Origin of the sequence: Actinoplanes sp. CA-030573, assembly GCF_050951115.1 — a bacterium.
GTDB lineage: Bacteria > Actinomycetota > Actinomycetes > Mycobacteriales > Micromonosporaceae > Actinoplanes.
Genome location: NZ_CP192038.1, coordinates 8,970,142 through 9,081,228, shown reverse-complemented (window position 1 = coordinate 9,081,228; position 111,087 = coordinate 8,970,142). Strand labels below are relative to the sequence as shown.

At 71.3% G+C, this 111,087-nt stretch carries 116 protein-coding genes and 2 tRNA genes (2 of these 118 cut by a window edge); 62 read left to right on the top strand and 56 right to left on the bottom strand.

Annotated features, from left to right (window positions below):
- Positions 1–193, top strand: the 3' end of a protein-coding gene (locus ACQP2F_RS41975) for an ATP-dependent helicase (protein WP_433297834.1). It extends 3,194 nt beyond the left edge of the window; only the last 193 of its 3,387 coding nucleotides appear in the window; the start codon falls outside the window, past its left edge; the stop codon is at positions 191–193.
- Here the strand turns inward: ACQP2F_RS41975 and ACQP2F_RS41970 are convergent.
- Positions 190–585, bottom strand: coding sequence for a pilus assembly protein CpaE (locus tag ACQP2F_RS41970; RefSeq protein WP_433297832.1), 396 nt, complete (start codon positions 583–585; stop codon positions 190–192). The genes ACQP2F_RS41975 and ACQP2F_RS41970 overlap by 4 nt on opposite strands.
- A gap of 238 nt (positions 586–823) precedes the next feature.
- Between ACQP2F_RS41970 and cspE the strand changes: the two genes are divergently transcribed.
- A complete protein-coding gene (cspE, locus tag ACQP2F_RS41965; protein WP_030442529.1) occupies positions 824–1,027 on the top strand; it encodes a transcription antiterminator/RNA stability regulator CspE in 204 nt (67 codons plus the stop codon).
- Between the two features lie 55 nt (positions 1,028–1,082).
- On the opposite strand, the gene ACQP2F_RS41960 is transcribed toward cspE, so the two are convergent.
- Positions 1,083–1,796, bottom strand: coding sequence for a lysophospholipid acyltransferase family protein (locus ACQP2F_RS41960; RefSeq protein WP_433297827.1), 714 nt, complete (start codon positions 1,794–1,796; stop codon positions 1,083–1,085).
- 110 nt (positions 1,797–1,906) lie between these two features.
- Here ACQP2F_RS41960 and ACQP2F_RS41955 point away from each other — a divergent pair, with 110 nt between their 5' ends.
- Entirely contained in the window at positions 1,907–2,113 is a 207-nt protein-coding gene (locus tag ACQP2F_RS41955; RefSeq protein ID WP_433297825.1) for a hypothetical protein, read from the top strand.
- A 35-nt stretch (positions 2,114–2,148) separates the two neighbouring features.
- Positions 2,149–3,036, top strand: a complete 888-nt coding sequence (locus ACQP2F_RS41950) for a hypothetical protein (RefSeq protein ID WP_433297823.1) — start codon at positions 2,149–2,151, stop codon at positions 3,034–3,036.
- A 750-nt stretch (positions 3,037–3,786) separates the two neighbouring features.
- Here the strand turns inward: ACQP2F_RS41950 and ACQP2F_RS41945 are convergent.
- The 4 genes from ACQP2F_RS41945 to ACQP2F_RS41930 are packed head-to-tail and all read right to left on the bottom strand — an operon-like array spanning position 3,787 to position 6,962.
- A complete protein-coding gene (locus ACQP2F_RS41945; protein WP_433297821.1) occupies positions 3,787–4,683 on the bottom strand; it encodes an ABC transporter permease in 897 nt (298 codons plus the stop codon).
- Positions 4,673–5,449, bottom strand: coding sequence for an ABC transporter ATP-binding protein (locus ACQP2F_RS41940; RefSeq protein ID WP_433297819.1), 777 nt, complete (start codon positions 5,447–5,449; stop codon positions 4,673–4,675). Before ACQP2F_RS41940 ends, ACQP2F_RS41945 begins: the two co-directional genes overlap by 11 nt.
- 14 nt (positions 5,450–5,463) lie before the next feature.
- A complete protein-coding gene (locus tag ACQP2F_RS41935; RefSeq protein WP_433297816.1) occupies positions 5,464–6,540 on the bottom strand; it encodes an ABC transporter substrate-binding protein in 1,077 nt (358 codons plus the stop codon).
- Between the two features lie 14 nt (positions 6,541–6,554).
- On the bottom strand, positions 6,555–6,962 hold the full coding sequence (locus ACQP2F_RS41930) for an RrF2 family transcriptional regulator (protein WP_433297814.1): 408 nt from the start codon (positions 6,960–6,962) through the stop codon (positions 6,555–6,557).
- 145 nt (positions 6,963–7,107) lie between these two features.
- On the opposite strand from ACQP2F_RS41930, the gene ACQP2F_RS41925 reads away from it, so the two are divergent.
- The 6 genes from ACQP2F_RS41925 to ACQP2F_RS41900 all read left to right on the top strand — a co-directional run bounded on the left by ACQP2F_RS41925 (position 7,108) and on the right by ACQP2F_RS41900 (position 12,917).
- Positions 7,108–8,415 (top strand): M16 family metallopeptidase, encoded by a 1,308-nt coding sequence (locus tag ACQP2F_RS41925; RefSeq protein ID WP_433297812.1) that lies wholly within the window; start codon positions 7,108–7,110, stop codon positions 8,413–8,415.
- The gene (locus ACQP2F_RS41920) at positions 8,412–9,731 is read left to right on the top strand and encodes a M16 family metallopeptidase (protein ID WP_433297809.1); all 1,320 of its coding nucleotides are present in this window, start codon (positions 8,412–8,414) and stop codon (positions 9,729–9,731) included. The genes ACQP2F_RS41925 and ACQP2F_RS41920 overlap by 4 nt, the downstream gene beginning before the upstream one ends.
- On the top strand, positions 9,728–10,678 hold the full coding sequence (gene nudC / locus ACQP2F_RS41915; RefSeq protein WP_433297807.1) for an NAD(+) diphosphatase: 951 nt from the start codon (positions 9,728–9,730) through the stop codon (positions 10,676–10,678). The genes ACQP2F_RS41920 and nudC overlap by 4 nt, the downstream gene beginning before the upstream one ends.
- A gap of 102 nt (positions 10,679–10,780) precedes the next feature.
- A complete protein-coding gene (locus tag ACQP2F_RS41910) occupies positions 10,781–11,674 on the top strand; it encodes a phytanoyl-CoA dioxygenase family protein (RefSeq protein WP_433297805.1) in 894 nt (297 codons plus the stop codon).
- A gap of 20 nt (positions 11,675–11,694) precedes the next feature.
- A complete protein-coding gene (locus ACQP2F_RS41905) occupies positions 11,695–12,171 on the top strand; it encodes a hypothetical protein (RefSeq protein ID WP_433297802.1) in 477 nt (158 codons plus the stop codon).
- Positions 12,168–12,917 (top strand): hypothetical protein, encoded by a 750-nt coding sequence (locus tag ACQP2F_RS41900; protein WP_433297800.1) that lies wholly within the window; start codon positions 12,168–12,170, stop codon positions 12,915–12,917. The genes ACQP2F_RS41905 and ACQP2F_RS41900 overlap by 4 nt, the downstream gene beginning before the upstream one ends.
- Positions 12,918–12,920: 3 nt before the next feature.
- Here ACQP2F_RS41900 and ACQP2F_RS41895 read toward each other — a convergent pair whose 3' ends face one another.
- Positions 12,921–13,163 carry a mycoredoxin gene (locus ACQP2F_RS41895; RefSeq protein ID WP_433297798.1) on the bottom strand — a complete coding sequence of 81 codons (243 nt, stop codon included), beginning with the start codon at positions 13,161–13,163 and terminating at the stop codon, positions 12,921–12,923.
- Between the two features lie 81 nt (positions 13,164–13,244).
- Between ACQP2F_RS41895 and ACQP2F_RS41890 the strand changes: the two genes are divergently transcribed.
- The 3 genes from ACQP2F_RS41890 (at position 13,245) to ACQP2F_RS41880 (ending at position 16,335) form a co-directional block, all read left to right on the top strand.
- Positions 13,245–15,434, top strand: a complete 2,190-nt coding sequence (locus ACQP2F_RS41890) for an ATP-dependent DNA helicase UvrD2 (protein ID WP_433297796.1) — start codon at positions 13,245–13,247, stop codon at positions 15,432–15,434.
- An 81-nt stretch (positions 15,435–15,515) separates the two neighbouring features.
- Entirely contained in the window at positions 15,516–15,830 is a 315-nt protein-coding gene (locus ACQP2F_RS41885) for a hypothetical protein (RefSeq protein ID WP_433297793.1), read from the top strand.
- 142 nt (positions 15,831–15,972) lie between these two features.
- Positions 15,973–16,335 carry a WhiB family transcriptional regulator gene (locus tag ACQP2F_RS41880; protein ID WP_433297790.1) on the top strand — a complete coding sequence of 121 codons (363 nt, stop codon included), beginning with the start codon at positions 15,973–15,975 and terminating at the stop codon, positions 16,333–16,335.
- A gap of 376 nt (positions 16,336–16,711) precedes the next feature.
- On the opposite strand, the gene ACQP2F_RS41875 is transcribed toward ACQP2F_RS41880, so the two are convergent.
- The 4 genes from ACQP2F_RS41875 to ACQP2F_RS41860 all read right to left on the bottom strand — a co-directional run bounded on the left by ACQP2F_RS41875 (position 16,712) and on the right by ACQP2F_RS41860 (position 20,195).
- Complete coding sequence (locus ACQP2F_RS41875; RefSeq protein WP_433297788.1) at positions 16,712–17,977, bottom strand: M18 family aminopeptidase; 1,266 nt, start codon at positions 17,975–17,977, stop codon at positions 16,712–16,714.
- 13 nt (positions 17,978–17,990) lie between these two features.
- A complete protein-coding gene (locus tag ACQP2F_RS41870) occupies positions 17,991–19,340 on the bottom strand; it encodes an ABC1 kinase family protein (RefSeq protein ID WP_433297786.1) in 1,350 nt (449 codons plus the stop codon).
- Between the two features lie 327 nt (positions 19,341–19,667).
- On the bottom strand, positions 19,668–19,829 hold the full coding sequence (locus ACQP2F_RS41865; RefSeq protein ID WP_015625326.1) for a DUF5679 domain-containing protein: 162 nt from the start codon (positions 19,827–19,829) through the stop codon (positions 19,668–19,670).
- Between the two features lie 129 nt (positions 19,830–19,958).
- Positions 19,959–20,195, bottom strand: coding sequence for a hypothetical protein (locus ACQP2F_RS41860; protein ID WP_433297781.1), 237 nt, complete (start codon positions 20,193–20,195; stop codon positions 19,959–19,961).
- An 80-nt stretch (positions 20,196–20,275) separates the two neighbouring features.
- Here ACQP2F_RS41860 and ACQP2F_RS41855 point away from each other — a divergent pair, with 80 nt between their 5' ends.
- Positions 20,276–20,809: a M48 metallopeptidase family protein gene (locus ACQP2F_RS41855; protein WP_433297779.1), complete on the top strand. Its 534-nt coding sequence runs from the start codon at positions 20,276–20,278 to the stop codon at positions 20,807–20,809.
- Between the two features lie 803 nt (positions 20,810–21,612).
- Entirely contained in the window at positions 21,613–22,212 is a 600-nt protein-coding gene (locus tag ACQP2F_RS41850; protein WP_433297776.1) for a hypothetical protein, read from the top strand.
- Between the two features lie 5 nt (positions 22,213–22,217).
- Here the strand turns inward: ACQP2F_RS41850 and ACQP2F_RS41845 are convergent, their stop codons facing one another.
- A complete protein-coding gene (locus ACQP2F_RS41845) occupies positions 22,218–23,486 on the bottom strand; it encodes a zinc-dependent metalloprotease (RefSeq protein ID WP_433297773.1) in 1,269 nt (422 codons plus the stop codon).
- Between the two features lie 113 nt (positions 23,487–23,599).
- On the opposite strand from ACQP2F_RS41845, the gene ACQP2F_RS41840 reads away from it, so the two are divergent.
- The 5 genes from ACQP2F_RS41840 to ACQP2F_RS41820 all read left to right on the top strand — a co-directional run bounded on the left by ACQP2F_RS41840 (position 23,600) and on the right by ACQP2F_RS41820 (position 31,190).
- Complete coding sequence (locus tag ACQP2F_RS41840; RefSeq protein ID WP_433297771.1) at positions 23,600–24,625, top strand: YlbL family protein; 1,026 nt, start codon at positions 23,600–23,602, stop codon at positions 24,623–24,625.
- An 83-nt stretch (positions 24,626–24,708) separates the two neighbouring features.
- Positions 24,709–27,699 carry a UPF0182 family membrane protein gene (locus ACQP2F_RS41835; RefSeq protein ID WP_433297769.1) on the top strand — a complete coding sequence of 997 codons (2,991 nt, stop codon included), beginning with the start codon at positions 24,709–24,711 and terminating at the stop codon, positions 27,697–27,699.
- Between the two features lie 68 nt (positions 27,700–27,767).
- Positions 27,768–27,841 (top strand) — tRNA-Met (locus tag ACQP2F_RS41830).
- Positions 27,842–29,250: 1,409 nt separating this feature from the next.
- A complete protein-coding gene (locus ACQP2F_RS41825; protein WP_433297767.1) occupies positions 29,251–29,478 on the top strand; it encodes a hypothetical protein in 228 nt (75 codons plus the stop codon).
- The gene (locus tag ACQP2F_RS41820; RefSeq protein WP_433297765.1) at positions 29,451–31,190 is read left to right on the top strand and encodes a baseplate J/gp47 family protein; all 1,740 of its coding nucleotides are present in this window, start codon (positions 29,451–29,453) and stop codon (positions 31,188–31,190) included. Before ACQP2F_RS41825 ends, ACQP2F_RS41820 begins: the two co-directional genes overlap by 28 nt.
- Before the next feature lie 104 nt (positions 31,191–31,294).
- Here the strand turns inward: ACQP2F_RS41820 and ACQP2F_RS41815 are convergent, their stop codons facing one another.
- Positions 31,295–31,504, bottom strand: a complete 210-nt coding sequence (locus ACQP2F_RS41815; RefSeq protein ID WP_433297763.1) for a putative signal transducing protein — start codon at positions 31,502–31,504, stop codon at positions 31,295–31,297.
- 141 nt (positions 31,505–31,645) lie between these two features.
- On the opposite strand from ACQP2F_RS41815, the gene ACQP2F_RS41810 reads away from it, so the two are divergent.
- Both ACQP2F_RS41810 and ACQP2F_RS41805 read left to right on the top strand, forming a co-directional pair.
- The gene (locus ACQP2F_RS41810) at positions 31,646–32,935 is read left to right on the top strand and encodes a GDSL-type esterase/lipase family protein (protein WP_433297761.1); all 1,290 of its coding nucleotides are present in this window, start codon (positions 31,646–31,648) and stop codon (positions 32,933–32,935) included.
- A gap of 79 nt (positions 32,936–33,014) precedes the next feature.
- Positions 33,015–33,365: a YciI family protein gene (locus ACQP2F_RS41805; protein WP_433297759.1), complete on the top strand. Its 351-nt coding sequence runs from the start codon at positions 33,015–33,017 to the stop codon at positions 33,363–33,365.
- Positions 33,366–33,402: 37 nt separating this feature from the next.
- Here ACQP2F_RS41805 and ACQP2F_RS41800 read toward each other — a convergent pair whose 3' ends face one another.
- Positions 33,403–34,578: an RNA polymerase sigma factor gene (locus tag ACQP2F_RS41800; RefSeq protein ID WP_433297757.1), complete on the bottom strand. Its 1,176-nt coding sequence runs from the start codon at positions 34,576–34,578 to the stop codon at positions 33,403–33,405.
- Positions 34,579–34,618: 40 nt separating this feature from the next.
- A complete protein-coding gene (locus tag ACQP2F_RS41795) occupies positions 34,619–34,996 on the bottom strand; it encodes a MarR family winged helix-turn-helix transcriptional regulator (protein WP_433297754.1) in 378 nt (125 codons plus the stop codon).
- 101 nt (positions 34,997–35,097) lie between these two features.
- Here ACQP2F_RS41795 and ACQP2F_RS41790 point away from each other — a divergent pair, with 101 nt between their 5' ends.
- The 6 genes from ACQP2F_RS41790 (at position 35,098) to ACQP2F_RS41765 (ending at position 39,597) form a co-directional block, all read left to right on the top strand.
- On the top strand, positions 35,098–36,519 hold the full coding sequence (locus tag ACQP2F_RS41790; protein ID WP_433297752.1) for an MFS transporter: 1,422 nt from the start codon (positions 35,098–35,100) through the stop codon (positions 36,517–36,519).
- Between the two features lie 34 nt (positions 36,520–36,553).
- Positions 36,554–36,627, top strand: a tRNA-Met gene (locus ACQP2F_RS41785).
- 509 nt (positions 36,628–37,136) lie between these two features.
- Complete coding sequence (locus tag ACQP2F_RS41780) at positions 37,137–37,607, top strand: hypothetical protein (protein WP_433297749.1); 471 nt, start codon at positions 37,137–37,139, stop codon at positions 37,605–37,607.
- 66 nt (positions 37,608–37,673) lie between these two features.
- Entirely contained in the window at positions 37,674–38,096 is a 423-nt protein-coding gene (locus ACQP2F_RS41775) for a hypothetical protein (protein WP_433297746.1), read from the top strand.
- A complete protein-coding gene (locus ACQP2F_RS41770; RefSeq protein ID WP_433297743.1) occupies positions 38,087–38,533 on the top strand; it encodes a hypothetical protein in 447 nt (148 codons plus the stop codon). The genes ACQP2F_RS41775 and ACQP2F_RS41770 overlap by 10 nt, the downstream gene beginning before the upstream one ends.
- An 89-nt stretch (positions 38,534–38,622) precedes the next feature.
- Positions 38,623–39,597 (top strand): nucleoside hydrolase, encoded by a 975-nt coding sequence (locus ACQP2F_RS41765; protein WP_433297740.1) that lies wholly within the window; start codon positions 38,623–38,625, stop codon positions 39,595–39,597.
- Between the two features lie 4 nt (positions 39,598–39,601).
- On the opposite strand, the gene ACQP2F_RS41760 is transcribed toward ACQP2F_RS41765, so the two are convergent.
- From ACQP2F_RS41760 to ACQP2F_RS41735, 6 genes are all read right to left on the bottom strand, one after another.
- Complete coding sequence (locus tag ACQP2F_RS41760; RefSeq protein ID WP_433297737.1) at positions 39,602–40,831, bottom strand: ABC transporter permease; 1,230 nt, start codon at positions 40,829–40,831, stop codon at positions 39,602–39,604.
- Positions 40,828–41,496 carry an ABC transporter ATP-binding protein gene (locus ACQP2F_RS41755; protein ID WP_433297734.1) on the bottom strand — a complete coding sequence of 223 codons (669 nt, stop codon included), beginning with the start codon at positions 41,494–41,496 and terminating at the stop codon, positions 40,828–40,830. Before ACQP2F_RS41755 ends, ACQP2F_RS41760 begins: the two co-directional genes overlap by 4 nt.
- The gene (locus ACQP2F_RS41750) at positions 41,493–42,656 is read right to left on the bottom strand and encodes a peptidoglycan-binding protein (RefSeq protein ID WP_433297732.1); all 1,164 of its coding nucleotides are present in this window, start codon (positions 42,654–42,656) and stop codon (positions 41,493–41,495) included. The genes ACQP2F_RS41755 and ACQP2F_RS41750 overlap by 4 nt, the downstream gene beginning before the upstream one ends.
- Positions 42,646–43,575: a hypothetical protein gene (locus ACQP2F_RS41745; RefSeq protein ID WP_433297730.1), complete on the bottom strand. Its 930-nt coding sequence runs from the start codon at positions 43,573–43,575 to the stop codon at positions 42,646–42,648. The genes ACQP2F_RS41750 and ACQP2F_RS41745 overlap by 11 nt, the downstream gene beginning before the upstream one ends.
- A 62-nt stretch (positions 43,576–43,637) precedes the next feature.
- Positions 43,638–44,057, bottom strand: a complete 420-nt coding sequence (locus ACQP2F_RS41740) for a hypothetical protein (RefSeq protein ID WP_433297728.1) — start codon at positions 44,055–44,057, stop codon at positions 43,638–43,640.
- A 97-nt stretch (positions 44,058–44,154) separates the two neighbouring features.
- Positions 44,155–44,949, bottom strand: a complete 795-nt coding sequence (locus tag ACQP2F_RS41735) for an AfsR/SARP family transcriptional regulator (RefSeq protein ID WP_433297725.1) — start codon at positions 44,947–44,949, stop codon at positions 44,155–44,157.
- Between the two features lie 286 nt (positions 44,950–45,235).
- Here ACQP2F_RS41735 and ACQP2F_RS41730 point away from each other — a divergent pair, with 286 nt between their 5' ends.
- Positions 45,236–47,230, top strand: coding sequence for a galactose oxidase-like domain-containing protein (locus ACQP2F_RS41730; RefSeq protein WP_433297722.1), 1,995 nt, complete (start codon positions 45,236–45,238; stop codon positions 47,228–47,230).
- Between the two features lie 16 nt (positions 47,231–47,246).
- On the opposite strand, the gene ACQP2F_RS41725 is transcribed toward ACQP2F_RS41730, so the two are convergent.
- Entirely contained in the window at positions 47,247–48,383 is a 1,137-nt protein-coding gene (locus tag ACQP2F_RS41725) for a winged helix DNA-binding domain-containing protein (RefSeq protein ID WP_433297720.1), read from the bottom strand.
- A gap of 37 nt (positions 48,384–48,420) precedes the next feature.
- Here ACQP2F_RS41725 and ACQP2F_RS41720 point away from each other — a divergent pair, with 37 nt between their 5' ends.
- A complete protein-coding gene (locus tag ACQP2F_RS41720; RefSeq protein ID WP_433297718.1) occupies positions 48,421–49,410 on the top strand; it encodes a GlxA family transcriptional regulator in 990 nt (329 codons plus the stop codon).
- Positions 49,411–49,429: 19 nt separating this feature from the next.
- Positions 49,430–50,419 carry a type I glyceraldehyde-3-phosphate dehydrogenase gene (gene gap, locus ACQP2F_RS41715; RefSeq protein WP_433297716.1) on the top strand — a complete coding sequence of 330 codons (990 nt, stop codon included), beginning with the start codon at positions 49,430–49,432 and terminating at the stop codon, positions 50,417–50,419.
- Between the two features lie 52 nt (positions 50,420–50,471).
- On the opposite strand, the gene ACQP2F_RS41710 is transcribed toward gap, so the two are convergent.
- The 3 genes from ACQP2F_RS41710 to ACQP2F_RS41700 all read right to left on the bottom strand — a co-directional run bounded on the left by ACQP2F_RS41710 (position 50,472) and on the right by ACQP2F_RS41700 (position 53,043).
- Positions 50,472–50,951, bottom strand: a complete 480-nt coding sequence (locus ACQP2F_RS41710; RefSeq protein WP_433297714.1) for an SLATT domain-containing protein — start codon at positions 50,949–50,951, stop codon at positions 50,472–50,474.
- Between the two features lie 21 nt (positions 50,952–50,972).
- Entirely contained in the window at positions 50,973–52,538 is a 1,566-nt protein-coding gene (locus ACQP2F_RS41705; RefSeq protein ID WP_433297712.1) for a DUF5305 family protein, read from the bottom strand.
- Positions 52,539–52,632: 94 nt separating this feature from the next.
- A complete protein-coding gene (locus ACQP2F_RS41700) occupies positions 52,633–53,043 on the bottom strand; it encodes a hypothetical protein (RefSeq protein WP_433297710.1) in 411 nt (136 codons plus the stop codon).
- Positions 53,044–53,324: 281 nt separating this feature from the next.
- On the opposite strand from ACQP2F_RS41700, the gene ACQP2F_RS41695 reads away from it, so the two are divergent.
- Together ACQP2F_RS41695 and ACQP2F_RS41690 are read left to right on the top strand one after the other, a co-directional pair.
- Positions 53,325–54,065 (top strand): pentapeptide repeat-containing protein, encoded by a 741-nt coding sequence (locus ACQP2F_RS41695; RefSeq protein WP_433297708.1) that lies wholly within the window; start codon positions 53,325–53,327, stop codon positions 54,063–54,065.
- A gap of 9 nt (positions 54,066–54,074) precedes the next feature.
- The gene (locus ACQP2F_RS41690) at positions 54,075–55,319 is read left to right on the top strand and encodes a TerC family protein (RefSeq protein WP_433297706.1); all 1,245 of its coding nucleotides are present in this window, start codon (positions 54,075–54,077) and stop codon (positions 55,317–55,319) included.
- Positions 55,320–55,349: 30 nt separating this feature from the next.
- On the opposite strand, the gene ACQP2F_RS41685 is transcribed toward ACQP2F_RS41690, so the two are convergent.
- Positions 55,350–56,624: a translation initiation factor 2 gene (locus tag ACQP2F_RS41685; protein ID WP_433297704.1), complete on the bottom strand. Its 1,275-nt coding sequence runs from the start codon at positions 56,622–56,624 to the stop codon at positions 55,350–55,352.
- Between the two features lie 157 nt (positions 56,625–56,781).
- Entirely contained in the window at positions 56,782–57,633 is an 852-nt protein-coding gene (locus ACQP2F_RS41680; RefSeq protein ID WP_433297702.1) for a spermidine synthase, read from the bottom strand.
- 420 nt (positions 57,634–58,053) lie between these two features.
- Here ACQP2F_RS41680 and ACQP2F_RS41675 point away from each other — a divergent pair, with 420 nt between their 5' ends.
- Positions 58,054–58,401, top strand: coding sequence for a hypothetical protein (locus ACQP2F_RS41675; protein WP_433297700.1), 348 nt, complete (start codon positions 58,054–58,056; stop codon positions 58,399–58,401).
- 181 nt (positions 58,402–58,582) lie between these two features.
- Here the strand turns inward: ACQP2F_RS41675 and ACQP2F_RS41670 are convergent, their stop codons facing one another.
- The 4 genes from ACQP2F_RS41670 to malQ form a co-directional block, all read right to left on the bottom strand.
- Positions 58,583–58,864: a hypothetical protein gene (locus ACQP2F_RS41670; protein WP_433297697.1), complete on the bottom strand. Its 282-nt coding sequence runs from the start codon at positions 58,862–58,864 to the stop codon at positions 58,583–58,585.
- A 24-nt stretch (positions 58,865–58,888) separates the two neighbouring features.
- Complete coding sequence (locus ACQP2F_RS41665; RefSeq protein ID WP_433297694.1) at positions 58,889–59,023, bottom strand: hypothetical protein; 135 nt, start codon at positions 59,021–59,023, stop codon at positions 58,889–58,891.
- An 81-nt stretch (positions 59,024–59,104) separates the two neighbouring features.
- Positions 59,105–59,284 (bottom strand): antitoxin, encoded by a 180-nt coding sequence (locus ACQP2F_RS41660; protein ID WP_433297692.1) that lies wholly within the window; start codon positions 59,282–59,284, stop codon positions 59,105–59,107.
- On the bottom strand, positions 59,281–61,245 hold the full coding sequence (malQ, locus tag ACQP2F_RS41655) for a 4-alpha-glucanotransferase (RefSeq protein ID WP_433297690.1): 1,965 nt from the start codon (positions 61,243–61,245) through the stop codon (positions 59,281–59,283). Before malQ ends, ACQP2F_RS41660 begins: the two co-directional genes overlap by 4 nt.
- Positions 61,246–61,297: 52 nt before the next feature.
- Between malQ and ACQP2F_RS41650 the strand changes: the two genes are divergently transcribed.
- The gene (locus tag ACQP2F_RS41650; RefSeq protein ID WP_433297688.1) at positions 61,298–61,555 is read left to right on the top strand and encodes a hypothetical protein; all 258 of its coding nucleotides are present in this window, start codon (positions 61,298–61,300) and stop codon (positions 61,553–61,555) included.
- A gap of 68 nt (positions 61,556–61,623) precedes the next feature.
- Positions 61,624–62,856, top strand: a complete 1,233-nt coding sequence (locus ACQP2F_RS41645; protein ID WP_433297685.1) for a chitosanase — start codon at positions 61,624–61,626, stop codon at positions 62,854–62,856.
- Here the strand turns inward: ACQP2F_RS41645 and ACQP2F_RS41640 are convergent.
- Positions 62,853–63,890, bottom strand: coding sequence for a carbohydrate-binding protein (locus ACQP2F_RS41640; RefSeq protein WP_433297682.1), 1,038 nt, complete (start codon positions 63,888–63,890; stop codon positions 62,853–62,855). The two genes, ACQP2F_RS41645 and ACQP2F_RS41640, sit on opposite strands and share 4 nt — an antisense overlap.
- Before the next feature lie 73 nt (positions 63,891–63,963).
- A complete protein-coding gene (locus ACQP2F_RS41635; protein ID WP_433297679.1) occupies positions 63,964–64,449 on the bottom strand; it encodes an ATP-binding protein in 486 nt (161 codons plus the stop codon).
- Between ACQP2F_RS41635 and macS the strand changes: the two genes are divergently transcribed.
- On the top strand, positions 64,448–65,581 hold the full coding sequence (macS, locus tag ACQP2F_RS41630; protein WP_433297677.1) for a MacS family sensor histidine kinase: 1,134 nt from the start codon (positions 64,448–64,450) through the stop codon (positions 65,579–65,581). The two genes, ACQP2F_RS41635 and macS, sit on opposite strands and share 2 nt — an antisense overlap.
- Entirely contained in the window at positions 65,569–66,219 is a 651-nt protein-coding gene (locus tag ACQP2F_RS41625) for a response regulator (RefSeq protein WP_433297675.1), read from the top strand. The genes macS and ACQP2F_RS41625 overlap by 13 nt, the downstream gene beginning before the upstream one ends.
- A 3-nt stretch (positions 66,220–66,222) precedes the next feature.
- On the opposite strand, the gene ACQP2F_RS41620 is transcribed toward ACQP2F_RS41625, so the two are convergent.
- The 7 genes from ACQP2F_RS41620 to aroA form a co-directional block, all read right to left on the bottom strand.
- Positions 66,223–66,780 (bottom strand): DUF5709 domain-containing protein, encoded by a 558-nt coding sequence (locus ACQP2F_RS41620; RefSeq protein WP_433297673.1) that lies wholly within the window; start codon positions 66,778–66,780, stop codon positions 66,223–66,225.
- Between the two features lie 10 nt (positions 66,781–66,790).
- On the bottom strand, positions 66,791–67,513 hold the full coding sequence (locus ACQP2F_RS41615; protein ID WP_433297671.1) for an ATP-binding protein: 723 nt from the start codon (positions 67,511–67,513) through the stop codon (positions 66,791–66,793).
- Positions 67,514–67,653: 140 nt separating this feature from the next.
- Complete coding sequence (locus tag ACQP2F_RS41610) at positions 67,654–68,247, bottom strand: sugar O-acetyltransferase (RefSeq protein WP_433297669.1); 594 nt, start codon at positions 68,245–68,247, stop codon at positions 67,654–67,656.
- 941 nt (positions 68,248–69,188) lie between these two features.
- Positions 69,189–70,055 carry a hypothetical protein gene (locus ACQP2F_RS41605; protein WP_433307835.1) on the bottom strand — a complete coding sequence of 289 codons (867 nt, stop codon included), beginning with the start codon at positions 70,053–70,055 and terminating at the stop codon, positions 69,189–69,191.
- Between the two features lie 72 nt (positions 70,056–70,127).
- On the bottom strand, positions 70,128–70,937 hold the full coding sequence (gene hisN / locus ACQP2F_RS41600) for a histidinol-phosphatase (protein WP_433297666.1): 810 nt from the start codon (positions 70,935–70,937) through the stop codon (positions 70,128–70,130).
- Between the two features lie 10 nt (positions 70,938–70,947).
- Positions 70,948–72,015, bottom strand: a complete 1,068-nt coding sequence (gene rsgA / locus ACQP2F_RS41595; protein ID WP_433307833.1) for a ribosome small subunit-dependent GTPase A — start codon at positions 72,013–72,015, stop codon at positions 70,948–70,950.
- 2 nt (positions 72,016–72,017) lie between these two features.
- Complete coding sequence (aroA, locus tag ACQP2F_RS41590; protein ID WP_433297663.1) at positions 72,018–73,310, bottom strand: 3-phosphoshikimate 1-carboxyvinyltransferase; 1,293 nt, start codon at positions 73,308–73,310, stop codon at positions 72,018–72,020.
- 78 nt (positions 73,311–73,388) lie between these two features.
- Here aroA and ACQP2F_RS41585 point away from each other — a divergent pair, with 78 nt between their 5' ends.
- The 5 genes from ACQP2F_RS41585 to rsrA all read left to right on the top strand — a co-directional run bounded on the left by ACQP2F_RS41585 (position 73,389) and on the right by rsrA (position 76,526).
- Positions 73,389–74,066, top strand: a complete 678-nt coding sequence (locus ACQP2F_RS41585; RefSeq protein ID WP_433297660.1) for an SOS response-associated peptidase — start codon at positions 73,389–73,391, stop codon at positions 74,064–74,066.
- Positions 74,067–74,258: 192 nt separating this feature from the next.
- On the top strand, positions 74,259–74,654 hold the full coding sequence (locus ACQP2F_RS41580; RefSeq protein ID WP_433297657.1) for a WhiB family transcriptional regulator: 396 nt from the start codon (positions 74,259–74,261) through the stop codon (positions 74,652–74,654).
- 75 nt (positions 74,655–74,729) lie between these two features.
- Entirely contained in the window at positions 74,730–75,341 is a 612-nt protein-coding gene (locus tag ACQP2F_RS41575) for an alpha/beta hydrolase family protein (protein ID WP_433297655.1), read from the top strand.
- Between the two features lie 89 nt (positions 75,342–75,430).
- Positions 75,431–76,231 carry a sigma-70 family RNA polymerase sigma factor gene (locus ACQP2F_RS41570; protein WP_433297652.1) on the top strand — a complete coding sequence of 267 codons (801 nt, stop codon included), beginning with the start codon at positions 75,431–75,433 and terminating at the stop codon, positions 76,229–76,231.
- Position 76,232: 1 nt separating this feature from the next.
- On the top strand, positions 76,233–76,526 hold the full coding sequence (rsrA, locus tag ACQP2F_RS41565; protein WP_433297649.1) for a mycothiol system anti-sigma-R factor: 294 nt from the start codon (positions 76,233–76,235) through the stop codon (positions 76,524–76,526).
- A gap of 73 nt (positions 76,527–76,599) precedes the next feature.
- Here rsrA and ACQP2F_RS41560 read toward each other — a convergent pair whose 3' ends face one another.
- Positions 76,600–76,674 (bottom strand): 50S ribosomal protein bL37, encoded by a 75-nt coding sequence (locus tag ACQP2F_RS41560; protein ID WP_369752275.1) that lies wholly within the window; start codon positions 76,672–76,674, stop codon positions 76,600–76,602.
- 95 nt (positions 76,675–76,769) lie between these two features.
- Here ACQP2F_RS41560 and ACQP2F_RS41555 point away from each other — a divergent pair, with 95 nt between their 5' ends.
- The gene (locus tag ACQP2F_RS41555) at positions 76,770–76,988 is read left to right on the top strand and encodes a biotin/lipoyl-binding carrier protein (protein ID WP_433297646.1); all 219 of its coding nucleotides are present in this window, start codon (positions 76,770–76,772) and stop codon (positions 76,986–76,988) included.
- Between the two features lie 15 nt (positions 76,989–77,003).
- Here ACQP2F_RS41555 and ACQP2F_RS41550 read toward each other — a convergent pair whose 3' ends face one another.
- On the bottom strand, positions 77,004–78,539 hold the full coding sequence (locus ACQP2F_RS41550) for a tetratricopeptide repeat protein (RefSeq protein WP_433297644.1): 1,536 nt from the start codon (positions 78,537–78,539) through the stop codon (positions 77,004–77,006).
- A 162-nt stretch (positions 78,540–78,701) separates the two neighbouring features.
- Here ACQP2F_RS41550 and ACQP2F_RS41545 point away from each other — a divergent pair, with 162 nt between their 5' ends.
- The 6 genes from ACQP2F_RS41545 to ACQP2F_RS41520 all read left to right on the top strand — a co-directional run bounded on the left by ACQP2F_RS41545 (position 78,702) and on the right by ACQP2F_RS41520 (position 85,172).
- A complete protein-coding gene (locus tag ACQP2F_RS41545) occupies positions 78,702–79,739 on the top strand; it encodes an SIS domain-containing protein (RefSeq protein ID WP_433307831.1) in 1,038 nt (345 codons plus the stop codon).
- Between the two features lie 9 nt (positions 79,740–79,748).
- Positions 79,749–81,287 carry a sensor histidine kinase gene (locus ACQP2F_RS41540; protein ID WP_433297641.1) on the top strand — a complete coding sequence of 513 codons (1,539 nt, stop codon included), beginning with the start codon at positions 79,749–79,751 and terminating at the stop codon, positions 81,285–81,287.
- A gap of 285 nt (positions 81,288–81,572) precedes the next feature.
- Positions 81,573–83,267 (top strand): nitrite/sulfite reductase, encoded by a 1,695-nt coding sequence (locus ACQP2F_RS41535; protein WP_433297638.1) that lies wholly within the window; start codon positions 81,573–81,575, stop codon positions 83,265–83,267.
- A complete protein-coding gene (locus tag ACQP2F_RS41530; RefSeq protein ID WP_433297636.1) occupies positions 83,264–83,431 on the top strand; it encodes a hypothetical protein in 168 nt (55 codons plus the stop codon). The genes ACQP2F_RS41535 and ACQP2F_RS41530 overlap by 4 nt, the downstream gene beginning before the upstream one ends.
- A complete protein-coding gene (locus ACQP2F_RS41525) occupies positions 83,428–84,192 on the top strand; it encodes a phosphoadenylyl-sulfate reductase (protein ID WP_433297634.1) in 765 nt (254 codons plus the stop codon). The genes ACQP2F_RS41530 and ACQP2F_RS41525 overlap by 4 nt, the downstream gene beginning before the upstream one ends.
- 89 nt (positions 84,193–84,281) lie before the next feature.
- Complete coding sequence (locus ACQP2F_RS41520) at positions 84,282–85,172, top strand: sirohydrochlorin chelatase (protein ID WP_433297632.1); 891 nt, start codon at positions 84,282–84,284, stop codon at positions 85,170–85,172.
- 715 nt (positions 85,173–85,887) lie between these two features.
- On the opposite strand, the gene ACQP2F_RS41515 is transcribed toward ACQP2F_RS41520, so the two are convergent.
- The gene (locus ACQP2F_RS41515) at positions 85,888–86,142 is read right to left on the bottom strand and encodes a WhiB family transcriptional regulator (RefSeq protein ID WP_020513708.1); all 255 of its coding nucleotides are present in this window, start codon (positions 86,140–86,142) and stop codon (positions 85,888–85,890) included.
- 405 nt (positions 86,143–86,547) lie between these two features.
- Positions 86,548–87,498 (bottom strand): diacylglycerol/lipid kinase family protein, encoded by a 951-nt coding sequence (locus tag ACQP2F_RS41510; RefSeq protein ID WP_433297629.1) that lies wholly within the window; start codon positions 87,496–87,498, stop codon positions 86,548–86,550.
- Positions 87,499–87,550: 52 nt separating this feature from the next.
- Between ACQP2F_RS41510 and ACQP2F_RS41505 the strand changes: the two genes are divergently transcribed.
- Together ACQP2F_RS41505 and ACQP2F_RS41500 are read left to right on the top strand one after the other, a co-directional pair.
- Complete coding sequence (locus ACQP2F_RS41505; RefSeq protein ID WP_433297627.1) at positions 87,551–87,946, top strand: hypothetical protein; 396 nt, start codon at positions 87,551–87,553, stop codon at positions 87,944–87,946.
- 39 nt (positions 87,947–87,985) lie between these two features.
- Positions 87,986–88,708 carry a FadR/GntR family transcriptional regulator gene (locus ACQP2F_RS41500; protein WP_433297625.1) on the top strand — a complete coding sequence of 241 codons (723 nt, stop codon included), beginning with the start codon at positions 87,986–87,988 and terminating at the stop codon, positions 88,706–88,708.
- Here ACQP2F_RS41500 and ACQP2F_RS41495 read toward each other — a convergent pair.
- From ACQP2F_RS41495 to sodN, 3 genes are read right to left on the bottom strand one after another with little or no spacing between them, the layout of a single operon-like run.
- Entirely contained in the window at positions 88,686–89,087 is a 402-nt protein-coding gene (locus tag ACQP2F_RS41495; protein WP_433307829.1) for an ATP-binding protein, read from the bottom strand. The genes ACQP2F_RS41500 and ACQP2F_RS41495 overlap by 23 nt on opposite strands.
- A gap of 35 nt (positions 89,088–89,122) precedes the next feature.
- Positions 89,123–89,620, bottom strand: coding sequence for an N-acetyltransferase family protein (locus ACQP2F_RS41490; protein WP_433297623.1), 498 nt, complete (start codon positions 89,618–89,620; stop codon positions 89,123–89,125).
- Positions 89,617–90,021, bottom strand: coding sequence for a superoxide dismutase, Ni (gene sodN / locus ACQP2F_RS41485; RefSeq protein ID WP_263023507.1), 405 nt, complete (start codon positions 90,019–90,021; stop codon positions 89,617–89,619). The genes ACQP2F_RS41490 and sodN overlap by 4 nt, the downstream gene beginning before the upstream one ends.
- 134 nt (positions 90,022–90,155) lie before the next feature.
- On the opposite strand from sodN, the gene ACQP2F_RS41480 reads away from it, so the two are divergent.
- The 3 genes from ACQP2F_RS41480 to ACQP2F_RS41470 all read left to right on the top strand — a co-directional run bounded on the left by ACQP2F_RS41480 (position 90,156) and on the right by ACQP2F_RS41470 (position 92,831).
- Positions 90,156–90,416: a S26 family signal peptidase gene (locus ACQP2F_RS41480; RefSeq protein ID WP_433307827.1), complete on the top strand. Its 261-nt coding sequence runs from the start codon at positions 90,156–90,158 to the stop codon at positions 90,414–90,416.
- A gap of 121 nt (positions 90,417–90,537) precedes the next feature.
- Complete coding sequence (locus tag ACQP2F_RS41475; protein WP_433297620.1) at positions 90,538–91,824, top strand: NAD(P)-dependent malic enzyme; 1,287 nt, start codon at positions 90,538–90,540, stop codon at positions 91,822–91,824.
- 56 nt (positions 91,825–91,880) lie between these two features.
- Entirely contained in the window at positions 91,881–92,831 is a 951-nt protein-coding gene (locus tag ACQP2F_RS41470) for a zinc-binding dehydrogenase (RefSeq protein WP_433297618.1), read from the top strand.
- On the opposite strand, the gene ACQP2F_RS41465 is transcribed toward ACQP2F_RS41470, so the two are convergent.
- Entirely contained in the window at positions 92,828–93,733 is a 906-nt protein-coding gene (locus ACQP2F_RS41465) for an alpha/beta hydrolase family protein (RefSeq protein ID WP_433297616.1), read from the bottom strand. The two genes, ACQP2F_RS41470 and ACQP2F_RS41465, sit on opposite strands and share 4 nt — an antisense overlap.
- 48 nt (positions 93,734–93,781) lie before the next feature.
- On the bottom strand, positions 93,782–94,786 hold the full coding sequence (locus ACQP2F_RS41460; protein ID WP_433297614.1) for an alpha/beta hydrolase family protein: 1,005 nt from the start codon (positions 94,784–94,786) through the stop codon (positions 93,782–93,784).
- Positions 94,787–94,919: 133 nt separating this feature from the next.
- On the opposite strand from ACQP2F_RS41460, the gene ACQP2F_RS41455 reads away from it, so the two are divergent.
- Positions 94,920–95,084 (top strand): hypothetical protein, encoded by a 165-nt coding sequence (locus ACQP2F_RS41455; RefSeq protein ID WP_433297612.1) that lies wholly within the window; start codon positions 94,920–94,922, stop codon positions 95,082–95,084.
- A 76-nt stretch (positions 95,085–95,160) separates the two neighbouring features.
- Here the strand turns inward: ACQP2F_RS41455 and ACQP2F_RS41450 are convergent, their stop codons facing one another.
- From ACQP2F_RS41450 to ACQP2F_RS41420, 7 genes are all read right to left on the bottom strand, one after another.
- Positions 95,161–96,270: an acetate/propionate family kinase gene (locus ACQP2F_RS41450; RefSeq protein ID WP_433297610.1), complete on the bottom strand. Its 1,110-nt coding sequence runs from the start codon at positions 96,268–96,270 to the stop codon at positions 95,161–95,163.
- Positions 96,267–98,342, bottom strand: coding sequence for a phosphate acetyltransferase (gene pta / locus ACQP2F_RS41445; protein ID WP_433297608.1), 2,076 nt, complete (start codon positions 98,340–98,342; stop codon positions 96,267–96,269). The genes ACQP2F_RS41450 and pta overlap by 4 nt, the downstream gene beginning before the upstream one ends.
- A gap of 26 nt (positions 98,343–98,368) precedes the next feature.
- Complete coding sequence (locus tag ACQP2F_RS41440) at positions 98,369–99,100, bottom strand: AAA family ATPase (RefSeq protein WP_433297606.1); 732 nt, start codon at positions 99,098–99,100, stop codon at positions 98,369–98,371.
- Entirely contained in the window at positions 99,087–99,266 is a 180-nt protein-coding gene (locus ACQP2F_RS41435; RefSeq protein ID WP_433297604.1) for a DUF6104 family protein, read from the bottom strand. The genes ACQP2F_RS41440 and ACQP2F_RS41435 overlap by 14 nt, the downstream gene beginning before the upstream one ends.
- 52 nt (positions 99,267–99,318) lie before the next feature.
- Entirely contained in the window at positions 99,319–103,023 is a 3,705-nt protein-coding gene (locus ACQP2F_RS41430) for a multifunctional oxoglutarate decarboxylase/oxoglutarate dehydrogenase thiamine pyrophosphate-binding subunit/dihydrolipoyllysine-residue succinyltransferase subunit (RefSeq protein ID WP_433307825.1), read from the bottom strand.
- 158 nt (positions 103,024–103,181) lie between these two features.
- Entirely contained in the window at positions 103,182–104,000 is an 819-nt protein-coding gene (locus tag ACQP2F_RS41425; protein WP_433297602.1) for an ABC transporter permease, read from the bottom strand.
- The gene (locus ACQP2F_RS41420) at positions 103,997–104,914 is read right to left on the bottom strand and encodes an ABC transporter ATP-binding protein (protein ID WP_433297600.1); all 918 of its coding nucleotides are present in this window, start codon (positions 104,912–104,914) and stop codon (positions 103,997–103,999) included. The genes ACQP2F_RS41425 and ACQP2F_RS41420 overlap by 4 nt, the downstream gene beginning before the upstream one ends.
- A gap of 172 nt (positions 104,915–105,086) precedes the next feature.
- On the opposite strand from ACQP2F_RS41420, the gene ACQP2F_RS41415 reads away from it, so the two are divergent.
- The 6 genes from ACQP2F_RS41415 to ACQP2F_RS41390 form a co-directional block, all read left to right on the top strand.
- Positions 105,087–105,848, top strand: a complete 762-nt coding sequence (locus ACQP2F_RS41415) for a GNAT family N-acetyltransferase (protein WP_433297598.1) — start codon at positions 105,087–105,089, stop codon at positions 105,846–105,848.
- Positions 105,845–106,606, top strand: a complete 762-nt coding sequence (locus ACQP2F_RS41410) for a lysophospholipid acyltransferase family protein (RefSeq protein WP_433297595.1) — start codon at positions 105,845–105,847, stop codon at positions 106,604–106,606. Before ACQP2F_RS41415 ends, ACQP2F_RS41410 begins: the two co-directional genes overlap by 4 nt.
- A gap of 95 nt (positions 106,607–106,701) precedes the next feature.
- A complete protein-coding gene (locus tag ACQP2F_RS41405) occupies positions 106,702–107,415 on the top strand; it encodes a response regulator transcription factor (RefSeq protein WP_433297593.1) in 714 nt (237 codons plus the stop codon).
- Positions 107,416–107,422: 7 nt separating this feature from the next.
- Complete coding sequence (locus ACQP2F_RS41400; protein WP_433297591.1) at positions 107,423–108,997, top strand: sensor histidine kinase; 1,575 nt, start codon at positions 107,423–107,425, stop codon at positions 108,995–108,997.
- Between the two features lie 39 nt (positions 108,998–109,036).
- A complete protein-coding gene (locus tag ACQP2F_RS41395; RefSeq protein WP_433297589.1) occupies positions 109,037–110,713 on the top strand; it encodes a S1C family serine protease in 1,677 nt (558 codons plus the stop codon).
- A 218-nt stretch (positions 110,714–110,931) separates the two neighbouring features.
- Positions 110,932–111,087: the 5' portion of a cyclic nucleotide-binding protein gene (locus tag ACQP2F_RS41390; RefSeq protein WP_433297587.1), read on the top strand. Its footprint extends 2,997 nt past the window's final position; only the first 156 of its 3,153 coding nucleotides appear in the window; its start codon is at positions 110,932–110,934; its stop codon lies off the right edge, out of view.

Genomic DNA, 111,087 nt, shown 5'->3' with positions numbered 1-111,087 from the left:
GGCGGCGGAAGCGGCGGCGGTGCAGCTCTCGGCGTACCGGATCGCCTGGGCCTCGCTGGCCGGGGTGCCGGTCAACCGCGTGCGCGCCGGCTTCCACTACGTGCGCGAGCAGGTCACGGTGCGTCCGCACGATCTGCTGGACGCCGACGCGCTGGCGGCCCTGGTCGCCGAGATCCCGGAGGCGGGCGACTAACCCACGCCGGCGGCGGCGAGGAGGTGGAGCAGGGCGCTCGCGTACGCCTCCTCGGCCGTTGGCGCCTCGAAGCTCCGTTGCTCCCCGAGCAGGTCGATGCTCACCTCGTACGCGTCGATGTCCCGCCGCAGTCCCCGGAAGGTGCCGCCCAGCAGTTCCCGCAGCTGGTCCTCCCGCGGCAGCCAGATGGCCTCGTCGATCTCGACGTCGTCCAGCGCCCACTCCGTGGTGCCGTTGAAGCCGATCACCGGCCCCTCCGGCATCGGGTACACCTGGATGGTCATGTTGCTCAGGACGAACACCTCTTCGTCCAGGTCCCGGTCGGGGATCGCGAACCGGTCCCCGAGCGCGGGTTTCCACGCGAGCCCGGCCTCTTTCAGTCGTGATGCCATTTGTGCGCCGATCACCGCCGAGCCTCCTCAATCGTGCTACGCTCCGACCGTTGTTCGTTTGGTTTGCCAAGTACTTAGGAGCGCCTGTGGGGAATTCTGCCCCAGGCGCTCTTTGTCGTAACCCGGGTTCTCCGGTGCGGGCGATCAGTACGGCGACACGAGACTCGGGGAATCCGGGTCTTACCACCTCGCACCTGTCCATAATGGGCGGGAGCGATCGACCGTCGAGGAGACGATCATGGTTACCGGCGTTGTGAAGTGGTTCAACGCGGACAAGGGCTTCGGGTTCATCACCCCCGACGACGGCGGCGCCGACGTCTTCGCCCACTTCTCCGCGATCCAGATGTCGGGCTACCGCAGCCTGGAGGAGAACCAGCGGGTCGAGTTCGAGGTGACCCAGGGCCAGAAGGGCCCGCAGGCCGCGAACATCCGCGCTGTCTGACAAGAAGTAAGACAACTGGCGGCGCCGCATCCCACCCGGGGTGCGGCGCCGTTCGTCATACGGCGGCGGCCTCGGGCAGCGGCGCCGTTCCGCCCAGGTGCGCGGGCAGCCACCAGCGATCCTCCGGGCCGGAGGGCTTTTCCGGATAAGCCCGCTGGACCGCGTCGAGCAGGCTGCTCATCCGCTCCTTGAGGGCCGCGGTGAGCGCGTCGGGCGACGTGCCCTTGGGCATATCGAGGGCCTCGCCGACCTTGATCAGCACCGGCACGTGCCGCTTGGTCAGCTCCTTCTTGTGTCCCTTGGTCCACAGCCGGTGCGGGCCCCAGACCACCATCGGGATCAACGGCACCTTGGCCGTACGCGCGAGCCGGACCGCGCCCGACTTCAGCTCCTTCACCGTGAACGACTCGCTGATCGTCGCCTCCGGGAAGACGCCGACGACCTGGCCGTCCTTGAGCGCGTTGGTCGCCTCGCGGAACGAGGCCGCGCCGGCGTCGCGGTCGACCGGGATGTGTTGCATGCCGCGCATGAGTGGGCCGCTCACCTTGTGGTCGAAGACCGACTTCTTGGCCATGAACCGGACCAGCCGCTTGGCCGGCTGTGCGGCCAGGCCGCAGAAGATGAAGTCGAGGTAGCTCACGTGGTTACTCGCGAGCACCGCACCGCCCTCACGCGGGATGTTTTCGGCCCCGTCGACCTGAATCCGCAGGTCGAGCGCGCGGAACATCGTCTTGGCGAAGGCGATGACCGGGGGATACACGAGTTCCATGAAAAGACGGTAGCGGAACTCCCTGAAGATCGGCTGGATCGGGTGCAACCACTGAGGCCCCGGCAGCGTCTTTACCTAAGACGACTGTGCGGCGACGGGGGGAGACACACATGCGCAGCACGCCCGCCCGCCGTGAGTTGGCGTTCGTGCTCGCCGTGGCCTGTGCCGGCCTGGCCCTGGTGCTGGTCGTCGTTTTCGCACCGTGGTATCCGGCTTCGTCCCCCGCGTCCGCCGACGTGGGGACCGTGCCCGACCGCATCGTGCGGCTCGTCGGCGATGAGCGGCCGGCCGGAACCGGTGTCGCGATCACGCCGTAACGCGATTCTCAGCGGCGTGGTGTTCACTGGGATTCATGTCTGAGCCGACTCCGGAGACCTTCGCCTGGCAGCGGCCCGGCGACCGGTTCGCGTCGGGCATGGTGACGGGCTCGGCCGGGTCCCTGCTCGCGCCGCCGCCCCCGCCACCGGAGGCGCCGCCGGCCCCGGACGGGCCGAAGCGCCGCCGGCGGCAGATGCAGATCTTCGCGGGCATCGCCGGCGGCATCCTGGCGATCGGTCTGACCATCCTGCTGGCGCTGGTCTTCTCGTCGGACGGCAACCCGTTCCGCGACAAGGTCTCGGCGCCCACCGACGTGCGCCCGCCGCTGGCCCAGGCCTGCCCGGCGCCGACCGGCTCGCCGAGCCCGGCGCCGACCCGGGCGCCGGGCGCGCTGCCGCCGGCCACCGGGGCGCGTACGACCGACACCGAGGCCGGCATCTCCTACAAGGCGTACGGGGCGCCCTGGGTGCCGTGGACGACGGTGTGGCGGGCCGGGACGCTCGAGGTGCCGTACAAGGTCGGCCAGCACTTCGTGACCGAGACCTACGGCGGCGGCGAGTACCACGCGTCGATCCTGTCCGCGGCGGTCCCGGCCGCCGACAACGACGCGGTGACGCTCAATCTCGAGTGCGTGGGGCAGCAGGTGGCGGCCGACGTGCGGGCCGAGTACTACCCGCAGCCGAACACGCTGGAGCGGATCAAGGACGGGCTGACCACGATCGGCGGGCGGCCGGCCTACCTGAGCCAGTTCCGGCTGCACTTCCACGAGGCCGGGCTGACCGCCACCGACGAGCTGTCGGCGGTGGCGGTCATCGACGTGGGCAAGCCGACCGCGGCGGTCCTGTACGTGTCGATCCCCGGCACCCACAAGCAGTGGGACTACGTGGTCGACGACGTCATGAAGTCGGTGCGGGTGCTCTGACCGGCGCGGCCCCCGGAGCGTGGGCCTGCGTCGCGTTGCCGCCGATTCGTCGCCCTGGGTTGGCGCCCCCGGTCCGCGGACGTCACCTGGCGTAGTCCAAAATGCCGTGCCCCCCTCAGATCTTGAAGAATTCGTGCGGCCGGGGCGCACTTTCTCTACAAGATCTGAGGTGGGTGATCGCGCCGGGGCGGAAGCCGGTCGCGTTCGGTGATTTGCGGCCGTTCGCCCCGCCCAGCGGGACCACCGGCGGCGGTGGGTGGCGGCAGTGAGCCCGGCCAGGCAGCGGCCCCTGCCATGGCCGCCCACCGCAGTTCCCGCCCAGGGTGAGTGGCAGCAGTGAGCCCGGCCAGGCAGCGCCCCCTGCCATGGCCGCCTACCGCAGTTCCCGCCCGGGGTGAGTGGCAGCAGTGAGCCCGGCCAGGCAGCGCCCCCTGCCATGGCCGCCTACCGCAATTCCCGCCCGGGGTGGGTGGCGGCAGTGAGCCCGGCCAGGCAGCGCCCGTGCCAGGGCCGTCCCCGGCCCCCGGGCCAGCGGCGGCACCAAGCGCGCCCATGCAGCGCCCTACGCCAACCCGGCGAAGATCAGCGCGCGGCTACTGGTCGTACCGCGGGCCACCCCCACCCTCTTCTGGGTGGGGCCGACCCCCGCCATTCTCCCGAAAATCCCGCAAGGTCACGCGAATGCCCTACGCAACCTGTGGACAGCCGCGTGTCGTGGATGATCAGCAACTGATCGGCGCCGACATAGCCCTAGCTGCCGGTCAGCCCCCACCGCTTGCGCAGGGCGTTGTCGGCCATGTTGAACAGCATGTCGATCAGGATGCCGATCACCAGGACGACGATGATGTAGCAGATCACCAGGCTCGAGTCGGAGAAGTCGCGGGCCTGCTGCATGCGTACGCCGATGGAGAGCGCCCCCGGCACGATGACCAGCAGCTCGCCCGCCATCAGGCTTCGCCAGGAGAAGGCCCACCCCTGCTTGAGCCCGGAGATGAACGACGGCAGCGACGCCGGCAGGATCAGGTGGCGGTACTTGGCGATGCCCTTCATGCCCAGCACCTGCCCGACCCGCAGCCACGTGCGCGGCACGTAGTCGATGCCGCTGATCAGGCCGTTCGCCACCGACGGCGCGGCGCCGATGACGACCACGAACATGATCGCGCTTTCGCTGATCTGGAAGAGCAGGATCGCGAGGGGGAACCACATGATCGACGGCATCGTCTGGAGGCCGGTGATCAGCGAGCCGATGGCCGCCCGCAGGGGCGCGAACCGGGAGACGGCCGCGCCGACCACGGTGCCGATCAGCACCGCCAGCGCGAAGCCGGTGAGCGCCCGGGTCAGGGTGAGCCGGACGCCGTCCCAGAAGCCGCCGTCGGTCAGCACGCCGCCCAGGTCGCCGAAGACCGTGCCGGGGCCGGGCAGCACGTAGTCCGGCTTCCACTTGGACCACACGACGATCTGCCAGACGAGCACGACGATCGCGATGGCCAGCAGCTTGGGCCAGGTGTTGCGCCAGATCCGTTTGCCCAGGGTGCCCCGGTCGGTCCTGGGGGCGAGCTCGAGCGCGTCCAGCCCGGTGACCCGGTCGGCCGCGCCGTCCGCGGGGCGGGCCGGGCCGGTCTGGGTCGGTACGGTCTCAGTTGGCATGGCGGGCGACCTCCGCGCGGAGCCGGTCGGTGATCTCGGCGGCCTGCCCGGCCACCTCGGGTGAGTCGATGCGCCGGGGGCGCTCGTGCTTGATCGCGTAGTCCTCGATCACCCGGCCGGGCCGGCTGCTCAGCAGGACCACGCGGTCGCCGAGGCGCACCGCCTCACGCACGTTGTGGGTCACGAACAGGACGGTGAGCTCCTGCTCGCGCCAGATCCGCTCGAGCTCGTCGTGCAGGATGTCGCGGGTCATCGCGTCGAGCGCGCCGAACGGCTCGTCCATCAGCAGGATGTCGGCGTTCTGCGCCAGGGCGCGGGCGAGGGCCACGCGCTGGCGCATGCCGCCGGAGAGCTCGTGCGGCCGCTTGTGGTCGAAGCCGCGCAGCCGCACGATGTCGAGCAGCTCCTCCGCGCGCTTGCGGCGCTCGGCCTTGCCGACGCCCTGCAGCCGCAGCGGCAGCTCGACGTTGCCGGACACCGAGAGCCAGGGGAAGAGCGCGGCCTCCTGGAACATCAGCGAGACGTGCCGGCCGCCGATGTCGAGGGTGCCGCCGCTGATCTGGTCGAGCCCGGCCACCAGCGAGAGCAGGGTGCTCTTGCCGCAGCCGGAGGCGCCCAGCAGGCAGACGAACTCGCCCTGCCGGACCGTCAGCGAGACGTTGTCGAGCGCCAGCAGCGCGCTGCTGCCCGACCCGTACTGCTTGGAGACGTTCTCGAGGCGGACGACCGCATCGGTACGGACGTCGGTCTGTTCCAGGAGGCTCATGGTCATTCCTCGTCTCAGGCCGCGGCGTCGCTCACCTCGGGCTGACCGGCCGCCTTGAGCAGCTCGTTCAGCGGGCCGAGGTCGTAGATGCCCTTGAGGTCGACCGGCTTGAGCAGGCCGACGTCCTGCGCGTGCTGCGCGCTGGTGAACAGGGAGGAGGCGATCGGGTCGGCGGTGAAGTTCAGGTTCTTGAACGACGCGGCTAGCACGTTGTCCTTGAGCGGCTTGCCGGAGAGCGCCTTGATCTGGTCGTTGGCCGCCTTCTGCGCGCCCGCGTTGTCGCTCTTGATGTAGTCGAGCGTCTTGAGGTGGCCCTGGAGGAGCTTCTTCACCGTGCCCGGGTACTTCTTCAGGAAGTCCTGAGAGACGATCAGGTGGGTGGTGACGAACTGGCCGCCCGGCCACAGGTCCTTCTCGTTGACCAGGACCTTGCCGCCGGACTCGAGCTGCAGCCGGCTGAAGAACGGCTCGGGCACCCAGGCGCCGTCGATCGCGCCCTGGGCGAAGGCCTGCAGCGTGGTCGCGTTGTCCTGGGGGAGGACCGAGACGTCGCCGCCGCCCTGGGCATCGGCGTTGAGGCCGTTCTCCTTGAGGTAGTTGCGCAGCGCGACATCCTGCGTGTTGCCCAGCTGCGGCGTGGCGAGCTTCTTGCCCTTGAGGTCGGCCGCGGTGTTGATGCCGGGCTTGACCACGAGGCCGGCGCCGCCCGAGGTGCTGCCCGCGATGATCTTCAGGGCCTGGCCCTTCGACTTCGACCAGGCGTTGATGGCCGGGTTCGGGCCGATGTAGGTGGCGTCGACCGCGCCGGAGAGCAGCGCCTCGATCGCGGCCGGGCCGGCGTTGAAGGTCTTGGCCTCGAGCTTGGTGCTGCCCAGCGCATCCTGGAAGAAGTTCTTGTTGACGCCGATGAGCGCCGGCGCGTGGGTGATGTTGGGGAAGTAGCCGAGCTTGAGGGTCGTCGCCTCGGCCGCGTTCCCGCCCGAGGCGGCGGCGGTGTCCTTGTCGTCGTCACCCCCGCAGGCGGTGAGGGCGGTCGCGGTTATCAGGGCGGTGGCGGCGAGGGCAAGCGCACGTACGGTGCGGGAGCTCATGCTCACTCCTATTTCTATTGGCTGGGTAACGGGGAGAGTTCGGCCAGGGTCTTGTGGTCGACGACGCCCTCGATGGCCTCCTCGACGGCGACCCACACGTCGCGCAGCCCGGTGGCGGCGCCGTGGTAGGTCGTGGTGCTGGTGGGCAGCCCGCGGACCGTGGTGAGCGCGCCGCCCACGGCCCGGACCACGTCGCCCACCGTGATCTTGTCGGCCGGGCGGGCGAGGGCGTAGCCGCCGTCGACGCCGCGGTGACTGTGCAGCAGGCCGGCGCGGCGCAGGTCGAGCAGGATCCCCTGGAGAAAGCTGAGCGGGATGTCCTGGGCCGCGGCCAGGCCGGCCGCCTTGACCAGGTGCGGCTGCTCGGCCGTGATGGCCAGCATCGCCCGTACGGCGTAGTCGGTGCGCGCCGAGACGTACATCCGAAACCCTGCTTTCTCTATCTGATGCATGGGAATAATGGACGAGGTGGGAAAGGGACGTCAAGCCGCGACCGCATGGCGGGACCCGGATCCTCCGGTGACCTGCCGTGGCGCAGGTGAACACGCAGCGCGCTAATGTCAGTCCGTGGCGCGCAGAAGCAAGATCCCGGCAACGAAGTACCCGGTCGAGCGATTCACCCTGGACAACGGGCTGCGGGTGGTTCTCACGCCCGACCGCAGCGCGCCGGTGGTGGGCGTCGCGGTCGTCTACGACGTCGGCATCCGCTCCGAGCCGGAGGGCCGCACGGGGTTCGCCCACCTCTTCGAGCACCTGATGTTCCAGGGCTCGGAAAACCTGGAGAAGCTCGCCCACTTCCGGCACGTGCAGGGCGCGGGGGGCACCTTCAACGGCTCGACCCACCTCGACTACACCGACTACTTCGAGGTGCTGCCGGCCGGCGCCCTCGAGCGGGCGCTCTTCCTCGAGGCCGACCGGATGCGCGGCCCCCGCCTCACCGAGGAGAACCTGCTCAACCAGATCGACGTGGTCAAGGAGGAGATCCGGGTCAACGTCCTGAACCGGCCGTACGGCGGCTTCCCGTGGCTGAAGCTGCCACCGGTGATGTTCTCGACGTTCCCCAACGCGCACGACGGCTACGGCTCGTTCGGCGACCTCGACGCGGCCACCGTCGACGACGCGGTCGCCTTCTTCGACCGCTACTACGCCAGCGGCAACGCGACGCTGGCCGTCGCCGGCGACTTCGACGTGGCCGAGGCGACCGCGATGATCCGGCGGCACTTCGGTGACGTGCCGGCCCGGCCCGCGCCCCCGCTGCCCGACTTCGACGAGCCCGCCCTCGACGGCGAGCGGCGCGACGTCTACACCGACCGGCTCGCCCCGCTGCCCGGCGTCGCGTGCGCCTGGCGCGTGCCGGACCCGATCGCGTCCTTCGACGACTACCTGCCGTACGTGGTGCTGGCCGAGGTGCTCACCGACGGCGAGGCGTCCCGGCTGGTCGAGCGCCTGGTGCAGCGCGACCGCACGGTCACCAGCATCGGCGGCTACATCGGGTTCATGGGCGACGAGTTCCAGGTGCGCAACCCGACCGCGCTGCTCCTGCAGGCGCACATGCCGCCCGGCGGCGACGCCGAGAAGGTGCTGCGCACCGCCGACGAGGAGCTCGACCGGCTGGTCCACGACGGGCTGGCGCCGGGCGAGCTCGAGCGGGTCCAGGCCCGCATCGCCACCCACCTGCTGCGCGACACCGACGCCGTGCTCGGCCGGGCGCTGCCGATGGCCGTGCTCGAGCTCCAGCGCGGCCGTCCGGAGCTGCTCAACGAGCTGCCCAAGCTCGTCGGCGAGGTGACCGAGGCGCAGATCGTCGCCGCCGCGGCCACCCTCCGCCCCGATTCCCGTGCCGTCGTCGAGGTCCACCCGGGAGTTACCGCATGAGTGCCAAGACCCTGCCCGACCTCGTGCCGGACGCCAAGCTCAAACTGCCCCGCCAGGCCGAGCGGACGCTGCCGGGCGGCCTCACCGTGATCGCGATCCGGCGCTCCTCGGTGCCGCTGGTCGAGCTGCGGCTGCGCGTGCCGTTCAGCAAGGCCCCGCTGCCCCGCGCCACCCTGCTCTCCCAGGCGCTGTTCACCGGCACCGGCACGATGTCGAGCGTCGACATCGCGGCCGAGCTGCAGGCCGTCGGCGGCGGGCTCTCGGCCGGCCTCGATCCCGACCGGCTGCTGGTCACCGGCAACGCGCTGGCGAGCGGGCTGGACCGGATGCTGGAGATCCTGGCCGCGGTGCTGACCGATCCGGCGTATCCGAACGCCGAGGTCGCCACCGAGCGGGACCGCCTGGTCGACCACATCAACGTGGCGCTCAGCCAGCCGGCGCACATCGCGCGCACGGCGCTGCTCAAGCGGATGTACGGCAAGCACCCGTACGCGGTGCAGACCCCCGAGCCCGAGCAGGTCCGCGCCGTACGCCCGGCCCAGCTCCGCGGCCTGCACGCCGACCGGGTCCGCCCCGACGGCGCGGTGCTGGTGCTGGTCGGCGACATCAACCCGGAGAAGGCGATCGACGCCGCCGAGAAGGCGCTCGGCAGCTGGACCGGCCCCGGCCGCGACGAGACCCTGCCCGAGACACCGCCGCTCGAGCCCGGTCCGCTGCTGCTGGTGGACCGGCCCGGCTCGGTGCAGTCGTCGCTGCGGATGGCGCTGCCGGCGGTGCCCCGCACCGACCCGCAGTACGCGGCCCTCCAGCTCGCCAACATGATCTTCGGCGGCTACTTCTCCTCCCGCTGGGTCGAGAACCTGCGCGAGGACAAGGGCTACACCTACGGCCCGCACACCGGCATCGAGCACTACCTGGCCGGCTCGGCGCTGTTGGTCGCGGCCGAGGTCGCGACCGAGGTGACCGGCCCGTCCCTGCTCGAGACCCTCTACGAGCTGGGCCGCATCGCGAGCCTGCCGCCGTCCGAGGACGAGCTCGAGCAGGCCCGGCGGTACGCGCTGGGCACCCTGCGGCTCGGCATGTCGACCCAGGCCGGGCTGGCCGGGCTGGCCAGCATGTACGCGAGCTTCGGCCTGCGCCTCGAGCACCTGCGCGAGCACTCGGCGGCGCTGGCCACGGCGACCCTGGACGACGTGGCCGAGGTCGCCGCCCGCTTCCTGGCGCCGACCCGGGCGGTCACCGTCGTGCTCGGCGACGCGGAGAAGGTGGAGGCTCCGCTCGCCGCCCTCACCCAGGTCGTGCGCGGCGCCGCGTGAGCACTCCCGAGTTTCCCCTCACCCCGCCGCTGGCCCGCACCACGCTCGACCGCTCGGGGCTGCGCCGCCGCGACGAGGCGTGGCTGGCCGAGGCTTGGGCCCGCGGCCTCGTGCTGGTCGTCGACCCGCGCGGCCGGGCCCTGGTCGAGGACCGTCCGGACGGCAGCGCCGGGCTGGTGCTGGTGTCCCCGGCCGACGCGCCGGCCGACGCCGAGCACTGGTTCCTGGGCGTCGACCCCGAGGGCACCCCGCTGTGGGCGGTCGCGGCGCCGCTGCCCGAGGCCGAGGGCGCCCGGGTGGCGAGCCTGCGCGACATCGGCCACCTGCTCGACGACCGGGACGCGGGCCTGTTCACCACGGCCGCCGCGCTCGCCAACTGGCACGCCAGTCACGGCTTCTCGCCGCGTACCGGGCTGGCCACCACGGCGGTCGAGGCCGGCTGGGTCCGGCGCGACGCCGACGGCAACGACATGTGGCCGCGCACCGACCCGGCGATGATCGTCCTGGTGCACGACGGCGTCGCCGGTCCCGAGGGCCGCTGCCTGCTCGGCCACAACGCCACCTGGCCGGTCACCGACGGCGTGACCCGCTTCTCCTGCCTGGCCGGTTACATCGAGCCCGGCGAGTCGGCCGAGGCCGCGGTGCTGCGCGAGGTGGGCGAGGAGGTGGGCATCCCGCTCACCAGCCTGACGTACGCGGGAAGCCAGTCCTGGCCGTTCCCGGGCTCGCTGATGCTCGGCTTCCACGCGACCGCCGACCCCGGCGCCGAGCTCCGCCTCGACCCCGAGGAGATCGACGAGGCGCGCTGGTTCACCCGGGACGACATCGCCAAGATGATCGCCGGCGACTTCGTGCACCCGGAGACCGGCGTCCGGATGAGCCTGCCGATGCGGTCCTCGATCGCGTTCTACCTCATCGAGACGTGGCTGGGCGGTTTCGCCCGATAACGGATCGATCTTTGTCGAAGCAGAAAAGTTTTTCGCTTCACCGGTAACCAAAACGGGCTCCTGCCGCGTCTCGAACTACAAAGACCGAGAGGTGGATTTTCGATGACGCAGGTGGAGGCGCCCGCCTGGGCGCCCATGACGGACGACGAGCGTGCCCAGTTCGACCGGGACGGCATTCTCGTCATCCCCGGCGTGCTCAACGCGAGCGAGATCGAGGTCGGGCGCAACGCGATCCAGGCCGCTTACGAGCGGGCCCAGGAGCCCGGTGGCCACGGTCTGAACGCGACCGGCGCCCTGCACCAGCTGTCCGCGGTGACGTCCGTCCCCGAGCTGGCCTACCTGATCGACCACCCCATCGCGTTCAAGTACATCTGGTCGCTGCTGGGGTGGAACATTCACATCTACCACTCCCACGTGGACGTGCACCCGCAGATCCACGAGCAGCAGAAGCAATGGTGGCACTGGCACCAGGACGGTGGCCGGCAGAACCGGGAGATCGAGACCGACCCGCGCCCGATGTTCTCGGTGAAGCTGGCGTTCTGGTTCTCCGACGTCAGCGAGACCGGTCGCGGCAACTTCACGGTCATCCCCGGCAGCCACAAGACCAACTGGCTGCCCGGCCCGCCGAGCCGCGGCGTCCCGTGGCCGGAGCCCGAGGGCGCGACCCAGATCACCGCGAACCCCGGCGACCTGGTCGTCTTCGACCGTCGCATCTGGCACGCGCGGTCGGACAACTACTCGACGTACACCCGCATGGGCGCGTTCTTCGGGTACACGTACCGCTGGATCGCCGGTCGCGACGACGTTGCGCACCTGCCCGGCGAGCCGTGGTTCGACAAGCTCAACCCGGTGCAGAAGCAGCTGCTCGGCCACTGCCCCGACGGCGACGGCTCCGGCGACCACGCCTGGGGTCACTACCCGGAGACCACGCCGCTCTACGGTGCGCTCGAGGAGCGGGGCCTGCTCGACTCGAGCATTCCGGCTCTCATCCCGTAACGACCGGTTAGAGTCCGCATGTGGGGCAAACCGGGACATTAGACAAGGCTGCGACCGCGGCCGGACGGCTCATCCTCGAAGCACTCGGGGAGGAGTACCCGGCCCGGTCGCTGTCTCGTCTCAGCGACTCGCCACGTGCCGTCCGGCTGCTGCGCGAGCTGTTCACGGTGGCGGTCCGTCGTAGCTTCGTCGGCCGTGATCCGAGGGACGTCACCCGTTACGTGCGCGACCTGCTGGAGTACCGGTCGCTCCCGTCCGGCGGCGAGCTGGCGCGCGAGGCCGAGGCGCTGATCCGGGCCGCGATCGGCGAGCCGGAGCTCGCACACGGGCTGGCCGACCTGCGCCGCTTCGAGCTGATCTGCCACGTCGTGGGCGACCTGGCCCGGCCGCCGGGCATCCCCGCGGCCGATTTGCTGGCCCTGATCGACCAGGCCGAGCAGCGGGTGGCCCGGTTCGACCGCCCGCGCAACCGGGTCGTCGGCCGGAGGGCGACGTGAAGAAGAGCCGCCGCCGCTCCCACCGCGAGGGACAGCTGGCGGCGTCGACGGCCTCAAGCGCTTCGGGCGCCTCGACCGCCTCGACCGCCTCGACCGCTTCGGGGGCCTCGCCGACCTTGGGCTCGCCGGCTTCGGCGGCTTCGGGCTCGCCGGCTTCGGGGGCTTCGGCGGCCTCGCCTGCTTCGGCGACCGAGGCCCGGTCACGCCGGCGGTGGCACCACCAACCCGAGCCGCCGACAGCCGCCGAGCCGGAGCCCGAGGCGCCGCCCGCGACGAGCCCGCTCTCCGGACAACTTCCGCCCGGCGAGGCCCGCGCCGCCGGGGCCGTCGCCACCGAGGCCGGCCGCTACCTGCTGCGGGCCGCACGCGATGAAGCCCCGGCCCGGTTCGGGTCCCCGGACGGCGAGATCGACGAGTCGGCACGCCGAGTCTGGGAGATCGCTTTCGGTCTGGTCGTGCGCCGCCGCTTCGAGGCCGACGCCGCCCTGGCCGAGATCAGCCGAACCGTGGCGGCGGCCGTGCACGAACACGCCGTCGCGGGGCTGCCGTTGCTCGACGCCGAGATGCTGGTGCGCGCGGCGCTCGGCGAGAGCGTGCCGACGGGCGACATCGACGGGGGCGTGCTTCTCGGCGTACACCTGCTGCTGTTTGCTTCTCTCGCGGACGAGCTCGCGCTGGGTGACGCCGAGCTGACCGCGATCATTGCCGAGGCAGAAGAAAAGGCCGCGACATTCGTCGCGGCCTGACAATCAGGCGGCCAGCTTCGCCAGGTGCTCCTTGACCTCGACGATCGACGGATTGGTCAGCGCCGAGCCGTCGTCGAAGCGCAGGGTCGGAACCGTGCGGTTGCCGCCGTTCACGCTCTGCACGAACTCGGCGGCCGCCTCGTCCTGCTCGATGTCGACGACGTCGTAGGCGATGCCCGCGCGATCGAGCTGCGACTTGAGCCGGTGGCAGTAGCCGCACCAGGACGTCGAATACATGGTCAACATCGGTCAGGATCCCTTCGGATGGGTCACATGGCACTCCGCCTTCCGGCACAACGTCGGACCCGAGTGCCATGATTCCCTGTTGTGCGGACTGATGCGGTGCTGGCCGGGCTCGACCCCGAGCAACGGACGGCGGTGACCGCGCCCGCCGGCCCGGTCTGCATCCTGGCCGGCGCCGGCACCGGTAAGACCAGAGCGATTACCCACCGGATCGCGTATCGAACGCTCACCGGCGAGGTCAGTCCCCGGCACATCCTCGCCGTCACGTTCACGGCGCGGGCCGCCGCCGAGATGAGGGCAAGGCTGGGCGCGCTCGGCGCGGCGGGGGTGCAGGCCCGCACCTTCCACGCGGCCGCCCTGCGCCAGGTCCGCTACTTCGCGCCCCGGCTGCTCGAAGGCCGGGCGATGCCCGAGCTGCTGGAGTCGAAGGCCCGCCTGGTCGGCCTGGCCGCGGCCCGGGCCGGTGTACGGGCCGACCGCACCGGCGCCCGCGACCTGGCGAGCGAGATCGAGTGGGCGAAGTCGTCGCTGGTCGAGCCGGGGGAGTACGCGGTGGCGGCGACCAAGGCGCTGCGCGAGCCCCCGCACGAGCCGGCCAAGGTCGCCGAGGTCTTCGCCGCCTACGAGACGCTCAAGCGCCGCCAGGGCGTGATCGACTTCGAGGACATGCTGCGGGCCGCGGTCTGGGGCATCGAGGAGCACCCGGACGTGGCGGAGGAGATCCGCAACCAGTACCGGCACTTCGTCGTCGACGAGTACCAGGACGTGAACCCGCTCCAGCAGCGGCTGCTCGAGGCCTGGCTGGGCGGGCGGGACGACCTCACGGTGGTCGGCGACGCGAGTCAGACGATCTACTCGTTCACGGGCGCGACCTCGGCGTACCTGATCGACTTCCCGCGGTTGCGGCGCGGCGCGGTGGTGGTCCGGCTGGTCCGCGACTACCGCTCGACCCCGCAGGTGGTGGGCCTGGCCAATGCGGTGATCCGGCAGGCCCGGGGCAACGAGGCGCGGCTGCGGCTGGAGCTGATCGGCCAGCGTCCGCCCGGCGCCGAGCCCGAACTGAAGATCTTCCCGGACGAGGCGGGCGAGGCGGCGGCGGTCGCCCGGCGTTGCCGCGAGCTGATCGCGTCGGGCACCTCGGCGAGCGAGATCGCGGTGCTCTTCCGCACCAACGCGCAATCGGAGACGTACGAGGAGGCGTTGGCCGAGGCCGAGGTGCCGTACGTGGTCCGCGGCGCCGAGCGATTCTTCGAGCGGCCCGAGATCCGGCAGGCGATGATCGCGCTGCGGGCGGCGGTGCGCTCGACGCCGGGCGAGACGCCGTTGGTGACGGCCGTGGTCGACGCGCTGGCGGCCACCGGCTGGTCGCGCGAGCAGCCCCCGCCCGGCGGCGCCGCCCGTGAGCAGTGGGAGGCGCTGGCCGCGCTGGTGACGCTGGCCGAGGAGTACGCGAAGGCGCCGAGCCTGGTGCCGATCGGTGACGCCGGTGCGGTGCAGCGCGACGTCACGCTGTCGGCCTTCAACGACGAGCTGGCGCGCCGGGCCGAACAGCAGCACGCGCCGACGGTCGAAGGTGTGACGCTCGCCTCACTTCACTCGGCCAAGGGCCTCGAATGGGACGCGGTCTTTCTGGTCGGGCTCTCCGACGGGACGCTTCCGACGACGTACGCGAAGACGCCGGCCCAATTGGAGGAGGAGCGCCGCCTGCTCTACGTCGGGGTGACCCGCGCGCGCCAATACCTGTGGCTCTCCTACGGCCAGGCCCGTTCCGCCGGCGGCCGGCCCCGCCGCCCGTGCCGGTTCCTGCCCCAGCTCGAGCGCACGTCGTCCACGGAACGGGCCGGCGGTGACCGGAGTCGGAAACCCGACCGCCGGCGTTCGCAGGTGGCCTCGTGCCGGGTCTGCGGCGCCACCCTGCTGGCCGGCGCCGACCGCAAGCTGGGTCGCTGCCCGACCTGCCCGTCGGACCTCGACGAGGATCTCTACGAGCGCTTCCAGACGTGGCGCGCGCAGACCGCGGCGGAGCTCAAAGTCCCTGCGTACGTGGTGTTCACCGACGCGACGCTGGTGGCCATGGCGGAACGGCGGCCGGGCACGCCGGCGGAGTTGCTGGCGATCGCCGGGATCGGTCCGCGGAAGCTCGGCCAGTACGGCGAGGCGGTCTTCGCTCTGGTCGGCGGCGCGAGCCCCGATGAGGTCCGGTCGGCGGGCTCGTCAAAAACTTTGAAAACTAGTCGGTTAATTCGTTTGCCCTCGCCGTACGGGCAGGCATAGCCTCAGGGCACACCTCGGCGAGCGATCCCGCCCGCCTGGGGAAACACTTCGAGTGCAACGCAAATGGAGGAGGTGGCAACGATGGAGATTTACACGATGACGCAGCGACCGTCGATGCCGCTGAACCCTGCCTGCGCTCTGGTCGAGCCGACCGCCCCGGTGTGGGCTCCGGCTCCGGCTGCTCCGGTGGCTCTCCTGGCCGCCGAGCGGGCTTCGGTTTCGCGGGTGCACCAGGTCCAGATCCAGGCCGAGCTGGCTCAGGCCCTGCCGCTTACCGACGGGATCACTGGCACTACTGGCTCCACCAGCACCACTGGGTTCATGGGCATCAATGTCTCCAAGAAGCGCTACGCGGATGGTGGCAGCGGTGTCCCGCCTCGAGGAAGGCCGGTCTGATAAACCAGACCTCCGGCTCACCTCGAGGCCGCGGAACCCGTACAGGGTCCGCGGCCTAATTTTTTGCCGGCTCACCGGCCGGATGCGTTACCAGCACTGCGATCCAGAAGATCGTCGAAGAAGAGAGAGGTGACCGGGCTTTATGAGTCTGGCGCTGGCCCCGATCGACGGATACGTCGACATCGAGGCAAACCTGCCCTGTCGGAAGTTCGACCCGGACCTTTGGTTCTCGGACTCCCCGGCCCAGCTGGAACTGGCGAAGTCGCTCTGCGGGGACTGCCCGCTGCGCGTCGAGTGCCTGGCCGGCGCGGTCGAGCGGAACGAGCCCTGGGGTGTCTGGGGCGGCGAGATCTTCGAGCGTGGAGCGGTTGTTCCGCGCAAGCGGCCGCGTGGCCGTCCGCGCAAGTCCGATGTGGCGCGCGACGCCGAGCTGGCCGTCGAGGTCGAGGAGCGGCTCGCCGCGAACGGCCTCGAGTCCCGCAACCAGGTCCGCCTGGCGGCCTGACCCCTTTCCCCCCAACCACCCCAAACGAAAGCAGAGACCGAAGATGAGCACGAATGGAGCCACCAAGATGAGACTTCTCCACGAAGCGTTGTCCCGGGCCCGAATGCGTCGGCCTCAGCGTGACTTCACACCTGAGGCGCACCGCCCCGCTCGCCTGGTCGCTATGCAGGCCCACCACCGGGCCTCGCGCGAACTCGGCGGTGGGCGCTACTAAGACCCACTGACAACCTCGTTCCGAGTACGGCAAAGGCCCGTCCGCGTTCGCGCGGGCGGGCCTTTCCCGTGTGGATTCACGGCGCTCGGACTTGTGGACGGCTCACCGGAAATGTCGTAGCCGGGCCGTATGCTCGGCCCCACCCAGTTCCGGGTGGGGAAGCTATACCGCCCGGAAGAAGGCCTCGGCCGCCGTCGACAGCGCCGCCGGGTCGTCGATGTGGCAAAGCTCACGCGCCGAGTGCATCGAAAGCAGCGGGATGCCGACGTCGAGCGTGGGGATGCCGAGCCGGGTCGCGGTCAGCGGTCCGATCGTCGAGCCGCACGGCACCGCGTTGTTCGAGACGAACTCCTGATAAGGCACGTTCGCCGCGGCGCAGGTGCGGGCCCAGAGCGCGGCGCCGACCGCGTCGGTGGTGTAGCGCTGGTTGGCGTTGATCTTCAGGAGCGGCCCGCGGCCGGCCACCGGGCGGTGCGTCGGGTCGTGCTTCTCCGGCCGGTTGGGGTGCACCGAGTGGCCGGCGTCGGCGGAGAGGCACCACGAGCGGGTGATCGCCCGGGCCAGGTCGTCCCGGTCGCCGCCGAGCGCGGCCGTGACCCGCTCGAGCACGTCGGCCAGGAACGGGCCGGACGCGCCCGACCGGCTCTCCGAGCCCAGCTCCTCGTGGTCGAAGGCGGCCAGCACCGCGATCGCATCGCCCGGCTCGCCCCGCAGCAGCGCGGTCAGTCCGGCGTGCACCGAGGACAGGTTGTCCAGGCGGCCGGCGGCGAACAGCCGGTCGCCCGCGCCGAACCGGCGCGGCGCCTGGGTGTCGACCGTCACCACGTCGAGGCCGGCGATCTCCGCGGCCTCGATTCCGGCCACGCCGGCCAGGTGGGCGAGCACATCGTCACCGCCCACCCCGAAGACCGGCTGCACGTCGCGCTGGCGGTCGGGGGCGAACGAGGTGTTGACGTCCCGGTCGAGGTGGATCGCGAGGTGTGGGATGCGGGCGAACGGCCCCGTGCGTACGAGATGAAGGTCGCCGTTCTTGGTCACCAGGCGACCGGCGAACTCCAGCTCGCGGTCGAACCAGGACGCGATGATCGGCCCGCCGTAGATCTCCACGGCCGCCTGGAGCCAGCCGTGCGAGGTGAGCGCGGGGCGGGGCTTGAGCTTGAAGGTCGGCGAGTCGGTGTGGGCGCCGAGGATCCGGTACGGGGTGGCCGCGTCCACCGATGCCGGCAACGCCAGTGCGATCACCGCGCCGTCCCGGACGATCACCAGCCGCGCGCCGGGCCGGATCGCCTCGCGCCAGTCCGCGGCCTCGTCCAGCGTGGTCCAGCCGGCTTCGGTCAGGCGGCGGGCCGTCTCGGCGGCGGCGTGGTACGAGCTGGGCGAGGCCGAGATGAAGCTTCCGAGATCATCGATATGCGCGGTGGCGTCCATGCCCCTTATCGAATCATGGGGCGGCCGGCGCGAATCCCGGCAGCCACTTCTCGACGATCGCGCGATACGGCGCCTCGGCCTCGAGCTGGCACAGCACCCCGATCGAGCCCAGCGTCACCCGGTGGATCAGCAGGTAGGACGGCGGCAGGTTCAGCTTGCGGCTCAGCTGGTAGGCCGGGGAGCGGGGGCTGCCGAGCCGGGTCGCCTCGCCGCGCAGCCAGGCCCGGGTGAACCGGAACTGGTCGGCGGCCAGCGGCTCGATCATCGGGCGCAGGAATGTGAGCACCGCCTCGGCGTCGAGGTCGTCGTCGGGCTTGATGAAGCCCTCCTCGCGCAGCCCGTCCGCGACCCCCTCGGCGTCGCCGTCCAGTGCCAGGCGCACGAGCCGGCCGATCGGCTCCGGGTGGCCGCCGGGCAGCCGGGCCACGGCGCCGAAGTCGATCACGCCGAGCCGGCCGTCGGGCAGGATGCGGAAGTTGCCGGGGTGCGGGTCCGCGTGCAGCAGGCCGGCCCGGGCCGGGGCCGAGAAGTGCAGCGTGGCCATGAGCCGGCCGGCCTCGTCGCGCTCCTCGGGCGTACCGTCGCTGATGACCTTGGAGAGCGGTGTGCCCTCGACCCACTCGGTGACCAGGACGCGGGGCGAGGACGCGATGACCCGGGGCACATAGATCTCGTCGTCGCCGGCGAACGCCTCGGCGAAGGCGGTCTGGGTCTCCGCCTCCATGGCGTAGTCGAGCTCCTCGGTGATCCGCGCCCGGAGCTCGGCCAGCAGCGGCTTGATGTCCATGCCGGGTTGGATGATCTTGAACATGCCGGCCAGCACCGACAGCTGCTTGAGGTCGGCCAGCAACGCCTCGCCGGCGCCCGGATATTGCACCTTGACCGCGACTTCGACGGTCTTGGGCTTGGCGTTCTTGCGCTTGGGCGGCACCTTCCACGACGCCCGGTGCACCTGACCGATGCTGGCGGCGGCGGCCGGGCTGTCGTCGAACTCGGCGAACTTCTCCCGCCAGTCCGCGCCGAGCTGCTCGGCGAGCGTCTTGTGCAGGCTGGCGACCGGCATCGGGGGCGCGGCCTCCTGCAGCTTGGTCAGCGCCTGCCGGTACGGTCCGGCCATCTCCTCGGGCAGGGCCGCCTCGAAGACCGAGAGCGCCTGGCCGAACTTCATGGCCCCGCCCTTGAGCTGGCCGAGGACGCTGAACAGCTGCTCGGCCGTACGCTGCTGGATGTCGGCCGAGATGACGTCGGTGGCGATCCCGACGGCCCGCTTGCCGAAGCCCAGGGCGGTGCGGCCGGCGAAGCCGAGGGGCAGCGCGGCCAGCTTCGCGGTGCGAGAGGCGGCCCGGCGCGGTATGTCGCTCACCAGATCAACGTTACCGACGGATCGTCGCTGAACTGGTCGCGCGCGTCGGGTTCGCGCGATATGTCCGGAAGTTCGCTAGAGCTTTCGCGCCGGCTCCTTGCCGCGCACGCTCATCGGAGCCGGCTGACCGTAACGGGTTGTTACTGGTGAGGTGCGGAGCGGATTGGTTGTCCACAGGCCCTTCGGGCCCGCATACCGCGTTATCCACAGCTATCGGCGAGTTATCCACAGGCCGTCCGTGTTATCCACACTCACTCAACGTGTCGACTCGGACACGGTTACGGGGTAGAGCGGCACGCTCGGCGCCGCTCTACCCGCAAGCGTGAATCAGGCCTTGGCCTTGCCGAGGATCCGGTTCACGGTCGTGCCACAGACCGGGCACTTGCCCTTGGCCATGTTCATGCCCGTCTTCGACACCTCCACGGTGCCCTGGAAGTCGCGCTTCTCCTTGCACTTCACGCAGTAGCCGTTGTACGTGTTGTCGGCCACGGTTCCTCCTCGTCATGTCGTCGGCCGGGTCGGCCCGATGCCTCTCGTGGCGGCGCTGGACCGCTCCGCGGCCACGTGGATGTGGCCTCCGTCAGGGGCGGTCACTACCCAGCTCCGACCATTTCCATGTCAGTGCAGCGTCGGCGGTATCGCCGCCGTCGTGAGTGTGCCGGGAGAAATCGCCCATTTCGCGAAGATGCCCGCCAACACGCCGGGAATTTCCGGCAAAGAGGGCGAAAGGGACGTCTCGGGCGTTGGCGGGACGTTCGAGGAGTGCTGTACGTTGGCGTCTTCGGTCCGATGTTGCGGGCTGGAAAATTTTTTCGGATACACCGGGACGAAGCACACATATCTGGCACGTGTCATCGTGCGTACTCTTGCGGTGACATGGGTCTCACGGATTAGCGTCTCAACGTGAACCCGAATCTGGGCCGCGCGAGCCGGTAATGGCCCGGACGCGTAAGCCTGTCGTCGAAGTGCGGCGCAGCCAGCGCCGGCGCCGGACGGTGTCCGCGTATCGCGACGGAGAGCGCGTGGTCGTGCTCATCCCGGACCGTTTCTCCCGCGCCGAGGAAACCGAGTGGGTCGAGCGGATGCTCGCCCGGTTGGCCGCCCGCGAGGAACGCATCCAGCGCACCGACGACGAGTTGTTGTCCCGGGCCCGCCGCCTGACGGCGCGCTACCTGGCCGATCATGCCGGGCTGGTGGTGCCGGCGAGCGTGCGCTGGGTGACCAACCAGAACGGGCGATGGGGTTCGTGCACCCCCGACGACGGGACGATCCGCATCTCGCACCGCATCCAGGAGATGCCGGACTGGGTCATCGACTACGTGCTGCTGCATGAGCTGGCGCATCTGGTCGTGCCCAGTCACAGCCCGAGTTTCTGGGAGCTGGTGGCGCGGTATCCGAAGTCGGAGCGTGCTCGGGGATATTTGGAGGGGATTTCGGCGGCTACGGGTTTGGTCCTGGCCGACGACTGAGGTGGCGGGGGCTCGCCCCAGCGCGAGCATCACCACGCGCGTCGGCTCTCGTCGCTCGGTATTCGAGCGACCGATTCGGGCGACCGTCCGTAGCTGGCGCGGGGGTTTGTCGCCCGTTCCGACCTTTTTGCGGTGTCGCCGATGGTAAGAAACCGCCGATCTTGATGGTTTCGTGCGAGCTGACGGCATGAAGTCATCAAGGTCTGGGCGGCGTCGAGCGGGCGGACCCCGGTTGGGCCGAGCGAGTGGCGTCGGCTGCTCCGGCGGTGCCGGCGGCCCGGGTGGCTCCGGCCGCCCCTGCAGCCCGGCCGCCCCTGCAGCCCGGGCGCCTCGGCGGCCCGGCGGCCCAGGCGGCCCGGGCGCCTCGGCGGCCCGGCGGCCCAGGCGGCCCAGGCGGCCCAGCCGGCCCGGGGGCCCAGGCCACCAGGGCGGCCCCGCCCCGGCGGCTCCGGCGACCCGTGTGGCTCCGGCCCCGGTGGCTCCGGCGGCCCGGGTAGCTTCGGCCCCGGTGGCTCCGGCGGCCCGGGTGGCTCCGGCCCCAATGGCTCCGGCGGCCCGGGTAGCTCCGGCCTGGGCGGCCACGGCTGCCACATGCGGCCGCCAGCTGAGACCGAAGCGATCCAAACTCGCGATCCCGATCGTGCGCGCTCAGACCCGCAAGCCCAACGCCACACCCCCAACCGCTCTGATCTCGCTCGGCAGGTGGGCAGCGGCCCGCCCGCTAGGGTTGGGCCTGTGGACAACGGCGAGAAATTGTCGGAGGCCGGTGCTTCAATCCTGCCCACCCAGAAGGGGCGGGGGAGGTGGCGGTAAAAAGGCTCGTAGCGGCGATCTTGGTGCCGGTTCGCTGGAGTCCGCCGGGGGTCGACCTCGGGGCGTGGCGCGCGGCGCTTGCTGAGGACGTTGTCGATCTGCTTGCGCGCCTTGCGCAGGCGGAGGCCGCCATCGCGGCCACGGCCGAGGACCGGAAGCTGGCCGAGGAGATCGCCTGGCCGGGGATGCGGATCTATGAGGTGCCGACCGCGAGCTACCTGCCGGTGTTTGCCGCCGCCGCTGAAGATGGGTTCGAGCAGGCCGCTGTGATTGCTGCCGACGTGCCGGACATTCCCGGCATGATCCTGGGGAAGCTGCTGCGGCCGCTGGAGAGCAAGGCGGTGGCGGTGGCCGGTGGCGGGCCGGGCAATGGGCTCATGGGGGTGGCCACGAGCCTGCCGGCGCCGGAGTGGCTGGACGATCACGAGCTCGACACGGCCTCGGCTCAGGTGCTGCGCAGGACGGCGCCGCGACCCGGGGACGTCAGCTCCACGCCCGAGTGGCGGCGCCTGCGGGGGCCGGCCGAGCTTGCGTCGCTCGACCCGGCCCTGGAGGGCTGGGAGAACACCCGAGCCCTCCTGGGCGGCTGAAAGGGCTACTTCTCGTCGGGCTCGGACGGGCCGGGCGAGCCCTCCTCGGGGGCCTGGCCGAGGTAGTCGAGCTCGCTGATGTCCCAATCCAGGCTGCTCTGTGCGAAGGCCCCGGGGTTGGCGAAGTCCTCGTCGGTGGGCAGCAGGTCGGGGTGGCCCCACAGGGCGTCGCGGCCCTGGATGCCGCGGTGCTCGGTGACGGCGGCCCACAGGGCGCCGGCCTCGCGCAGGCGGCGCGGGCGCAGCTCGAGGCCGACCAGGGCGGCGAAGGTCTGCTCGGCCGGGCCGCCGGCGGCGCGGCGGCGGCGGAACGCCTCGGCCAGGGACGCCACGCTGGGCAGACGGTCGCCGGCGGCGGTGTCGACCACGTGACCGACCCAGCCCTCGATCAGGGCCAGCGCGGTCTCCAGCCGGGCTAGCGAGGCCTTCTGCTGCGGCGTGTCCTCCGGCGTGAAGATGCCCTCGAGGGCCATGGCCTGCATCGACTCGGGGTCGGCCGGGTCGACGCGGCTCATCGCCTCCTCGATCGCCTCGCGGTTCACGGTGATGCCGTTCGCGTACGTCTCCACGGCGGTCAGCACGTGCGCGCGCAGCCAGGGGACGTGACCGAAGAGCCGCTGGTGCGCCGCTTCACGGAGAGCGACGTACAGCCGGACCTGGTCCTCGGGAAGCTCGAGGCCCTCGCCGTACGCCTTGATGTTGGCCGGCACCAACGCGGCGGTGCCGCCCGGTCCCAGCGGAAGCCCGATGTCGCCGGCCGAGAGCACCTCGGCCGCGAGCTGGCCGAGCGCCTGGCCGAGCTGACCGCCGAAGAGCGCGCCGCCGAGCGTGGCCACCATCGACTGCATCGGGCCGAGCTGCGCCTTCGCCTCGTCGGGCACCAGGTCGCCCATCGCGCCGACCATGCGGCCGGCGATCGGGTCGCAGAGCTTCTTCCAGACGTCCAGCGTGTTGTAGATCCATTCGTTGCGGTTCCAGGCGGCGGCCACCCGGATGCCGCTGGGCAGCGCCGAGACCGGGTCGAGCCACAGGTCGGCCAGGCGCAACGACTCCTCGACCTGGTGGCGCTCGAACATGTTCACCGCGGGATCGCCGGACGCGGACAGCTGGCTCGCCGCGACCTGCCGGGCCAGGTCCCAGTTCACCGGACCGCTGTCGGAGCCGCCGGCGAACATCCGCTGCAGATCGGACATGAACTGCTGCATCTGCTGCGGGTCGGAGGGGTCGGGCGGCTGGGCGCCCGGCAACGAGAAACCGAACGGGATATCAGGCACGTGTCAACCGTACGCGCGAAACGCCCGCTCCGGACCGATGGCGGTGTCAGCTCAGAGAGAACGGGCGGCAGCAGCTCAGAGAGCACTCAGGGTAGGGCGATAGTCTCACGCGCATGAGACGTCGCGGTGTCACTGTCATCCTCGGCGCCCTGCTCACCGCCCTGCTGGCAGTCGGTGTCATGGCGGCGCCGCTGCCCTACGTCGTGCTGAAGCCGGGACCGACCGTCAACACGCTCGGCTCGAGCGACGGCACCGAGGTGATCCAGGTGACGGATGCCAAGACGTCGACCTCGGCCGGCCAGCTGCGCCTCACCACGGTGAACGTGCAGTCGCAGGTGGAGCTGGTGTGGGCGATCAGCAGCTGGTTCAGCAAGAAGGACGCGGTGGTGCCGCGCGCGCTGATCTACCCGCCCGGCCAGACCGAGAAGCAGGTGGAGCAGCAGAACGCGCAGGAGTGGACCGAGTCGCAGGACAGCGCGGTGACGGTCGCCCTCACGAAGCTCGGTTACCCCATCCAGACGTACGTGAAAAACGTGACCGCCAGGGGTGCGGCGACCGGGGTGCTGCAGGCCGGCGACGTGATCACCGCGATCGACGGCACCAAGGTGACCGATCCCAACAAGCTCACCGGCGTGGTCCGGGCCAAGCCGGCCGGCACCACGTTCACCGTCTCCTACACCCGGGCGGGCAAGCCGGGCAGCGCGCAGATCACGACCAAGGCCGGCGACGACAAGACGCCGCGGCTGGGCGTCGAGATCGCGACGAAGCAGCCGCACCCGTTCACCGTAAAGATCGACCTTGACAAGATCGGCGGACCCAGCGCCGGCCTGATGTTCACGCTCGGGATCATGGACAAGCTCGAGCCGGAGGACCTGACCGGCGGAAAAATCATCGCGGGGACCGGAACCATCGACGACGCCGGCAACGTCGGACCGATCGGCGGCATCCCCCAGAAGCTCGTCGGCGCCAAGGCCGCCGGCGCCCAGATCTTCCTGGTGCCCAAGGACAACTGCGCCGAGGCGCTGAAGAACGCGGTCTCCGGGCTGCCGATGGCCGAGGTGGCCACGGTGGACGACGCCCTGACCGCGCTCAAGACCTTCACGTCCGGCGGTACCCCGAAGCCGTGCTCGGCATCGTGACAGATGTCGTACTGTGAGACACCGGCCGCCCCTCTTGATGTGTGGAGCCCACGTTGGTCATGCGTAACAGCCCTCTACCGAGGATGAGCCGGCGCGGTCGCGTCACGGTCGGTGTCCTGGTCGGGGTCTTCCTTCTCTTCACGCTGCTCGGCTGGGGCATCGACGCGTATACGGACTACCTCTGGTTCAACGAGGTCCATTTCGTCAACGTCTTCTCCGGCGTGCTGCTGACCCGGCTCGTGCTGTTCCTGGTCATCGGCGCGGCGGTCGCTCTGATCATCGGCGGCAACCTCTACCTGGCGTACCGCTTGCGCCCGCTGCTGCGGCCGCACTCGGCCGAGCAGGCCACGCTCGAGCGCTACCGTACGGTCATCGCCCCCCGCCTGGGCACCTGGATCGCCGTGCTCTGCGTGATCATCGGCTTCTTCGCCGGCCTGTCCGCGCAGGGCCAGTGGAAGCAGTGGATGCTCTTCCGCAACTCCCAGCCGTTCCACGTCGACGACCCCCAGTTCAAGGTGGACATCGGCTTCTACATCTTCGACTACCCGTGGTGGCGCTACCTGCTGGGCGTCGGCTTCACCGCCGTGGTGCTGTCGGTGCTCGGCGCGCTCGCCGTCCACTACATCTTCGGCGGCGTACGGCTGCAGGGCGTCGGCGACCGCATGACGACCGCGGCGCGCGCGCACCTCACCACGCTGGTCGCCATCTTCGTGCTGCTCAAGGCCGTGGCCTACGTGCTCGACCGCCGCTCGCTGCTGCTCGAGCAGCACGTCTCCCCGGGGCTGTACGGCGCGGGTTACACCGACGTCAACGCGCTGCTCCCGGCGAAGGAGATCCTCGCGTACATCTCGATCGTGGTGGCGATCGCGATCATCGTGTTCTCCAACGCCGGCATGCGCAACCTGGTCTGGCCCGGCGTCTCGCTAGCGCTGCTGGCCATCTCGGCGGTGGCGATCGGCGGCATCTACCCGCTGGCCGTGCAGAACTTCTCGGTCAAGCCGAGCCTCGCCGACAAGGAAGCGCCCTACATCGAGCGCTCGATCAAGGCGACTCGGGCGGCGTTCGGGCTCGATGCCACGCAAGTCGATCGCTATCCGGCCAACAACGTGGTCCCGCCGTCGGGGCTGGCCGGCGACACCAGCGCGCAGAACGCCCGGCTCGTCGACCCGCAGTTGGTGTCGCAGGCGTTCACGCAGTCGCAGCAGTCCCGGGGCTTCTACGACTTCGGCAAGAAGCTCGACGTCGACCGTTACGGGGTGCCCGACCCGCAGGATCCGAACAAGAACGTCACCGGCGACTACGTGGTCGGCGCCCGCGAGATCAACGACGACAAGCTGACGCCGCAGCAGCGGAACTGGCTCAACCGGCACACCGTCTACACCCACGGCTACGGCCTGGTGGCGGCGCCGGCCAACAAGGTCGTCTGCGGTGGCCTGCCGTTCTTCGTGTCCGGCTTCCTCGGCGACGACCGGCCGCCCGGCTGCTCGTCGCAGACCGAGGAGATCAAGGTCACCCAGCCGCGGATCTACTACGGCGAGCAGTCCACCGAGTACGCGATCGTGGGCCAGACCGACAAGAACAAGCACGTGGAGTTCGACCGTCCGCAGGAGGAGAACAACAACGCGGAGGAGCTCTACACGTACGACGGCAGCGGTGGCGTGCCGATCGGCTCGTTCTTCCGCCGGATGGTCTTCGCGATCAAGCTGACCGAGAGCAACTTCCTGCTGTCCGACGCGGTCAACTCGAACTCGAAGCTCATGTACATCCGCGATCCCCGCTCCCGGGTGGAGAAGGTCGCGCCGTTCCTGACCATCGACGGCGACCCCTACCCGGCGGCGGTCGACGGTCGCATCGTGTGGATCCTGGACGGCTACACGACGGCGAACACCTACCCGTACGCGCAGAAGATCAACCTGGCCAACGAGACGCGCGACGAGCTGACCGGGCAGGGGCAGTTCGCGCTGGCCCGGGACGACGTCAACTACATGCGCAACTCGGTGAAGGCGACCGTCGACGCGTACGACGGGACGGTGAAGCTCTACCAGTTCGACGACCAGGACCCCGTCCTCAAGGCGTGGAACAAGGCGTTCGGCGGCGATCTGATCGTCCCGAAGGCCGACATCCCGCCCTCGCTCGCCGCGCACTTCCGCTACCCGCAGGACCTGTTCAAGGTCCAGCGGAACCTGCTCACCAAGTTCCACGTGACCGAACCGCGGGCGTTCTTCTCCGGCCAGGACTTCTGGCAGGTGCCGAACGCGCCAGACGCGCCGTCGAGCAACCAGAAGCAGCCGCCGTTCTACCTGAACGTCCAGCTGCCCGAGCAGTCCAAGACGCTGTTCCAGCTGACCGCCGGCGTCACACCGTTCAACCGGGAGAACCTCGCGGCGCTGGTGTCCGGTTACTACGACAACAACCAGCCCAAGTTGCAAGTGCTCGAGTTACCGGATCAGACCGTCATCCCCGGCCCGGTCCAGGTCCACCAGAAGATGACCAACAACGCCTCGGTCCGGCAACAGCTCAGCCTGCTGTCGACGAACAACAACCAGGCGCAGGTCCTCTACGGCAACCTCATCTCGCTGCCGGTGGAGAACGGCATCCTGTACGTCGAGCCGGTCTACGTGAAGACCGGAAACCAGGAAACCGCGGCGCCACTGCTGCAGAAGGTCCTGATGTCGTACGGGGATGGCGGCACCTACGTGGTGCTCGCGGACAACCTGAAACAGGGCCTCGACGCCCTGGTCGCCCAGGCCAAACAGACCGGCCCCAACACCGGCGGCACCGGTAACCAGGGTTCGAGCGGAAACCAGGGCTCCAGCGGCAACAACACGCCGCCGGCCACCCTGAACACCGAGCTGGCCCAGGCCGCGGCCGAGGTCGACACGGCGATCGAGAACGTGCGGACCGCCCAGAAGTCGGGCGACTTCGCGAAGTACGGCGAGGCGCTGCAGGCCCTGGACGCGGCGATGGCCAAGTTCCAGGCGGCCCAGCAGGCCGCCGCCGGCAACCCGCCGGCGGGCGCGGCCTCGCCCAGCGCGGGAGCCTCGGCAACGCCGTCGCCGAGCGCCGGAGGCTGACGTGACGCGCGCAACCCGGGGGCCGTTTTGCAGGCGTCTCCCGGGTTGCGCTAGTCTTAACAAGCCGACGCGGGGTGGAGCAGCTCGGTAGCTCGCTGGGCTCATAACCCAGAGGTCGCAGGTTCAAATCCTGTCCCCGCTACAAAGTTGGGAAGTCCCTGTTTGCGTACAGCGCAGACGGGGACTTTTTCGCATGCTGGCTCAGGGGGCCGAGCCCCCTGAAACCCCCACGGTGGGAGTCAGTTGCGGTGGGTGGTGGGTAACCCGAGGGCGGGGCGCGGGGGAGCGACCATCGGCGCGGGCGGGAGCGCTGGGGACCACTAGCGCGGGCGCGATCACTAGCGCGGGCGCGATCACTAGCGCGGGCGCCACCGCGATGTAGGCGCGGGCGCGACCACGAGCTCGGGCGCCACCACGAGCTCGGGCGCGACCATCAGTCTGGGCGCGACCACGAGCGCGGACACGAGCTGGCGACCGCGCCGACATCGCGAAACCACCGCACGACCACCAGTCTGGGCGCGACCACGAGGGCGGGAGCGACCACGCGGGCGGGCGCGACCACGAGCGTGGGCGAGAGCGCGGGGCCGGCCACCAGGGCGGGCCAGAGCGCGACAGCCGCACCCGGTCTTGCCCCACCTGCGTCCTACGAGCGCGAGCCAGAGCGCGACCATGAGGGCGGGCGCGAGCGCGAGGGCGGGGTGGGCACGCGGTGGAACTGGGTGCTTACTCACGGTGTGGGTGGGTTGGGAATCGGGCGTTGGGCTGATTCGGCGGCGTGGGGGGTTGGGGTGTCCTGAGGGGATAGTCCGGAAGCTGGCGGTGGTGTGCGCAGGGGGTGCGTTATGCCGGGGTTTGGTGCTTGGGGTCTGGGAGATCTCGTTCGGGGTGTGCGGGAGCGGGCGGGGCTGGGCGGTGACTCGCCTGAGTGGGTGGGGCGGGTCTTTGAGCCGGCTGCCGGGGTTTGGCGGGGGATCGAGCTTCTGGCGGTTCGGGGCTATCGGGACGTTCTCGGGTTGCATGGGGTGGGGCTGAGGCCGGCCTCGGCTGCTTCGGTGGAGCTTGTCTTCAGCAGGGTCGGGACGGCGGACGAGCGGGTGGGGATTCCGGCGGGGACACGCGTGGCTGCTGCCGGTGGCGACGTTGTGTTTGTTACCGCCTGGGATGCGGCTCTTGAGGCCGGGGAAACGGCGGTGGGGGTTCGGGGTTTCCACGCCGAGCGGGTGGACGGGGAACTGGTGGGAGTCGGGCGCGGGACCTGGGGACAAGTGTTCCGGGTCGGGCGAGGGCGGATCGCGGCTGTCGACGACGTGGGCGATGTGTTGGTGGGGGTGGAGCAGGCCGCGGGGAGCGCCGGTGGCGACGGTGTGGTGACTCGGGAAGTTGACGGGGTCACCTACGAGATTTGGCGGGAAGTTTCGGCGTTCGAGGCGGCGGGTGGGGACTCCCGCGTGTATGTGCTCGATCGGGCGTTGGGGGTGGTGGCCTTCCCGCCCGGGGTCGAAGCGCTTCAAATAGATGGTGGAACGGCCGGAGAGAGCGCGGGTGCCGGCGGTGCGGCGAGCGCGGGCGCAGCGGGAGGCGGTGCGGCGGGCGCAGGCGCAGCGGGTGCGGCGGGCGCAGGCGCAGCGGGTGCGGCGGGCGCGGGCGGTGCGGGTGGCAGCGCGGGCGCAGGCGCGGCGGGCGCGGGCGGTGCGGCGGGGCCGGCGGTGGGGGCTCGGGTTCGGGTTTGGTACTGGGTGGGCGGCGGGGCCGTGGGCAACGTGGGTGCCGGTGCGCTGACCGAGATGCCGGAGCCGATCGCGGGGGTCCGGGTCAGCAACGCGGCGGCGGCGGCCGGTGGGCGGGACGCGGAAAGCCTGGGGGAAGCGCTGGCTCGGCGGCGGTACGAGGCGGCTCGTGAGCGGCGGGCCATCACCGGGCGGGACTTCGAAGTGCTTGCGCTGGCGGGGTCGGTCGCGGTGGGGCGGGCAGGGGCGTTCACGGGGGCCGTCGCGTGGCCACTCGGGCACGACGACGAGGTCGTGGTGCTGCTGGTGCCGGCGGTGGGGGCTCATGGGCGGCCGGGGTGGCGGGTTCCGATGGAGACGCTGGTCGAGCGCGAGGACGCGCGCGTGCGGGGAGACGTCCAACGGCTACTGGACGGGCGGCGGCCGTTGAGCACGAGCGTGGTCACGGGGTGGGCGCGGTACAAGCCCGTATCGGTGCGGGGCCGCGTGGTTGTCCCGGCCGAGGAAGACCCGGAGGCGGTCCGGGGGCGCCTTGTCGAGCGGCTCAATCAGGTGATCAGCCCGTTGCCGGCAGCGGGGCGCAACGACGGCTGGCCGTTCGGGGAACCGTTACGCGCGTCGGACGTGACGGCGGTGGTCGAGCAATGTGCGCCGGAGAAGTCGCGCCTGGAGGAGCTGCGGTTCGTGGTCCGGGACGCGCCGGACGGCCAGATCCGGGCGGTCGGTGTGGACCCGTCCCGAGGTGACGTCTGGTACTCGGGCGCCGGCGAAGTGCTGTTCCGCTCGGTCAACGGCGGCTCGGGCTGGGAAGCGGTGGGGCGGTTCCCGGGCGAGGACGTGCGCCGGGTTATCGGGAACGGGGCTCGGCCGGGCACGCTCGCGGTCGTCACCCGTACCGCCGAAGGTCCTTCTCGCTTGTATCTGTCGAGCGACTTCGGGGAGAGCTGGGCCCGGCTCGCGGAGCTGGAACCGGTGGTGACGGGCGCGGCCTGGGTGGCGCGGGAAGGCGACGCGACGCTGCTGCTGTCCACCGACAGTGGGCTCTACGAGGTGGCGCCGGTGCCGGGTGCGATTCCGCTCCAGGTGATGGTCGATCAAGCCGACGTCGATCGCGGGTTCGCGGCAGTGTCGTCGTTCGTCACCGCCGGCGGCGTCCCGGGTGTCGCGATCGCGGCCCAGGCCAACCTCGGCGTCTACCTGTCGACGGACGCGGGACGCACCGGCACGTTCACCGGCATCGGGCTCGCCGGCGCCGACGTGCGAGCGCTCGCGGTTCGGGTCGACGGGGAGGCGGCGGTTCTGTGGGCGGGGCTCGGCGAGTCCGACCCGAACAAGCCGGGGCGCGGATGTCAGCGGGCGCGGCTGCTTGAGGGCGCCGTGCGCTGGGAGCAGGTCAACTCCGGGTGGACCGGCGGCACCTGCTGGGACCTCGCGTTCGACGGTACGGCCGTGCTGGCCGCGACGCAGAGCGCCGGCGTCTCGCGGCTGGACGGCGGCGGTTCCGGCCCGTCGTGGAAGCCCGCGAACGTCAACGGCGGCCTGCCGCTGCGGGACCGGACCCGGTTCCAGCCGGTCACGGCGCTCGCCGTCGCGGCCGGGGGCCGGGCGCTGGCCGGCACCAACAGCGGCGTCTATCTGCGGACCGGGAGCGACCAGTGGGCCGCGATCGCGAACCGCGAGACCCACGAGTCGGTGACGATCCCGCCGACCTGGTTGCTGTGCTCGGACGAGCACGACATCGAGGTGGTACGCGAGACCGCGTGACCGGCCCGCGCAGGCTCGCCATGTCGCGGCCCACCCGCTGGGGTGGGCCGCATTGAAGCACCTACGACCGACATTTTCGGCGAGTTGTCCACCGACTTACCCGGCTACCGTCGCGTGGCGAGCAGCCGCCGGGCCTCCTCCGCGTCCTCCGGTGCCACGTAGACGTGCACCCCGCTCTGCAGCTGCAGCTGCGGCTCCTGGGCGCCCGCGTCGTCGGCGGTGATGCCGACCTTGATGCCGTTGCTGCGCAGCAGTCCGGCGATCACCTCGGCCTCGATGCGGCTGTCGACCACCGCTACCTCTACCACGTCCACGCCTTGCCTCCTTTGGTGATGAACAAGGTTCGCATCCGGCCGGCGTACGGGATACCCGGTGTCACCCTGGTTTCTCCGCGCCTCGGGTCACTTTGATCTAGTGATGTGTGTAAATATGACGAGGATATGGAGGTGATCACTGTGCGTATTCGTACTCGGCGGGTGGTTGCCGGCCTCGTCGCGCTCGGGGTCGTGGCCGGATCGGCGGGGCAGGCCGGGGCGTCCGGCGGCGCTCCGGGACGGGTGGCGGCCGCGATCTGGGAAGCCTCGCTCGAAGGCGTCCACGGCGTCTCGCCCGACGTGACGGTCCGGCAGATCGCCCGGGTGTCGGTGGGCGGGGCCGGGATCCGGGTTCGGTTCGGGAATCCGTTCGGCAATGCGCCGGTGGTCATCAAGGAGGCCTGGGCCGGGCGGACCGTGGCGCCGGGGGCCGCCCGGCTCGTGCTGGGGTCCAACCGGCAGCTGACGTTCCGCGGCCGGAAGTCCGTCGCCATCGCGCCCGGGCAGAGCGTGGTGAGTGACTCGGCCGCGGTGACGGTGCGGGCGCAGGAGGACGTGGCGGTCAGCGTCTACGCGCCGGGCAGTCCGGTCAACGACCACACGTTCCCGCCGTTCGCGTACGACCCGCCCGCGTCCTACATCGGCACCGGCGGCAACACCGCCTCATCCACATCGGACGCCGGGTTCCCGGGCTATCCCGTGATCCCGGGCAACTCCAGCAGCACCGCCGCCGGATATCACCCGGGGCAGACCTGGTGGATGGATCTGGTCTCGGCCGACGTGCCGGCGGCCAAGGGGACGCTGGTCACGCTGGGCGACTCGATCACGGACGGATACAACGCGTACGGCCCGCCGGGCCAGCGATGGACCGACGTGCTGGCGGATCGGCTGGACGAGCTGCCCGCCCCGGCCCGGGTCGCGGTCGCCAACGCCGGAATCTCGGGGAACACGGTAAGCGTGCAGCCCAACCCGTACGACCCGACCGGGCAGTGCTGCGGGCCGCCGGCTCCCCAGCGTCTCGAACGCGATGTGCTGTCGGTGCCGGGCGTCCGGACGGTCCTGCTGCTCGAGGGGACCAACGACATCGGAGGCGGGGACAACGCGCCGCCGGCGTCGGCCGCCCAGGTCATCGACGCGATGAAGGGGATCGCGCAGCGGGTGCACGCCCGGCACCTGCGGATCGTGGCGTCGACGATCCTGCCGATGTGCAACCCGGCCGGCAGCGCGAAGGAAGAGACCCGGCTCGCGGTGAACGCGTGGATCCGCGGCACCGACGTGTTCGACGAGACGCTCGACTTCGACGCGGTGCTTCGCGATCCGGCCGATCCGACGGTGATGATCGCCGACCTGCGCAACGACTGCTATCACCCCAACGCCGCGGGCGACCAGCTGCTGGGGCGCTCGATTCCGTTGCCGGCGATCCTCGGCTAGAAAATCCTGTGGGCCGGTCGATTCCGGCGGCCGCCGTTCGTCATGCGGGCGAAGGAACGGTGCTACGGAAGGACATGGCATGCAGTACGTGATGATCATTGCGGGCGACGAGGCGCACTGGTACGACGACGCGATCGCGTCCGGGCTCATGGACGAGGTGAACGCCTGGTGGGACAAGTGGCACCAGGCCGGGAAGATCGTGCCGGGCGGGGCCGAGCTGCAGCACTCGCGGACGGCCAAGACGATCAGTGCCGGCGGCGACGGGGTGCCGACGGTGACGGACGGGCCCTACCTGGAGATCAAGGAGGTGGTCGGCGGCTTCATCCTGATCGTCGCCGACGACATCGACGAGGCCGTGGCGGTCGCCGGCGGATGGCCCGGGATCAAGATGGGCGACCGGGTCGAGGTGCGGCCGGTCATGGAGCGCTGACACCGGGGATCCGGTAGGCGGCACGCGGTGTGGCCGGTCAGGGAACGCTGAGGCCGGCCAGCCGCCGGGCGAGGAGCTCGCGCTCGGCCGCGTTGGTGGCCAGCGCGAGCGCCCGGCGGGTGGCCTCGCGCGCCTCGGCGGTCCGGTTCAGGCGGGCCAGCAGGTCGGCGCGGGTGGCGTGCCACAGGCGGTAGCCGGCCAGGCGGTCGGCCAGCGCATCGACCTCGGCCAGGGCGGCCGCCGGCCCGTCGACGAAGCCGGTGGCCACCGCCCGGCCGAGCAGGACCACCGGTGACGGGCACAGCACCAGCAGATCGTCGTAGCGGCGGCGGACCGCGGGCCAGTCGGTGTCCGGATAGGACGGCGCCAGCGCGTGCAGGGCGGCGATCGCGGCCTCGAGCTGGTAGGGACCGGGGCGGTTCTGCGCGGCGGCGCGGGCGAGACGGGCGAGGGCGCCGCGAATCAACGAGCGATCCCAGCGCGTACGGTCCTGGTGCTCCAGCAATACCAGGTGGCCGTGGGCGTCGAGCCGGGCCGCGGCCCGGGACTCGTGCAGCTCGACCAGGGCGGCCAGCCCGGCCGCCTCGGGCGCGTCGGGCAGCAGCGCGGCCAGCTGGCGGGCCAGGTCCAGCGCCTCGTGGGCGAGCACGCGGGACTCGTCGAGATGGCCCTCGTTGTAGATCAGGTAGATCACGGCGAGGACGGCCGGCAGGCGGGTCAGCGGGTCGCCGACCTCGAAGCCGACGCCCCGCAGGCGGCGCTTGGCCCGGACCAGGCGCTGGGCCATCGTCGAGCGGGGCAGCAGGAACGCGGCGGCGATCTTGTCGGCGGGCAGGCCGGCCATGGCGTGCAGGGTCAGCGCCATCTGGGCCGGCTCCTCGAGCGACGGGTGGCAGCAGGCGAACAGCAGCGCCAGCCGGTCGTCGCCGGTGGGCTCGGCGGGCGGCGTGGCGGCCAGAACGGCAAGCTTCTCGCGTCCGGTCGCCTCGCGGCGCAAGCGGTCCAGCGCGCGGTGCCAGGCGGCGGTCACCAGCCAGCCGGGCACGTTCTCCGGCACGCCCTCGGCCGGCCAGCGGCGCAGCGCGTCGGCCATCGCGTCCTGCAGCGCCTCCTCGGCGCGGTCGAGGTCGCCCAGCCGGCGAGCCAGCACGCCCAGCACGCCGGCCGCGTGCGCGCGCCAGGCCGCGTCGAGGATCGGACGGACATCGATCACGCTGCGAGTTTGCCCCATCGGGCGATCCGGTGCGGAACGGCTATCCGGCGGTCAGATGCCGGCCGAGCACCGTGAGCTGGGTCTTGCGGGCCTCGGCGTGCCGGCGGAGACCGGCCTCGGTGAGCTCGACGAAGACGCCGCGCCGATCGTCCTCACAGTGCGTGCGCGCGACGAGGCCGCCCTTCTCGAGGCGGGCGACCGTGCGGGAGAGGGCGCTCTGGCTGAGATACATGGCCGAGGCGAGCTCCTGCATGCGTCGCTTGTCACAGTCCTTCGTGGTGAGACGGTCGAGCGTCTCGAAGTCACTGAGGGTGAGGCCGTGCGTCTCCTGGAGGGCGCGCTCGAGCTGGACGGCGACGGCGTTGTAGCTGGACAGCAGCGTCTGCCACCGGTCGACGAGCTCCGCTTCGGCCTCCATGCCGGGCATCCTACTCGTGTTACCTCACCGATGCACATGCATTTGTTGCGCACGACTCTAATGCGTTGTCATTCTATGCGTACGCATATAGCGTCGCCGCCGTGACTATCACAGAACCCACGCCCGTCGTCGCGGCGCCGTCCGAGCTCCGCTGGACCCCTCGGCTCTGGGGAGTGCTCGCGGTTCTCTGCGCCGTCCTGTTCCTCGACGGCCTCGACGTCTCCATGGTCGGCGTGGCCCTGCCGTCCATCGGCACTGAACTGGGCCTGTCCACCACCTCGCTGCAGTGGATCGTCAACGGCTACGTGCTCGGCTACGGCGGCCTGCTGCTGCTCGGCGGCCGCACCGCCGACCTGCTCGGCCGTCGCCGGGTCTTCCTGGTCGCGCTGGCCGTCTTCACCGTCGCGTCGCTGGTCGGCGGTCTGGTCGACGACGGCGGCCTGCTGATCGCGACCCGGTTCGTCAAGGGCCTGGCCGCCGCCTTCACGGCCCCGACCGCCATGTCGATCCTCACCACGACGTTCCCCGAGGGCCCGGCCCGCAACCGGGCGCTGTCGATCTTCACCGTCTTCGGCGCCAGCGGCTACTCGTCCGGCCTGATCCTCGGTGGCCTGCTGACCAGCCTCGGCTGGCGGTGGAACTTCCTGGTGCCGGTGCCGCTCGCCATCGCCGCGCTGGTCGGCGGGTTCGCGCTGATCGCCCGGGACAAGCCCGCGGCGACCGGCGGCCACGACCTGGCCGGGGCGGGGACGCTGATCGCGGGCATGCTGCTCGCCGTCTACACGGTCGTCTCGGCGCCGGCCCGCGGCTGGCTCGACCCGGTCACCGTGGGCATGTTCGTACTGGCGGCGACCCTGCTGGCCGGATTCGTGCTCACCGAGAATCGGGTGCGGCATCCGCTCGTACGCCTGGGGATCCTGCGAATCGGCTCGATCGTCCGGGCCAACGCCAGCATGATCGCGCTGATGGGCTCGTATGTGAGCTTCCAGTTCATGATGACCCTGTACCTGCAGGACGTGCTGCACTGGTCGCCGTTGCGGATGGCGCTGGCGCTGCTGCCCGCGGGCCTGGTGGTGGCGTTCGGCTCGCCGTTCGTCGGGCGGCTCATCGACCGGTACGGGACCGGGCCGCTGATCGTGACGGCCATGGTGTCCCTGAGCCTCGGGTACATCTGGTTCCTGGCGACGGCCGGCACCCAGCCGCACTACCTGGTGACCATCCTGCCCACGATGCTGCTGCTCGGCGGCGGCTTCGGGTTCGGCTTCAGCTCGATCATGGCGCAGGCTACGGACGGCATCGGCGACTCCGAGCAGGGGCTGGCGTCGGGCCTGGTGCAGTCGTCGGGCCAGGTCGGCACCGCCCTGGTGCTGGCCGTGGTCACCGCCCTGGTGTCGACCAGCGCGACCGGCGGCGAGTCGGCCGGCTTCGGCCAGTTCCACCCGGGGCTGAACCTGGTCACCGGAGTGGCCGTGGCGGGCCTGCTGCTGAACCTGATTCCGCTGCTTTCGACCCGCCGTTCGTGACCGTCCGCCCCGCGAGGTATGGTTGTCATGCCGACGCGGGGTGGAGCAGCTCGGTAGCTCGCTGGGCTCATAACCCAGAGGTCGCAGGTTCAAATCCTGTCCCCGCTACAAAGTTGGGAAGTCCCTGTCTGCGTACAGCGCAGACGGGGACTTTTTCGCATGCTGGCTCAGGGGGCCGAGCCCCCTGAAACCCCCACGGTGGGAGTCGGTTGCGCTGGGTGGTGGGACGGCTGACCACTCCGCCCCTGAAACCCCCACGGTGGGAGTCGGCTGCGCTGGGTGGTGGGACGGCTGACCACTCCGCTCCCTGAAACCCCCACGGTGGGAGTCGGTTGCGCTGGGTGGGGAGATCGCTGACCACTCGCGGAACCCCGGAACGGTCTGGGCACTCGCTCGCCCCCTTATGCCCTTTTCGGGGGTATAAGTGCTGACCAAAAGGGTGATCTCGGGCGGTTGGGTGTGGGCTTAACTCTGTGTAGCGGTTCTCCTGAGCCGCCGGGAAAGCGATGATCTGCCGGACGAATTGGTCGCCCTCGGTCCGGCAGGGAGCTAGAGGCGAAACCGACCCCGAAGGACTACGTGGCCGTGAAGGCCGACGCCCCTCGAGGAGTACGGACATGAAGCTCAACTACCGCAAGCCGGCCGTCGCGGCCGCGATCGTGGCCGGTGTTCTCGCCGTTTCCGGCACCGCCGCCTACGCCTACTGGACCGCCCAGGGCACGGGCACCGGCACCGCCGGCACCGCCGCCGCCGGACAGGCCCTCACGATCACGCAGGACTCGTTCAACGGGTCCGCGCTCACCCCGGGCGGCGCCGCCCAGGCGATCAGCGGCACGGTGGCCAACGCCAACACCTTCAACGTGCCGTTCACGCTCACCGCGGCGCCCACCGTGGACAGCGCGCACGCCACCGCCGGCTGCCTCGCCTCCTGGTACACCGTCACGCTGACCACGCCGCCCACCAGCGTCGCGGCCGGCAACCACGCCGACTTCGCCGGCACCGTGGCGATGACGAACCTGCCGAACGACAACCAGGACTCGTGCAAGGGCGCGACGGTCACCATCACGTACACCGCCAAGAGCGTCTGATCCCGGTGCTCCGGGCGGGTCACGCCCGCCCGGAGCCCGCACCGAGCGAAAGGGAGGATGAGCCGGATGCGGCGAATCGCCATCGCGGCCGGCCTCACGGCCGTCGCCGTGGTCGGTGTCCTGGGTGGACGGCAGCTGGCCCTCGCCGGGTCGGAGAACGCGGCGCCCGGCCACGCCTTCACGCTCAGCGGATCGGTGGGCGGGCTGGTGCCGGGCAAGGCGTCGGCGTTGCGACTGACCGTGGACAACCCGAACGCCCAGCCGATCCGCCTCGCCTCGGCCACGGTGACCGCGAAGGCGGCCAGTGCGGCCTGCCCGGCGAGCCTGCTGGGCATCACCACCTTCTCCGGTACGCCGGAGACGATCGTCGCCGCCCGCGGGCAGGCCGTCGTCGAGCTGACCGTGACGCTGTCGGCCCAGGCGCCGGACGCGTGCCGGCGGGTGTCCTTCCCGCTCACCTACTCCGGGCAGGCGGACCAATGGCACTGATCCGGCGGACCGCGGCCGCGACCCTGGCCGCGCTGACGCTCACCGGCGCGATCGCCGCGCCTGCACAGGCGTACTGGCACACCGGCGGAACCGGATCCGGCACCGTGCGCACCGCCGGCGGGGTGGCGAAGGTCATCACGCTGAACCTCACGGCGCAGGGCAACCGCTTCCAGGCCGCCGGCAAGGCCGGCACGTCGTCTGCCTTCGGCACCGCGCCGTTCACCGTCACCGTGGTCATCTGCAAGACCGCGACCTGGCCCTGCCCATCCGCGTCGGTCGTGACCACCCTCGCCCTCACGGCGACCGCCGGCGCCTACAGCGGCATGACCCCGACCGGCGTGAGCTACAAGGGCGTGAAGGCGTACGGCATGGCGAGCCAGACCCAGTCCACCGGGTGGACCGACTACAGCGCGCCCGACGGCCCGACGACACCCTGACCTCCGTCCCGGCCGAATGGATGATCGGCTGGTTTCTGGGCGGAGCCCGCCGGCGACAGGATGGGTGAAAGCCGACGGCGGGGAGCGTCATGACGAACCTATTCTCAGCGTGGTCGCGGGTGCTGGTCGGCGTGGCGGTCGCGGCCCTCGCGGTGGCCGTCGTGCCGGCGCCGGCGACCGCATCGGCATCGGCATCGGGCGGGCCGGCGCCGACCCGACTGATCATCGACACCGATTTCGGGCAGTGGTGGGACGACGTCGCCGCCCTCGCCGCCGCGCACTCGGCGGCCGACCGGGGCCGGGCCCGGATCCTCGGCATCATGTCCGATGTGGACAACCCCTGGAACGCGCCTGCGCTGGACGCGCTCGACACCTGGTACGGGCGGCCCGGCATCCCGATCGGCGTCACCGCCGGCGCGGTGTCCGTCGACCAGAACTACAGCCGGCTGCTGGCCGAGAGCTTCCCGCACCGGGGCCGGGCCGAGGACTCGGTGGCGCTCTACCGGCGGCTGCTCCGGTCGCAGCCGGACCACAGCGTGACGATCCTCTCGATCGGCGCGCTGACCGGACTGTCCCACCTGCTGCGGACCGACCGCGCCCTGGTCGCGCGCAAGGTCGCCCGCGCCGTCGTCATGGGCGGCGAGTATCCGCGGGCCACCGCGCCGGAGTGGAACTTCGGTCTCGACCTTGCCGCGACGCGCCACGTGGTGGCCGACTGGCCCACGCCGATCGTGTTCGACGGCTTCGAGACCGGCGTCCACGTGCTGGTCGGCAACAACGTCTGCGCCACGCACCCGGCCGGCAGCCCGGTCCGGGCCGCGTTCGACGTCCTCTACGGTTGCGGCAACAAGCAGACCGACGGCACCTGGGACCCGACCGCGCTGTACTACGCGATCTACGGCACCGGCGGCGTCTACCGGCTCGCCGGCGCCGGCGGCCACAACGTCGTCACCGCGGACGGCCTCAACGCCTGGGCCGCGGGCGGGCATCGCCAGCAGTACCTGGTGCTCACCGACGCCGCCAAGCTCACCAGCCGGCTCGACGCGCTCATCGACGCCGCGTGACGCGTCACCGGCGGAGCGCGTCGGCCGGCTCGATGCGGCTCGCCCGCCACGCCGGGTAGAGGCCCGCGAGCAGGCCGGTGACGGCGCCGACCAGGGGCGCGGGCAGGACGGTCGCCGGTTGCAGGATCGGGGTCCAGTCGCGCCAGAAGGCGACGGCGACCACCGCGGCCACGCCCACGCTGGTGCCGATCAGCCCGCCGATCAGGCCCAGCGTGCCCGACTCGGCCAGGAAGTGGGTGGCGACGTGCCGGCGGCGGGCGCCCAGCGAGCGGCGCAGCCCGATCTCGGCGACCCGCTCGAGAACCGCGACCAGGGTCGTGTTGGCGATGCCGACGGCGCCGATGACCAGGCAGACGGCGGCCAGCGCGAGGAAGAGCGTGCCGAGGTCGGTGCTCACGCCCTGGCGCAGGGTCTGCGGGTCGGGCGGCAGCACCACCTTGAAGCGGGTCGGATCCTCCGGCCGCAGCGCCAGCGGCGCCTCACCGCCGACCTGGCGCGCGGCGCCGATCCTCGTGTCGACCAGGGCCTGGGCCGACGTGCTCTCGCCGGTCGGCGGCGGACCCCACAGCGACTCCGCGGTGCCGGCCGGCACCACGGCGCTGAGCAGCGTGTCGGCGCGGCGGTCGACGTCGTCGACGATGCCGATGACGGCGAACGGGGTGCCGCCGATGAAGACCGCCGGCTGGTTGTCGACCCAGGTGATGCCGAGCCGGCCGGCCGCACCCGAGCCGAGCACCACGACCCGCTGATGCTGGGCGTCGTGCCAGGCGTCGAAGAGCCGGCCGGCGGAAAGTCGCGCGTGGATCGCCCGCAGGTAGCCCGGCGTCGCGGCCAGCACCTTGAAGTTCTCGCCCGGGTCCTGGGTGGTCGGGCGGCGGGCGTCGAGCGGGCCGGGGTCGGGCACCTCCCAGAAGACGCCCGCGCTGCGTACGCCGTTGAGCCCGGCCAGCCGCCGTTCGGCGTCTTCGGGAAAGGCCGCCGTCGTGGTAGCGGCCGGGCCGGCGTCCTGCACGACCACCTCGGTGGCGACCAGCGCCGTGAACCGGTTGCTGATCTGACCCTCGACGGTGCTGGTCAGGCCGAGGACGGTGACGAACGCGGCCACGCCGAGCAGGGTGCCGAGGACGGTCAGGGCGGCACGGCCGGGACGGGCCAGCATGCCGGCGACGGCCTCGTCGACCACGTCCCGGACGCTCAGCCGGGTCGGGGGCACGACCCGCGGCGACCGTCTCACGAGAGCACGCCGTCCTTCATCAGCACCGAGCGATGGGCCCGGTCGGCGACGGTACGGTCGTGGGTGACCATGAGGATGGTCAGCCCGCCCGCGTTCAGCTCGTCGATCAGGGTCAGCACCGCGGCCGCGTTGGTGCTGTCCAGATTTCCGGTCGGCTCGTCGCACAGCAGCAGCGACGGCCGGTTGACCAGGGCCCGGGCGATCGCCACCCGCTGCGACTCGCCGCCGGAGAGATGACCGGCGCGGGCCTGCGCGCGATGGGTGAGCCCGACCCGGTCCAGGGTCTCGAGGGCCAGCCCGGCCCGGGCCCGGCGGTTCACCCCGGTGTAGATCATGGCCGTCGTCACGTTCTCCACCACCGACCGGTGCCGGAGCAGGTGGAACGACTGGAAGACGAAGCCGATGCGCCGCCCGCGCAGCGCGGTCCGATCGCGTTCGGGCAAGGTGGCGGTGTCGATGCCGTCGAGGCGGTAGACGCCGCCGTCGGGACGGTCGAGCAGGCCGACCACGTTGAGGAACGTGGACTTCCCGGAGCCGGACGGCCCGGTCACCGCCACGTACTCGCCGGCGCCGACGACCAGGTCGGCCTCGTGCAGGGCGCGTACGGGGGGCGGGCCGGGATAGAACCGGGTCACCCCGGCGAACTCGACGACCGGCGCGGTCACGAGGCGCCGGACCGTTCGCCGACGACCACCCGGTCGCCCTCGGTCAGGCCGTCACCGGTCACCTCGACGAAGCCGCCGGAGGCCGAGCCGGCGCGGACGGTGACCGGCTCGCGCCGGTCGCCGTCGAGCACGCGCAGCACCTGGGTCGAGCCGTCGGCGGCCGAGAAGATCGCCGACACCGGAACCACCAGGACGGCCTCGCCGCTGGAGGCGGCCGTGATGGTCAGGCGCACGTCCTCGCCCGAGAAGCTCGCGGGCAGCGACCGGGCCGGCTTCACCAGGATCGGGTGACCGGTCTCGGAGCCCTGGCCCTGCTTGAGCGCGCCGATCGACGCCACCGTGCCGGCCGCCTTCTGGCCGGTGGTCTCGTCCAGGATCTCGACCGGCATGCCAGTGTCGACCAGGTCGCGGTCGCCGGGCGCGAGGAGGCCGCGGACGACCATGCCGCCCACCGACAGCGACAGGATCGGCCCGCTGACCTCGGCGCCGAGGCCGGCCTTGACCGAGGCGACCCGGGCCGGCAGCGACCTGACGTAGTAGACCTCGCTCATCGGCAGGTAGATCTCGGGCGGCGCGGGCGAGGCCGAGGCCGAGGGGGACGGCGATGGCTCGGGCGGGACCGGCGGGTCGACGACGGGCGGGTCGTAGTCGCGGGCCGCGTACATCCGGCGTACGGCATGGGCGGTCGAGGCGCCGAACGTCCCCGCCCGGTCGGTGATCCGGTAGCCGAGGTCGCGCAGCGCGCTCTGCAGCTGCTCGACGTCGGAGCCGCGCATCCCGGCGTGGATGTCCCGGTACGGCGGCACCGCCCCGGCCAGCGCGATGACCGGCCGGCCCGAGATCTCGGCCAGCACGGTGCCCTCGTCGACCGCGTCCCCGGTCTTGACCGTGCGCCGGGAGATGACCGACCGGCCCGGGCCGAGCACGGTCTTGACGTCGAGCGCGCGATCGGGCTCCACGGTGCCGCGGGTCACCACCGCCTGACGCAGGACGCGCCGTTCCACGTTCGCGGTGATGAGGCTGGGCGGCGGGGCCGCGGCCTCGGCCGCCACCTGCTGGGGCGACTTGATGAAGGTGGCGGCGCCGAGACCGGCCAGCGCCATCACCACCGCCCCGGTGACCAGGCCGATCAGGAACCGGCGCCGGCCCCTAGTGTCCACTCACCACCGCCGCGGCGTTCTTCAGCGCGTCCTGGACGTGCTGGTGCACGGTCTCCAGCCGTTCCAGGTTGGTCTCCACGATCTGCTGCTGGTACGCGGTGAGGATCGCGGTCATCTGGTTGAGGTAGTTCACCTTCTTCTTGCACCGGACGTCGGCCACCGCGGTGTTCTTCTCCGCCTTCGTGGCCGCCGCGTTCTCGTCCTCGCTCTTCCACCAGCGCTGGTCGCTGCCCGCGTCGGTCGGCTTCGCGTACTGGTAGCCGGACGTGCCCATGCAGGCGCTCCAGTCCGCCATGACCTTGAGGGCGCGCTTGTCGGCGAAGGTCCGCTCGTTGGCGTCGTTGGCCAGGTCCTGCAGCCACATGTCCTCGTCGAGGTTCCAGCCCACCTTGCGGTAGCCCTCGCCGGTGCAGCCGCCCTGCGGCACGCCCTTCGGCGCCGTCCTGCCCGGCTGGACGCCCTGCAGGATGATCGCCACCTGGTCCGAGACCTCGCCGTTGTACGAGATGTCGTGCGACGAGTAGTACTCGGGGTGCGCCGGATCGTTGTGGTAGCCGGCCCGGGCCGCGACCGCCTCGTCGATCAGGCCGAGCCGGTTGGTGCGGTCGCGCAGGGCGTAGAGCTTGAGCCGGGGACCGGTGTTCCAGCGGATGCCGAAGCGTCGCATGCAGTCCGCGGTCATCAGCTTCGAGGCGTAGTCGAGCTCGATGTACTCGTCCACGGTGGTCGTGTACCGGTCGAGCGGCAGGTCCACCTGGTTCAGATCGGAAACGGCGGGCGTGGCGGTCACCGCGGGCGGTGGTGGCGACGACGCGCTGGTCGCCTTCGGCCCGGCGGTGGCGGCGCGGTCACCGCCGGAGCAGCCCGCGGCCGCCAGGACGGCGGTCGCCAGCACGGCCGCGAGGAGAACGCGTTTCACCTGGTTCCTTTCCCTGGGTGGCCGGCGGGAGCGGCGCTCCCGCCGGCCTGGTCAGGCGGCGATCAGCACGACCATGACATCGACGAGACGGTGTCCTCGTCGGAGGTGTTCTGGATGCTCTTCGTCGCGCCGACGGCGAGCCGGAAGACGCGCGTGCTGCGCGACGGTGAGCCGGTGTTGTTGCCGAAGACGGCGACGCACGAGCGGCCGTGGTTCTGCAGGCCACCGCTGTTGTTGTCGACCTTGTCGCCGGTCGACGGGTAGTAGTTGTTGGTGAGGTTGGTGTCGGTGCCCTCGTAGTCCCAGACCGCGTGCTCGAAGATGTCTCCCTCCCAGATGCACGCCTCGGACAGCTCGCAGTCGTTGTTGAAGTTGGTGTTCGCCAGCGCCGGCGACGCGACGCCGAACAGGATGGCGCCGGACACGAAGCCGGTCGCGGCGACCGCGCGCGTCCAGCGCACGCCCGAGCTCACCATGGACAACTTGGTCTCCTCTCCCCGTGCGGAGCGGGTTGGCTCCGCCCATCGATGAGCCTCAAGCCGTCGCATAGGCTGCGCGGTGATCTCGACATAAGTAGCGTCATGCGCACGACCGGTCGCGTTGCGTGATCAGGCCCAGCAGTCGCTCGGCCGACCGGCCTCCGTTGAGCAGCTCCCGCTGCAGCCGGTCCAGGCCCGGCGCGTACAGGCCGGTCTCCTCGACCAGATGGCGCCGCGCCCGCCGGAAGGTGATCGAGGTGGCCTCGACGATCCGGTCGCTGAGCGCCTCGGCCACCATCAGCTGGAGCCAGAACCGTTCCCGCTTCGGGTGCAGCTCGGCCAGCCGCCGGGCCCGGGGCAGGGCGAGCTCGGCGCGGCCGGAGAGCAGCCGGCCCAGCACCACCATCTCCTCCGCCTGGCTCTGCAGCTCCTCGAGGTACGCGGCCTCGGCCCGCAGCTTCTGCACGACCACCACGTCGGGCATGGCCTCGGTCCCGCGCCAGAGGTCGAGCGCGGCGAGGGCGATGCGGGCCGCGCCGGACGGGTCGCCGGGCAGGATCTGCCGCGCCTCGCCGAGCAGGTGCCGGAACCGGTCGGCGTCCACCGCGCAACCGTCCGGAGTGATCCGGTAACCGGACGTGCTCGTGGTGAGACGCAGCGCGCCGCGCAGGACGCGGATGTGGGAGCGCACCATCTGCGGCGCGTGGGGCGGGGCGTCCTCGCCCCAGATCCAGCGCACCAGCTGGCCGGTGGAGGCCGGCCGCCCGGCCGCCGCGATCAGCAGCGCCAGCACCTTCCGGCATTGCAGTTGCAGGCCGACCCGGTCGCCGCTCGCCCTCGCGACCTCGACCGGACCGAGAATCCGGACCTCCGGACGATCTCCATCCTCATTCACGCACGAACTCCAGCCCCGTCATGCATGCGCCCCGAAGCCGCGACGATACACAGTAGACGGCGCGAACGGTGACCCTTCGGTAACGGTGGCGAGCCGTTCGTATATTGAGGGGCTCCTTAACGAGGGGTTAGGGTTTCCGGCCTGGGCGGCCCCGGGCGAAAGGATCCTCTCTATGCGTACGCGTCGTGGCCTGGCCTTTTGCGGATCGATCGCGGCCATTCTCCTGTTCGGTACGTCCGCCCTCGATTCGGCGAACGCGGCAAGTGGCCCAGTTCCGGCAAAAGCCGTGGAGCATGCTCATGCGCACGCCGACGACGCCGACGAGCAGCGCGAGCACGCGGCCGAGGACCTGGCCGGCACGCCGATGCGGGAGATCGAGGCGCAGACCGCGACGAACGCCAAGAAGATCGAGAAGAGGACCGGCGTACGCCCGGGGACCGCGCGCAAGCTCAAGGCGGCGGCCGTGTCCACCGACCCCGGGCAGGTGGGGTCGTGGAGCCCGGTCGTCGACACACCGGTGGTGCCGGTCTTCGACGCGGTGCTGCCCAACGGCAAGGTCTTGATCTGGGATTCGGTCGGCGACAACGCGGCCGAGTCGTACCCGGACCACAGCTTCACCCGGGCCATGGTGTGGAACCCGGCCGACGACACGTACAAGCGGGTCGACCTGCAGGGCACCAACATCTTCTGCGCCGGCTTCGCCCACCTCGCGAACGGCAACATCCTGGTCGCCGGGGGCAACGCCGACCAGTCGCTGAACGGTTCGGTCACCACGTACGTCTTCGACTGGCGGGCCGAGACCTGGACCCGCGGCAAGGACATGGCGGCCGGCCGCTGGTATCCGTCGGTGGCCGAGACGGCGAACGGCGAGGAGGTCATCATCGGCGGCGGCCCGACGACCGCCGAGGTGTACGGGACGAACGGCGCCATCCGCCCGCTGACCGGCTTCACCCAGTACGGCGGCCGGGTCTACCCGTTCCTGGGCTCCCGTCCCGACGTCCAGCTCGGCGCGTTCGGCCCCTACCCGACGGCGTACACGGTCACCACGGCCGGGAACGGTGTGATCACGGCGACCTCGACCCGGGATGCCATCACGCGCACCTACGGCAGCTTCTCGACGTACGACATCGGGAAGTCCGTCGTCGTCGGTGGCGGCAACATCACCGAGGACGGTGTCGAGAAGGTGCCGACCCGGACCGCGGTGGTGGTCAACAACAACGGGCTCGCCCCCGCCGGCACCACCACCGGCTCGCTGAACACCGGGCGGCGGCAGCTGAATGCGACGCTGCTGGCCGACGGCTCGGTGCTGGCGACCGGCGGCCTGACCAGCACGGCGAACTCCGAGCTCGTCGACCTGAACAACGCGGCGACCGCGGCCGAGCGCTGGGATCCGGCGACCGGCCAGTGGACGGTGCTGGCCAGTGCGAGCCGGATCCGGCAGTACCACTCGACCGCGGCACTGCTGCCCGACGGGCGGGTCATGACCGGGGGCGGCGGCGTCTGCGCGGTCTGCATGACGGTCGGCTACCTGGAGAAGAACGTCGAGTACTTCACCCCGCCCTACCTCTACAAGAAGGACGGCAGCGGCGAGCTCGCGCCGCGGCCGGTCATCACCACGGCGCCGGCGAGCGTCGGCGTCAACACGACCTTCGCCATCACGTCGGCGCAGGCGGCGAGCGTCCGGAAGGTCGCGCTGGTCGGGCTGGCCGACGTCACCCACGGCGTGGACCAGGGCCAGCGCTACGTGCCGCTGAAGTACACGGTCTCCGGCACGACCCTCACCGTCACCGGCCCGCCGAGCGGCGGCGTCGCGCCCCCGGGCTACTACATGCTGTTCGTCGTCGACGCCTCCGGCGTACCGTCCGTGGCCAAGATCGTGCAGGTCGCCAAGGGCCCGAACCCGGTGATGAGCCAGGTCAAGAACAACGCCGGCCCATGCCTCGACGTGCCGTCCTCCAAGACCGCGATCAAGACCTACCTCTGGGTGTACGCCTGCAACGGCTCCAAGGCGCAGGCGATGACCCGGATCCCGGCCGACCGGTCGATCCGGATGCTGGGCAACTGCCTCGACGTGCCGTCGCAGCACTTCGTGACCGGCCAGCGGGTCTGGACCTACTCGTGCAACGGATCGCCCGCGCAGACCTGGAACTTCGGCGCCGACGGCACGATCCGCCCGAGCAGCAAGACGACGCTGTGCCTGGCCGCCGCGTCGTCCGCCAACTACGCACAGCTCTCGATAGTGACCTGCAACGGCGCCACGCTCCAGAAGTGGGTGTGGTAACCCGGGTAGCGCAACGTCAACCGATCCCGGCCTCGGCCCGCATGGCCGGTGACACCCATCCCGACGGCACGCGGAAGCCATCGAGCCACGCGGTCAGGCGGTCGGCCTCGGCGTCGAGCGCCTCGCGCGCCCGGTCCGAGACCTTTTCCAGCAGCCGTACGCGCACCGCGCCGTCGCCGTCTTGCACCCAGCAGCCCACGACCCGGCCGTCGGCCCACGCGGTCGTGCCGGCGTTGCCGCTGCGGTCGAAGAGCGCGCCGCGGTGCGGGCCGAGGTAGAAGTCGCGCCCCTTCCAGCCCATCGTGGTCGGGTCCAGCACCGGCAGCAGCGCCACCCACGGCCCCGGGTCGGCCACCTCGTCGACATCGCCGGGGAGCAGCCAGCCGGTCTGACCCCCGTGCAGGCCGACCGGAACCGCCTCGAGGCCGGCCAGCGCGGCCCGCACGACCGACTTCGTGGCGCCCAGCCACCAGACGATGTCGTCCTCGGTGCCGGGGCCGAAGCTGTGCAGCCAGCGGCGTACGAGCTCGCGGTAGCCCGCCGCCGGATCCAGCGGATCGGGCACCTCGCCCAGCCAGTAGCGCATGAGCGTCCAGCGTGGGCGCGAGTTGTGCCAGCCGGTGGTGTTCTCGCCGCGGACGATGTCGGCGGTCGCGCCCAGGTGGACGAGTATCCGCGTCACCGTCACCCGCAGGTCGAGCCGGGGGAGGGCGCGGCGGATCTCGGTCGCGGACAGGCCGCCCGGGTGGCCGGCGAGCAGCGTCAGGACCTCGGCCCGGGCCCGATCGAGCCAGCCGGGGCCCGCGTCCTTGGTGATCGCGGCCCGCTCGGAGGTCGCGACCCGGGCCGAGGCCGAGGGCCAGACGGCGGGCAGCAGGTCGCGCGGGAAGACGAAGAGGGTGCGGCGCATGGCCAGCTGCTTGACCAGGGTGCGCTCGGTGTAGAGGGCGCGCTGGATCTCGCGTACGTCGGCCTGGTTGTCCTGCGCCTCTTTTCGCGCCCAGAGGGAGAGATAGACCGTCGCCGGCTCGGTCGAGTGCAGCACTGTCATCGCGCGGGTCGCGGCTTCCGGCGTCGTCACGCGGTGAGCCGGCGCCAGCGCGTGCCGGACGGCCAGCCGCGCGCGCCGCTCGTCGTCGGTCACCACGCGCATCGGGCCATGCTTTCACGGTGGGATCTACGCTTGCCCCGTGCGTCTGAACCGCGTCGCCGTCCTCGTGCTGGAGGGCGCGAAACCGCTCGATGTCGGCATCCCGGCGCAGGTCTTCACGACCAGGGCGAGCATGCCGTACGAGGTACGCGTCTGCGGCCCGACGCCCGGGCTGGTGACCGGCGGTGACGGTCTGTCGTACTACGTCGCCGACGGGCTCGACGCGCTGGCGTGGGCCGACATCGTCTTCATACCCGGCTTCCGCTTTCCCGACCGGGAGGATCCGCCGCCGGCCGTGGTCGAGGCCCTGATCGCCGCCCACGACCGCGGCGCCCGGCTCGCCGCCATCTCGACCGGTGCGTTCGCGCTCGCCGCCACCGGCCTGCTCGACGGCAAGCGCGCCACCACGCACTGGCACTACACCCGGCAGCTGGCGGCCAAACACCCGCTCGTGCGCGTCGACGAGAACGTGCTGTTCGTCGACGAGGGCAGCGTGCTCACCTCGGCCGGCGCCGCCTCCGGCATCGACCTGTGCCTGCACATCCTGCGCGGCGACGTCGGGGTGGCGGCCTCCAACCACGCGGCCCGGCGGCTGGTCGCGGCGCCGCACCGCAGCGGCGGCCAGGCGCAGTACGTGCCGCGCAGCGTGCCCGAGCCGGTGGGCCAGCGGTTCGCCGCGACCCGGGAGTGGGCGCTGCGGCGGCTCGACAAGAACCTCACTCTCGAGGTGCTCGCCCGGCACGCGGCGGTGTCGCCGCGTACTTTCTCGCGCCGTTTCGTGGAGGACGCGGGATATACGCCGATGCAGTGGCTGATGCGCGCCCGCGTCGACGCGGCCCGGGAGATGCTGGAGCTGTCGTCGCGGAGTGTCGAGCAGATCGCCGCCGCCGTGGGGCTGGGCACCGGCGCCAACCTCCGCAAGCACTTCCAGCGGATCCTCGGCACGACGCCTTCCGCTTACCGCCGCACCTTCACGCCTGGCGAGATCGTTGCGGACCGTGGCGCTCCGGCCGCTGGTCCACGCGTGTGATCGTGGCGAGGCTTGATGCATGACTCGCATCGCCATCAACGGATTTGGCCGCATCGGACGTAACGTGCTGCGCGCGCTGCTCGAGCGCGACACCAAGCTCGAGGTCGTGGCGGTCAACGATCTCACCGAGCCGGCGGCCCTGGCCCGGCTGCTCGCCTTCGACTCGACCATGGGCCGGCTCGGGCGGCCGGTGACGGTCGACGGCGACACCATCGTCGTCGACGGCCGCCGCATCAAGGTGCTCGCCGAGCGGGAACCGGCCAAGCTGCCCTGGGCCGCGCTCGAGGTCGACATCGTGCTCGAGGTGACCGGCCGCTTCACGTCGGCCGCGGCCGCCCGGGCCCATCTCGACGCCGGCGCGCGCAAGGTGCTGGTCGGCGCGCCCTCGGACGGCGCCGACGTCACCATCGCGTACGGGGTGAACAACGACGCGTACGACCCCGATGTCCACACCATCGTGTCGAACGCGTCCTGCACGACCAACGCGCTGGCGCCGCTCGCCGCTGTGCTGGACGAGCTGGCCGGGATCGAGCACGGCTTCATGACCACCGTGCACGCGTACACGCAGGAGCAGAACCTGCAGGACGGCCCGCACCGGGACGCCCGCCGGGCCCGGGCCGCGGCCGTGAACATCGTGCCGACCACGACCGGCGCCGCCAAAGCGATCGGCAAGGTGCTGCCCGGCCTGGACGGCAAGCTCTCCGGCGACTCGATCCGGGTGCCGGTGCCGGTGGGCTCGATCGTCGAGCTGAACACGACCGTCGCCCGCGACGTGACCCGGGACGAGGTGCTGACCGCGTACCGGGTGGCGGCGGACGGTCCGCTGGCCGGGATCCTCGAGTACGCCGAGGACGCGCTGGTGTCGTCGGACATCGTCGGCAACCCGGCGTCGTCCATCTTCGACTCGGCACTCACCCGGGTCGACGGGCGGCACGTGAAGGTCGTGGCCTGGTACGACAACGAGTGGGGCTTCTCCAACCGGGTCATCGACACGCTGCAGTTGCTGTAGATGGTTCCAGGACCGCCGGGCCGGTGAACACCACGGCCCGGCGGGGTCGCCGTCAGGCCGGGATCTCGGCCTGTACCTTCTCCCGCCGGCGCCGCCGCCAGCCGCGAGTCTCGTCGAGCACGAGCGAGTCGATCGCCGCCACCAGCTCCCGCTGCCGCTCGACGGTCCGCTCGCCCACCGGCAGGAGCCGGTACTGGCTGATCGCGGCCGACGCCTGCGCGCGCGCCTCGGCGGCCGCCAGCCAGTCGTCGTGCCACGAGACGATCCGCCGCAGCCCCGCCAGAAACGCCACCAGGGCCGCCACGGTCGCCGTGATCCAGGCCGGCGCGCTGAGCGCCGCGAGCACCGTGGCCGCTCCCGCGAAGAAGAGCGCGCCCGCCTCCGACAGGACGTAGCGGGTGCGCGTACGCCCCATCTGGGCCCGATACCATTCGGCCTGCCGGAGCGAGTAGACGAGCGCCCGATCGGCCAGGTCCTCCTCGGAGAGCCGATCGTCGATCTCAATGAGCTGCTGTCGCTGAGCGCGGTTCACCGGCCCAGTCTGCCGCGAAGGTCAAGACACCTCGGACGAGGCCTTGCGTCGATGGCTCCCGGCCCCGCTCGGGCGGTTGATGAGCTCGACGTTCTGCAGAATCGGCTCATCGAGCGGAACCCGATACCGATAGGTGATCCCCTCATCCCGGACGACGAAGTCGTCCGCGTCCGGCCGCCGCCAGGTGAGGATCATCTGGCCGTAGCGTTCGGCCAGCTTGACCAGCGCGGGAAAGTTGTCGACGTTGACGACCGGCTTACCGGGCGGGCTCGCCATCGGCTCGACGTGCACCAGCAGCTGCGGATAACGGCGCTCGATCTGCTGGCGAGTGCGAGCCGGCGCGTCGCGGCGGGCGACAAGGAACAGGGCGATGCACCCGACGACGGCGCTGAGGAGCAGCAGGACCGCCCACGAGCGGCAATGTGCGGCAGTGATGATGTCACGGCCGAAGACGTTGACCGTCCGCTCGGAGGTTGATCGTTGCTGCGATGCTGCGTCCCGCACGACAAGTGAGGGGGTGTTCTCGGAAACGGAGAGCCGAAGGGGCGCGAGCGTCAGGCGTACCGATGGCGTGAATGCCGGAGCTTCGTCGCTGATGACTTTGGCGGTCAGCTGAATGGTAACCGTGCTCGAATCGGCCCCGATCGACACCGCCGCGGCCTTCGCCCGTTTGTCGATCGCGGCAAGGTCAAGCTTGACGGTTGCGTCGTACGCTCTACCCGAGAAACGGCGAGCGGAGACGAGATCCATCCTCGAGTGCCAGCCCGAGTCGTCGGAAAGCGTGGCGAAGATTTCTAGCGAGCCCGGTGGCCCCAGGTAATGGACATGAGCGTCGACGTGATCAACGATCTTTCTGAAGATCGGGTCCGGCGAAGTGACGAGCGTTCCGTCGTATGCGGGGGATTTCGGTACTGGGGCCGAGTACGAGAACGTCATGGAACGTCCGGCATAGGGAGCCGGATTGGCCTCGACTGTTGGGCGCATCCATCCCAAAATGCCAAGTACGACCGCAGAGCTTGTGACCACGAGGATGAGGCCGGCTGCGGCCTGGGAGAGGGGCGGCATACGCCGGACGGTTTCCAGGACCGCCCTGACCGCTTCCCATGTGTTCGCGCCGCGAGCCATGGCCCTCACCTTCTTCCGTCGGCGGCCGCGCGGTATCTCCCGTTTCGTTCGGGCGGTCGCGACAGTGCTTCCGAAGACCAAGAATCCGAGCATGCCGAGTCCGGTCGGACTCAGCAGCGGCCTGAGCCAGATGCCTCCCTTGGGCACGTGCAGCAGGGCTCGGCCGATCAGCTTGTCGCCCGTCGGCTCGGCGACGTCGGCGGACGAGTTGTTGTCACCCTTGAAGACATATCCGTTGATCGGATCCCCACCGACGATGCGGTGCAGAACCTTCAGCCCCGGACTGGAACCATGGTAAGCGGCGATCTCGCCGACCTTGTATGAATTGGCCTTCACCACGATGACAAGATCGCCCTCGTAGTAGACCGGGTTCATGCTGATGCCTTGGGTAACGACGTAGGAGACGCGATTCGTGCCGATCGCCCACGCGCCAATGGCCGCCATCGCTAGGATGGCGGCCATTGCGTAACGTCGGACCGGCCGTGCTATGACCACTCCTTCGGATCGCCTACCGTCGGTAGATCATTCCTTGAGTGAGGGTCATGCCGCGGACAAATCAGAGGACAGTAATGTCGATGTAGTTCAGCGCGCCCATCGTGTAGTTGGAGGCGGCCGAGCAGTTGGACACCTGGGCGGTGTTGGTGCCAACCGCGTTGCAGGTGAAGCCGGAGGCGCCGGCCCAGCTACCGCCGGTGGTGTTCTGCGCCACCGTCGGGACCTTCGTCTCAACCGTCGTGTCGGTGAAGTAGATGTCGAACCCGGTCAGCACGGTCTTGGTGCCGTCGGTCCACGTGTAGACAATCTTGTCGACGGAGGCCCCGTAGACCTGCTGACGCGCCGTACCGCCGATGAAGCTCTTGCTGGTGGTCGTGGTCGGCGTGATGCCGCTGCCGGTGAAGGCGGTCGCCCCGGCGGCGACGGCACCGGCGACGGCGACGCCGCCGAGGAGCTGAAGCATGCTGCGCATAGGATCTATCCCCCTGGTCTTGGTAGCCATCTGGCCGGTCGGCCCCCTGGCTGAAACCCGGCTCCGCCGGGCTCGTGCTCGTTGTGGCGGGCTTCCGTGCCCGCCTCGGACACCTGTTGTTTCGGTCACGCGGGCTCTCGGAGTGAAGGTTTGCGGGGCGGATTTCTGGCGATTTCCTGTGAGTTCGACACACCGGCACCAGGGGACGTGCCTTGGTGTCTCGCGTCTCGGGTCGGGCTCCCGGGACGCTGGCCCCCAAGCGGTCTGAGAGAGTTGCTCGGGTGTGCGAACGTCTCCTCGAAGCCGACTGCGGCAAGTGCTCCGGGCTCTGCTGCGTGGCTCCCGCCTTCGCGAAATCGTCAGACTTCGCGATCGACAAAGCGGCCGGCAAAGCGTGCCCGAATCTGGGGAACGACTTCCGGTGCGGGATTCACGAGCGGCTCGAGCGGGAGGGCTTTCCCGGGTGCGTGGTGTTCGACTGCTTCGGGGCCGGGCAGCGCATCACGCAGGAGACGTTCGGCGGGCGGGACTGGAAATCCGAGCCGGCGATGCTCGGCCTGCTGCATCGGGTGCGGCAGCTGCATGAGCTCATGTGGCTGCTCGACCAGGCTCTCGCACTGGACGCCGCGGCACGCGTACATCCGAAGATGCGCGAGATGCTCGCGGAGATCGACCACCTCGCGGGTGGTGCGCCGGAGGCAATTCAAAGGCTTGACATCGACGCCGTACGCCGGAAAGCGAACCCGCTGCTGCAGAAAGCGAGCCATCTGGCCCGTGCCGGAACGGCGCGCAAGGATTTTCGCGGCGCGCAGCTGATCGGGCGGAAGATGCGCGGCGCCGATCTGCGCGGGGCGAGCCTGCGCGGGGCGCTGCTGATCGGGGCCGACCTGCGCGACGCCGATCTGCGCCGGGCCGACCTCACCGGCGCCGACCTTCGCGGCACCGATCTGCGCGGGGCCGATCTCACCGGTGTCCTCTTCCTCACCACGTCACAACTGCGAGCCGCCGTCACTGATCCCTAGGATGTGGCCATGCAGCATGTGTCGGGCTTGGTTTGGCTGCTGACCGTACTCGGCATCATCGGTCTGCTGCTCTTCGACTTCTTCTTCCACGTACGCCGGGCGCACGTGCCCTCGCTGGCCGAGGCGGCCCGGTGGACGGCGATCTACGTCTCGATCGCGATCCTGTTCGGGCTCGGCCTGCTGATCTTCGCCGGCGGGCAGGCGGGCGCCGAGTATTTCGCGGGGTACGTGACCGAGGAGGCGCTGTCGGTCGACAACCTCTTCGTCTTCCTGCTGCTGCTCGGCAGCTTCAAGGTGCCGCGCGCCGACCAGCAGAAGGTGCTGCTCGTCGGCATCGCCGTGTCGCTGGTGGCGCGCACCGGGTTCATCTTCCTGGGCGCCGCCCTGATCAACTCGTTCGCCTGGGTGTTCTACATCTTCGGGCTGATCCTGCTGGTCACGGCGGGCAACCTGCTGCGCCAGCAGGGCGGCGAGGAGGAGGAAGCACCCGACAACATCATCATCCGGATGGCGCGGCGGGTCCTGCGCACCTCCGACGTGTACGACGGGGACAAGCTCTTCACCGTGCAGAACGGCCGCCGGGTCATGACCCCGATGCTGCTCGTCATGGTGGCGATCGGCGGCACCGACATCCTGTTCGCGCTGGACTCGATCCCGGCGATCTTCGGGCTCACCCAGAACGTGTACATCGTCTTCACCGCGACCGCGTTCTCACTGCTGGGCCTGCGGCAGCTCTACTTCCTGATCGACGGGCTGCTCGACCGGCTGGTCTACCTCTCCTACGGCCTCGCGGCGATCCTGGCGCTGATCGGCGTCAAGCTGATCCTGCACGCCATGCACGAGAACAACGTGCCGTTCATCAACGACGGCGAGCCCATCCACGCGGCCGAGATCTCCACCGGCCTCTCGCTCGCGCTGATCGTGGCGATCCTGCTGATCACGGTGGTGGTCTCGCTGCTGAGCCCGAAGGGCCGGGCGCAGACGTACGTGGCGGCGGCCCGCCGGCATGCGACGGAGTTCCTCGACATCGAGACCGACCCCGAGTACTGCGACGAGATCTTCCACAAGCTGCTCGACGAGGAGACCCACCTGAAGAGCCTGCCGGAGAGGTACCGCGCCAGGGTCCGGGCCGAGGAGGAGCTCATGGAGCTGCTGCAGCGGGCGCACGAGGTGCACGACGAGCGGGTCGCGACCGGTCGCTGTTTCGCCCCGGCGGCGGCCGGCGGCGGCCGCTCCGACGCCGCGGGCGCCTGAAGCGGTGCGGTCGCGGGCTGTGGCGGCGGGTCAGAGGTTGCGGGTCGGGGAGCCGATCTCGTCGTCGGCCGAGCGGCGCGGCCCGATGCTTCGCACGCGGGCCGAGTTGGCGGCCAGGCGGGCGGCCGTGCGGCGCACCTGCTCGGCCCGGTCGGGCTCGTCGCCCGGGCTGAGGTAGGCCGACAGGTTGGTCGTCTCGGTCTCGTAGCGGTCGAAACCGGAGACCAGGTTGGCGACCCGCGCGGCGAGGTCCGCGGCCCGGGCCTCGAGGTCGGGCGTGCCCCGCAGCGTGGCCTCGTCGGCGGGCCGGGCCGGGCGCGACCGGGCGGCCATGTCGAAGCCGGGCCGCAACACCTGCGGGGGCGTCTCGCCGAACTCCGCAGGCGCGCTCGCGGGCCAGGTGGACTCCGGAACCGGTGACGGCTCGTAGGCCGGGACCGGCGTCAAGCCGTGCGCCGCCAATCCTTGCGGCGCGGTTCCGTAGGCCGCGCCTCCGTGAGCCGCGGTCCCATATGCCGCGCCCTCGTGCGCCGCAAGCCCGTAGGCCGCGCCTTCGTGCGCTGCGGCCCCGAATGCGGGGCCTTCGGTCCCAAATGCGGCGCCCGCGTGCTGCGCCGTCCCATATGCCGCGCCTTCGTGCGCCGCGGTGGCATAGGCCGTGGTTTCCGGTGTCGTTGATCCTGGCGCCGCCGGGAAGTAGGGGTCGAGGAACGGCTCCTCCGCGTAGACCGGGGATGCCTGCAGCGCGACCGGCGACGAGCCGAGCAGCGAGACCGTCTGGCCCTCGCCGCCCTGGTAGTTGCTGAACTCGGGCCCGATCACGAGCCGGGACAGCATGCGGGCCTGGGCGGCCGGGATGCCGAGGGCGGTCGCATGCTCCACCCGGTAGCGGGCGATCGCCTGGCGTAACACATTCGCGAGGCGATCGGCGTCACCGACGGTGGTCAGATCGCCGCCCGCGAAGACCAGCGCGGGAAACGTGCCGCCGGGGCCGGCGCAGACCAGCTGGATCTGGGTGACGGTCGCCGAGCGGCCGGTGTCGCGGTTGCCCGGCTGCACCCGCAGGTGCTGCGGCCACGGCCACTGCAGCTCGCCGGTAGCGCCGGTGGTGACGTCGCGGTAGACGACCCGGTCGTCGGTGACCACGACCTCGGTCTCCTCCGGCAAGGTCCAGCGGGGAAGCGAGCTGGGCTCCTCGAACGCGTACTCCGCGACGGCGCAGTGGCCGCTCCACAGCACGCGCGATCCCGGCGCGTCGCCCGCGGGTGCGGACCCGGACGCGGCCAGGAAGAACTTGTCGCTCATGCGCCTACCCCCCAGTCGGCGGCCGCGCGAGTGACGCGGCTGGTTCGATTACAGCCGCCGGGATCGACGCCGACAAGTCAGCGGCGGGGAATCACACGGGATTTCCTGACGAGTACACGACAGGCTCGAAATAGTTGAACCTTCGGCCTATCAGTCGTCACTTTCTGTTACTAAACAGCCCGGCCGGGGGAGTAGGTGAAGCGACGGCGGCACTGTCCGTAACCGGGGACGTTCCCCCGGCGAAACGGTCGAGATCGGTCTCGACCCGGCCCGGGAACCAGTCGCCGGCCGCCCGGCGGGTCAGCTCGGCGACCGGCGGCGGGGTGCGGCCGGCCAGCACCACCAGGTTGCCGAAGCGCCGGCCGCGCAGCACCGCGGCATCGGCGACCAGGCAGGCCGAGGGGAGCGCGGCGCGGATCGTGGCGACCTGGGCGCGGGCGTAGCGCAGGGGCGGCCCGTCGGCCACGTTCGCGACCAGCCAGCCGGCGGGGTCGAGCACGCGCGCCACCTCGTGGATGAACTCGACCGAGGCGAGATGGGCCGGAGTGCGCGCGCCGGCGAAGACATCGAGCACGACCACGTCGTACCCGCCGTCACGCATGCCCTCCAAGGCCGCGCGGGCGTCTCCCACCCGTACGCGAACGTTTGCCTTTGGGGAAAGGGGAAGCTCGCGGCGGATCATCTCGACCAGGGGGCCGTCGATCTCCACCACCCGCTGCGGTGAGCCCGGCCGGGTCGCCGCGATGTAGCGCGGCAGGGTCAGCGCGCCGCCACCGAGGTGCAGCGCCCGCAGCCGCTCACCCGGCGGCGCGATCAGGTCGATCGCCGCGGCCATCCGGCGGATGTACTCGAACTCCAGGTGCAGCGGGTCATCGAGATCGACGTACGACTGCGGCGCCCCGTCGAGCATGAGGCTGAACGCGGCGGCGCGGTCGGAGTCCGGGATCAGCTCGGCGACCCCGGAGGCGACCGTCTCCACGAGCCGTCCGGAACCCTTGCGCTGACCCATCCGCCAAGTATGCCGGAGGAGCGAATTTCCGCGATTGGGACCAAACACCGCAGGAAAAACGGCTACTAAGGACAAAAAGCGCTTTCTGACGTACGGAGGTGAGCCGTGTCGACCAGCAACGTGCTCGCGCAGATCATCGCCGGGGAGGCGCCGCGCCCGTCCGGCTCCCCGACGCCGCCCGAACCATCGGCTCAGCCGGGGTCGGTGGCTCATTCGGGGTCGGTGGCTCAATCGGGGCCCTCGGCCGAGGCGGAGTCCTTGGCTCAGTCGGATGGGTTGGCCGAGGCGGAGTCCTTGGTTCAGTCTGGGCCGTCGACCGAGTCGGGCTCGTCGAATCATTCGGGGCCGTTCGCGGCGTCCGGGGTTTTGGCGGAGCCCAAGACATCGACCCAATCGAGGCCGTTCGCGGCGTCGGGCGCGTTGACGCCGCCCCGGCCACCGCGCCCGTCCGGACCCCCGCCGGCCGTGGCGATGCCCGCGATCCTGGCCGCCGCCCAGCAGGAGGCCGGCCCACCGCTGCGCATCCGCCGCCACTTCTCCGACGAGGGCCAGCCCTTCTGGCGCTGGGACTGCGAAACCTGCGGCGAATACGGCGGAGGCCGCCACCACCCCGACGCCATGTCCCGGGCAATGCGGCATTGCAACGAACACCCGCAGCACCGCTCGTCCCTGCTGCCACCCGCGTTGTGCCGCCAGCGAGACGCCTTCCTGCCGTTGCACCCCATGCTCTTCGCCGTCGACGACGACCCGCCGCCCCCGCCCCTCTAGCTGTGGATAACCGCCGGGTTTTGTCGTAGGCGGGTCGTAATGTGGCCTCAGTGTCAGGGTGTGCGTTGCCGCTGTTGCGGTGGTTGGGATCCTGACCGCTGGTTGATCTGGCTCGTAAAGTGAGTGTGGGCCTGCATTGTGCGGGTTTGGCTTGGTGGGTTGTGCCGGTCGACCAGCGGCTTCAGGACGACCGGCGTGACTTGATAGGAGCGTGGCTGCGCCCCCACTGAGGTGTGTCCGCCGCATCGATGAAGTGCGCTTCGGGCAGGGAGGCGAATGTGTTCAGGGCTTGGGTGACATGGTCCTGCCGCCAGCGACGTGCTTTTGTGTCCACCGCGTCCTCGTCGATGCGGATGCGCAGTTCTTTCTCGGGTACGGCGAGGATGACTTCGCGGAGTTCGACGCCGGCGGCGCGGATGCCGGTGAAGATCTCGGCTTGGTAGTCCGCGTTGATCAGGCTCATCGGGGCGACCCAGGTGTGGGGGTGTTACTGGGCGAGGCCGGTCATCGTCTGGATGACGAGGTGACGCCAGAGCGGGAGGTCTTGGAAGTCACCGGTCGGGAATTCGACGAACGGCATCGTCTTGCCTGCGCCGAAGGCGCCGTTGAACCAGAGAATCATGGCAGGCATCGTGTCATCCCGATGCTTGGCGAAGCTTGTGGCGCGGGCCCGCCCGCATCGGGGGTGGGCCCGCGCCGCCGGTCAGCGGCGGGTGTCACCCTCGCCGGTGCGCTTCTGGGCCTCGTCCACGGCCTTGTCGATCTGACCGGTGTACTTGTGGTCAGTCCGCTTGTCGACCTCGTCACCGACCTTCTCGAGGGCCTGGTCCACCTGCTCGTCGTGCTTGTCCAGGAAATCCTTGGCTTTGTCCAGGAAGCTCATCGGCGTGCCCTCTCCTTCAGGATCTCGGCGATCCGCGCGATCCGCGGGTCGCCGGCGATTTGCTCCAGGCTAAGGCTCAGCCTCATGCGCCAGTTGGGGTACTCGTCCACGGTTCCGGGCAGGTTGGGCTGGTCCAGCTCGCCCAGCACGTCGTAGAGCGACGCCGTCACGAAGCGGCACGGCGTGCGGGCCAGGAACTCGTGCATGGCCACGATGACCTCGTCGTCGGTGCTGTCGGCGGTGATCAGGCCCTCGGCCCGCAGGGCGGCCTTGAGCTGGGCGCGGTCCTTCGCCGCGGTCTTCCGCTCCTCCTCGACCGGGCCGGCCAGCTGGCCGAGCCGGGCCCGCACCTCGACCTGCTCGCCGGTCAGGAAACCCATGGCGGTGGGCAGGTCGTGGGTCGAGATCGAGGCCAGGGCGTTACGTGGATACGAAGCGGCCGGCACGAAGGCGTCGTCGGGGTCGTCCCAGTCGCGGGTGAACCACAGCACCGCCGAGCCGAGCATGTTCATCCGCTCCAGGCCCTCGGTCACGGCCGGTTCCACCGTGCCCAGGTCCTCGCCGATCACCACGGCGCCGGCCCGGGAGGCCTCGAGCGCCAGGATGCCCAGCATCGCCTCGGGGTCGTAGTGCACGTACGTGCCGCCGTTCGCACCCATGCCCGGCGGCACCCACCAGAGCCGCCACAGGCCGGCCACGTGGTCCACCCGCAGGCCCTTCGCGCCCTTGAAGATGCGGCGCAGCATGTCCCGGTACGCCGCGTAGCCCGTCTCGACCAAGCGGTCCGGCCGCCAGGCCGCCGCGCCCCAGTCCTGGCCGAGCTGGTTGAACGCGTCCGGCGGCGCGCCGATGTGTACGCCCTTGGCCAGCACGTCCTGCAGCAGCCAGCCGTCGGCGCCGCTCGGGTCGGTGCCGACCGCGAGGTCGAGCACGATGCCGACCGGCATGCCCCGGGCCGCGGCCGCCTCGTTGACGGCCGCCAGCTGCTCGGTGAGCAGCCGCTGCAGCCAGGCGTGGAAGGCGACCCGGTCACTGTGGAACGCCTGGACCGCGGGGGAGTCCGGCCGGCGGAGCTCCTCCGGCCACTCCTGCCAGTTGGCGCCGTGCAGCTCGGCCAGCGCGCAGAACCGGGCGAAGTCGGCCAGGTCGGGGTCCTCGGTGAGGTCGATGTCGCCGGCCAGCGGCCAGAGCAGCTCGAGCGCCGCCCGCTTGGCCTGCCAGACGGCGCTGTAGTCGATCAGCTTGCCGGTGGCCGGGCGCAGCGCGTCGACCTTCTCCCGCAGCGCGGGGTCGGCTCGGCGGTACTCCGCGGTGTCGGCGATCCGCAGGTAGAGCGGGTTGGCGAAACGGCGGCTGGATGGCGCGTACGGCGATGGAGGCACCGGAAGTGTCGGGGTGATCGCGTGCAGCGGGTTGAGCAGGATCAGCCCCGGGTCTTCGGCCTGGTCGACGAAGGTCCGCAGGTCGCCGAGGTCGCCCATGCCCCACGAGCCGGCCGAGTGCAGGGCGTAGAGCTGCAGCATCCACCCCCAGGTCTGCGGCGGCTCGGGCAGCTTCGGCGGCACTACGACGAGCGTGATCTCCTGCCCGCCGACCCGCAGCGAGTGCCAGCCCAGCGGGAGCGTATCCGGAATTTCTAACAAGTCGGAAAGGATGCCGCCGTCTTCCAGAGTGACGGAAGCGGAACCGGGGAGGGCACGAGAAGTGCCGTGGCGAACGACCATCGTGCCCGGCAGGCGGCCCAGCGAGGAGCGCTTCCGCACCGAGGCCAAGGCCGCAGCACGGGCGGCGGGCGTGGTGGCGTCGACCCCGAGCAGCCCGAGGACCCCGATGACCGACTCCGCCTCGACATCCTTCCGCTTGCGATGCCAGTCCTCGTACCAGGTCGCCACCCCGTGCGCCTCGGCCAATGCCACCAGATCGGCGTCCATCCGCTCCCCTTCCGCGTTGTCGGTCCCCACTTACCCTGCCTGATTCCGGTCACGCTTGCGCCAATCGGTCAGGATGGAGCACATGTCTGCAGTGGTGAAGTGGTGGTCGCGGGCGGCCGCGGCGGTGACCGGCCTGGTGCTCACGCTGGTCATCCCGGTCCACGCGTGGGCCGCGAGCAACGGCGTGGCCGACGTGGCGGTCGAGGCGGCCAAGTATCGCCGGCGCCGTGGCGGCTTCGGTTTCTTCCCGATCTTCGGCGGCCTGTGCTGCCTGCTGGTGGTGGCCGCGATCGTGCTGGCCATCGTGCTGATCAGTCGCGGCCGCCGGAAGAAGCAGTGACCAAGCGCCCAGGGTGACTTTCCGGAAAGGGGCGGCAGAGCCCGCCGGTGCCGACCTAGCGTTGAAGGATGCGGATACGCGCCGTCGCGCTCGGCGCCGGGATCTCCGTGGTGCTCTGCGTGCCGCTGGCCATCTCGGTTGCCGCGAGCGCGAACTCCGAGAAGCTGCTCAGCCGGGACCGGCCGACGATCGCCTCCTCCGAGCGTGGCGGTGTCTGGCGGGCGGGTGAGGCCACCGACGCCGACCCGTCGAGCCGGTGGGAGAGCGCGGCCGGGCCCGGAACCCAGTGGGTGCGGATCGATCTCGGTGCGGTCCGGCAGATCGATCGCGTACGCCTGCGGTGGGACAAGGCCTTCGCGAAGACGTACCGCCTGCAGACCTCGGTCGACGGCGCCAACTGGACCGACGTCTACGCGACCGCCAAGGGCAACGGCGGCACCGACGACCTGAAACGGCTGGCCGGCTCCGGGCGCTATCTGCGGGTGCTGGCCACCCAGCGCGGCGCGACCTCCGGCGGTTACTCACTCTTCGAGATCAGGGCGTACGGCCCATCCGCCGCCCCGCTGCACGCCGTCGGCCCGGCCAGCGGCTCGCTCGCCGCCGGGCTCGACGACCGGCGCAAGAAGGAGACGGCCCTCGAGCTGGTCTCCAGCGCCGAGAACTCGACGCTCCAGTGGCGAGGCGAATACGGCTACATCGAGGACATCGGCGACGGCCGCGGGTACACGGCCGGCATCGTCGGCTTCTGCTCGGGCACGTCGGACATGCTCGAGGTCGTCAACGAGTACACCCGCCGCAAGCCGCGTAACGTGCTGGCGCCGTACCTGCCGGCCCTGCGCACGGTGGACGGCTCGGACTCGCACGCCGGCCTCGACCCCGGCTTCACCACCGCCTGGAAGACCGCGGCCCGGGACCCGGTCTTCCAGAAGGTGCAGGAGGACGAGCGCGACCGGATGTACTTCCAGCCGGCCCTGCGCCTGGCCAAGGCCGACGGGCTGCGGGCGCTCGGCCAGTTCGCCTACTTCGACGCCGCCATCATGCACGGCGTCTCCGGGCTGCGCGGCATCCGGCAGCGGGCGCTGACCACGGCGAGATCACCGGCCCAGGGCGGCGACGAGATCGCGTACCTCAACACGTTCTTGAATGCCCGGGTGGCCGAGATGCGCACCGAGGAGGCGCACAGCGACACCACCCGGGTCGACACCGCCCAGCGGCTCTTCCTGCGGCACAGCAACCTCGACCTCACCGGGCCGCTGTCGTGGAAGGTCTACGGCGACACGTACCGGATCGCCCAGAACTAGGACACCTTGGCGAAGAGGTTCGGCAGCTTGGTCGGCTCCCAGCCGGGCAGCGAGGTGTGCGCCTCGAGCACCCGGTAGGTCACCTTCTTGAACTTGACCAGGTCGCCCGCCTTGTAGGCCGTGAACGGCTTCCACTCGGCCACCGCCGGGGGCGGCGCGGACGTGGTGGGCGCGGTGGTCGGGGCGGGCGGGGCGGTCGTCGTCGGCGCCGGCGAGGTGGGCGACGGCTCTTCCGGAGGCGTGGGCTGCCCGGACGGCGAAGCGGAGGGCGACTCGGAAGGCGAAGCGGACGGCGAGTCCGAGGGCGAGCCGGAAGGCGCGGGATCCCCGGACGCGGGCGGCGACGTCGGATCGGCGGTCGGCGGCTCCGACGAGTTCGTGAAGACCTGCACGAAGTCGACGGTCATCCGGGACGCCGACCGTCCGTCGGTCGCGAGGTTCAGCACCAGCGTCAGCGGGCCGCCCTTGTCCTGGCGGACCAGCCGCAGGCTCGGCTTGCCGTCGACCGACCAGACGACCGCCTCCGGCGACCAGTCGATCGCGTACGTGTGGAAGTTGCGCCCCGAGGTCGGGTCGATGCCCCCGTCGATCGTCTCGAGCGTCCCCTGCGGCACCCGCCCGTTCTGGTCGAGCACCGAGAAGGCCCGCCACACGCCGTTCTCCCGGCGCACCTTGATGCGGGCCTCGGCGTGGCCGAACGCGTCGGTGAAGCTCTGCCGCGTGCGCAGAAGCCGGCTCACCTGCAGCTCGCCGTCGGAGACGCGCGCCCCGCCGGTGGCCGGGCCGCCGTCGTCGCGCAGCAGCCGCCACTTGCTCAGGTCGAGGCCGTCCTGGTCGCCGGTGAAGTTGTCGGCGAAGGCGGCGCGGCCGAACCGGGCCGGGTTGAGGGCGTGCGTGTCGGCCGACGCGACGTCGCCGCGCCCCTGTATCCCGACCGCCACCGCGAGCCCCGTGACGGCCACCGCGACCAGCGCCGCGGCCTTCGGACGGACCCACCACGCACGCGCGACGGTGCGATGACGTGCCTCGTGCACCACGACCCCCTCAAATAACAGCAGCACGACTTTCTTGAGGACACGCGCCCAAGGCAAGATCGCGCCGACGGATTTAAGATTCCCTTAAGGAAACGGCGCTCGACACGCGGACTGTCGTGCCGCCGCTGCCGGTAGTGAGCTCGAAACTGTCGGTCAGCTCCTCGGCCAGCCACAGGCCCCACCCGCCGGGCTGGTCGATGGCCGGCCGCGCCGCCCGCGCCGGCCGTGGATCGGCGATGCCGGCGCCCGCGTCGCTCACCTCGCAGACGACCGAGCCCTCCTGCCGCCACAGCGCGACCCGGCCCCGCCCGCCGCCGTGCCGCACCGCGTTGCTGAGCAGCTCGTTGACCGCGACCACGAAGTCGTCGAGCCGGTCGCCGACGAGGCCGGCGCCGCGGGCGCAGGACGCGATGGCGTGCCGCAGCACGGTGATCGAGCTGTGGTCAAAGGTCTCGGTGAGAAGAACTTCGGTGCCGATGACTTCGACGGTAGGCGACGTCTGATCTTCCTGCAGTGCGGGGCCCCGCCGGACGGGCGAGATGTGGGAACCTCCACCCATGCGGCAGGGGCGGGACACCGGGTTTCAGGCGCCGCTCTGGCGGGCGGTCGCCGTCTACCGGATCGCCGCGCTGACGTACGCGACGATCCTGGTGGTCCGCAACTTCACCGACTACGCGCGGCCGATGCTGGGCTGGCCGGTGCTCGCGGTGATGGCGGGGTGGACGGTCTTCACCACGTACGCCTATGCCGACCCGGCCCGGCGGAAGCCGCCGCTGCTGATCGCCGACCTCCTGCTCACGATGGCCGTGCTGGCCGCCAGCGTGGTCGTGGTCGGGCGGCCCGGGCTCGAGGCGGGGCTGCCCACGCTCGCGGTCGCCTGGCACGTCGCGCCGGTGCTCGCCTGGGCGGTCGCCTGGGGCCGGCGTGGTGGCATCACGGCCGCGCTGGCGATGGGCGCCACTGATCTGCTGGTCCGGGCGCACAACGACCAGGCGGCGTACACGGGCTCGGTCTTGATGTTGCTCGCCGCGATCGCGGTCGGCTATCTCGTGCGGATCGTCGAGGTCTCCCAGGAGCGGCTGCAGCGGGCGGTCGAGATCGAGGCGGCGACCCGGGAGCGCGAGCGGCTGGCGCGTGACATTCACGACTCGGTGCTGCAGGTGCTGGCGCTGGTCAAGCGGCGCGGCGCGGGGCTGGACGGCGAGGCGGGGGAGCTGGCCCGGCTGGCCGGCGAGCAGGAGGCGGCGCTGCGCAATCTGGTGGCGGGGCACGCGGCCCATCCGGTGGACGAGCGTGCGGACCTCGATCTCATGACCTTGCTGAGCCCGTACGCGTCGCCGGCCGTCACCCTCTCCGGGCCGGCCGGCGCGGTACGGCTGCCGGCCCCCACCGCCCGGGGCATCGCCGCCGCGGTCGCCGCCGCCCTCGACAACGTGGACCGGCACTGCCCACCCGGCACCAAGGCCTATATCCTGGTCGAGGACGAGCCGGAGGAGGTGGTCGTGACCGTGCGGGACGACGGTCCCGGCATCGCCCCCGACCGGCTGGCCGAGGCCGAGGCCCAGGGCCGCCTCGGCGTCGCCCAGTCGATCCGCGGGCGCATCGCCGACCTCGGCGGCGCGACCACGATCGTCACCGCTCCCGGTGAGGGCGCCGAGGTGGAGATTAGGCTGGCCAAATGGTCCGGGTGATGGTGGTGGACGACCACCCGATGTGGCGTGAGGGTGTGAGCCGCGATCTCGCCGCGGCCGGCTACGAGGTGGTCGCCGCGACCGGCGAGGGGCGGCAGGCGGTGCGCATCGCCGCCGCGGCCCGGCCCGACGTGGTCGTCCTCGACCTGCAACTACCCGACGTGTCCGGGGTCGAGGTGATCAACGGGCTGCGCGCCGAGGTGCCGGAGGTGCGCATCCTCATGCTGTCGGCCAGCGGCGAGCAGCAGGACGTGCTCGACGCGATGAAGGCCGGCGCCCACGGCTACCTGCTGAAGTCGGCCGGGCTGCCCGAGTTCCTGGAGGCGGTGAGCCGCACCGCCGACGGCGACACGGTCTTCACCCCGGGGCTGGCCGGGCTGGTGCTCGGCGAGTACCGCCGGCTTGCGGGCGAGCCGGCCGCCGCCGACCCGGCCGCGCCGGTCGCACCGAAGCTCACCGAGCGGGAGACCGAGGTGCTGCGCCTGGTGGCGAAGGGCCTGTCCTACCGGCAGATCGCCGAGCGGCTCGTGCTGAGCCATCGCACGGTGCAGAACCACGTCCAGAACACGCTCGGCAAGCTTCAGCTGCACAACCGGGTCGAGCTGACCCGGTACGCGATCGAGCAGGGACTCGACTGAGCCCTACTCGTACTTCGGCGGGTTGGTCTCGTGGATGGCCAGCTCCTCGGCGCTGGCGCCGCCACCGGCCGCGCCCGCGTCGTAGGCCACGCTGTCTTCCTCGTTGTCGAAGCCGTAGCCCTCGTCCGGCGCGACGAGCCGGCCGACCGGCTGCGGGTCGTCGTCGTCGAGCTGCCCGTCGTCGTAGAGGGAGATCTGCGACTTCGGGTCCGAGGTCGGGCTCGCGCCCCACACGTCGGCGTCGAAGTCGCGCTGCTCGGAGCTGTCGACGGTCTCGTCGAGCGGGTCGCGGCGCGGCGGCAGCGGGTCCTCGGCGCCGAAGTCGGGCTCCTCCTGGCTCAGCCGGCGGTCGAGGCCCTCGCCCTCGCGCTGCTCCTCGGCGGTGTCGCCGAAGCGGTTCGAGCCGCCGGGACCGACGCCGGCGAGCGCGGCGGGGTCCGGGCCGTCCGCCCACCGGCCGCTCTCGACCTCGTCGTACGCGCTGGAATCATCATCCGCGGTGTCGGGCAACCCGGACGCTTCCGGGTCGGACACCTCGGTCGGGTAGTCGTTGTCTCGCATGGGTCGCAATCTACCCGCGGGGATCGCTCAGTAACGCCCACACCACCTTGCCGTTCGCCAGGGGCAGGCTGCCCCAGCGCGACGACACCGAGTCGACGAGCAGCATGCCGCGTCCGCCGTACGAGGTCGGTGCGACCGGCGCCCCCGTGTAGGAGGGCGGAACCTCGGAATGGTCCCGCACGGCAACGCTGAGTCCCTCGCTCGTCGTCGCCACCAACACGATCATGGGCGTACGGGCGTGCGCCACCACGTTGTTGACCAATTCCGTGGCGACGATGCAGGCCGCACCGGCGAGATCCTCGCGATGCCACCTCCGGCACGCCTCGGTGATCACCTCACGCGATCGGCGCGCGGCGCTCACCTGAGGCTCGAGTTCGAGGCTCACCCGGTCGTCGTCACCGGGCTCGTGCATGGCCAGGGCGTGGTCGCAGTCCGTCTCGATCCGCCAGCCCGAGGTACGCCAGAGCGTGGCCCCCGCCGGGTCACACAGCGTGAGACGGGCGGCCGGCCAGTCCGCCGTCGCGCGAAACACCTCGCCCAGCACTTCGGCCGAGTCCGGGTCGTCCACGGTCAGCCCGCCGACGTCGACGACGACGGCGCTGGGCTGCCCCGCGAGCACGTCGAGCAGCACGTTACGCACGGTCGTAGCGGTGGTGGCATCGAGGACGCCGCTCAGCCGGACCAGCGGGTGCGGCCGGGCGGTGTCCACCAGGTGCAGGACCTCGCTCGACATGATCGCTCCATTGTGCATAACGTGTCCCCGCTTCGCATTTCCACGCGCGGGCGTCACGGGCGCTCGCGCCGGACCGTCATTTGGGACATATGCGCCGGATGGGCATGGGCGACATGTACCCGTCCCGCCGCTTCAGAAACTCAGGCGGGGCGGAAGCCGGTCCGGTCGGCGTCGGTGATCTTCCTCAGTACGCGGGCTGGGTTGCCCACGGCGACCACACCGGCGGGCAGCGACCGGGTCACGACGCTGCCCGACCCGACCACGGTGCCGTCACCGATGGTGACCCCCTGATTGATCGTCACGTCTCCGCCGACCCACACGTGGTCACCGATAGTCACCGGCTTGGCGTAACAGCCGCCGGCCGCCCGCTCGGCCGCGTCAATCGCGTGGTTGCTGGTGTAGATCCCGACCCGGGGCCCGAACAGCACATGATCGCCGATGCTGACGCCCCCGCCGTCGAGCATCACGCAGTCGAAGTTGGCGTAGAAGTGGTCGCCAACCGTGATGTTGAAGCCGAACTCGCAGCGGAACGTAGGCTCGAAGTGGCAGCCGGCCCCGACCGACCCGAGCAGCCGCCGCAGAACCGCCTCCCGCTCCGCCTGCGGCCGCCCGAAGCTCGCGTTGTATTCGTTGGTCAGCAGCACGGTCCGCTGCCGGGCCTCGATGAGCTCGTCGGTGAGGTCGTTGTACATCTGCCCGGTGAGCATGTGCGCGCGCTGCGCCTCCAGATCCATGCCCCCATGGTCACCCGCGGGCGCGGAGGTGGTCTTGTCGGGCCCGGCCGCGTGGGGCCGCCGGCCGGTCGTCGTGGCCGCGCTCGTTGTTGTCTTGGGCTCGGCGGTGGCTTGCGCTGGTCGTCGTGGCCGCGCCCGTCGTTGTCTTCGGTCCCGCCGCGTTGGCGCGCCGCCGCTCGTCGTGGGCGCGCCGGTCGTCTCGGGGCGCTCGCGGTCGTCTCCTCCCCACCTCGTCTCCTCCCCACCTCGTCTCCTCCCCACCTCGTCTCATCCCCACCCCGTCACTGGGTGGGGATGAGCTAAGCACCCCCGACTGACATTCTTCGCGGTTATCCACAGGTCGCTGGCGCCGCTGGCGCGACACGGCTCGGCGTTTGCGCGCTTACTCGGCTTGGCGTCGCATGTCCGCAGGCGGGGCGGGCGTGGCTGGCGGAGCGGCGTGGCTGGCGGAGCGGCGTGGCTAGGCGGGCGTCGGGCCGGCGGGCGGGGGCGTCGGGCCTCGGGCGCCGGGCCGCGGGCCATGGGCCGCGGGCAGGGCGTCGGGTTGCGGCGGGGCGGGCGTCGGGCCGCGGGCCGGGTGACGGGCGGGGCGGGGCGCGGGCCGGGTGACGGGCGGGGCGCGGGCCGGGTGGCGGGCGGGGCGGGCGTCGGGCCGCGGGCCGGCGTCGGGTGGCGGGCGGGGCCAGCGATGGGCGGCGGGCGTCGCGCGGGGCGTTGGGTGGCGGGCGTCGGAGTGGGCGGCGGGCCGCGAACGGGGCGTTGGGTGGCGGGGTGAGCGTCGGGCGGCGGCTGGGTCGGGCCGCGGGCGGGGCGTTGGGTGGCGAGCGGCGGGCGGCGAGCGGCGGGCGGCGAGCGGCGGGCGGCGGGCGGGGCGAGCGGCGGGCGGGGCGTTGGGTGGCGGGCGGCGGGTGGCGGGCGGCGGCGGTTCGGCCTCTGCGCGCCTACCGGCCGGTCGTGGCGGCCCGTAAGCCGGCGCGGGCGTCGGAGCGGCGCGCCGGTGTTGTGGCGTGGTGGTGCTGTGGCTCGGCGAAGCGGGTCAGGCCGATCACCGAGGCCAGCGTGACCACGAAGCCCAGCACGGCGAGCCACCCGCGGCCGGGCTCGATGCGGTCGCCGAGCAGCAGCAGGCCGACGATTGCGGCCGGCACGGCGCCGGCCGCGTCCATGGCGGCTACGGCGGCTGTCGTCGAGCCGCGCTGCATGGCCAGGCCGAGCAGCAGCTGGCCTAGCAGGGAGTGGACCACCAGCAGGTAGAGCAGGGGGTTGGCGAAGAAGCCGGCCGCCGAGTGCTCGTTGGCCAGGGGGCGGGCCGCGATGGCGGCGGCCGAGAACCCGACGCCCGCGAGCGAGCCCAGCACCACCGAGCCGAGGGCGCCGTGCAGGCGTACGGCGAAGAACCCGCAAGCGGCGATGACCAGGACCGACACCGCTAGAAGGAGAATCACTACCGGCCCCAGCGGGCGCGAATGCGCCGGTTGCGCCGCGAGCACCAGCGCGGTGATGCCGGCCAGGAGCAGCGCGAGCAGCGCCACCTCGGCGGCCGGCAGCGACCACTTGAGCACCACCACGCCGAGCAGCGCCGTGACGCCGAGGCCGGCCGCGACGCTGGCTTGGACCAGGAACAGCGGGAGATCACGCCGGGCCAGGAACGCGAGCACGAAGCCGAGCGTCTGGCACCCGATGCCGAGCAGGTACGTCCGCTGCCCGGCCAGCCGCACGAGCAGCGCCGGATCGAAGGTGTGATGCACGGTCGTACGCGCCGCAGCCGCCGACTGCAGCAGGTTAGCCACCCCGTACGCCAAGATCATGGCAGCGAGGAAGAACCAGCCCGGTGTCACCACGTGACGCACGATAGACCAGGTTCCCGCCCGGCCAGGCGCTTAACCGGGAACTCGCCTGGTCGTCAGCGCGGTCAGGATCGTCTCGTGCAGCAGCCCGTTCGTCGCGATCGCCGGGGTCTTGTCGCCCGGCGGCCGCCCGGAGTAATCGGTGATCGCGCCGCCGGCCTCGGTGACGATCGGGATCAGCGCCGCCACGTCCCACAGCGACAGCTCCGGCTCGACCATGACGTCGAGCGCGCCCTCGGCCAGCAGCATGTACCCGTAGAAGTCCCCGTAGGCCCGGCTGCGCCACGCGTTCAGCGACAGGTCGACGATCGCCTGCAGCCGGCCGGCCTCGTCCCAGCCGTTGAGGCTCGCGAAGCAGAAGCTGGCGTCGGCCAGCCGTCCGACGCCGGAGACGTTGATCCGGGTGGCGGCATGCTGATGCTTTCCCGCGTACGCGCCATGGCCGCGCGCCGCCCACCACCGCCGGCCGAGCGCCGGCGCCGACACCAGCCCGACGACCGGCGTGTCCCCCTCGAGCAGCGCGATGAGCGTGCCCCAGATCGGGACCCCGCGCACGAAGTTCTTGGTGCCGTCGATCGGATCGATCACCCACCGCCGGATGCCCGGTCCCGCCGCCGCCTCGGTCCGCCCGAACTCCTCGCCGAGCACCGAGTCCCGCGGCCGCGCTCGCCCGAGCGTCGCCCGGATGGCCTGCTCGACCGCCGTGTCCGCGTCGGAGACCGGCGTCAGATCGGGCTTGGACTCGACCCGCAGGTCCAACGCGCGGAACCGGCCCATCGAGATCGAGTCCGCGGTGTCGGCGAGCATGTGGGCAAGCGCGAGGTCGTCCGCATATCCGGCCATGCACGGCACGCTAGCCGGGGTCGGGCTCGGGGTTCTCGCGGGGGTCGAGCTCGCCGGCGCGCGACGCCAGCAGCCGGCGGTAGGAGGCCAGGCGCCGCGGGTCGGCCTTGCCCTCGGCCACCCACGCGTCGAGGCGGCACTCCACGTCGTTCGCCGTGTGCCCGCAGTTGGGCTGGTCCTCGAGCGTGCCCTCGACCAGGTCGGGGAAGCCGTGCAGCAGGCTCTCGGCGCTGACGTGGGCCAGCCCGAAGCTGCGGATGCCCGGCGTGTCGATGATCCAGCCCGGGTCCTTGCGCGAGCGGCCCACCGGCGGCAGGCGCAGGGCCACCGCGCTCGTCGACGTGTGCCGGCCCTTGCCGACCGCGCTGACCTCGCCGACCGCGCGCAACGCGTCCGGCACCAGGCGGTTGACCAGCGTGGACTTGCCCACGCCGGAGTGGCCGACGAGCACGGAGATCTGGCCGGCCAGGCGACTCCGCAGCTCGGTGAGATCGCTGTCCGGCTGGACCAGGACGTACGGCAGGTCCAGCTCGGCGTAGTACTCCAGCACCGCCGACGGGCCGGCGAGATCCGCCTTGGTCAGGCACAGCAGCGGCTCGATGTCGGCGTCGTACGCCGCCACCAGGCACCGGTCGATGAACCCGGTGCGCGGCGGCGGGTCGGCCAGCGCGCTGACGATCACCAGCTGGTCGGCGTTGGCCACCACGACCCGCTCGAGCCGGCCCTCGGGCGTCGTGTCGTCGTCGTCCGCGGTGCGGCGCAGCACCGACGTGCGCTCGCCGATCCGCACGATGCGGGCCAGCGCGCCGTCCGCCCCCGACACGTCGCCGACGAGCGCCACCCGGTCGCCGACCACCACCGACTTGCGGCCGAGCTCGCGCGCCCGCATCGCCGTGATCACCGGGCTGTCGGCGGCGCCGTCCTCGCGCACGCAGCCGTACCGCCCCCGGTCCACGGTGATCACCAGCGCGTCGACGGCGTCGTCGTGCTTGGGCCGGGTGCGGGTACGCGGGCGCGAAGAACGGCCCGGCCGGATCCGGACGTCGTCCTCGTCGTACTCCCGCTTGCGTCCTGGCAGGTCTAGCTCCTCGCCACGAGTCCCGCCCAGAGTTCGGGGAACTCGGGCAACGTCTTCGACGTACACGCTACGTCGGTGAGCTCGATGCCCGGCACGGCGAGCCCGATAACCGCGGCCGCATGCGCCATCCGGTGATCCGCGTACGTCTCGAGGGACGCCCCGTGCAGCGGCCGGGGCTCGATGCGCAGCCCGTCGCGGAACTCGGTCACCTCGGCGCCGACCTTGCCCAGCTCGGTGGCGAGCGCGGCCAGCCGGTCGGTCTCGTGGCCGCGGATGTGCTCGACCCCGCGCAGCTCGCTCGGCCCGTCGGCGAGCGCGGCCAGCGCCGAGATCACCGGGGTCAGCTCGCTCACCTCGGACAGGTCGGCGGTGATGCCGCGGAGCGTGCCGGTGCCGGTGACGGTCAGGCCGTCCTCGGACCGGGTCACCTCGGCGCCGATCGACCGCAGTATCTCGACCACCTGCGCGACCGGCTGCCAGCTCTCGGCCGGCCAGCCCGCCAGCGTGACCGACCCGCCGGTGACCATCGCGGCCGCGAAGAACGGCGCGGCGCCGGACAGGTCGGGCTCGATCACCCAGGTGCGCCCGTGCAGCGGGCCGGGCTCGACCGCCCACACGTCGGGCAGGCTCTCGTCGACGGCGGCCCCGGCGGCGCGCAGCATGTGCGTGGTCATGCGCAGGTGCGGCGCGGACGGCACCGGCGGGCCCTCGTGGCGCAGCACCAGGCCCTTGGTGAAGCGGGGCGCGGACAGCAGCAGCCCCGAGACGAACTGGCTGGACCCGGACGCGTCGATCACGGCCTCGCCGCCCTCGACCAGGCCGGCCCCGCGGACGGTCAGCGGCAGGCCGCCGGCTGGCGACGCCTCGATCGCCACGCCGAGGCCGCGCAGCGCCGCCACGATCGGGCCCATCGGCCGCTTGCGCGCATGCGGGTCACCGTCGAACTCGACCGTGCCCTCGGCCAGCGCCGCGACCGGCGGCAGGAACCGCATGATCGTGCCGGCCAGCCCCACGTCGACCCGGGCCGGACCGCGCAGCGGACCCGGCTCGACCCGCCAGCGCAGCTCGTCGCCGGTGTCGACCGCGACGCCGAGGGCGCGCAGCCCGGCCGCCATCAGCTCGGTGTCTCGCGCGCGCAGCGGCCGCTCGATCACCGAGGGGCCGTCGGCGAGGGCGGCCAGGATCAGCGCGCGGGCGCTCATCGACTTGGAGCCGGGCAGGCGCACCGAGGCGCGGACCGGGGCGGACGAGGTCGGGGCGAGCCAGGGGCGGAGTTCAGCGGTCACGGTGGCCATTCTGCCCGCGGGCCACGACATTTCCCGGGCGCATTCCCGCCCCCCGGGATGGATTCGGAGGGCGTACCGTTGCGCACCATGTGCGGGCGGTACGCGACGACGCGGAGCGAGGCCGACCTCAGCGACCTCTTCGACGCCGTCGACGTCACCGAGGGGCTGGGGCCGAGCTGGAACGTCGCACCCACCGACCCGGTGCCGCTGGTGCGCGTCTCCGAGAGCCACGGCGCCCGTGTGCTCGACACCGCGCGCTGGGGTCTCGTGCCGCCGTGGGCGAAGGACCTGCGCGGCGGCGCCCGCATGATCAACGCGCGTGCCGAGACCGTGGCGACGTCCCCCGCCTTCAAGGCGTCCTTCGCCCGGCGCCGCTGCCTGGTCCCCGCCGACGGCTGGTTCGAGTGGGTCCGGTCCGGCAAGGAGCGCCAGGCGTATTACATGACCCCGCTCGACGGCGCGCCGCTCGCCTTCGCCGGCATCTGGTCGGTCTGGGGCACCGAGCCGGTGCTCACCTGCAGCGTGCTGACCACCGCGTCGTCCGGCGGCCTGGCCCGGGTGCACGACCGCATGCCGCTGATCCTGCCGCGCGAGCGCTGGGCCGGCTGGCTGGCCGGCGGGGGCGAGCCGGTCGAGCTGTTGCGCCCGATGACCGACAGTGAGCTGGAGGCCATCGAAGTGCGACCGGTGGGCCCCGCGGTCGGCAACGTTCGCAACAACGCGCCGGAGTTGGTCGAGCCGCACGCGGCGGCAACCCTGTTCTGAACTTTTCATGATCAACAGGTCTTTTTGTCGGCGTATGACCGCATTCCCAAAGGCAAACTTTGTTTCGAGATAGATAAGACCCTTGTTCTGATCTTCTACCGTGCGATACAAACCAGCGCCGGAGTGGTGCCGTTCCGCAGGGAGCGGACGGGTCACCATGCGCAACACCGGTCCCACGGGGGAGGTGGGCTGATGACACGGGCACGTATGCCGCGTCCGCACGAGGTTGCCATCGCACGACGCGACCCGCGACTGCTCGCAGCAATCCAGGAACGACGGTCCGACGAGGCTTGGCGCACACGTGGCGCCTGCCGCAGCGTCGATCCCGAGACGTTCTTTCCGGCTCCGAACGAGCCATCGGAAAGCGCTGTCTCGCTCTGCGGCACCTGCACGGTGCAGGGTCCGTGCCTGGCCTGGGCGTTGCAGGTCGGCGACTGTCACGGCGTCTGGGGCGGCACGACGCCGCGCGAGCGCCGGGCCATGCTGGTCGCCTGGCGTGAGCGCGTCAAGCCGAACGGCGAACCGGTCGACGACGGTCCCGACGAGGAAGACCGTCGCCTGCTCACGCTGATTCCGATCAGCCGCTAGGCACATAGCACCAGTCGGCGACCCGTCGGCCTGTTCCAGGCCGTCGGGCCGTCGGCGTGCTGGTTTCATAGGGCGGTGAGCAGCACGGAGGTAGACACGCCCCGCGGGCCGGCCGGAATCCGCATCGTCGAGAGCGCCGGCCCGGCCGTCAGCACGCTGGTTCTGGGACACGGCGCGGGCGGTGCGGTCGATGCGCCCGACCTGGCCGCCGTGACCGCCGCCGCCTCGGCCGCCGGCGTGCGCGTCGTCCTGGTCACCCAGCCCTATCGCATGGCCGGTCGGCGAGCGCCCGCGCCGGCCGTGCAGCTCGATGAGTGTTGGACGGCCGTGGTCGGGCATCTCGGCGTACGGGATCGTCCGTTGATCTTCGGGGGTAGGTCCAGCGGAGCGCGCGTCGCGTGCCGGACCGCGCCCGTCCTCGGCGCCGCGGGGGTTCTCGCCCTCGCCTTTCCGCTGCATCCGCCGGGTAAGCCGGACAAGAGCCGGGCCGATGAGCTGCCCGCCGATCTGCCCACGCTCGTGCTCAACGGTGATCGGGACCCGTTCGGCGTTCCCGCGGCCACCGGCAACGTCGAGGTGGTGGTCCGGCCGGGCGCCACCCATGACCTGCGCAAGGGCGTCGCCGGGACCGCCGGGCTCGCGGTGGCCTGGCTGCGGCGGCACGGGTGGGCGAATCCGGAGGTGTGACGCGGGCCCGAACGACGCCGGGGAATGCAACTTGCGGCATCGCAGTTGTACAACCCGCGAGCTTGTACGTCGGAAGGGGTTTGGTAGAGGTGCGAGCCGGAACCGAGATCGTCGCGCGTGGCAATGGCGAGGTTGGCCGTGTACGGAGCCTGCTGAGCGCCCCGGAGTGGCCCGCCGTCGAGCCGTCGCCCGCCACCCCATCGGTGAGTGTCACAACACCGGCGGTTTTCGAAGCTTCGAGTGGGGCACTACCCGTATCCTCGGCGGGGCGGTCGAGGGGGGAGTCGAGGGTGGCCCAGACAGAACGCACGGACGAGCGCCGCGCGCGATTCGAGCGTGACGCGCTGCCGTTCGTGGACCAGCTCTATGCGGCTGGGCTGCGGATGACGCGTAACCCGGCCGATGCCGAGGACCTGGTGCAGGAGACGTTCCTCAAGGCGTACTCCGCGTTCCACCAGTTCGAAGAGGGCACCAACCTCAAGGCGTGGTTGTACCGCATCCTCACGAACACCTATATCAACTCGTATCGGCGCAAGCAGCGTCAGCCGGTGCAGGCTCCCACCGAGGAGATCACCGACTGGCAGCTGGCCTCGTCCGAGTCGCACACGTCGGTCGGCCTGCGCTCGGCCGAGACGGAGGCGCTCGACCGCCTGCCCGACAGCGACATCAAGGACGCCCTCCAGGCCCTGCCGGAGGACTTCCGCCTGGCCGTCTACCTCGCCGATGTCGAGGGTTTCTCATACAAGGAGATCGCCGACATCATGGGTACTCCCATCGGCACCGTCATGTCGCGGCTGCACCGCGGCCGCCGCAACCTGCGCAAGCTGCTGGAGCAGTACGCCGTCGACCGGGGCATCACCCGGACCGCTTCGGAACCCCAGGAGGCGTGACGTGAGCGGCGTGAACGGCGAGGAGCACGAGCACGAGCCCGATTGCGGCGTAGTCCTCAGCGAGGTCTACCTCTATCTCGACCTGGAGTGCAGCGAGGACCGGCGGACGCTGATCCAGAAGCACCTGGACGACTGCTCCGGCTGCCTCCGCGAGTACGGCATCGAGCACGAGGTGAAGGCGCTGGTCGCGCGTTGCTGCGGCGACGAGACCGCGCCCAAGGAGCTGCGCGAGCGCCTGCGGGTCAAGCTCGACCAGCTCGAGGTGCAGGTGGAGACCCGGGAGTACCTCCCGTAACGAGACACACGAAAGCCCCGGCAGCGACAACGCTGCCGGGGCTTTCGCATGCAGTAGCGATGCAGGCCCGAACTCAGGAGTTGGGGCGCTTGCCGTGGTTCGCGGAGCTCTTCTTGCGAGCCTTCTTCTTACGCGCCTTCTTGGCCATGGGTCGACTCCTGTTCGTGGCATGTTTCCGGGCCGATCGTAGTCGGCCATGGTTTGATGACGCGTACCGACTGCTCGACGAAGAGGGGTTCCGCGATGGCCGACGAGATCCGGGCCGAGATGGTGGCCAATGTGTGGAAGGTCGTCGCCAATGTCGGCGACACCATCTCGGAGGGCGACACCCTGGTCATCCTCGAGTCGATGAAGATGGAGATCCCGGTGGTCGCCGAGTCGGACGGCACCGTCTCCGAGCTGGCCGTCAACGAGGGCGACGTCGTTCAGGAGGGCGACCTGATCGCGGTGATCGCGGCTTAGGACCCGAGCACCCGCCTACGAACGCCGCCAGCGCAGCAGCAACCGGCTCCGGCCCCGGCCGCGCTGGCGGGGAACGACCGCCGCCCGGATCATCCCGGCCGCCGTCGCCCGTGCGGCCGGCGCGAGGTCGGGCGTGGCCAGGGCGAGCTCGGCGACCGAGCGCGCACCGGGCCGTCCGCCGACCTCGCCCAGCCGCCCGGCGACGATCGCGGCCACGTCGGGCCGCGCCGACGGGTCGATCCAGGCGGTGACGATCAGGGCGAACAGAGCGGCCTCGGTCACCCGGTCGAGACCGCCGTCGAGCAGGTCGAGCAGCAGGCGGCGGCGCTCCGAGTCGAGCCAGGGCTCTTCGGTGCCGTGGTGCAGCAGCCCGAGGCAGGCCCAGATCTCCGGCGCGGCCACGTCGGCCGGCGGGTGGGCGAGCAGGGCCAGCAGGTCGTGCGGCGGCACCATGATCAGCTGAACCGCGGCGTCGTAGGCGGCGGGCGGGTGCGACCAGGACAGCGACGCCACCTGGCGCAGCCGGCGGACGGCCTCCTCGGTGGGCTCGGAGGTGCCGGTCAGCGATCCGCGCGGGAGCGGCGCCGCGGCCGGGGCGCCGCTGAGCCACGGCACGGCCCGGCAGCAGTCGGCGAGGTCGGTGTGCTCGTGCGACTCGTCGGGATGGTCGCGGATGAAGTCGGCCAGGCGCACCAGGTGACCGAGGTCGCCGTCGGCCCGGTGGCGCAGGCGGTGGGCGGTGTGCACGGCGCAGTCGTACTCGGGATCGCGCTCGAGGGCGCGGTCGACCCAGGTCAGCGCGTCTTCCAGGCGGCCGTGGTCGGCCAGGGTGCCGGCGATGTCGGCGTAGACCGAGAGATCGTCGGGATCGTGCGCGACGGCCCGGCGCAGCGCGGCGAGCGCCTCGGGCACCCGGCCGGCGCTGCGGTACGCGTACCCCAGCCAGATCTCCGCCAGCTTCGACGGCCGGGACCGTGCGCCGCGCGCGGCCCAGTCGACCGCCAGCGCGGTCTCGCCGATCCGGCGGGCCAGCGCGGAGCCGGCGCCGAGCAGCATCGCGTGCTCGGGGTGGGCGGCGATCGCATACCGGGCGACGGTCAGGTACGGCCGCAGGGTGGTGCGGGTGACCGGGGGTGCCGGATCGCCGACGGCGGTGCACAGGCGCATGAGAAGTTGGACGAGCAGGCCGGGCTCGATGCGTACGCCGAGGGCCGGATCGCCGACCCAGGGCACCCCGGCCCAATCGCTGCCGGGCGCGCGCCCGCTGGCCGCGGCGAGCAGGGGCAGGCCGTCCTCCGGGTGGCCGGCGGCGGCGAGCAGGTGGGCCCGCGCGGCCAGCCCGCCGGCCGTCACGTGCGGCGCCAGCGGGAACAGGTCGAGACCGCCGCCCGGCTGCGCGGCGAGGCGGCCGAGCAGCTCGTGCGCCTCGGGCAGGGTCGGGGCATGCGTGAGCGCGCCGGCCAGATGATCGGCGGCGGACTCCGGCTCGTCGCGTGCCAGAGCCGATCTTGCCTGCTCAATCGCTCGGTCGGCGGCACGGCGTTGTTCCACGGCGAGAACAGTAGGGGAAGAGGACCCCTAATGTCAGTCCCTGCCTGCTGCGCATTGCTGCGCGAAACGTTGACGAAGTAATCTCTTTCTTGCAAGACTGCGCACCGATCGCGCGAGAAGTGCTCAACAGGGGAGGAACACGTGGTGCAGCGGGGCCAGGGCATGGCGGCGGACATAGCGGAACAACCGGCCGGTTTCGCCCGGCTGCTGGACGCCGAGCACGCCGGTGCCATCGCCGGTATCGCGGCCGAGGTGGCGCGCCGCAAGCCGCGCAGCGTCATGTTCGTCGCGCGTGGCACCTCGGACCACGCGGCCCTCTACGGCGCGTACCTCACCGAGATCCGCCTCGGGCTGCCGGTGGCCAGCGCGTCGCCGAGCGCGATCACGCTGTACGGCGCCCGGCCCGACTTCCGCGACACGCTGGTGATCGGGGTCAGCCAGAGCGGCGGCTCACCCGACCTCACCGGCGTGCTCAGCGCGGCCCGGGAGACCGGCGGCCTCACGCTCGCGGTCACCAACAACCCCGGGTCGCCGCTGGCCCAGGCCGCGGAGCTGTCGATCGACGTCGCCGCCGGGCACGAGCGGGCGGTGGCGGCCACCAAGACGTACACCGCCGAGCTGCTCGCCCTGCTCCTGCTCATCGAGGGGATCCGGGCCGGCGACGGGCGACTGCCGGACCAGGAGCGCGCGGCGCTGGACAAGCTGCCCCAGCTCGCCGAGGACGCGCTGGCCGACCCGACGGCCGACGACCTGGCGCAGCGCTACCGCTTCGCGTCGCGCCTGGTGACCACGGCGCGGGGGTACGCGTACCCGACCGCGCGCGAGGCGGCCCTGAAGCTGATGGAGACCTCGTACCTGCCGGCCCTGTCCTTCTCCGGCGCCGATCTGCTGCACGGGCCGCTCGCGATGACCGACCCGGACGTGCCGGTGCTGGCCGTGGTCGGGAACGGCCCGGGCGGCCGGTCGATGCGTGACGTGGTGACCCGGCTGGCCGAGCGGCGGGCCGACGTGGTGACCATCGGCGCCGACGACATCCCCGGCGCCGCCGGCCGGCTGCCCGTGCCGGCCGTCGCCGACGAGCGGCACAGCGCGCTGCTCGACATCCTGCCGTTGCAGAAGCTGGCCCTGGCGCTCGCGCTGGCTCGCGGCGAGGACCCGGACGCGCCGCGCGGACTCAAGAAGGTAACCACCACCCTGTAGAAAGAAGGCGTGTCCACCCTGCGTGATCTGGCCGAGGAGCACACCGCCCTCGGCCCCGCCGACATCGACCACCTGCACCGGCTGGCCGGCGACTGGCAGCTGCTGTCCGATCTCTCCTTCGCCGACCTGCTGATGTGGGTGCCGGTCCGGTCCGAGCCGGGCCGGCCGCGGGACTTCCTCTGCGTCGCGCAGGTGCGCCCGACCACGGCGCCGACCGCGTACCAGGACGACCAGGTCGGCAAGATCGTCGGCGGCCCGGAGGTGGCGCACCTCGACATCGCCTTCACCCAGGAGCGCATCTGGCGCGAGGGCGATCCGGTCTGGTACGGCGACACGCCCGCCCGGCACGAGGCGATCCCGGTGCGGCTGCGCGACGAGACCGACCGCGAGGAGGGCTGGAGCGAGGTCATCGCGGTCATCGGCCGGGACACGAACCTGTCCACCGCCCGGACCCCGAGCCAGCTCGAGCTCAACTACCTGACCACGGCCGACGACCTCGCGCAGATGGTGGCCGACGGCACGTTCCCACCGCCCCGGCACCCGGGCGAGACCACGTCGGCGCCCCGCGTCGGCGACGGGCTGATCCGGCTCGACGCGAGCGGCAAGGTCACCTACGCCAGCCCGAACGCCCAGTCCGCGTACCGTCGCCTCGGTTTCAACGCCCACCTCGTGGGCGAGGAGCTCTCGGTGCTGACCAGCCGGCTGGCCGCCGACCCGCTGGAGGGCAACGACGCCGCCGAGAAGATCCTGGCGTCGCTGCGCGGCGAGTTCCCGCCCCGGCAGGAGGTGGAGGCCCGCGGCGCGACCGTGCTGACCCGGGCCCTGCCGCTGCTGCCGGCCGGGGTGCCGATCGGCGCGCTGGTGCTGGTCCGCGACGTCACCGAGGTACGCCGCCGGGACCGCGCCCTGATGACGAAGGACGCCACGATCCGGGAGATCCACCACCGGGTCAAGAACAACTTGCAGACCGTGGCCGCGCTGCTCCGCCTCCAGGCCCGCCGGGTGGACGCGCCCGAGGCCCGGATGGCCCTGCAGGAGTCGGTGCGCCGGGTCGCGTCGATCGCGCTCGTGCACGAGACGCTGTCGATGTCGAGCGACGAGGCGGTCGAGTTCGACGGCATCGTCGACCGGGTGGCGAGCGCGGCGACCGAGGTCGCGTCGACCAGCTACCCGGTCGAGATGCGGCGCGAGGGCACGTTCGGCGTGCTGCCGGCCGAGATCGCCACCTCCCTGGTGATGGTCCTGAACGAGCTGCTGATCAATGCGGTCGAGCACGGCTTCCCGGCCGACGAGGACGACGAGCCGGCCGAGAAGGAGACCGGCGAGGTCGTCGTCTCGGCCCACCGCTTCCGCAAGCAGCTGCACGTGACCGTCGCCGACAACGGGCAGGGCCTGCCGCCGGAATTCGCGGCCGACTCGAGCGGGCGGCTCGGCCTGCAGATCGTGCGCGCGCTCGCCACCGGTGAGCTGCGCGGGAGCATCGAGCTGCGCAATCGGGCCGGCGGCGGCACCGAAGCGGTGCTGGTGGTACCGCTGGGCAAACGTTAACGGCGTGTTGCGCCCCACACTCCCGGAATCTGGACCGCACTGGCCCAGAAGGGCGGGGCGTGAGAGGCTAGCTCACATGACCGCTGCAGTTGACCGCCGCTTCGTGGCTCGTCGCCACGTCGACTACGGGCGTGTCCGCAGCGCGATGTGTCCGGCTTACTGACGCCGCCCGATTTGAGTTCGGGCGCGCAAGACGCGCCGGCACTCTCCTGACACAGAAGTCACGAGTCCTCCAAATGCCGTGAGCGTCCCAGCGCGCCCACGCAACCCCGGAGGACCGCCGACATGGCGCCCAGCAGCACCCCAGGCACACCCACCGCCCGCCCCCGCAAGGCGCGCGGCGAGGGTCAGTGGGCGCTCGGACACCGCGAGCCGCTCAACCCCAATGAGCGCAGCAAGAAGGACGACAACCCCCTCAACGTCCGCGCGCGCATCGAGAACATCTACGCCCACCGGGGGTTCGACTCGATCGACCCGGCCGACCTGCGGGGCCGTTTCCGCTGGTGGGGCCTCTACACGCAGCGCAAGGCCGGCATCGACGGCGGGCGCACGGCGGTGCTCGAGCCCGAGGAGCTCGAGGACAAGTTCTTCATGCTGCGCGTACGCATCGACGGTGGCGCCCTGAGCCTGGGTCAGCTGCGCGTGATCGCCGGGATCTCGCAGGACTTCGCGCGCGACTCGGCCGACATCACCGACCGGCAGAACATCCAGCTTCACTGGGTACGCGTCGAGGACGTGCCGGAGATCTGGCGCCGGCTCGAGGCGGTCGGCCTGCAGACCACCGAGGCCTGCGGTGACTGCCCCCGGGTGGTGCTGGGCAGCCCGGTGGCCGGCATCTCCACCGACGAGGTCCTCGACGCCACCCCGGCCATCGACGAGATCCTCAAGCGCTACATCGGCGACCCGCGCTACTCGAACCTGCCGCGCAAGTTCAAGACCACGATCGGCTGGCTGGTCGACACGCCGTACCAGGCCAACGACGTCTCGTTCGTCGGCGTGGTGCACCCGCAGCACGGCCCCGGCTTCGACCTCTGGGTCGGCGGCGGCCTGTCCACCAACCCGCGCCTGGCCGAGCGCCTGGGCGTCTGGGTGCCGCTGGACGAGATCCCGGACGTCTGGGAGGGCGTCGTCGGCATCTTCCGCGACTACGGCTACCGGCGCCTGCGCCACCGCGCCCGGCTGAAGTTCCTGCTCGCCGACTGGGGCACCGCGAAGTTCCGCGAGGTCCTGGAGAAGGAGTACCTCGGCCGCGCGCTCGTCGACGGCCCGGCGCCGGAGCTGCCCGAGAAGCCGATCGACCACATCGGCGTGCACAAGCAGCGCGACGGCCGGAACTACGTCGGGGCGGCCCCGGTCGTGGGCCGTTCGTCCGGCACCCAGCTGGCGCAGCTGGCGGACCTGGTCGAGGCGCACGGCTCGCAGCGGGTGCGGCTCACGCCGTACCAGAAACTGCTCGTTCTCGATGTCGCCGACGACCAGGTCGAGTCGCTGATCAGCGGGCTGCGTGGCATCGGGCTCGAGGCGCGCCCCTCGGCCTGGCGGCGCGGCACGATGGCCTGCACCGGCATCGAGTACTGCAAGCTGGCCATCGTCGAGACCAAGAAGCGCGGCGAAGACCTGGTCACCCGGCTCGAGCAGCGGCTCGGCGACTTCGACGCGGACATCACCGTCAACATCAACGGCTGCCCGAACGCGTGCGCACGCACCCAGGTCGCCGACATCGGCCTCAAGGGCCAGCTCGTGCTGGACGCCGACGGCAACCAGGTCGAGGGCTTCCAGGTGCACCTCGGCGGCGCCCTCGGCATGGCCAAGGGTGAGACCGCCGGCTTCGGGCGCAAGGTCCGGGGTCTGAAGACCACGGCCGAGGAGCTTCCCGGGTACGTCGAGCGCCTCGCCACGAACTACCTGGCCGACCGTTCCTCGGCCCAGGAGACGTTCGCCAACTGGGTGGTCCGAGCGGACGAGGAGCTCATCAAATGAGCGACGCCCGCTCCGCGCCCCTGTACTGCCCCTATTGCGGGGAAGAAGACCTGTTCCCCAACGAGGCATCGCACGGCGCGTGGGAGTGCCACTCCTGCCGCCGGGTCTTCACGGTCAAGTTCAACGGGTTGCTGTCGTCGCTCTCCAAGGGAGTCAACCGATGACCATCGTGGCCGCTACCTCTCTCAACCTGGTGTCCCTGGGCGGTGCGCCGGCTGTCACCGAAGCCGGACGCCGTACGCCGGAGGAGCTCAAGGCCCTCGCGCTGGACGCCGCCGCCGCGCTCGAGGGCGCTCCCGCCGAGCAGATCGCCAAGTGGGCGACCGACACGTTCGGCGCGCGCTTCTGCGTGACCAGCTCGATGGCCGACGCCGTCGTGGCCCACCTGTTCTCCCGGGTCGCCCCCGGCGTGGACGTGGTCTTCCTCGACACCGGCCTGCACTTTCCGGAGACGCTGAAGGTCCGCGACACCGTCGCCGCCACCATGGACGTGAACGTCCGCTCGATCCGCCCGCGGATGACGGTGGGCCAGCAGGACGGCGAGTTCGGGCCGCGCCTGTTCGCCCGCAGCCCCGACGAGTGCTGCTTCATGCGCAAGGTCGAGCCGCTCGAGCGCGCCCTGGTCGAGTACGACGCATGGGCCACCGGCCTGCGCCGCGACGAGTCGCCGACCCGGGCCAACACGCCGATGGTCGCCTTCGACGCGAAGAAGGGCAAGGTCAAGGTCAACCCGATCGCGGCGTGGACGCAGGCCGACGTCGACCGCTACATCAGCCGGTGGAACGTGCCGGTCAACGAGCTGTTCAAGAAGGGGTACGGGTCGATCGGCTGCTGGCCGTGCACCCGGCGCACCAAGGCCGGCGAGGACCCGAGGGCCGGCCGGTGGGCGATGTTCGAGAAGACCGAATGCGGCCTGCACGTCTGAGTCCTGCTGAGCGGCTGGCCGCTCTGTCCGGCGCTGATCGGCCCGCTGCTGAGCGGCTTGCCGCTCGGCCTGGCGCTGATCGGCTGGCCGTGGTTTTGGTGGCGCACGGCAGCCGGGACCCGCGCGGCGCGGCGGCGACCGAGGCGCTGGCCCGGGCGGTTCGCCGTGCGGTGCCGGACTGGGATGTCTTCGCGACCTACCTCGACCACGCCGGACCGCGCCCGCTCGACGTTCTGGCCGCGCTGCCCGGCCGCCGGGCGGTAGTCGTCCCGCTGCTGCTGACCAAGGCGTTCCACGGCCGGGTGGACATCCCCGCGGTCCTGACCGACGCGGCCGACCTGCCGGTCTCGGTAGCGCTGGCCGACGTGCTGGGCCCGGTCCCGGAGTCGGCGTCCGGCCCGGTGCTCGTCCCGTCCTACGGCCCGGCGGGCGCCCCGTCGCCCTCGTTTGCCGCCCTCGCCCCGTCGCCCTCGTCGGCCGGCTTGGCCCCGTCGCCCTCGTCGGCCGCGCCCCTGGCGGCCCCGCCCTTGGCGGCCGGCCTGGTGCCGTCGTGCTCGTTTGCCGGCTTGGTGCCGTCTTTGCTCATCGATGCTCTGGTGCGGCGTCTGCCGACGGCAGGGCTCGATGGCGTAGTGCTGGCCGCGGCGGGAACGCGGAACGCCGCCGCGCGAACCACGGTCGAATGGGCCGCCGAGGCCCTCAGCGCCCGTCTGAGCCTTCCGTGCGCCGTCGGCTATGCCTCGGCCGCCCCGCCGCTACCGGGCAGCGCTGTCGATCTCCTGAGGGCCTCCGGTGCGCGCCGCATCGGGGTGGCTTCGTATTTCCTGGCGCCCGGCTACCTCTACGACGTGGCCGCTCGGTCGGCGCTGGAGGCCGGCGCCGTTGCGGTCGCAGAGCCACTCACGGACGCGCCCGAGATCGTGAGCTTGGTCGCCGAGCGAGTGAACGCGGTCGCCTCCCGCCTGCCGGCCGCCGCCTGAAGCCCGGCGCCGAAGCCGACAGCTGGCCCGAGGGCCCACGTTTAGTTGACAGGCGGCCTGAGGGTGGGCGCTCAAGCGGCACGTGGCCTGAGGGTGCCCGCTCAAGCGACAGGTGGGCCGAGGGTGGGCGCTCCAGCGACAGGTGGCCCGAGGGTGGGCGCTGAAGCGACAGGTGGGCCGAGGGTGGGCGCTCCAGCGACAGGTGGCCCGAGGGTGGGCGCTGAAGCGGCACGTGGTTTGAGGGCGGGCGCTCAAGCGACACGTGGCCTGAGAGGCGCCGCTCAAGCCCGGTACGTGGTGAGGGTCGACGCTTGCGATCTCTCGCCGAAGCCCGCGCCGAGGCCCCACCCCGAACTGGGTGGGGCTGACGATACGGCCCGCCTACGACATTTCTCGCGGGCTGTCCACATGAGGCGGACCCCATCATCCCTCGATGGCGACTCTGCGTGACCAACCCTTCCCTGCGATGTCACGCCGGGCGGGGTCCGAAGCGGAGGGTGAGGTGACTCGGACTTTCGGTGCCGCGGCTCGCCATTTCGAGATCATTTCGTGAATCTCGATGAAGCCGAACGTGATCGAATTCGCGCTCTCCGGAAGAGGCGCCGGAAGACTCACGGCAAGCTCTCAGGAATCCGCGCTCTCCGTAATCGATCCGGAACAGCAAGACGCCCCGGTGCCGATCGGCCCGGGGCGCAAATGCTTCGAGGGGATTGGTTCAGGCGGTGGGAGCGCCGACCCGGAGGCCGCCGCGACGCTTCACGGCGCGCCGCTCGTCTTCGCTCATCCCGCCCCAGACGCCGGCGTCCTGACCGGACTCGAGTGCCCACGAAAGGCATTCGGAGGTCACGGGGCACCGCCGGCACACGGCCTTGGCCTGCTCGACCTGCAGGAGCGCGGGGCCGGACGTCCCGATCGGGAAGAACAGCTCCGGGTCCTCGTCGCGGCAGATCGCATCGTGACGCCAGTCCATGGCGGCAACACTCCTTGTTTCGGATGGGGTAATGAATCGCGTACCGGTATTACCTATGCGTGCGCGGTGGCGGCCGTCGGGCGGGGGCCCGTCTGATCGCCGTGGCGTCAGCAAGCTTTTGGGTGTTACTCCGGGCCGTTCGGCGCTTCTGGATTAGGAACGCGCGCAAGCAGCAACCGGTTACTTCTTATCGCTTGTGAATGCTTTCACGAACTCGTGCGATGTCAAGGGTAGCGGCGGAATTTTCTCCCGGCGGGTGAGCTGGCTCACGACCCCTTTGTCCGGTTCTGCGCGTACTGCCGCAGCCGGATGACCAACGCTCCCATCAATGTAGTACGGTCCCGGCCCTCTTGCCGACCTTTTGCCCGTCTTTCTGTAACGGATCGTGACTGAGGTACCCAGGCGTCAGCAGATCACACGTAGCGCTTCGGGGACGGACACGAAGTGCACCTTCTGCCGCTCCCCTAAGTAATCGCCGTCGAGCTGGAACGCCTGCGGCCGGTTCGCGACGACCGTGAACTCGTCCTGGTCGTGCAGATGCAGCACCTGCTTGCCGTGTGGATCGCCCTTGCGGGTGGCGAGCTGAGCGAGCGTACGTGTGGTGCTCGTCACGGCCAACCGGCGTAAAGCCAGCACATCGAGGCCGCGGTCGAAGGACGCGCCGGAGCTCGGGTTGATCGGCCGGTCGCCCAGATAGGTCCAGGGCGCCGTGTTCTGCACGATCACCGTGCCGAGGTCGATCTCGGACGGTTCGCCCGGGCGCTCGATCGTGATCGGCGGCGTTTTGCGATCGTCGCCGACCAGGAACTGCCCGACGATCGAGCGGAAGTAGAGGGCCGGGGTCGACTTGCGACCCCTCAGCCGGGACTGCTCGACCCGGCGCACCACGGCGGCGTCGAGGCCGACCCCGGCGGCGAAGGTGAAGTAGCGGTCGTCGGCCCGGCCCAGCCCGATCACCCGGTGCCGGCCCTCGCGCAGCGCCTCGAGGATCACGCTGGTGCCGTCGACCCAGTCGCGCGGCAGGCCGAGCGCGCGGGCGAAGACGTTCGTCGAGCCGCCCGGCACCACGGCCAGGGCCGGCAACGCGTACGCCCTCGTGCCGGAGACGCCGTCGAGCGCCGACCGCGCGGTCATCAGCCCGTTGACCGCCTCGTTGATGGTGCCGTCGCCGCCCAGGGTGACCACCACATCGACGCCGCTCTCGGCGGCGGCGCGGGCCAGGGTGGCCGCGTGACCGCGCCGGGTCGTGTACTCCACGGTCAGGTTGACGGCGCTGCGCAGGGCCCGGACCAGCACGTCTCGGCTGCGCTCGCTGGTGGTGGTGGCTTTGGGGTTGACCACCAGTAACGCTCGCATGGGCGGCACTGTACCTGCTGAGGGGCTTTTGAGCTGTCGGTATGGTGCTCGAGTGACCGGTGAGAAGTCAGTCGTTGACAATCCCGCGACGCTGTTGTGGGCGGTGCGGCTGCTCTTCCTGGAGTGCGCCGGCCTCGTCGGCCTCGCGGTCTACCTCGTGGTGCTCGACGTGACCAGCACCGACGTCCAGGTCGGCCTGGCCGTGGCGCTGACCGTCCTGCCCCTGATCGGCGCCGTCGCCGTCTTCTTCGTGGCCCGGGCCCTGGCCCGCCGATCGGCGCACGCCCGCGGCCCGGCGATCGTCGTCCAGCTCTTCGTCATCGCGGCCGGTGGCTTCCTCGTACAGGTGGGGCCGCTCTGGCTCGGCATCGTTCTGATGGTGTTGGGAGCATTGGTGGGGGTACTCATCGTGCTGCCGCCGAGCACGCGAGCGCTCGGCGTCAATTAAGTTGCCTCCGTACGGGGACCCAGGGCCTACCCTGTGTAGGTGACCGGATCAACGGTGCGGCCTCCCGCCTATCAAGTGCTGGCGGACGAGCTACGCGCAGACATCACCTCGGGACGACTGCAGCCGGGCGAGCGGCTGCCGCCCGAGCCGGAGCTGTGTGTGAAAACCGGAGTGAGCCGCAGCACGGTGCGTGAGGCGCTCCGGCTGCTGGCCAGCCAGCACCTCATCGTCACCACGCGCGGCGTCACCGGCGGCAGCTTCGTCGCCCATCCCGACGCCGAGCAGCTGGCCGACGGCCTTACCACCGGCTTCACGCTGCTCGCCAACTCGGCCGACGTGGGGATGGCCGACGTGCTGGAGCTGCGCCGAGCCCTCGAGGTACCGGTCGCCGGGCTGGCCGCTCGGCGCCGCACCGACGAGCATCTGCTCGAGATGCGGGGCGCGCTCTTCGACCCGCACGTCGACGACCTCGACACGATGCTGGCGGCGCACGCGGCGTTCCACATGGCCATCGCCAAGGCGACCTGCAACCCGCTCTTCGAGCTGGTGGCGCGGCCGCTCTACCACGCCGCGTTCGGTCCGGATGTCACCGAGAACCTGCCCGACGGCTACTGGCGGCGGATCGACGCCGACCACCGGGAGATTCTCGACTTCCTGACGGCGCGGGACATCGAGGGTGCGAGCCGGGCAGCGGCGGGTCACATCGACTACATCGTGGAGAGCACGCGCGAGCAGAAGGTCAGCCCTCAGTTCGTCGAGTGAGCAGCCGGATGGTCGCGTGCCGGCCGCTCGCCTCGGCCGACGCCGACGTGGTCAGGGCGGTCAGCACCTTCCACGCGAACGACGACTCGGCCGGCAGCTTGGCGCCGCGCACGGTCGTCACGCTCACCTCGACGGTCAGCGCATCGTCGGTCACGGCGAACCGGCACTCCAGCTCGGCGCCGCGGGTGGCGATCGCGAGCAGCATCGCGCACGCCTCGTCGACGGCGATGCGCAGATCCTCGATCTCGTCGAGGGCGAAGTGCAGCCGGGCCGCGAGACCGGCGGTGGCCGTGCGGAGCACGCCCAGATAGCCGCCGTCGGCGGGCACCGTCAGCAGGACGACGTCGTCGCCGAGCGACGGATCCGGGTGTGCGTGCATCAGAGTCACGTGGCCATCCTCCCAGTGAGGTGAGCTTACCGGGAGAGCAAGTTGCGCTCGGCGAGGCGCCGCAGCGGCTCGCCGGACAGACGGTAGGGCACCCAGTCGGCCGTGACCGTCGCGCCGATCTTGGCGTAGAACTCGGCGGCCGGGTTCCAGTCGAGCATCACCCACTCCAGGCGGTGATACCCGCGGCGTACGCAGATCTCGGCGAGGGCGGCGAGCAGGGCGGCGCCGGCGCCGGTTCCGCGGGCGGACGGGCGTACGTAGAGGTCCTCCAGATGGATGCCGGAGGTGCCGGTCCAGGTGGAGAAGTTGAGGAACCACAGTGCGAAGCCGATCGGCTCGTCGTCCTCGTCGACCGCGACGTGCCCGAAGACGGTCGGCTCGTCGAACAGCACCCGCTGGAGCTGGTCGGTGGTGAGGTGGCACTCGTGGGCGGCCCGCTCGTAGTCGGCGAGCTCGTGGACCATCGCGACGACGGCCGGCACGTCGGAGGGACGCACCGGCCGTACGGTGGCGCTGAAGCTCACGCCTGCTTGGTCTCCCAGAAGATCTTGGAGATCTCCTCGATCTTGGCGAGCAGCTGGTCGCCGATCGCCGGGTCGAGCGAGCCCTTGGCGCCCGCGGCGCCGGCCAGCTTGGTGGCCTCGTTGAAGAGCTGGTGCAGGTTCGGGTACTTCTCGAAGTGCGGGGCCTTGAAGTAGTCGGTCCACAGCACCCAGAGGTGGTGCTTGACGAGCTCGGCGCGCTGCTCCTTGATCAGGATGGCGCGGGTGCGGAACTCCGGGTCGGTGTTCGCCTGGTACTTCTCCTGGATGGCCTTCACCGACTCGGCCTCGATCCGGGCCTGCGCCGGGTCGTAGACCCCGCAGGGCAGATCGCAGTGAGCGCTGACCACGGTGCGCGGCGTGAGGAAACGCGGAAGTCGCATCAGGACTCCTCCATACGGGTTTGCGATGATCCGCGGTTGACACTACCCCTTACATCTCGGCGGTAACGCAACGGAGGACTGATGCCTTGAGGTGGCAATTACCACTGTTCGCCGTGCTGGTGAACGGCCCGTCGATGGTGCCCGCCCTGCGGACGGGCGATGCGCTGCTGGTCCGGCGCGGTGGACGCGTGCGGGCCGGCGACGTGGTCGTGGCCCGGTTCCGCGCCCGGCCCGGCCTGCTGGTGGTCAAAAGAGCGGTCCGCGAGCAGGACGGCGGCTGGTGGGTCGAGGGGGACAACCCGCTGATCGAGGACGACTCACGCCGGTACGGGGTGGCGGATGTCATCGGCCGAGTGGTAATTCGCTACTACCCGCGGCCGGGTTGGGTAAGTTAGTGTCCAGCATCCGCAGCGCACACCCGCGCAGTGGACGCTTCCCCGGGTGATCCCCGCATCGCACCGCCGCTCGACGCACATTCGCGAACGAGGACCGCGCCGGTGCACCGTGTCAACGTCGATGCCGTGTGGAGTCACCGTGTCTTATTTCAGTTTCGAGCTCGATCCCGCCCTCGCCGCCGACCCCGTCTTCGACCTGCACAAGCGGGGCAAGATGGCGATCACCCCGACCGTCTCGCTGGCCGGCAAGGACGACCTGTCCCTGGCCTACACGCCCGGCGTCGCCCGGGTCTGCGAGGCCATCGCCGACGACCCCGCCCTCTACCCCGACTACACCTGGACGGCCAACGTGGTCGCCGTCGTCACCGACGGCTCGGCCGTGCTCGGCCTCGGCAACATCGGCCCCAAGGCCGCGATGCCGGTCATGGAGGGCAAGTCGATCCTGTTCAAGCAGTTCGGCGGGGTCGACTCGATCCCGATCTGCCTGGACACGCAGGACGTCGAGGGCATCGTCGCCGCGGTGAAGGCGATGGCGCCCTCCTTCGGCGGCATCAACCTCGAGGACATCAGCGCGCCCCGCTGCTTCGAGATCGAGCGGCGGCTCGACGCCGAGCTCGACATCCCGGTGTTCCACGACGACCAGCACGGCACCGCGGTCGTCACGCTCGCGGCCCTGCGCAACGCGGCCAAGCTGCTCGGCCGCCGCTTCGCCGACCTGCGCGTGGTCATCAGCGGCGCGGGCGCGGCCGGCGTGGCGATCACCAAGACGCTGATCGCGGCCGGCGTCGAGGGCGCCAACGTGATCGTCTGCGACTCCCGCGGCATCATCCACGCCGAGCGCGGCGACCTCGGCCCGACCAAGGCGGAGCTGGCGGCCACCACCAACTTCTCCGGCCGCAGCGGCGGCATCGGCGAGGCCCTGATCGGCGCCGACGTGCTGATCGGCGTCTCCGGCGGCGCGATCGAGGAGAGCGCGCTGGCCGGCATGGCGCCCGGCGGCATCATCTTCGCGCTGGCCAACCCCACGCCCGAGGTCCCGCCGCACATCGCCCAGAAGTACGCGGCGATCGTCGCGACCGGGCGCAGCGACTTCCCCAACCAGATCAACAACGTGCTGGCGTTCCCGGGCATCTTCCGCGGCGCGCTCGACTCGCGGGCCACGACCATCACCGACGCCATGAAGGTGGCGGCGGCCGACGCGATCGCCGACGTGGTCTCCGACGACCTGCGCGCCGGCGCGATCGTCCCCTCGCCGCTCGACCCGCGCGTGGCCCCGGCGGTCGCGGCCGCGGTGGCCCAGGCCGCCGCGCGCGACGGCGTGGCCCGCCGGCACGTGGCCATCGGCCCGGACGCGCCCGCGCCCCGGCAGCCGAGCCTGTCGCTGCTGCGCGAGTCCGACCTGAACTGACGGCGGTGGTGCGTTCGAAGGCCCGGACCGGGCCTTCGAACCACTAATGTCAATCCATGCGTGCCGCCACCGCCACCGCCGCCGATCCGGAACACCCGCTCCGCGCCCTCACCGTCACCGACGCGCCCGATCCCACGCCGCCCGACGGCTGGGTGACGGTGGAGGTCCGGGCCGCCTCGCTCAACCACCACGACATCTGGTCGTTGCGCGGCGTCGGGCTGCCGGCCGACCGGCTCCCGATGATCCTGGGCTGCGACGCGGCCGGCATCGACCCCGAGGGCAACGAGGTGGTCATCTACCCCGTGGTGGTCGACAAGGGTGATCCGCGGGGCTATTCGCTGCTCTCCGAGCGCTATCCGGGCACGCTGGCCGAGCGGGTCGCGGTGCCGCCGGAGAACCTGGTTCCCAAGCCGGCCGGGGTGTCCTTCCTCGAGGCGGCCTGCCTGCCCACGGCCTGGCTCACCGCCTTCCACATGCTGACCACGCGCGGCCGGGTGCACGACGGTTCCGCGGTGCTGGTGCAGGGCGCGGGCGGCGGGGTGGCCACCGCGGCGGTCGTTCTCGCGCTGGCGATGGGCAAGCGGGTGTACGCGTCGAGCCGCGACCCGGGCAAGCGGGAGCGCATCGCCGAGCTGGGCGCCACGGCGGTCGAGCCCGGCGCCCGCCTGCCCGAGCGGGTCGACGTCGTCATCGAGTCGGTGGGCGCGCCGACCTTCGACCACTCGATGAAATGCGCGGCCCCGGGCGCGCGCATCGTGGTCTGCGGCGCGACCGGCGGCCACCTGGCGACCGTCGACCTGCGGCGGCTCTTCGCCATGCAGCTGGAGCTGCTCGGCAGCTCGATGGGCACCCGCGACGAGCTGTCGGCGCTGCTGGACCTGTGCGTCGAGAAGGACGTTCGCCCGGTGATCGACTCGACCTACGGCTTCACCGCGGTGGCCGACGCCTTCGCCCACCTGGCCGGCGGTGACGTCTTCGGCAAGGTCGCGCTCGACTTCCTGCACTAGAGCCGGTCGGCGAGGGTGGCCAGACCGCCGCGGGTGGCGTCGCGCGGAAGGCGGGCCTTGGCGGCGGCGTCGCCGTAGAGGGACCAGCGCAGGAAATCCGTGCTGGTCCCGGCCACGACGTCGAGCTGGCGGCCGGTCGGCGTGTGCCCGCCGTCGGTGACCGTCAGGAACGCCTTGGGCCAGCTGACCGCGTCGTAGACGGCGCGACCGTCGGCGTAGGCGACCGTCCGGTCCCGCTTGCCGTGCACGAACAGCAGCGGCGTGCGGGCGCCGGTCAGCGGCGTCGTGAAGATCTGCCGGCCGGCCAGGATGACGCCCGCCCTCAGCCGCTCGTCCCGCTCGCCGGCGAAGAGGCCCAGCGTGGTGATACCGCCCGCGGAATGCCCGGCGGCCGCGATCGGGCCGGTGCCGCCGAGCCGCTTCACCACCTCGGTGATCACGAAGCGGGCGTCGGCCGGCTGGTTGACCACGTCCACGGGGTTGAACTGGGCGACCCCGGCCGCGGTGTGCGGGTAGGCGGGAGCCGCGACGACGAAGCCGGCGCGGGCCCACGTCGTCAGCAGTTCGTCGTAGCTGCCGGGCGTCGCCTGCAGGCCGTGGCTGAAGAGGATCAGCGGGTAGACGCCGCCGGTCGCGGGTCGCCAGATCGTCGTGGGCAGGGGCCGGTCACCACGGGCGAGGGAGAGCTTCTGCGTGCGGACGGCGAAATCGCGGGCGGGTGCGTGGTCGGCCGGCGTCCTCGCGGAACCGTCCGGCGTCCCGGGGAAGGAGGCCGGGGGCGAGGCCGGCGTCCCGGGGAAAGAGCCCGGCGGCGAGGGCAGGGGAGACGACGATGCCGGGCGGGAGGGCGGGCGCGGGGCGGTGCAGGCCGCGGAGACGGCGGCCACGGTCGGGAGAGCCATGAGTTTGATCACCGAACGCCGACGCACCCGACCCATTGTGCCCGGCGCCTACCGGGGATAGACCGTAGGCGGCAGGCGCCGGTCGGCGGCCTCGTCGCCGTCGAGGGTCCAGCGCAGGAAGTCGACCACCAGATTGTTCATGAGCCGGTAGCCGATGTCGCCCGGACGCAGGTAGGTGGCGTGCGAGTCGCGACGCATCAGCACGTACGACTTGGGCCACGGCACCCGCGACCAGAGCGCCACGCTGCGCGCCACCGGCACGATCGGGTCGGCCTTGCCCTGCAGGAACAGCATGGTCGCGGGCGGCCCGGCGAAGGCACCCGGCGCCGCCCAGCCGGCCATGATGACGCCGGCCCGCAGCCGTGGGTCATGCCCGGCCGTGAAGAGCCCCGTGGTCGTGTATCCGCCGGCCGAGTGCCCGACCGCGGCCATGCGGTCGGTGTCGATCCGGCGCCACAGCGGGTCGCCGGGCGTCCGGGTCAGCCGCCGCATCCGGCCGAGCACGTAGCGGACGTCGGCGGGCTGGTTGCGGATGTCCGATCGCCGGAAGCGGTGGCGGCCGGTGAACTCGCTCGTGTACGGAAACGTCGGCGCCGCCACCACGAAGCCGGCCGCGGCCCAGGTGGCCAGCGCGTCGACGTACCGCTCGGCCGATCCGCTGAGCCCGTGCGAGAACAGCACCAGCGGGAACCGCCCGCTCGCCGGCGGACGGGCCGTCCACGTCCGCCCGCCGATCCCGCGGGGCTCGCCCTCCTTGACCACCCAGCGCGGCAGCTTGGAGCCGTCACCCCGGTAGGCGGCGGGCGCCAGCGGCCGGCCCACCGCGGGGTAGAAGACCAGCGTCGGCAGCGGCCGGCTGCGCCCCCGGTGCAGGTGCAGCACGCGCAGCCCGACCGGGTAGGTGGCGTACGACGGCGCGGGCGGGGGAGTCGTGGCCGCGGGCGCCGGCGGCGGGGGCGTCGGCCCGGGCGAACCGCCGGAGCCGCCGGAGCCGCAGCCGCCGGCCACGAGCGCGAGCACGACCGCCACTGCCGCCCCACGAATCGTCCTCATGATCACCACGCTAAGGCGAAACACTCCCACCAAGGGGTGAAATCCCCGGAGCGGGTGCATTCCTCCTGGTAAGCGCGGCCGGCGGGCCGTGCCGGGGGTGGCTTACGGGCGCCGTTTCGCTATGGTCTTGCCCATGTCTGACAACCACGTCGATCCGAGTGGCAACACGGAGGCGTTCCGCGCCTTCACCCAGAACCCCGCGCCGGAGGCACCGGCGGCCTCGAAGACCCCGCTGATCATCGGTGGCGTCGTCGCCGTCATCGTGATCATCGGCCTGATCGTCTGGCTCGCTTCCTGAAGAAGCAGCGAGCTTCCTGAAGAAGCAGCGCGCTTCCTGAAGAAGCAGCATGCTTCCTGAAGAAGCAGCATGCTTCCTAACGAAGCAGCGCGGACCGGGACTGGTCGGCGATCTCCAACTCCTCGTCCGTCGGCACCACGCAGACCGCGATCGGGCTGCCGCCGGGCGAGATGACCTCGGCGCCGGAGGCGTTGCGGGCCGGGTCGACCGCGATTCCCAGCGGCTCCAGCCCGGAGAGCGACTCGGCCCGCACGTCCGGCGCGTTCTCGCCGACCCCGGCCGTGAACGTGATGGCGTCGACCCGGCCCAGCACGGCCAGGTACGCCCCGACGTACTCCCGGATCCGGCGGGTGTAGACGTCGAAGGCCAGCGTGGCCGCCGGGTCGCCGCCGGCTCGTCGGGACAGCACCGCCCGCAGGTCGTTCTCCCCGGTCAGCCCGACCAGCCCGGCGTGCCGGGTCAGCGACGTCTCGATCTCGTCGATCGGCAGCCCGGCCACCCGGTGCAGGTGGAAGATCACGGTCGGGTCGATCGCGCCGCTGCGGGTGCCCATCACCAGGCCGTCGAGCGGGGAGAGGCCCATCGACGTCGCCACGCTGCGGCCGCCCTCGACGGCGCACGCGCTCGCGCCGTTGCCGAGGTGCAACGTGATCACATTCGTGTCGGACGCCGGCCGGCCCAGCAACGCGGCGGTGCGGCGGGCGACGTACGCGTGCGAGGTCCCGTGAAACCCGTACCGCCGGATCTGCCACCGCTCGGCCAAGCCCGCGTCGATCGCCCAGGTGTAGCCGGCGGGCGGGATCGTCGCGTGGAAGGCGGTGTCGAAGACCGCCACCTGCGGTACCGAGGGCAGCCGCTTGCGGGCCACCTCGATCCCGCTCAGCGCCGCCGGCTGGTGCAGCGGCGCCAGCGGGACCAGCGCCTCGATGCGCGAGACCACCTCGTCGTCGATGACCGTCGCCTCGGTGAAGTCCGGGCCGCCGTGCACGACCCGGTGGCCGACCGCCGCCAGCCCGTCGAGGTCGGTCTCTTCCATGATCCGCTGAAGCGCGGCGTCGTGGTTCTCGGCGTCGCCGCCGGACTCGCCGATCCGCTCGATCAGCCCCTTGGCGACGGTGTCGGCGCCGTCGAAGAGCCGGTACTTCACCGACGACGAACCGCTGTTCAGCACCAGCACCCGAGTCATCGCGCAGCCGCCTGGATGGCCGTGATCGCCACCGTGTTGACGATGTCCTTGACCGTCGCGCCCCGGGACAGGTCGTTGACCGGCCGCCGCAGGCCCTGCATGACCGGCCCGACCGCGACCGCGCCGGCCGACCGCTGAACCGCCTTGTACGTGTTGTTGCCCGTGTTCAGGTCGGGGAAGATCAGCACCGTCGCCTGGCCCGCCACCGGACTGCCGGGCAGCTTGGTCGCCGCCACCGCCGGATCGACCGCCGCGTCGTACTGGATCGGCCCCTCGACCGGCAGGTCCGGCCGGCGGGACCGGACCAGCTCGGTGGCCGCCGCGACCTTCTCCACGTCGGCGCCCGCCCCCGAGCTGCCGGTCGAGTAGGAGAGCATGGCCACCCGCGGCTCGATGCCGAACGCGGCGGCGGTGGCGGCCGAGGAGAGCGCGATGTCGGCGAGCTGGGCCGCGTCGGGGTCGGGGTTGACCGCGCAGTCGCCGTAGACCAGCACCCGGTCGGCCAGCAGCATGAAGAACACGCTGGAGGCGACCGACACCCCGGGGACCGTTTTGATGATCTCGAAGGCCGGACGGATCGTGGCCGCGGTCGTATGGTTGGCGCCGGAGACCATGCCGTCGGCCAGCCCCTCGGCCACCATCATCGTGCCGAAGTAGTTCACGTCGCGGACCACGTCGTACGCGAGGTCGAGGGTGACGCCCTTCTTGCGCCGCAGCTCGGCGTAGCGCTCGGCGAACCGGTCGCGCCACGGCGACGAGGACGGGTCGACCAGCCGGGCCGCGCCGATGTCGACGCCCAGCTCCCGCGCCCGCCGGCTGATCTCGGCCGGGTCGCCGAGCACGGTCAGATCGGCGACCCCGCGGCGCAGCAGCGTCTCGGTCGCGCGCAGGATGCGCTCGTCGGTGCCCTCGGGCAGCACGAGGTGGCGGCGCTCGGCCCGGGCCTTGTCGATCAGGTCGTTCTCGAACATCAGCGGCGTGACCCGGGCCGAGCGGGTGACGTCGAGCAGCCGGGCCAGCTCGGCGGTGTCGACGTTCTCCTCGAAGGCGCCGAGCGCGGCCTCGACCTTGCGCGGGGTACGGGTGCTCAGCCGGGCCTCGATGTGGGTGGCGGCCGCGATCGTGTGGTAGCTGTCGTCCCGGGTCACCACCATCGCCAGCCCGGTGTTCAGCCTCTCGATCACCGCGACCGCGCGCGGATCGGGGAACTCGCCGATCGTCAGCACCATGCCGGCCAGTGTCACGTTGCCCGCCGCGTGCGCGGCGCTGGCCGCGACCAGCAGGTCGGCCCGGTCGCCGGGGGTGATCAGCAGTGCGCCGTCGGTCAGGTGCTCGAGCACCGCCGGCACGTGACCGGCGCCGACCACATAACCGAGGACGTCCCGGTCGAGCGCGCTGTCCGACCCGGTGACCACGGTGGCGTCGAGCGCGGCCGTCACCTCGGCCACGGTCGGCGCGGCCACCGCCGGCACGTGCGGGATGGCCCAGATCGGCACGGGGAGGCCGGACACCTCGTGCATCTCGAAGGCGGGGACCCGGTTGGCGACGACGGCGAGCACGGTGGCGTCGAGGTCGACGAGCGAGTGGTAGGCGCTGCGGGCGGCCGCGCCGAGCGACTCCTCGTTGCGGCCCTCGCCGCTGATCACCGGGATCATCACGCTGCCGAACTCGGTCGCCAGGCGGGCGTTGAAGCCGAGCTCACGGGGCATCTCGTCGCCGCCACCGGCGGCCGGGCCGTGGAAGTCGCTGCCGATCACGACGACGGACGCGCAGCGCCGCTCGACCTCGCGGTATCGCTCGACGATCCGGCCGATCAGCTCCTCCCACTTGCCGTCGGCCACCAGCGTGCCGGCCTCGGCCGCGGTCACGCCGTAGGAGTCGTCGTAGGGCGCCATCACCGGATAGCGCTCGGTCAGCAGGCTCAGCAGAGGGTCCTCGCCGGAACCGGACAGCAGGGGCCGGAACACCCCGATGCGAGCCACCTGCCGGGAGAGCAGCTCGACCACGCCGAGCGCGACCGTTCCCTTGCCGACGCCCGGTCCGAGCCCGGCCACATAGACGCTTCGTGCCACATGCTCAACCTACCGGCCGGGACGTCCTACAGCAGATGACGCAGGTAGGCGGCGGGTGAACGGAGGAACAAGCGCCAGCGGCTGGTCAATTCAAGATCTTCCCAGGTGGTACGCCGGATGCCGTGCCCGCCGAGTTCCAGGATCGTGGCGCCGGGCAGCGCGGTCAGCAGCGGCGAATGGGTGGCCACCACCACCTGGGCGCCGTCGGAGCGCAGCGTGTCGAGGTGGGCGATCAGTCGCAGCGTCGACTCGAACGACAGCGGCGCCTCCGGCTCGTCCATCAGGTAGAACCCGTACCCGTGGAACTTGCGCTCCAGCAGCGTCAGGAAGCCCTCGCCGTGGCTGCGCTCGTGCAGGTCGGTGTCCGGGTTCTTGCCGGGCAGGTTCTCCAGGTACGTGTACAGGCCGTGCATGGTCTCGGCCCGCAGGAAGTACGCGTTCGCCCGCCGCCCCGGCGTCCGGATCACCCGCAACGCCCCGGCCAGCGGCGACTCGGTGACCCGCGTCGAGTGCATGGCGCCGCGCGAGCCGCCCTCGGCGTTCAGCCCGTGCACGCCGGCCAGCGCCTCGATCAGCGTCGACTTGCCCGAGCCGTTCTCGCCGACCAGAAAGGTCACCCCGGCCGGCAGGTTGAGACCGTGCTCGAGGATCGCCGCGACCGCCGGGATCGTCGCCCACCACGCCTTCGGGTCGACGACGGCGTCGGCGGCCTTCTCGACCCGGCGGATCGGCGGCGGGGGCGCGCTACTCCTCGTCATCCTCGTCGGCGCGGGCCAGCCAGGTGGCGAACCGCTCGATCGGGGTCTCGAACTCGGGGTTGATGTCGACGAAGGTGCGCAGCTGGTCGGCCAGCCACTCGAGCGTCACGGTCTCCTCGCCGCGCCGGTCGGTCAGTTCCTCGATGCCCCGGTCGGTGAAGTACACGGTTCCTCCAACACGGAGAAGGGGCGCCGAAGCGCCCCTTCTCGACGAGACGTTACGGACGGGGAAGAGCGGCCTCGATCAGCGCCGACTGCTCGGCGTCGTGCATCTTGGCCGAGCCGACCGCCGGCGCGGCCGCCGCCGGCCGGGAGATGCGCCGCAGGCGCACGCCCTCGAGGTGCTCGAGCAGGTTGAGCGCCACGAACGACCAGGCGCCCTGGTTGGCCGGCTCCTCCTGGACCCAGGCGAAGTCCTCGGCGTTCGGGTACTTCGCCAGCTCGGCCTTGAGCTCGGGCACCGGCAGCGGGTAGATCTGCTCCATCCGGATGATCGCCGTGTCGGTGATGCCGCGCTCGCCCCGGGCCTGGAACAGGTCGTAGTAGACCTTGCCCGAGCAGAGCAGCACCCGCTTGACCGAACCGGCTTCCAGCGGCGTGCCGTTGATCCCGGCGTCACCCATCACCGGCTGGAACCGGCCCTGGGTGAAGTCGGCGACCGGCGACACCGCGAGCTTGTGCCGCAGCAGCGACTTCGGCGAGAAGACCACCAGCGGCTTGCGCTTGCTCGACAGGGCCTGGCGGCGCAGCAGGTGGAAGTAGTTCGCCGGGGTGGTCGGGTTGGCCACCCGCATGTTGTCCTGCGCGCAGAGCTGCAGGAACCGCTCCGGGCGGCCGGACGAGTGGTCCGGGCCCTGGCCCTCCTGGCCGTGCGGGAGCAGCAGCACCAGCGACGACTGCTGGCCCCACTTCACCTCGCCGGAGGAGATGAACTCGTCGACGATGGACTGCGCGCCGTTGGCGAAGTCGCCGAACTGGGCCTCCCACAGCACCAGCGCGTCCGGGTTCTCGACCGAGTAGCCGTACTCGAAGCCCATCGCGGCGTACTCGCTCAGCAGCGAGTCGTGCACGAAGAACCGGGCGTTGCCGGTGGTCAGCGTGCTCAGCGGCAGGTAGTCCTTGCCGCTGGCGTCGACGATCGACGCGTGCCGGGAGACGAACGTGCCCCGGCGCGAGTCCTGACCGGCGAGCCGGACGGTGATGCCCTGGTTGAGCAGCGAGCCGAAGGCCACCAGCTCGCCGAAGCCCCAGTCGATGCCGCCCTCGGCCGACATCTTGGCCCGGCGCTCGAGCAGCTGCTGGACCCGCTTGTGCGGGGTGAAGCCCTCGGGCAGCTCGACGTGGGCCTGGCCGACCAGGCGCACGACCGACGCGTCGACCGCGGTCTCCACCTCGGGCTCGGGCTCCTCGGAGATGACCCGCGGCCGCGGCGGCGTGCCGGCCGCGTCCCGGGTGGCCTTGAAGACCTGCTCGAGCTGGGACTGGTAGTCGCGCAGCTGCTCCTGGGCGTCGTCCACGGTGATGTCGCCGCGGCCGATCAGCTCCTCGGTGTAGAGCTTCCGCACCGAGCGCTTGGTGTCGATGATCTCGTACATCCGCGGGTTGGTCATCGACGGGTCGTCGCCCTCGTTGTGGCCGCGGCGGCGGTAGCAGACCAGGTCGATGACGACGTCCTTGTTGAACGCCTGGCGGTACTCGAAGGCGAGCTTGGCGACCCGCACGACGGCCTCGGGGTCATCGCCGTTCACGTGGAAGATCGGCGCCTGGATCATGCGGGCCACGTCCGTCGAGTACATCGAGGAGCGGCTGTACTCCGGGGCGGTGGTGAAGCCGACCTGGTTGTTCACGATCACGTGGACCGTGCCGCCGGTGCGGTAGCCCCGCAGCTGGGAGAGGTTCAGCGTCTCGGCCACCACGCCCTGGCCGGCGAACGCGGCGTCGCCGTGCACCAGCACCGGCAGCACCGTGTAGCCGTGCAGGCCGAGGTCGAGGCGGTCCTGCTTGGCCCGGACGATGCCCTCCAGGACCGGGTCGACGGCCTCCAGGTGGGACGGGTTGGCCACCACGCTCACCGTCGTCGAGTGCTCGCCGTCCGGCGTCGTGTACTTCCCGGTCTGGCCCAGGTGGTACTTGACGTCACCGGAGCCGTGCGCCGACTTCGGGTCCATCTGACCCTCGAACTCGTTGAAGATCTTCTCGTACGGCTTGCCGACGATGTTCGCGAGCACGTTGAGCCGGCCGCGGTGGGCCATGCCGATGACCATCTCGTCGAGCCCGGCCTCGGCCGAGGACTCGAGCACGGCGTCGAGGAGCGGGATCAGCGACTCGCCGCCCTCCAGCGAGAACCGCTTCTGGCCCACGTACTTGGTCTGCAGGAAGGTCTCGAAGGCCTCGGCCGCGTTCAGCCGGTTCAGGATGTGTTTCTGCTCGTCCTGGTCGGGCTTGGTGTACTTGATCTCGATGCGGTCCTGGATCCAGCGCCGCTCCTCGGGGCCCTGGATGTGCATGTACTCGATGCCGACCCGGCGGCAGTAGGTGTCGCGCAGGACGCCGAGCACGTCCCGCAGCTTCATTCGCTGCTTGCCGGCGAAGCCGCCGACCGGGAACGTGCGGTCGAGGTCCCACAGCGTGAGGCCGTGCTGCAGCACGTCGAGGTCGGGGTGGCGGCGGATCTCGAACTCGAGCGGGTCGGTGTCGGCCATCAGGTGGCCGCGGACCCGGTACGCGTGGATCAGCTCGACGACGCGCGCGGCCTTGTCGATCTGGCCCTCGGACGTGCGGGCCACGTCGCGCACCCAGCGGACCGGCTCGTACGGGATGCGCAGCGACGTGAAGATGTCGTCGTAGAAGCCGTGGTCGCCGAGCAGCAGCTCGTTCATCACCTTGAGGAACTCGCCGGACTGCGCGCCCTGGATGACCCGGTGGTCGTAGGTGCTGGTCAGCGTGGTGACCTTGCTGACGCCGAGGTCGGCGAGGGTCTCGTCGCTCATGCCGGCGTTCTGGGCCGGGTACTCCATGGCGCCGACGCCGATGATCGCGCTCTGCCCGGTCATCAGCCGCGGGATCGAGTGCACGGTGCCGATGCCGCCGGGGTTGGTCAGCGAGATGGTGGTGCCGGCGTAGTCGTCCATGGTCAGCTCGTTGCGCCGGGCCCGCCGGACCACGTCCTCGTACGCCTGCCAGAACTTGCGGAAGTCCATCGACTCGCAGTTCTTGATCGACGGCACGACCAGGGTGCGGGAGCCGTCCTTCTTGGCCAGGTCGATGGCGATGCCGAGGTTGATGTGCTCGGGCTGCACCAGCGCCGGCTTGCCGTCGACCTCGGCGAACGAGTTGTTCATCTCCGGGTGCGCGACCACGGCCCGGACCAGGGCCCAGCCGATGAGGTGGGTGAAGCTGACCTTGCCGCCGCGCCCGCGGGCGAGGTGGTTGTTGATCACGATGCGGTTGTCGACCATGAGCTTCGCCGGCACGGCGCGCACCGAGGTGGCGGTCGGCACCTCGAGCGAGGCGTCCATGTTCTGCACGATCTTGGCGGCGACGCCGCGCAGCGGGGTGACCTTGGCGCCCTCCGGCGCCTTGCCGTTCGAGGCGGCCGGGGCCGGCTTGGCGGCCGGCGCGGGCTTCGGTGCAGGCTTCGCAGTCTCCGGGACAGTCGGCTTGACCGGGGCGACCGTCGTGGCGGCCGGGGCGTCCGTGCCGGCGCGGGCCGCGCTGGCGGTCGCGTTCGCGGCGGTTGCCTCGTCGGGCGTGACGATCGAACCGGTGGCCATCGCCGGCTTGTAGTCGGCGAAGAAATCGTGCCAGGCCGGGTCGACGCTCGCGGGGTCGGCCAGGTATCGCTGGTACATCTCGTCGACGATCCACTCGTTGGGACCGAAGTCCGCGAGTGGATTGTCTTGCGAAGTCTGCTGGGTCGACACTTTCGTGTTCGCCTCTTTCACCATGTTTGTCAGCACGCGACTGGTTCGTCACATGGGACGGGAAGGAATCGGTGTCAAGGCTACGCCGTGGGCGGCCGCGCTCGATCCCCGCGTCGGGTGTCCGAACGCGGAAAGACTAGCCTGCGGCCGCCGTGTAATCAGCTGATGTCGCGACGCTTGGTGATGAGCGTTCCGATCACTCCGGCGACCACCGCGTAGCCGATCAGCACCACGGCGCCGACCCAGCGCGGCGGGTTACCGGGCAGATCGGTCCCGCTGATCATGAGCTGGGAGGCGCTGGTCGGAATGAGCACCTGCAGGTTCTCGAACCACTTGGCCACGTACTGCGTGAGCAGGAAGAAGATGAGCCCGATCGCGGACGTGCCGACCACGTACAGGATGCCCAGGATCAGCGTCGCCGCGAGCTGGCTGCGGATCAGCACGCCCAGCCCCACGCCGAGCACCGCCCACAGCACGAACGCCAGCAGGTTGAGCCCGATCGCCCGCCAGACGGCCGGCTCGCCCAGCGAGGCGCTCAGGTCGAGCTGACCCATGATCGGCGGAACCACGATCAGATTGATGATCGTGGTGCCCAGCCAGACCATGACGGCCACGATCACGGCGGCGCCGAACTTCGCCAGGATCACCGATTCCCGCTTCGGCGTCACCAGGAAGGTGGACGTCGCGGTGAGGTGGAAGAACTCACTGGTCACGATGATCGCCGACAGCAACAGGACGATCAGCACGCCGAAGTACTGACCGCTGGTGTACATGCTGGTGGCCACGTTGATCGGCTCGAGCGCGGCCCGGACCTGCTCGGCCTGGTCGTCGTTGCCGACCTGGCTGGGGTCGGTCGAGGCGAACTGGGCCCAGTTGGCCAGCACGCTCGCCGCGTACAGCGGGACCAGGACGATCGCCATGATCCACCAGATCGCGGTGGTGCGCAGCTTGAACAGCTCGGCGTTGACCAGTCTCATCGAATGCCCGCCATTCCGGCCGTGAGCTGCAGGAAGACCTGTTCCAGATCGCCGCGCTCGGGAGTCAGCTCGTGCAGCTCGACCGAGGCGGTGAAGGCGGCGTGCCCGATCGCGGCCGCGTCCGCCCCGCTCACCAGCAGCGCACCGTCGGGCTGGGGCGAGCTGGTCGCGTTCAGCGCCTCGAGCGCCTTGGCCAGCTCGGCCGGCTGCGGGGTGCGGACCCGCACCTGGGCCGCGCCCATCGAGCCCAGCACGTCGTCGACCCCGCCCTGCCGGATCAGCTTGCCGGCCGCCACGATCACCACGTCGTCGGCGAGCAGCTGCATCTCGCCCAGCAGGTGGCTGGAGACCAGGACCGTACGCCCCTCCGCCGCCAGCGCCTTGAGCAGGTCGCGCATCCACCGGATGCCCTCGGGGTCGAGGCCGTTGGCCGGCTCGTCGAGGATCAGCACCTTGGGGTCGCCGAGCATGGCGGCGGCGATGCCCAGCCGCTGCTTCATGCCCAGCGAGTAGCCCTTGAACTTGCGCTTGGCCGCCGGGGTGAGCCCGACCAGCTCGAGCGTCTCGTCGGCGCGGGAGTCGGGCAGGCCGGCCGCGCGGCAGATCATGCGCAGGTGGTTGCGCCCGGTGCGGCCGCGGTGCGCGCTCGACGCCTCGAGTACGGCGCCCACGTGCCGGATCGGGTCGTGCAGCTCGGTGTACTTGCGGCCACCGATGGTCGCGTTGCCCGCGGTCGGTGTGACCAGGCCCAGCAGCATGCGCAGCGTGGTCGTCTTGCCGGCGCCGTTGGGGCCGAGGAAGCCGGTCACCCGGCCCGAGCGCACGGTGAAGCTGAGGTCGTCCACCGCCCGCAGCTTCTTGTACTGCTTACTCAGGTGATCGACGACGATGTCGTCGGTCTCTGGCGCGCTCATCGGCGCTGCTCCCTTCCGGATCCTTCCGGCCCTGGCTGTGAAGGGATCAACGTACTAGGCGGGCGCCATCCTTGGTGTCCCATGCCGCAAAGCACAAGGCGTTCATGTTTCGGCCATGACTCAACACCAAAGCCGACATTCCATCGGCAGGTGTCGCCCTTACACAGATCACATGAGCGTTCTCCTGACCGCCCCCGCATCGACCGGGACCAGTGGCTACACGCTGCTCCTGGCCGACGATCCCGATCAGGTCGCCGCCGCGCAGCGGTTGCGTCACGACGTTTTCGCCGGCGAGCTCGGCGCCCGCCTGAACGGCGCCGCCGACGGCCGGGACATCGACGAGTTCGACGAGTTCTGCGACCACCTGATCGTGCGCGACGACGCGACCGGCGCGGTGGTCGGCACCTACCGGATGCTGCCGCCGCGGGCCGCCGAGCGGGCCGGTCGCCGCTACGGCGACGGTGAGTTCGACATGGGCGGGCTGCGTCCGCTGCGCGACCAGCTGGTCGAGACCGGGCGCTCGTGCGTGCACCCCGGCCACCGCACCGGGGCCGTGGTCAACCTGATGTGGGCCGGGATCGCCCGCTACCTGCACCTGAAGAACCTGCGGTGGCTGGGCGGCTGCGCCTCGGTGCCGCTCGCCGACGGCGGCGCGACCGCGGCCGGCGTCTGGGCCCGGGTGCAGTCCAAGCACCTCGCGCCGCCGGCCCTGCGGGTCACCCCGCGGGACAACTGGCTGCGGCGCACCGAGCTCGTCGGCGACCCCAGGACGCAGCCGCCCGCGCTGCTCAAGGGCTACCTGCGGCTGGGCAGCTGGGTCTGCGGCGAGCCGGCCTACGATGCCGACTTCGACTGCGCCGACTTCTACGTCCTGTTCTCGATGGACCGGATGGACCCCCGGTACCGCCGGCATTTCCTGGGAGCGGCCCGATGATGTGGCAACCCGTCTCCGGTTGCGGCGATCAGTGCCGCGACGACGCCGACGCACGCGCCCCGCGCGGCCTGGCCGGTCTGCGGATGGTGACGCTGGCCGGCGTACTCCTCGGTGGTTTCCTGCTGGTGCCGCTGCTGCGTGGGGCCGCCCTGCGCGGCCTGGCCCGCACGATGCTCGCGGTCCTGGGCATCAAGCTGGTCCGACGCGGACCGGCGCCGCGGCGGGGCAGCCTGCTCGTCGCCAACCACGTCTCCTGGCTCGACATCCTGGTGCTGCTGTCGGTGGCGCCGGTCCGGCTGGTGGCCAAGGGCGAGGTCGGCGCCTGGCCCGGCATCGGCGCGCTGGCCGGGCTCTCCGGGGCGATCTTCATCGACCGGTCCCGCCCGAAGACGCTGCCGGCCACGGTGGCCGAGGTGACCTCGGCGCTGCGATCCGGGCGTACGGTCGCCGCGTTCCCGGAGGGCACCACGTTCTGCGGCGCGAGCCAGGGCCGGTTCCGCCCGGCGCTGTTCCAGGCCGCGATCGACGCCAAGGCGCCGGTGGTGCCCGCGTCCATCGGCTACGACACGACGGCGGCAGCCTTCATCGGAGGCGACACCCTCTGGGATTCGGTACGCCGGGTGGCCGCGCTACGGTCGCTGACGGTCACCGTCGTCACCGCCCCCGCGCTGCGCCCGGGCGACGACGCCGACCGGCGCATGCTGGCCCGGGCCGTGCAGTCGTCCCTCGGCCCGTCGGGGTACCGCCTGGCTGCCTGAGAGTCTTTGCCTGAGAGTTTTGCCTGAGAGTTTTTTCAGACAACTTCCAGCCGGCGTGCAGCGTAAGTGCAGCGCGCTGATAAACAATTGGTGTCATGGCCGCTCAGACCCAGCCCAAGCAGAGTGAGGCGAAACTCCTCGTCGTCGAGGACGATGCGAACATTCTGGAGCTTCTCTCCGCCAGCCTGCGCTTCGCCGGGTTCGACGTCAGCACCGCCACCAGCGGCAGCGCTGCCGTCAGCGCGGCGAAGAACGCGGCGCCCGACCTGGTCGTTCTCGACGTCATGCTGCCCGACCTCGACGGTTTCGAGGTCATCCGGCTCATGCGCGAGGGCGGTCAGCGCACTCCCGTGGTCTTCCTGACCGCCCGCGACGGCACCGAGGACAAGATCCGCGGCCTCACGCTCGGCGGCGACGACTACGTGACCAAGCCGTTCAGCCTCGAGGAGCTCACCGCCCGCATCCGCGCGGTGCTGCGCCGCACGACCCAGGGCGACGAGGAGCCCTCGCGCCTGGTCTTCGCCGACCTCGAGCTCGATGAGGAGACGCACGAGGTCTACCGGGCCGGCCACCGCGTGCAGCTGTCGCCGACCGAGTTCAAGCTCCTGCGCTACCTCATGCTCAATGCCAACCGCGTGTTGTCGAAGGCCCAGATCCTCGACCACGTCTGGAAGTACGACTTCCGCGGCGACGACAACATCGTCGAGTCCTACATCTCGTACCTCCGGCGCAAGGTCGACAACGTGCAGCCGCGGCTGATCCACACCCTGCGCGGCGTCGGCTACGTGCTGCGCAAACCCGCGGTCTGAGCCGGCCGTGACGCTGACCGAGCGGGTACGCAACTCGATCCCGCCGCAGCCCAACCTGCGCCGGATCTCGCTGCGTACCAAGCTCGTGGCCTCGGTGCTGATCCTGGTCTTCGCGGCGCTGACCCTGATCAGCATGGCCAGCACGTACGCGTTGCACAACTACCTGATCACGCGGATGGACTACCAGCTCACGTCGTTCGCGAACGCGTCGGTCGAGACGGCCGCGGCCAACTACCAGTCGCTCACCCGTTACAAGGTCGTCGTCCCACCCGACTACATGGCCTCGGTCAAGTCGGTGAGCGGGGTCGGCCCGGTCTACGCCGCGCGCAGCCTCAAGACCGGCGACCTGCCTCCGGCGCTGACCACGATCGACCAGGTCAACGCCCACGTGAACACGCCGTACACGGTCCGCTCGCCCAACGGCAAGAACGTGTGGCGGATGCTGGTGATCAAGCTCGACGACGAAGAGGTGCTCTACGTCGCGCAGCGGATGACCGGCATCGACGAGTCGATCGCCCAGCTGGTGCGGGCCGACATCCTGGTCGGCGTGGGCGTGTTGATCGCACTGGCCGCGGTCGGCGCCGCGCTGGTCCGGCAGAGCCTCATCCCGCTGCTGCAGATCGAGCGCACGGCCGCCGCGATCGGCGCCGGCGACCTCAGCCGGCGGGTGCCGGACCCGGAGGAGAACGACGGCAGCGAGCCCACCACCGAGCTCGGCCGGCTGTCCCGGGCGCTCAACGCGATGCTCGCCCAGATCGAGGCGGCGTTCATCGCCCGGGCGCAGTCCGAGCAGGCGGCGCGCTACGCGGCCGAGGCGGCCCAGCTCTCCGAGGCGCGGGCGCTGGCCTCGGAGGCCAAGATGCGGCAGTTCGTGGCCGACGCGTCACACGAGTTGCGTACGCCGCTGACCACCATCCGCGGTTTCGCCGAGCTGTACCGTCAGGGCGCCGTCTCCGACCCGGAGGACGTGGCCAAGCTGGTGCGCCGGATCGAGGACGAGGCCGCCCGGATGGGCCTGCTCGTGGAGGACCTGTTGCTGCTGGCCCGGCTCGACCGGGAGCGGCCGCTCAGCCTGGCCCCGGTGGAGCTGCCGGTGCTCGCGCTCGACGCGGTGCAGGCGGCCGAGGCGACGGCGCCCGAGCGGGAGATCAGGCTGGAGATCCGCGACGAGCCGGAGCGGCTGGTGGCGTACGGGGACGACGCCCGTCTCCGCCAGGTGATCGGCAACCTGATGACCAACGCCCTGGTGCACACGCCGCCGGAGGCCTCGGTGACCCTGCGGCTGTTCGCCGTGCCCGGCGACCGGGCGGTGGTGGAGATCTCGGACACCGGTCCCGGCCTCTCGGACGAGCAGAAGGATCACGTCTTCGAGCGGTTCTACCGGGCCGACGAGGCACGCACCCGGCGCACCGACCGCACCGCGACCGGCACCGGATTGGGCCTGGCCATCGTCGCGGCGATCGTGCGGTCGCACAACGGAACCGTCGAGGTGATCAGTGAAAAGGGCCAGGGAGCGACGTTCCGCGTCACTCTGCCTACCCTAAACCCCGACAAAAGCTTCACAGAAAACATCCAGGCGTAACACAGTCTGGTACGAGCGCGGCGGGGCAAGGTAGTGGGCATGAACGAGAACGAGACCGAACCGCGGCCCGTGGGATCCTCCTCGGAGAGCAGTGACGCCTCCTCCGGGAGCAGCCCGGAGCGGGGACAGTCTGAGCAGCCGACCGTGGCCGTGCAGCCGCACGCCGGGGGCCACGCGCAGTGGAGCGGCGCTCCCGGGCCGGCCGCGCCCCAGTCCGCTGCCGCCCCGTCGGAGGCTCCTCAGTCCGGCACCCCTTACTCCGGCGCTCCCCAGTCGGCTGCTCCCCAGTCGGCTGCTCCCCAGTCGGGCGTCCCGGCCAGTGGCGCGCCGTGGCAGCAGCCGCAGGCGCCGCAGTCACCGCAGTCGCCGTGGCAGCAGGGTGGCCATCAGCAGCAGGCCTACGGCTACCAGCAGCCGTACGGCTACCAGCAGTGGGCCCAGCAGCAGGCGGCGCAGCAGCAGGGCTATCCGCAGCAGAGCTCGTGGAACGGCGGCGCCACCGCCACCCAGACCCAGCCCACGGTCGAGGGCCAGCCGATCTGGCAGGGCGGCGAGGGCTGGCAGGGCACCGACGGGCAGCCGGCCTGGGCCGCCCCGGTCGAGGGCGACCGGCGTCCGCCCGGTTCCGGCCGCGGCCGCAAGATCTTCGTGGCCGGCGCCGCCGCCGTGCTGATCGCGCTCGGCGCGGGCGGGGTCGGCGCCGCGACGGCCCTGGCCTTCGACGACAACGGTTCCAACCCGACGGTGCCGACCAGCAACTCCTCGGTCACCCGGGTCGTCGACCGCTCGTCGCTGGCGCAGATCGCCGCCACCGTGCAGGACAGCGTCGTCTCGATCACCACCGAGTCGGGCGAGGGCTCGGGCGTGATCCTCTCCGCCGACGGCTACATCGTCACCAACAACCACGTGGTCGCGACCGCGCAGGGCGACACGGTCACCGTGATCTTCGCCGACGGCAAGAAGGCCCAGGCCAAGATCATGGGCACCGACCCGCGCACCGACCTGGCCGTGGTCAAGGCCTCCGGCGTCTCCGGGCTGCACGCCGCCACCTTCGGCAGCAGCGCCAAGATGCAGGTCGGCGACACGGTGCTGGCGATCGGCAGCCCCCTCGGCCTCGAGGGCTCGGTGACGGCCGGCATCATCAGCGCCAAGGACCGCACCATCGAGTCCAGCGGCGAGGAGCAGCAGACCCCGCAGAACCCGTTCGGCAACGGCAACCAGCAGCAGCAGTCCAGCGGCTCGACCACGATGTCCGGCCTGCTGCAGACCGACGCGCCGATCAACCCCGGCAACTCCGGCGGCGCCCTGGTCAACACCAACGGCGAGGTGATCGGCATCAACTCGGCCATCGCCACCCAGGGGCAGAGCTCGGGCAACATCGGCCTCGGCTTCGCGATCCCGAGCGACAAGGCGAGCCAGGTGGCCAACGCCCTGATGGCCGGCAAGAAGGTCAGCCACGCCCAGCTCGGCGTCAGCGTCGCGCCGGCCGAGAACGGCGGGGCCATGGTCAGCAACGTGACGGCGAACAGTGCCGCCGCCAAGGCCGGCCTCCAGCAGGGCGACGTCATCACCGCGGTCGACGGCAAGCCGATCGACGACTCCGACGACCTGGTCGCCGCCGTGCAGGCCGGCACCGTCGGGCAGAAGATGACGATCGACTACACCCGCAACGGCGAGAAGAAGCAGACGACCGCCACCCTGGCCGAGGCCAACTGAAGACCGGATTTCCCTCCCCGCTGCGGCGGGCGGTGTGACAAGGGGGTTGTCACGCCGCCCGCCGCACGCTTTGTATGCCGTCAACCCGGAACTTAGGGTGCAAGCCCGACCATTTGCCGCCCAAGACTCGCCTTTGAGCAGGCGGACCGCCTAATCTCCAATCCGCCGTCGGCGGCGCCCGCCCCGACGAGGCTTGGCGGAGCGAAGGGCCCCTTCAGGTGACCTACGTCGAGACCCGGATGAACGTCTGGGAAGCCCTGGCCGGGCGCGCACCGGGTGAGCCCGGCGGACCGGTCGACCCCGGGCTGTGGGGAGCCGTCGTCGACCGCCTCAACCCGGCCAGTGCGCGGCCCGTGCTGCGCGCCGGCATCGAG

Bases quoted from the DNA above. Each gene is read 5' to 3' on its own strand.
- ACQP2F_RS41970 (WP_433297832.1), bottom strand. From the start codon at position 585: ATGGCATCACGACTGAAAGAGGCCGGGCTCGCGTGGAAACCCGCGCTC.
- cspE (WP_030442529.1), top strand. From the start codon at position 824: ATGGTTACCGGCGTTGTGAAGTGGTTCAACGCGGACAAGGGCTTCGGG.
- ACQP2F_RS41960 (WP_433297827.1), bottom strand. From the start codon at position 1,796: ATGGAACTCGTGTATCCCCCGGTCATCGCCTTCGCCAAGACGATGTTC.
- ACQP2F_RS41955 (WP_433297825.1), top strand. From the start codon at position 1,907: ATGCGCAGCACGCCCGCCCGCCGTGAGTTGGCGTTCGTGCTCGCCGTG.
- ACQP2F_RS41950 (WP_433297823.1), top strand. From the start codon at position 2,149: ATGTCTGAGCCGACTCCGGAGACCTTCGCCTGGCAGCGGCCCGGCGAC.
- ACQP2F_RS41945 (WP_433297821.1), bottom strand. From the start codon at position 4,683: ATGCCAACTGAGACCGTACCGACCCAGACCGGCCCGGCCCGCCCCGCG.
- ACQP2F_RS41940 (WP_433297819.1), bottom strand. From the start codon at position 5,449: ATGAGCCTCCTGGAACAGACCGACGTCCGTACCGATGCGGTCGTCCGC.
- ACQP2F_RS41935 (WP_433297816.1), bottom strand. From the start codon at position 6,540: ATGAGCTCCCGCACCGTACGTGCGCTTGCCCTCGCCGCCACCGCCCTG.
- ACQP2F_RS41930 (WP_433297814.1), bottom strand. From the start codon at position 6,962: ATGTACGTCTCGGCGCGCACCGACTACGCCGTACGGGCGATGCTGGCC.
- ACQP2F_RS41920 (WP_433297809.1), top strand. From the start codon at position 8,412: ATGAGTGCCAAGACCCTGCCCGACCTCGTGCCGGACGCCAAGCTCAAA.
- ACQP2F_RS41910 (WP_433297805.1), top strand. From the start codon at position 10,781: ATGACGCAGGTGGAGGCGCCCGCCTGGGCGCCCATGACGGACGACGAG.
- ACQP2F_RS41895 (WP_433297798.1), bottom strand. From the start codon at position 13,163: ATGTTGACCATGTATTCGACGTCCTGGTGCGGCTACTGCCACCGGCTC.
- ACQP2F_RS41885 (WP_433297793.1), top strand. From the start codon at position 15,516: ATGGAGATTTACACGATGACGCAGCGACCGTCGATGCCGCTGAACCCT.
- ACQP2F_RS41880 (WP_433297790.1), top strand. From the start codon at position 15,973: ATGAGTCTGGCGCTGGCCCCGATCGACGGATACGTCGACATCGAGGCA.
- ACQP2F_RS41875 (WP_433297788.1), bottom strand. From the start codon at position 17,977: ATGGACGCCACCGCGCATATCGATGATCTCGGAAGCTTCATCTCGGCC.
- ACQP2F_RS41860 (WP_433297781.1), bottom strand. From the start codon at position 20,195: ATGACACGTGCCAGATATGTGTGCTTCGTCCCGGTGTATCCGAAAAAA.
- ACQP2F_RS41855 (WP_433297779.1), top strand. From the start codon at position 20,276: ATGGCCCGGACGCGTAAGCCTGTCGTCGAAGTGCGGCGCAGCCAGCGC.
- ACQP2F_RS41840 (WP_433297771.1), top strand. From the start codon at position 23,600: ATGAGACGTCGCGGTGTCACTGTCATCCTCGGCGCCCTGCTCACCGCC.
- ACQP2F_RS41835 (WP_433297769.1), top strand. From the start codon at position 24,709: ATGAGCCGGCGCGGTCGCGTCACGGTCGGTGTCCTGGTCGGGGTCTTC.
- ACQP2F_RS41805 (WP_433297759.1), top strand. From the start codon at position 33,015: ATGCAGTACGTGATGATCATTGCGGGCGACGAGGCGCACTGGTACGAC.
- ACQP2F_RS41795 (WP_433297754.1), bottom strand. From the start codon at position 34,996: ATGGAGGCCGAAGCGGAGCTCGTCGACCGGTGGCAGACGCTGCTGTCC.
- ACQP2F_RS41780 (WP_433297749.1), top strand. From the start codon at position 37,137: ATGAAGCTCAACTACCGCAAGCCGGCCGTCGCGGCCGCGATCGTGGCC.
- ACQP2F_RS41775 (WP_433297746.1), top strand. From the start codon at position 37,674: ATGCGGCGAATCGCCATCGCGGCCGGCCTCACGGCCGTCGCCGTGGTC.
- ACQP2F_RS41770 (WP_433297743.1), top strand. From the start codon at position 38,087: ATGGCACTGATCCGGCGGACCGCGGCCGCGACCCTGGCCGCGCTGACG.
- ACQP2F_RS41765 (WP_433297740.1), top strand. From the start codon at position 38,623: ATGACGAACCTATTCTCAGCGTGGTCGCGGGTGCTGGTCGGCGTGGCG.
- ACQP2F_RS41725 (WP_433297720.1), bottom strand. From the start codon at position 48,383: ATGCGCGTGGTGACCGACGACGAGCGGCGCGCGCGGCTGGCCGTCCGG.
- gap (WP_433297716.1), top strand. From the start codon at position 49,430: ATGACTCGCATCGCCATCAACGGATTTGGCCGCATCGGACGTAACGTG.
- ACQP2F_RS41705 (WP_433297712.1), bottom strand. From the start codon at position 52,538: ATGGCCGCCATCCTAGCGATGGCGGCCATTGGCGCGTGGGCGATCGGC.
- ACQP2F_RS41700 (WP_433297710.1), bottom strand. From the start codon at position 53,043: ATGCGCAGCATGCTTCAGCTCCTCGGCGGCGTCGCCGTCGCCGGTGCC.
- ACQP2F_RS41690 (WP_433297706.1), top strand. From the start codon at position 54,075: ATGCAGCATGTGTCGGGCTTGGTTTGGCTGCTGACCGTACTCGGCATC.
- ACQP2F_RS41685 (WP_433297704.1), bottom strand. From the start codon at position 56,624: ATGAGCGACAAGTTCTTCCTGGCCGCGTCCGGGTCCGCACCCGCGGGC.
- ACQP2F_RS41680 (WP_433297702.1), bottom strand. From the start codon at position 57,633: ATGGGTCAGCGCAAGGGTTCCGGACGGCTCGTGGAGACGGTCGCCTCC.
- ACQP2F_RS41670 (WP_433297697.1), bottom strand. From the start codon at position 58,864: ATGAGCCTGATCAACGCGGACTACCAAGCCGAGATCTTCACCGGCATC.
- ACQP2F_RS41665 (WP_433297694.1), bottom strand. From the start codon at position 59,023: ATGATTCTCTGGTTCAACGGCGCCTTCGGCGCAGGCAAGACGATGCCG.
- ACQP2F_RS41660 (WP_433297692.1), bottom strand. From the start codon at position 59,284: ATGAGCTTCCTGGACAAAGCCAAGGATTTCCTGGACAAGCACGACGAG.
- ACQP2F_RS41650 (WP_433297688.1), top strand. From the start codon at position 61,298: ATGTCTGCAGTGGTGAAGTGGTGGTCGCGGGCGGCCGCGGCGGTGACC.
- ACQP2F_RS41645 (WP_433297685.1), top strand. From the start codon at position 61,624: ATGCGGATACGCGCCGTCGCGCTCGGCGCCGGGATCTCCGTGGTGCTC.
- macS (WP_433297677.1), top strand. From the start codon at position 64,448: ATGCGGCAGGGGCGGGACACCGGGTTTCAGGCGCCGCTCTGGCGGGCG.
- ACQP2F_RS41635 (WP_433297679.1), bottom strand. From the start codon at position 64,449: ATGGGTGGAGGTTCCCACATCTCGCCCGTCCGGCGGGGCCCCGCACTG.
- ACQP2F_RS41625 (WP_433297675.1), top strand. From the start codon at position 65,569: ATGGTCCGGGTGATGGTGGTGGACGACCACCCGATGTGGCGTGAGGGT.
- ACQP2F_RS41620 (WP_433297673.1), bottom strand. From the start codon at position 66,780: ATGCGAGACAACGACTACCCGACCGAGGTGTCCGACCCGGAAGCGTCC.
- ACQP2F_RS41615 (WP_433297671.1), bottom strand. From the start codon at position 67,513: ATGTCGAGCGAGGTCCTGCACCTGGTGGACACCGCCCGGCCGCACCCG.
- ACQP2F_RS41610 (WP_433297669.1), bottom strand. From the start codon at position 68,247: ATGGATCTGGAGGCGCAGCGCGCGCACATGCTCACCGGGCAGATGTAC.
- ACQP2F_RS41605 (WP_433307835.1), bottom strand. From the start codon at position 70,055: ATGATCTTGGCGTACGGGGTGGCTAACCTGCTGCAGTCGGCGGCTGCG.
- hisN (WP_433297666.1), bottom strand. From the start codon at position 70,937: ATGGCCGGATATGCGGACGACCTCGCGCTTGCCCACATGCTCGCCGAC.
- aroA (WP_433297663.1), bottom strand. From the start codon at position 73,310: ATGGCCACCGTGACCGCTGAACTCCGCCCCTGGCTCGCCCCGACCTCG.
- ACQP2F_RS41585 (WP_433297660.1), top strand. From the start codon at position 73,389: ATGTGCGGGCGGTACGCGACGACGCGGAGCGAGGCCGACCTCAGCGAC.
- ACQP2F_RS41580 (WP_433297657.1), top strand. From the start codon at position 74,259: ATGACACGGGCACGTATGCCGCGTCCGCACGAGGTTGCCATCGCACGA.
- ACQP2F_RS41555 (WP_433297646.1), top strand. From the start codon at position 76,770: ATGGCCGACGAGATCCGGGCCGAGATGGTGGCCAATGTGTGGAAGGTC.
- ACQP2F_RS41545 (WP_433307831.1), top strand. From the start codon at position 78,702: ATGGCGGCGGACATAGCGGAACAACCGGCCGGTTTCGCCCGGCTGCTG.
- ACQP2F_RS41535 (WP_433297638.1), top strand. From the start codon at position 81,573: ATGGCGCCCAGCAGCACCCCAGGCACACCCACCGCCCGCCCCCGCAAG.
- ACQP2F_RS41530 (WP_433297636.1), top strand. From the start codon at position 83,264: ATGAGCGACGCCCGCTCCGCGCCCCTGTACTGCCCCTATTGCGGGGAA.
- ACQP2F_RS41525 (WP_433297634.1), top strand. From the start codon at position 83,428: ATGACCATCGTGGCCGCTACCTCTCTCAACCTGGTGTCCCTGGGCGGT.
- ACQP2F_RS41515 (WP_020513708.1), bottom strand. From the start codon at position 86,142: ATGGACTGGCGTCACGATGCGATCTGCCGCGACGAGGACCCGGAGCTG.
- ACQP2F_RS41510 (WP_433297629.1), bottom strand. From the start codon at position 87,498: ATGCGAGCGTTACTGGTGGTCAACCCCAAAGCCACCACCACCAGCGAG.
- ACQP2F_RS41495 (WP_433307829.1), bottom strand. From the start codon at position 89,087: ATGCACGCACACCCGGATCCGTCGCTCGGCGACGACGTCGTCCTGCTG.
- sodN (WP_263023507.1), bottom strand. From the start codon at position 90,021: ATGCGACTTCCGCGTTTCCTCACGCCGCGCACCGTGGTCAGCGCTCAC.
- ACQP2F_RS41480 (WP_433307827.1), top strand. From the start codon at position 90,156: ATGGTGCCCGCCCTGCGGACGGGCGATGCGCTGCTGGTCCGGCGCGGT.
- ACQP2F_RS41475 (WP_433297620.1), top strand. From the start codon at position 90,538: ATGCCGTGTGGAGTCACCGTGTCTTATTTCAGTTTCGAGCTCGATCCC.
- ACQP2F_RS41470 (WP_433297618.1), top strand. From the start codon at position 91,881: ATGCGTGCCGCCACCGCCACCGCCGCCGATCCGGAACACCCGCTCCGC.
- ACQP2F_RS41465 (WP_433297616.1), bottom strand. From the start codon at position 93,733: ATGGCTCTCCCGACCGTGGCCGCCGTCTCCGCGGCCTGCACCGCCCCG.
- ACQP2F_RS41460 (WP_433297614.1), bottom strand. From the start codon at position 94,786: ATGAGGACGATTCGTGGGGCGGCAGTGGCGGTCGTGCTCGCGCTCGTG.
- ACQP2F_RS41455 (WP_433297612.1), top strand. From the start codon at position 94,920: ATGTCTGACAACCACGTCGATCCGAGTGGCAACACGGAGGCGTTCCGC.
- ACQP2F_RS41450 (WP_433297610.1), bottom strand. From the start codon at position 96,270: ATGACTCGGGTGCTGGTGCTGAACAGCGGTTCGTCGTCGGTGAAGTAC.
- ACQP2F_RS41440 (WP_433297606.1), bottom strand. From the start codon at position 99,100: ATGACGAGGAGTAGCGCGCCCCCGCCGCCGATCCGCCGGGTCGAGAAG.
- ACQP2F_RS41425 (WP_433297602.1), bottom strand. From the start codon at position 104,000: ATGAGACTGGTCAACGCCGAGCTGTTCAAGCTGCGCACCACCGCGATC.
- ACQP2F_RS41420 (WP_433297600.1), bottom strand. From the start codon at position 104,914: ATGAGCGCGCCAGAGACCGACGACATCGTCGTCGATCACCTGAGTAAG.
- ACQP2F_RS41415 (WP_433297598.1), top strand. From the start codon at position 105,087: ATGAGCGTTCTCCTGACCGCCCCCGCATCGACCGGGACCAGTGGCTAC.
- ACQP2F_RS41410 (WP_433297595.1), top strand. From the start codon at position 105,845: ATGATGTGGCAACCCGTCTCCGGTTGCGGCGATCAGTGCCGCGACGAC.
- ACQP2F_RS41405 (WP_433297593.1), top strand. From the start codon at position 106,702: ATGGCCGCTCAGACCCAGCCCAAGCAGAGTGAGGCGAAACTCCTCGTC.
- ACQP2F_RS41395 (WP_433297589.1), top strand. From the start codon at position 109,037: ATGAACGAGAACGAGACCGAACCGCGGCCCGTGGGATCCTCCTCGGAG.